Source organism: Pseudomonas sp. MWU12-2345 (assembly GCF_023242385.1).
Lineage (GTDB): Bacteria > Pseudomonadota > Gammaproteobacteria > Pseudomonadales > Pseudomonadaceae > Aquipseudomonas > Aquipseudomonas gingeri_D.
Genome location: NZ_JALLJA010000016.1, coordinates 54,170 through 167,337 on the forward strand (window position 1 = coordinate 54,170; position 113,168 = coordinate 167,337).

The 113,168-nt window shown below is 62.2% G+C and carries 106 protein-coding genes (2 of these 106 running past the window's edge); 55 read left to right on the forward strand and 51 right to left on the reverse strand.

The features are described from left to right. From M5C71_RS25560 to M5C71_RS25645, 18 genes are all read right to left on the reverse strand, one after another. Positions 1-244 carry the 5' portion of an RDD family protein gene (locus tag M5C71_RS25560; RefSeq protein WP_103494224.1) on the reverse strand. 242 nt of this gene lie to the left of the window's left edge, so the window shows 244 of its 486 coding nt (coding positions 1-244); it begins with the start codon at positions 242-244; its stop codon lies beyond the left edge, outside the window. Between the two features lie 115 nt (positions 245-359). Continuing rightward, a complete protein-coding gene (locus tag M5C71_RS25565; RefSeq protein ID WP_003175786.1) occupies positions 360-572 on the reverse strand; it encodes a cold shock domain-containing protein in 213 nt (70 codons plus the stop codon). A 426-nt stretch (positions 573-998) separates the two neighbouring features. Then, positions 999-2,123, reverse strand: coding sequence for a glycine cleavage system aminomethyltransferase GcvT (gene gcvT, locus M5C71_RS25570; RefSeq protein WP_103494223.1), 1,125 nt, complete (start codon positions 2,121-2,123; stop codon positions 999-1,001). Between the two features lie 59 nt (positions 2,124-2,182). Next, positions 2,183-3,559 carry an L-serine ammonia-lyase gene (locus M5C71_RS25575; RefSeq protein WP_103494222.1) on the reverse strand — a complete coding sequence of 459 codons (1,377 nt, stop codon included), beginning with the start codon at positions 3,557-3,559 and terminating at the stop codon, positions 2,183-2,185. Positions 3,560-3,638: 79 nt separating this feature from the next. Continuing rightward, a complete protein-coding gene (gcvP, locus tag M5C71_RS25580) occupies positions 3,639-6,488 on the reverse strand; it encodes an aminomethyl-transferring glycine dehydrogenase (protein WP_248768995.1) in 2,850 nt (949 codons plus the stop codon). 9 nt (positions 6,489-6,497) lie between these two features. Further along, entirely contained in the window at positions 6,498-6,875 is a 378-nt protein-coding gene (gene gcvH / locus M5C71_RS25585) for a glycine cleavage system protein GcvH (protein WP_152741312.1), read from the reverse strand. Positions 6,876-7,185: 310 nt separating this feature from the next. Continuing rightward, positions 7,186-8,694, reverse strand: a complete 1,509-nt coding sequence (locus M5C71_RS25590) for a sigma-54-dependent transcriptional regulator (protein ID WP_152741311.1) — start codon at positions 8,692-8,694, stop codon at positions 7,186-7,188. Positions 8,695-8,806: 112 nt separating this feature from the next. Beyond that, positions 8,807-9,166, reverse strand: a complete 360-nt coding sequence (locus M5C71_RS25595; RefSeq protein ID WP_103494217.1) for a DUF5064 family protein — start codon at positions 9,164-9,166, stop codon at positions 8,807-8,809. Positions 9,167-9,221: 55 nt separating this feature from the next. Next, on the reverse strand, positions 9,222-10,151 hold the full coding sequence (gene arcC, locus M5C71_RS25600) for a carbamate kinase (RefSeq protein ID WP_248768996.1): 930 nt from the start codon (positions 10,149-10,151) through the stop codon (positions 9,222-9,224). 150 nt (positions 10,152-10,301) lie between these two features. Continuing rightward, entirely contained in the window at positions 10,302-11,312 is a 1,011-nt protein-coding gene (locus tag M5C71_RS25605) for an ornithine carbamoyltransferase (protein WP_103494215.1), read from the reverse strand. Between the two features lie 77 nt (positions 11,313-11,389). Next, complete coding sequence (gene arcA / locus M5C71_RS25610; RefSeq protein WP_103494214.1) at positions 11,390-12,646, reverse strand: arginine deiminase; 1,257 nt, start codon at positions 12,644-12,646, stop codon at positions 11,390-11,392. 34 nt (positions 12,647-12,680) lie between these two features. Beyond that, positions 12,681-14,108, reverse strand: a complete 1,428-nt coding sequence (gene arcD, locus M5C71_RS25615; RefSeq protein ID WP_248768997.1) for an arginine-ornithine antiporter — start codon at positions 14,106-14,108, stop codon at positions 12,681-12,683. 665 nt (positions 14,109-14,773) lie between these two features. Further along, complete coding sequence (locus tag M5C71_RS25620; RefSeq protein ID WP_248768998.1) at positions 14,774-16,126, reverse strand: CoA transferase; 1,353 nt, start codon at positions 16,124-16,126, stop codon at positions 14,774-14,776. A 258-nt stretch (positions 16,127-16,384) separates the two neighbouring features. Then, positions 16,385-16,792 (reverse strand): YbaN family protein, encoded by a 408-nt coding sequence (locus tag M5C71_RS25625; protein WP_248769034.1) that lies wholly within the window; start codon positions 16,790-16,792, stop codon positions 16,385-16,387. A 199-nt stretch (positions 16,793-16,991) separates the two neighbouring features. Continuing rightward, on the reverse strand, positions 16,992-17,600 hold the full coding sequence (locus M5C71_RS25630) for a biliverdin-producing heme oxygenase (RefSeq protein ID WP_177102725.1): 609 nt from the start codon (positions 17,598-17,600) through the stop codon (positions 16,992-16,994). Positions 17,601-17,714: 114 nt separating this feature from the next. After that, positions 17,715-20,300, reverse strand: a complete 2,586-nt coding sequence (locus M5C71_RS25635; RefSeq protein WP_248768999.1) for a TonB-dependent receptor — start codon at positions 20,298-20,300, stop codon at positions 17,715-17,717. Between the two features lie 118 nt (positions 20,301-20,418). Beyond that, positions 20,419-21,324, reverse strand: coding sequence for a FecR domain-containing protein (locus tag M5C71_RS25640; RefSeq protein WP_152741353.1), 906 nt, complete (start codon positions 21,322-21,324; stop codon positions 20,419-20,421). A gap of 164 nt (positions 21,325-21,488) precedes the next feature. Next, the gene (locus tag M5C71_RS25645) at positions 21,489-22,007 is read right to left on the reverse strand and encodes an RNA polymerase sigma factor (RefSeq protein WP_103494207.1); all 519 of its coding nucleotides are present in this window, start codon (positions 22,005-22,007) and stop codon (positions 21,489-21,491) included. Positions 22,008-22,289: 282 nt separating this feature from the next. Here M5C71_RS25645 and M5C71_RS25650 point away from each other — a divergent pair, with 282 nt between their 5' ends. Continuing rightward, complete coding sequence (locus tag M5C71_RS25650) at positions 22,290-22,718, forward strand: hypothetical protein (protein WP_248769000.1); 429 nt, start codon at positions 22,290-22,292, stop codon at positions 22,716-22,718. Positions 22,719-22,828: 110 nt separating this feature from the next. Here the strand turns inward: M5C71_RS25650 and M5C71_RS25655 are convergent, their stop codons facing one another. The 4 genes from M5C71_RS25655 to gap form a co-directional block, all read right to left on the reverse strand. After that, entirely contained in the window at positions 22,829-23,197 is a 369-nt protein-coding gene (locus M5C71_RS25655) for a DUF86 domain-containing protein (protein ID WP_177102707.1), read from the reverse strand. After that, complete coding sequence (locus M5C71_RS25660; protein ID WP_177102705.1) at positions 23,194-23,484, reverse strand: nucleotidyltransferase family protein; 291 nt, start codon at positions 23,482-23,484, stop codon at positions 23,194-23,196. The genes M5C71_RS25655 and M5C71_RS25660 overlap by 4 nt, the downstream gene beginning before the upstream one ends. Before the next feature lie 317 nt (positions 23,485-23,801). Beyond that, the gene (locus M5C71_RS25665) at positions 23,802-24,266 is read right to left on the reverse strand and encodes a methylglyoxal synthase (RefSeq protein WP_100944170.1); all 465 of its coding nucleotides are present in this window, start codon (positions 24,264-24,266) and stop codon (positions 23,802-23,804) included. Between the two features lie 35 nt (positions 24,267-24,301). Next, positions 24,302-25,303 carry a type I glyceraldehyde-3-phosphate dehydrogenase gene (gene gap / locus M5C71_RS25670; RefSeq protein ID WP_103494206.1) on the reverse strand — a complete coding sequence of 334 codons (1,002 nt, stop codon included), beginning with the start codon at positions 25,301-25,303 and terminating at the stop codon, positions 24,302-24,304. A 212-nt stretch (positions 25,304-25,515) separates the two neighbouring features. Here gap and edd point away from each other — a divergent pair, with 212 nt between their 5' ends. The 4 genes from edd to M5C71_RS25690 all read left to right on the forward strand — a co-directional run bounded on the left by edd (position 25,516) and on the right by M5C71_RS25690 (position 30,696). Beyond that, positions 25,516-27,342 (forward strand): phosphogluconate dehydratase, encoded by a 1,827-nt coding sequence (gene edd / locus M5C71_RS25675; protein WP_103494205.1) that lies wholly within the window; start codon positions 25,516-25,518, stop codon positions 27,340-27,342. Next, complete coding sequence (locus M5C71_RS25680) at positions 27,339-28,298, forward strand: glucokinase (RefSeq protein ID WP_248769001.1); 960 nt, start codon at positions 27,339-27,341, stop codon at positions 28,296-28,298. The genes edd and M5C71_RS25680 overlap by 4 nt, the downstream gene beginning before the upstream one ends. A gap of 216 nt (positions 28,299-28,514) precedes the next feature. Beyond that, complete coding sequence (locus tag M5C71_RS25685; protein WP_100944075.1) at positions 28,515-29,246, forward strand: response regulator transcription factor; 732 nt, start codon at positions 28,515-28,517, stop codon at positions 29,244-29,246. After that, entirely contained in the window at positions 29,236-30,696 is a 1,461-nt protein-coding gene (locus M5C71_RS25690; RefSeq protein WP_177143353.1) for a HAMP domain-containing sensor histidine kinase, read from the forward strand. The genes M5C71_RS25685 and M5C71_RS25690 overlap by 11 nt, the downstream gene beginning before the upstream one ends. Here M5C71_RS25690 and M5C71_RS25695 read toward each other — a convergent pair. Then, a complete protein-coding gene (locus M5C71_RS25695; protein WP_103498588.1) occupies positions 30,665-31,309 on the reverse strand; it encodes an AP2/ERF family transcription factor in 645 nt (214 codons plus the stop codon). The two genes, M5C71_RS25690 and M5C71_RS25695, sit on opposite strands and share 32 nt — an antisense overlap. A gap of 303 nt (positions 31,310-31,612) precedes the next feature. On the opposite strand from M5C71_RS25695, the gene M5C71_RS25700 reads away from it, so the two are divergent. The 7 genes from M5C71_RS25700 to M5C71_RS25730 all read left to right on the forward strand — a co-directional run bounded on the left by M5C71_RS25700 (position 31,613) and on the right by M5C71_RS25730 (position 39,941). Further along, positions 31,613-32,851 carry an AGE family epimerase/isomerase gene (locus M5C71_RS25700; RefSeq protein WP_248769002.1) on the forward strand — a complete coding sequence of 413 codons (1,239 nt, stop codon included), beginning with the start codon at positions 31,613-31,615 and terminating at the stop codon, positions 32,849-32,851. Between the two features lie 150 nt (positions 32,852-33,001). Further along, a complete protein-coding gene (locus M5C71_RS25705) occupies positions 33,002-34,288 on the forward strand; it encodes an ABC transporter substrate-binding protein (RefSeq protein ID WP_248747723.1) in 1,287 nt (428 codons plus the stop codon). Positions 34,289-34,442: 154 nt separating this feature from the next. Next, positions 34,443-35,351, forward strand: coding sequence for a sugar ABC transporter permease (locus M5C71_RS25710; RefSeq protein WP_103498591.1), 909 nt, complete (start codon positions 34,443-34,445; stop codon positions 35,349-35,351). Beyond that, positions 35,344-36,189, forward strand: coding sequence for a carbohydrate ABC transporter permease (locus tag M5C71_RS25715; RefSeq protein WP_103498592.1), 846 nt, complete (start codon positions 35,344-35,346; stop codon positions 36,187-36,189). The genes M5C71_RS25710 and M5C71_RS25715 overlap by 8 nt, the downstream gene beginning before the upstream one ends. 2 nt (positions 36,190-36,191) lie before the next feature. Further along, positions 36,192-37,352, forward strand: a complete 1,161-nt coding sequence (ugpC, locus tag M5C71_RS25720) for a sn-glycerol-3-phosphate ABC transporter ATP-binding protein UgpC (RefSeq protein ID WP_103498593.1) — start codon at positions 36,192-36,194, stop codon at positions 37,350-37,352. A gap of 161 nt (positions 37,353-37,513) precedes the next feature. Then, on the forward strand, positions 37,514-38,860 hold the full coding sequence (locus tag M5C71_RS25725) for a carbohydrate porin (RefSeq protein WP_152741299.1): 1,347 nt from the start codon (positions 37,514-37,516) through the stop codon (positions 38,858-38,860). Between the two features lie 226 nt (positions 38,861-39,086). Then, positions 39,087-39,941: a D-hexose-6-phosphate mutarotase gene (locus tag M5C71_RS25730; protein ID WP_103497606.1), complete on the forward strand. Its 855-nt coding sequence runs from the start codon at positions 39,087-39,089 to the stop codon at positions 39,939-39,941. 120 nt (positions 39,942-40,061) lie between these two features. Here the strand turns inward: M5C71_RS25730 and M5C71_RS25735 are convergent, their stop codons facing one another. Then, positions 40,062-40,922: a MurR/RpiR family transcriptional regulator gene (locus tag M5C71_RS25735; RefSeq protein WP_177096979.1), complete on the reverse strand. Its 861-nt coding sequence runs from the start codon at positions 40,920-40,922 to the stop codon at positions 40,062-40,064. Positions 40,923-41,148: 226 nt separating this feature from the next. Between M5C71_RS25735 and zwf the strand changes: the two genes are divergently transcribed. The 3 genes from zwf to M5C71_RS25750 are packed head-to-tail and all read left to right on the forward strand — an operon-like array spanning position 41,149 to position 44,001. Continuing rightward, complete coding sequence (zwf, locus tag M5C71_RS25740; protein WP_103497605.1) at positions 41,149-42,618, forward strand: glucose-6-phosphate dehydrogenase; 1,470 nt, start codon at positions 41,149-41,151, stop codon at positions 42,616-42,618. After that, the gene (gene pgl, locus M5C71_RS25745) at positions 42,605-43,318 is read left to right on the forward strand and encodes a 6-phosphogluconolactonase (protein WP_248769003.1); all 714 of its coding nucleotides are present in this window, start codon (positions 42,605-42,607) and stop codon (positions 43,316-43,318) included. The genes zwf and pgl overlap by 14 nt, the downstream gene beginning before the upstream one ends. 17 nt (positions 43,319-43,335) lie before the next feature. Beyond that, the gene (locus M5C71_RS25750) at positions 43,336-44,001 is read left to right on the forward strand and encodes a bifunctional 4-hydroxy-2-oxoglutarate aldolase/2-dehydro-3-deoxy-phosphogluconate aldolase (RefSeq protein ID WP_100944088.1); all 666 of its coding nucleotides are present in this window, start codon (positions 43,336-43,338) and stop codon (positions 43,999-44,001) included. A 228-nt stretch (positions 44,002-44,229) separates the two neighbouring features. On the opposite strand, the gene M5C71_RS25755 is transcribed toward M5C71_RS25750, so the two are convergent. Next, entirely contained in the window at positions 44,230-45,414 is a 1,185-nt protein-coding gene (locus tag M5C71_RS25755) for an aminotransferase class V-fold PLP-dependent enzyme (RefSeq protein ID WP_248769004.1), read from the reverse strand. 24 nt (positions 45,415-45,438) lie between these two features. Then, on the reverse strand, positions 45,439-45,675 hold the full coding sequence (locus M5C71_RS25760; protein WP_027619874.1) for a DUF3820 family protein: 237 nt from the start codon (positions 45,673-45,675) through the stop codon (positions 45,439-45,441). Between the two features lie 209 nt (positions 45,676-45,884). On the opposite strand from M5C71_RS25760, the gene M5C71_RS25765 reads away from it, so the two are divergent. Beyond that, positions 45,885-46,349 carry a PA2169 family four-helix-bundle protein gene (locus M5C71_RS25765; RefSeq protein ID WP_103497602.1) on the forward strand — a complete coding sequence of 155 codons (465 nt, stop codon included), beginning with the start codon at positions 45,885-45,887 and terminating at the stop codon, positions 46,347-46,349. A 50-nt stretch (positions 46,350-46,399) separates the two neighbouring features. On the opposite strand, the gene M5C71_RS25770 is transcribed toward M5C71_RS25765, so the two are convergent. After that, positions 46,400-46,870, reverse strand: coding sequence for a MaoC family dehydratase (locus M5C71_RS25770; RefSeq protein ID WP_017126221.1), 471 nt, complete (start codon positions 46,868-46,870; stop codon positions 46,400-46,402). Between the two features lie 72 nt (positions 46,871-46,942). Beyond that, the gene (locus tag M5C71_RS25775) at positions 46,943-47,887 is read right to left on the reverse strand and encodes an alpha/beta hydrolase (RefSeq protein ID WP_248769005.1); all 945 of its coding nucleotides are present in this window, start codon (positions 47,885-47,887) and stop codon (positions 46,943-46,945) included. 242 nt (positions 47,888-48,129) lie between these two features. Here M5C71_RS25775 and fadD2 point away from each other — a divergent pair, with 242 nt between their 5' ends. After that, on the forward strand, positions 48,130-49,818 hold the full coding sequence (gene fadD2, locus M5C71_RS25780) for a long-chain-fatty-acid--CoA ligase FadD2 (protein WP_248747727.1): 1,689 nt from the start codon (positions 48,130-48,132) through the stop codon (positions 49,816-49,818). Positions 49,819-50,209: 391 nt separating this feature from the next. Beyond that, positions 50,210-51,907 carry a long-chain-fatty-acid--CoA ligase FadD1 gene (fadD1, locus tag M5C71_RS25785; RefSeq protein ID WP_248769006.1) on the forward strand — a complete coding sequence of 566 codons (1,698 nt, stop codon included), beginning with the start codon at positions 50,210-50,212 and terminating at the stop codon, positions 51,905-51,907. A 58-nt stretch (positions 51,908-51,965) separates the two neighbouring features. Here the strand turns inward: fadD1 and M5C71_RS25790 are convergent, their stop codons facing one another. After that, positions 51,966-52,346, reverse strand: coding sequence for a hypothetical protein (locus M5C71_RS25790; protein WP_103497597.1), 381 nt, complete (start codon positions 52,344-52,346; stop codon positions 51,966-51,968). Between the two features lie 210 nt (positions 52,347-52,556). Between M5C71_RS25790 and M5C71_RS25795 the strand changes: the two genes are divergently transcribed. The 3 genes from M5C71_RS25795 (at position 52,557) to def (ending at position 54,421) form a co-directional block, all read left to right on the forward strand. After that, positions 52,557-52,748 carry a CsbD family protein gene (locus tag M5C71_RS25795; RefSeq protein WP_103497596.1) on the forward strand — a complete coding sequence of 64 codons (192 nt, stop codon included), beginning with the start codon at positions 52,557-52,559 and terminating at the stop codon, positions 52,746-52,748. A 186-nt stretch (positions 52,749-52,934) separates the two neighbouring features. Further along, positions 52,935-53,879: a YihY/virulence factor BrkB family protein gene (locus tag M5C71_RS25800; protein ID WP_103497595.1), complete on the forward strand. Its 945-nt coding sequence runs from the start codon at positions 52,935-52,937 to the stop codon at positions 53,877-53,879. A gap of 2 nt (positions 53,880-53,881) precedes the next feature. After that, complete coding sequence (gene def, locus M5C71_RS25805; protein ID WP_103497594.1) at positions 53,882-54,421, forward strand: peptide deformylase; 540 nt, start codon at positions 53,882-53,884, stop codon at positions 54,419-54,421. Positions 54,422-54,443: 22 nt separating this feature from the next. On the opposite strand, the gene M5C71_RS25810 is transcribed toward def, so the two are convergent. Further along, positions 54,444-55,280, reverse strand: a complete 837-nt coding sequence (locus M5C71_RS25810; RefSeq protein ID WP_248747730.1) for a methyltransferase — start codon at positions 55,278-55,280, stop codon at positions 54,444-54,446. A gap of 59 nt (positions 55,281-55,339) precedes the next feature. Beyond that, a complete protein-coding gene (locus M5C71_RS25815; RefSeq protein WP_248747731.1) occupies positions 55,340-55,777 on the reverse strand; it encodes a GNAT family N-acetyltransferase in 438 nt (145 codons plus the stop codon). 320 nt (positions 55,778-56,097) lie between these two features. On the opposite strand from M5C71_RS25815, the gene M5C71_RS25820 reads away from it, so the two are divergent. The 9 genes from M5C71_RS25820 to M5C71_RS25860 all read left to right on the forward strand — a co-directional run bounded on the left by M5C71_RS25820 (position 56,098) and on the right by M5C71_RS25860 (position 66,850). Beyond that, positions 56,098-57,039 (forward strand): fatty acid desaturase, encoded by a 942-nt coding sequence (locus tag M5C71_RS25820; protein ID WP_248769007.1) that lies wholly within the window; start codon positions 56,098-56,100, stop codon positions 57,037-57,039. Positions 57,040-57,048: 9 nt separating this feature from the next. Continuing rightward, on the forward strand, positions 57,049-57,840 hold the full coding sequence (locus M5C71_RS25825) for a PhnD/SsuA/transferrin family substrate-binding protein (protein ID WP_248769008.1): 792 nt from the start codon (positions 57,049-57,051) through the stop codon (positions 57,838-57,840). A 119-nt stretch (positions 57,841-57,959) separates the two neighbouring features. Beyond that, positions 57,960-58,469: a sigma-70 family RNA polymerase sigma factor gene (locus M5C71_RS25830; RefSeq protein ID WP_248769009.1), complete on the forward strand. Its 510-nt coding sequence runs from the start codon at positions 57,960-57,962 to the stop codon at positions 58,467-58,469. 1 nt (position 58,470) lies between these two features. Then, positions 58,471-59,427, forward strand: coding sequence for a FecR family protein (locus M5C71_RS25835; RefSeq protein ID WP_103497588.1), 957 nt, complete (start codon positions 58,471-58,473; stop codon positions 59,425-59,427). 103 nt (positions 59,428-59,530) lie between these two features. Continuing rightward, entirely contained in the window at positions 59,531-62,206 is a 2,676-nt protein-coding gene (locus M5C71_RS25840; RefSeq protein ID WP_248769010.1) for a TonB-dependent receptor, read from the forward strand. A 190-nt stretch (positions 62,207-62,396) separates the two neighbouring features. Then, complete coding sequence (locus M5C71_RS25845) at positions 62,397-63,410, forward strand: ABC transporter substrate-binding protein (protein ID WP_248769011.1); 1,014 nt, start codon at positions 62,397-62,399, stop codon at positions 63,408-63,410. Then, a complete protein-coding gene (locus M5C71_RS25850; protein ID WP_103498862.1) occupies positions 63,410-64,342 on the forward strand; it encodes an aliphatic sulfonate ABC transporter substrate-binding protein in 933 nt (310 codons plus the stop codon). The genes M5C71_RS25845 and M5C71_RS25850 overlap by 1 nt, the downstream gene beginning before the upstream one ends. A gap of 22 nt (positions 64,343-64,364) precedes the next feature. Continuing rightward, complete coding sequence (locus M5C71_RS25855) at positions 64,365-65,369, forward strand: ornithine cyclodeaminase family protein (RefSeq protein WP_177102678.1); 1,005 nt, start codon at positions 64,365-64,367, stop codon at positions 65,367-65,369. Continuing rightward, positions 65,366-66,850: an aromatic amino acid lyase gene (locus M5C71_RS25860; RefSeq protein WP_248769012.1), complete on the forward strand. Its 1,485-nt coding sequence runs from the start codon at positions 65,366-65,368 to the stop codon at positions 66,848-66,850. Before M5C71_RS25855 ends, M5C71_RS25860 begins: the two co-directional genes overlap by 4 nt. A gap of 4 nt (positions 66,851-66,854) precedes the next feature. Here M5C71_RS25860 and gstA read toward each other — a convergent pair whose 3' ends face one another. Then, positions 66,855-67,460: a glutathione transferase GstA gene (gene gstA / locus M5C71_RS25865; protein WP_248769013.1), complete on the reverse strand. Its 606-nt coding sequence runs from the start codon at positions 67,458-67,460 to the stop codon at positions 66,855-66,857. A 128-nt stretch (positions 67,461-67,588) separates the two neighbouring features. On the opposite strand from gstA, the gene M5C71_RS25870 reads away from it, so the two are divergent. Next, complete coding sequence (locus M5C71_RS25870) at positions 67,589-68,455, forward strand: LysR substrate-binding domain-containing protein (protein WP_103498859.1); 867 nt, start codon at positions 67,589-67,591, stop codon at positions 68,453-68,455. A 180-nt stretch (positions 68,456-68,635) separates the two neighbouring features. On the opposite strand, the gene M5C71_RS25875 is transcribed toward M5C71_RS25870, so the two are convergent. Continuing rightward, entirely contained in the window at positions 68,636-69,193 is a 558-nt protein-coding gene (locus M5C71_RS25875) for a hypothetical protein (protein WP_248769014.1), read from the reverse strand. 169 nt (positions 69,194-69,362) lie between these two features. Next, on the reverse strand, positions 69,363-70,097 hold the full coding sequence (locus M5C71_RS25880; RefSeq protein WP_103498857.1) for an NAD(P)-dependent oxidoreductase: 735 nt from the start codon (positions 70,095-70,097) through the stop codon (positions 69,363-69,365). A 169-nt stretch (positions 70,098-70,266) separates the two neighbouring features. Between M5C71_RS25880 and M5C71_RS25885 the strand changes: the two genes are divergently transcribed. Then, positions 70,267-70,911 carry a DUF998 domain-containing protein gene (locus M5C71_RS25885; protein WP_248769015.1) on the forward strand — a complete coding sequence of 215 codons (645 nt, stop codon included), beginning with the start codon at positions 70,267-70,269 and terminating at the stop codon, positions 70,909-70,911. Between the two features lie 51 nt (positions 70,912-70,962). On the opposite strand, the gene M5C71_RS25890 is transcribed toward M5C71_RS25885, so the two are convergent. Further along, positions 70,963-71,994 (reverse strand): LacI family DNA-binding transcriptional regulator, encoded by a 1,032-nt coding sequence (locus M5C71_RS25890; protein ID WP_103498855.1) that lies wholly within the window; start codon positions 71,992-71,994, stop codon positions 70,963-70,965. 226 nt (positions 71,995-72,220) lie between these two features. Here M5C71_RS25890 and M5C71_RS25895 point away from each other — a divergent pair, with 226 nt between their 5' ends. Beyond that, positions 72,221-72,754 (forward strand): gluconokinase, encoded by a 534-nt coding sequence (locus M5C71_RS25895; protein WP_103498854.1) that lies wholly within the window; start codon positions 72,221-72,223, stop codon positions 72,752-72,754. 84 nt (positions 72,755-72,838) lie between these two features. Continuing rightward, a complete protein-coding gene (locus M5C71_RS25900; RefSeq protein ID WP_152741274.1) occupies positions 72,839-74,191 on the forward strand; it encodes a GntP family permease in 1,353 nt (450 codons plus the stop codon). 69 nt (positions 74,192-74,260) lie between these two features. Here the strand turns inward: M5C71_RS25900 and alaC are convergent, their stop codons facing one another. Beyond that, the gene (alaC, locus tag M5C71_RS25905; RefSeq protein ID WP_103498852.1) at positions 74,261-75,481 is read right to left on the reverse strand and encodes an alanine transaminase; all 1,221 of its coding nucleotides are present in this window, start codon (positions 75,479-75,481) and stop codon (positions 74,261-74,263) included. A 216-nt stretch (positions 75,482-75,697) separates the two neighbouring features. On the opposite strand from alaC, the gene M5C71_RS25910 reads away from it, so the two are divergent. The 8 genes from M5C71_RS25910 (at position 75,698) to M5C71_RS25945 (ending at position 85,737) form a co-directional block, all read left to right on the forward strand. Further along, entirely contained in the window at positions 75,698-76,195 is a 498-nt protein-coding gene (locus tag M5C71_RS25910) for a GyrI-like domain-containing protein (RefSeq protein ID WP_103498851.1), read from the forward strand. A 177-nt stretch (positions 76,196-76,372) separates the two neighbouring features. Next, complete coding sequence (locus M5C71_RS25915; RefSeq protein WP_103498850.1) at positions 76,373-76,471, forward strand: potassium-transporting ATPase subunit F; 99 nt, start codon at positions 76,373-76,375, stop codon at positions 76,469-76,471. A 167-nt stretch (positions 76,472-76,638) separates the two neighbouring features. Continuing rightward, positions 76,639-78,345: a potassium-transporting ATPase subunit KdpA gene (kdpA, locus tag M5C71_RS25920; protein ID WP_248769016.1), complete on the forward strand. Its 1,707-nt coding sequence runs from the start codon at positions 76,639-76,641 to the stop codon at positions 78,343-78,345. 10 nt (positions 78,346-78,355) lie between these two features. Next, positions 78,356-79,045, forward strand: coding sequence for a potassium-transporting ATPase subunit KdpC (kdpC, locus tag M5C71_RS25925; protein ID WP_103498848.1), 690 nt, complete (start codon positions 78,356-78,358; stop codon positions 79,043-79,045). A gap of 20 nt (positions 79,046-79,065) precedes the next feature. Further along, positions 79,066-81,132, forward strand: coding sequence for a potassium-transporting ATPase subunit KdpB (kdpB, locus tag M5C71_RS25930; protein WP_248769035.1), 2,067 nt, complete (start codon positions 79,066-79,068; stop codon positions 81,130-81,132). Positions 81,133-81,166: 34 nt separating this feature from the next. Next, positions 81,167-83,860 (forward strand): sensor histidine kinase KdpD, encoded by a 2,694-nt coding sequence (locus M5C71_RS25935; RefSeq protein WP_248769017.1) that lies wholly within the window; start codon positions 81,167-81,169, stop codon positions 83,858-83,860. Then, positions 83,857-84,549 (forward strand): response regulator, encoded by a 693-nt coding sequence (locus M5C71_RS25940; protein WP_103498845.1) that lies wholly within the window; start codon positions 83,857-83,859, stop codon positions 84,547-84,549. The genes M5C71_RS25935 and M5C71_RS25940 overlap by 4 nt, the downstream gene beginning before the upstream one ends. A gap of 459 nt (positions 84,550-85,008) precedes the next feature. Continuing rightward, positions 85,009-85,737, forward strand: a complete 729-nt coding sequence (locus M5C71_RS25945; protein ID WP_103498844.1) for a class I SAM-dependent methyltransferase — start codon at positions 85,009-85,011, stop codon at positions 85,735-85,737. A gap of 27 nt (positions 85,738-85,764) precedes the next feature. On the opposite strand, the gene M5C71_RS25950 is transcribed toward M5C71_RS25945, so the two are convergent. The 3 genes from M5C71_RS25950 to M5C71_RS25960 all read right to left on the reverse strand — a co-directional run bounded on the left by M5C71_RS25950 (position 85,765) and on the right by M5C71_RS25960 (position 88,143). After that, on the reverse strand, positions 85,765-86,985 hold the full coding sequence (locus M5C71_RS25950; RefSeq protein WP_103498843.1) for a hemolysin: 1,221 nt from the start codon (positions 86,983-86,985) through the stop codon (positions 85,765-85,767). Between the two features lie 184 nt (positions 86,986-87,169). Continuing rightward, the gene (locus M5C71_RS25955) at positions 87,170-87,643 is read right to left on the reverse strand and encodes a GNAT family N-acetyltransferase (RefSeq protein WP_248769018.1); all 474 of its coding nucleotides are present in this window, start codon (positions 87,641-87,643) and stop codon (positions 87,170-87,172) included. A 14-nt stretch (positions 87,644-87,657) separates the two neighbouring features. After that, on the reverse strand, positions 87,658-88,143 hold the full coding sequence (locus M5C71_RS25960) for a GNAT family N-acetyltransferase (protein ID WP_248769019.1): 486 nt from the start codon (positions 88,141-88,143) through the stop codon (positions 87,658-87,660). A gap of 202 nt (positions 88,144-88,345) precedes the next feature. Between M5C71_RS25960 and M5C71_RS25965 the strand changes: the two genes are divergently transcribed. The 3 genes from M5C71_RS25965 to M5C71_RS25975 are packed head-to-tail and all read left to right on the forward strand — an operon-like array spanning position 88,346 to position 90,487. Then, positions 88,346-88,690, forward strand: a complete 345-nt coding sequence (locus tag M5C71_RS25965) for a YciI family protein (protein WP_103498840.1) — start codon at positions 88,346-88,348, stop codon at positions 88,688-88,690. A 40-nt stretch (positions 88,691-88,730) separates the two neighbouring features. Continuing rightward, positions 88,731-89,222: an SRPBCC family protein gene (locus tag M5C71_RS25970; RefSeq protein ID WP_248769020.1), complete on the forward strand. Its 492-nt coding sequence runs from the start codon at positions 88,731-88,733 to the stop codon at positions 89,220-89,222. Beyond that, positions 89,219-90,487: an RNA polymerase sigma factor gene (locus M5C71_RS25975; RefSeq protein ID WP_177102656.1), complete on the forward strand. Its 1,269-nt coding sequence runs from the start codon at positions 89,219-89,221 to the stop codon at positions 90,485-90,487. Before M5C71_RS25970 ends, M5C71_RS25975 begins: the two co-directional genes overlap by 4 nt. 68 nt (positions 90,488-90,555) lie before the next feature. Here M5C71_RS25975 and M5C71_RS25980 read toward each other — a convergent pair whose 3' ends face one another. Then, on the reverse strand, positions 90,556-91,410 hold the full coding sequence (locus M5C71_RS25980; protein ID WP_152741265.1) for a LysR family transcriptional regulator: 855 nt from the start codon (positions 91,408-91,410) through the stop codon (positions 90,556-90,558). A 91-nt stretch (positions 91,411-91,501) separates the two neighbouring features. Here M5C71_RS25980 and M5C71_RS25985 point away from each other — a divergent pair, with 91 nt between their 5' ends. After that, positions 91,502-91,933, forward strand: coding sequence for a multidrug/biocide efflux PACE transporter (locus tag M5C71_RS25985; RefSeq protein ID WP_177102654.1), 432 nt, complete (start codon positions 91,502-91,504; stop codon positions 91,931-91,933). An 84-nt stretch (positions 91,934-92,017) separates the two neighbouring features. Here M5C71_RS25985 and M5C71_RS25990 read toward each other — a convergent pair whose 3' ends face one another. Continuing rightward, complete coding sequence (locus tag M5C71_RS25990) at positions 92,018-92,926, reverse strand: LysR family transcriptional regulator (protein ID WP_103498835.1); 909 nt, start codon at positions 92,924-92,926, stop codon at positions 92,018-92,020. Positions 92,927-93,037: 111 nt separating this feature from the next. On the opposite strand from M5C71_RS25990, the gene M5C71_RS25995 reads away from it, so the two are divergent. After that, positions 93,038-93,904, forward strand: a complete 867-nt coding sequence (locus M5C71_RS25995; protein WP_177102652.1) for an NmrA family NAD(P)-binding protein — start codon at positions 93,038-93,040, stop codon at positions 93,902-93,904. A gap of 64 nt (positions 93,905-93,968) precedes the next feature. On the opposite strand, the gene M5C71_RS26000 is transcribed toward M5C71_RS25995, so the two are convergent. After that, positions 93,969-95,582, reverse strand: a complete 1,614-nt coding sequence (locus M5C71_RS26000; protein WP_103498833.1) for an inorganic phosphate transporter — start codon at positions 95,580-95,582, stop codon at positions 93,969-93,971. A gap of 71 nt (positions 95,583-95,653) precedes the next feature. Then, positions 95,654-96,676, reverse strand: a complete 1,023-nt coding sequence (locus M5C71_RS26005; RefSeq protein ID WP_103498832.1) for a transporter — start codon at positions 96,674-96,676, stop codon at positions 95,654-95,656. 313 nt (positions 96,677-96,989) lie between these two features. Between M5C71_RS26005 and M5C71_RS26010 the strand changes: the two genes are divergently transcribed. Both M5C71_RS26010 and M5C71_RS26015 read left to right on the forward strand, forming a co-directional pair. Next, positions 96,990-98,612, forward strand: a complete 1,623-nt coding sequence (locus M5C71_RS26010; RefSeq protein ID WP_177102650.1) for a methyl-accepting chemotaxis protein — start codon at positions 96,990-96,992, stop codon at positions 98,610-98,612. Between the two features lie 122 nt (positions 98,613-98,734). Then, positions 98,735-99,187 (forward strand): hypothetical protein, encoded by a 453-nt coding sequence (locus M5C71_RS26015; protein ID WP_247263206.1) that lies wholly within the window; start codon positions 98,735-98,737, stop codon positions 99,185-99,187. 1 nt (position 99,188) lies between these two features. Here the strand turns inward: M5C71_RS26015 and M5C71_RS26020 are convergent, their stop codons facing one another. Continuing rightward, on the reverse strand, positions 99,189-99,992 hold the full coding sequence (locus M5C71_RS26020) for a putative hydro-lyase (protein ID WP_103498829.1): 804 nt from the start codon (positions 99,990-99,992) through the stop codon (positions 99,189-99,191). 333 nt (positions 99,993-100,325) lie between these two features. Between M5C71_RS26020 and M5C71_RS26025 the strand changes: the two genes are divergently transcribed. The 3 genes from M5C71_RS26025 (at position 100,326) to M5C71_RS26035 (ending at position 103,623) form a co-directional block, all read left to right on the forward strand. Continuing rightward, positions 100,326-101,609: an MFS transporter gene (locus M5C71_RS26025; RefSeq protein ID WP_248769021.1), complete on the forward strand. Its 1,284-nt coding sequence runs from the start codon at positions 100,326-100,328 to the stop codon at positions 101,607-101,609. Between the two features lie 121 nt (positions 101,610-101,730). Next, positions 101,731-102,975 carry an OprD family porin gene (locus tag M5C71_RS26030; RefSeq protein ID WP_103498827.1) on the forward strand — a complete coding sequence of 415 codons (1,245 nt, stop codon included), beginning with the start codon at positions 101,731-101,733 and terminating at the stop codon, positions 102,973-102,975. Positions 102,976-103,293: 318 nt separating this feature from the next. Then, on the forward strand, positions 103,294-103,623 hold the full coding sequence (locus M5C71_RS26035; RefSeq protein WP_248769022.1) for a DUF2025 family protein: 330 nt from the start codon (positions 103,294-103,296) through the stop codon (positions 103,621-103,623). Positions 103,624-103,628: 5 nt separating this feature from the next. On the opposite strand, the gene M5C71_RS26040 is transcribed toward M5C71_RS26035, so the two are convergent. Continuing rightward, entirely contained in the window at positions 103,629-103,952 is a 324-nt protein-coding gene (locus M5C71_RS26040; RefSeq protein WP_152741256.1) for an antibiotic biosynthesis monooxygenase, read from the reverse strand. After that, positions 103,949-104,668 (reverse strand): CTP synthase, encoded by a 720-nt coding sequence (locus M5C71_RS26045; protein WP_248769023.1) that lies wholly within the window; start codon positions 104,666-104,668, stop codon positions 103,949-103,951. Before M5C71_RS26045 ends, M5C71_RS26040 begins: the two co-directional genes overlap by 4 nt. Before the next feature lie 80 nt (positions 104,669-104,748). Here M5C71_RS26045 and M5C71_RS26050 point away from each other — a divergent pair, with 80 nt between their 5' ends. Then, a complete protein-coding gene (locus M5C71_RS26050) occupies positions 104,749-105,654 on the forward strand; it encodes a LysR family transcriptional regulator (RefSeq protein WP_248769024.1) in 906 nt (301 codons plus the stop codon). A 124-nt stretch (positions 105,655-105,778) separates the two neighbouring features. On the opposite strand, the gene M5C71_RS26055 is transcribed toward M5C71_RS26050, so the two are convergent. From M5C71_RS26055 to M5C71_RS26070, 4 genes are all read right to left on the reverse strand, one after another. Next, entirely contained in the window at positions 105,779-106,318 is a 540-nt protein-coding gene (locus tag M5C71_RS26055) for a DUF1003 domain-containing protein (protein ID WP_152741254.1), read from the reverse strand. Between the two features lie 96 nt (positions 106,319-106,414). After that, positions 106,415-107,725 (reverse strand): PAS domain-containing methyl-accepting chemotaxis protein, encoded by a 1,311-nt coding sequence (locus M5C71_RS26060; protein ID WP_103498821.1) that lies wholly within the window; start codon positions 107,723-107,725, stop codon positions 106,415-106,417. A gap of 303 nt (positions 107,726-108,028) precedes the next feature. Next, the gene (locus M5C71_RS26065) at positions 108,029-109,111 is read right to left on the reverse strand and encodes a diguanylate cyclase (RefSeq protein WP_177102638.1); all 1,083 of its coding nucleotides are present in this window, start codon (positions 109,109-109,111) and stop codon (positions 108,029-108,031) included. Positions 109,112-109,280: 169 nt separating this feature from the next. Next, on the reverse strand, positions 109,281-109,895 hold the full coding sequence (locus tag M5C71_RS26070) for a TetR/AcrR family transcriptional regulator (protein WP_248769025.1): 615 nt from the start codon (positions 109,893-109,895) through the stop codon (positions 109,281-109,283). A gap of 198 nt (positions 109,896-110,093) precedes the next feature. On the opposite strand from M5C71_RS26070, the gene M5C71_RS26075 reads away from it, so the two are divergent. Then, positions 110,094-111,143 carry an MBL fold metallo-hydrolase gene (locus M5C71_RS26075; protein ID WP_248769026.1) on the forward strand — a complete coding sequence of 350 codons (1,050 nt, stop codon included), beginning with the start codon at positions 110,094-110,096 and terminating at the stop codon, positions 111,141-111,143. A gap of 137 nt (positions 111,144-111,280) precedes the next feature. Beyond that, complete coding sequence (locus tag M5C71_RS26080) at positions 111,281-112,870, forward strand: amidase family protein (protein WP_248769027.1); 1,590 nt, start codon at positions 111,281-111,283, stop codon at positions 112,868-112,870. Between the two features lie 49 nt (positions 112,871-112,919). Here the strand turns inward: M5C71_RS26080 and M5C71_RS26085 are convergent, their stop codons facing one another. After that, positions 112,920-113,168, reverse strand: the end of a protein-coding gene (locus tag M5C71_RS26085; RefSeq protein WP_248769028.1) for an SDR family oxidoreductase. The gene runs 555 nt beyond the window's last position; 249 of the gene's 804 nt are visible here — the last part of the coding sequence; the start codon falls outside the window, past its right edge — the gene reads right to left on this strand; its stop codon occupies positions 112,920-112,922.

A 113,168-nucleotide genomic window follows, 5' to 3' on the forward strand; every position in this document is an offset into this window, starting at 1 on the left:
AAAAGCCGAACAGCACGAACAGCAGGATTGTCGACAGCAACGGATCGCCGTCCAGCGCCCCGGCGTCGGAGAGCTTGCGCAGTTGCTGTTCGCCGACGATCGCCATCTGCACCAGCTTGTAGATAAAAGCAGTGACGATCAGCAGCGCGGTGCACAGCAGGAAATCATAGAACATCGCGGCCAGGCGACGGCCCAGGCCGGCGGCGGGGAAATCACCCTGGGGGCTCAGCACGTGTTTTGACATGGTGGCTCTCTCCGTGAGGACTGAAAAAAGCCAGTTTACGAAATTGCGCCCATAAAAAAGCCCCTGATATCAATATCAGGGGCTTTTCATTGCAAGAAAACGGGCTCCCTGGGGATCAGGCTTCCGCTTGCACTTCATCAGCCTGCATGCCTTTCTGGCCCTGCACGGCGACGAAGGTCACTTTCTGGCCTTCTTTCAGGCTCTTGAAGCCGTTGCCCTGAATAGCGCGGAAATGGACGAACAGATCCGGACCGCTTTCTGGAGTGATAAAACCAAAACCTTTCTCGTCGTTAAACCACTTGACGGTACCGCTCTGACGTTGGGACATTTTCTTATTTCCTTGACGCTAAAATTAATGACAGTCCCTTTCATATGAAAGAGTACTGGGCTGGGTTGCAGGAAAGTAAGAGGCGTCGAACGGGTTGTAGCAAACTTCAGGCTACTGCCCAGGTCACGATTCCAAGCGACCCATGCAAACACAGTAGAGAAACTCTACGCCAACTCCGGGAGAAAAAACAAGCCCTGCGAAACCCCCAGGTTTATGGCTGTTTATGGGGGGTTGCAGGGCTTTGCAGGCGGTCGCTGGCCATCCACGTGGGTGGGCTTATTTTAGACTGTTATAACGCAAGTTCATTGACGCATATATGCACTGTTTTGTGGCGGTTGCGTGACAAGGTAGTGCACTGTTTCAACGTCGGCTTAGTTGTTACTGTAAGTATCAACAGGGGTATCGGCCCCTGTTGAGGACGCTGTATCAGCCCCTGTAGTAACGCTGTGGCACAAACGGCATTTTGCTCACCTTGAGCGGTACGCGCTTGCCACGCACGATGGCCCAGACTTCGCTGTCCAGGGCGGCCTGCGAGCTGTCTACATAGCCCATGGCCAGAGGTGCACCGAGGGTCGGACCGAAGCCGCCGCTGCAGACATTGCCAATCACCTGGCCGTCCTGGTCGACGATTTCCGCGCCTTCGCGCACCGGTGTGCGTTCCTGCGGTAACAGGCCTACACGTTTGCGTGACACACCCTGTTGCTGCTGGGCAAAAACCGTCTCGGCACCGGGGAAACCACCGGCCCGTGCACCGTCGACGCGGCGGACCTTGGAGATCGCCCAGAGCAGGCTGGCCTCGACCGGCGTGGTCTCGCTGTTCATGTCGTGCCCGTACAGGCACAGGCCGGCTTCCAGGCGCAGGGAATCGCGGGCGCCGAGGCCGATGGCCTCGACTTCGGTTTCGGCCAGCAGGCTGCGGGCCAAGGCTTCGGCGCTCGCCGCCGGTACGGAAATTTCGAAACCGTCTTCGCCGGTGTAGCCGGAGCGGCTGACGTAGCAGTCCACCCCCAGCAGGCGCACGCTGGCGAACTGCATAAAGGTCATTTTTGTCACTTCAGGGGCCAGGCGCGCCAGGACGCTGACCGCGGCCGGGCCTTGCAGGGCGAGCAGGGCGCGTTCTTCGAACAGAGGCAGGACTTCGCACAGGTGGCCCAGGTGTTTTTGCAGGTGCGCCAGGTCCTGTTCCTTGCAGGCGGCGTTGACCACCAGGAACAGTTCGTCGTTACCCAGGTTGGCGACCATCAGGTCATCGAGGATGCCACCGGCTTCGTTGGTGAACATCGCATAACGCTGCATGCCCACCGGCAGGTCGATGATATCCACCGGTACCAGGGCTTCCAGGGCCTTGGCGGCAGCGGCGCCGACCAGGCGGATCTGGCCCATGTGCGAGACATCGAACAGCCCGGCTTTTTCACGGGTGTGCTGGTGTTCTTTCATCACGCCCAACGGGTATTGCACCGGCATGTCGTAGCCGGCGAACGGCACCATGCGCGCGCCGAGTTGCAGGTGCAGGGCGTGCAGCGGGGTTTGCTTCAGGGATTCGGTGGACATTGCAGCTCCTTAAATGGGGTGTGGAGGGGATGGCCAGAACCACTCCCCTTGAATGAGGGTCAGCACTCGATGATGTTGACGGCCAGACCGCCGCGCGCGGTCTCCTTGTATTTGCTTTTCATGTCGGCGCCGGTCTGGCGCATGGTGCGAATCACCTTGTCGAGGGAGACGAAGTGCTGGCCGTCGCCGCGCAGGGCCATGCGCACGGCGTTGATGGCTTTCACCGAGCCCATGGCGTTGCGTTCGATGCACGGCACTTGCACCAGGCCGCCGATGGGGTCGCAGGTCAGGCCGAGGTTGTGTTCCATGCCGATTTCGGCGGCGTTCTCCACCTGTTGCACGGTGCCGCCGAGCACTTCGCACAAGGCCCCGGCGGCCATCGAGCAGGCCACGCCGACTTCGCCCTGGCAGCCGACTTCGGCGCCGGAGATCGAGGCGTTTTCCTTGTAGAGAATGCCGATGGCGGCGGCGGTGAGAAGGAAACGCACCACGCCGTCTTCATTGGCACCGGCAATAAAGCGCATGTAGTAATGCAACACGGCGGGGACGATCCCGGCCGCACCGTTGGTGGGCGCGGTGACCACGCGACCGCCGTTGGCGTTTTCTTCATTGACCGCCAGGGCGTAGAGGTTGACCCAGTCCAGCACCGACAGCGCATCGCGCAACGCCGCTTCCGGGTGCTTGCACAGCTGGCGATGGAGTGCCGCGGCGCGCCGCTTGACCTTCAAGCCGCCGGGCAGGATGCCTTCATTGCGGCAACCGGCGTCGACGCAGTCCTGCATCACCTGCCAGATCTTCAGCAGGCCGGCGCGGGTTTCCGCCTCCGGGCGCCAGGCGCTTTCGTTGGTCAGCATCACCTGGCTGATGGACAGGCCGTAGGTGGTGCAATGGCCGAGCAGTTCCTTGGCGCTTTTGAACGGGAAGGTCAGCGGCGTGCTGTCCTCGACGATGCGGTCGGCGCCGGCGGCGTCTTCATCGACCACGAAACCGCCGCCCACCGAGTAATACTCGCGGCTGCGGATCTGGATGCCGGCGGCGTCGAAGGCGCGGAAGATCATGCCGTTGGGGTGATAGGCCAGGGGTTTCCTGATCATCGCCAGGTGGAGTTTTTCATTGAATTCGATGGAGTGTTCGCCGAGCAGATTCAGGCGGCCGTTACTGCGAATAGTGTGCAGGCGGGCGGCGACGGATTCTGTATCGACGGTATCCGGGTGTTCACCTTCCAGGCCCAGGAGCACGGCCTTGTCGCTGCCATGGCCTTTGCCGGTGGCGCCGAGCGAGCCGTACAGCTCGACTTTGACGCTGGTGGTCTGTGACAGCAGTTGCTCGCGCCGCAAACCCTCGACGAAACGTGCGGCTGCGCGCATCGGACCGACGGTGTGGGAGCTGGAGGGACCGATGCCGATCTTGAACAGGTCGAACACGCTCAGGGACATGGGATTCTCCGGGATCATTCTTATTATGGTGATGGACACGGTCTCCTGTAGGAGCCGGCTAGCCGGCTCCTACAGGAGGTCAGGCGTAGTTCTCGATCGACGGGCAGGCGCAGACCAGGTTGCGGTCGCCGAACACGTTGTCGACACGCCCCACCGGCGGCCAGTACTTGCCTTCGATCAAGGACGCCACCGGGTACACCGCCTGTTCGCGGCTGTACGGATGGAACCACTCGCCGACGATTTCCGCCGCGGTATGCGGGGCGTTCTTCAGCGGGTTGTCGTCCTTGTCCAGGCTGCCGTTTTCCACCGCGCGGATTTCTTCGCGGATGTGGATCATGGCGTCGCAGAAGCGGTCCAGTTCTTCCTTGGATTCGCTTTCGGTCGGCTCGATCATCAGGGTGCCGGCCACCGGGAACGACATGGTCGGGGCATGGAAACCGAAGTCGATCAGGCGCTTGGCGACGTCATCGACGCTGATGCCGCTGCTGTCCTTCAACGGACGCAGGTCGAGGATGCACTCGTGGGCCACCAGGCCGTTGCTGCCGCTGTAGAGCACCGGGTAGTGCTCTTCCAGGCGCCGGGCGATGTAGTTGGCATTGAGGATCGCCAACTGCGAGGCGCGCTTGAGGCCTTCGCCACCCATCATGCGGATATACATCCAGGTGATCGGCAGGATGCTTGCGCTGCCGAACGGCGCCGCGCAGACCGCGCCTTCCTTGCGCTCCATGGTGCCGTGACCCGGCAGGAACGGCGTCAGGTGCGACTTCACACCGATCGGGCCGACGCCCGGGCCGCCACCGCCGTGGGGAATGCAGAAGGTCTTGTGCAGGTTCAGGTGCGATACATCGCCGCCGAACTTGCCCGGGGCGCAGAGGCCGACCATGGCGTTCATGTTGGCGCCGTCGATATACACCTGGCCGCCGTTGTCATGAATGATGCCGCAGATTTCGCGGATACCTTCCTCGAACACACCGTGGGTCGACGGGTAGGTGATCATCAGCGCGGCGAGGTGCTCGCGGTGCTCGATCGCCTTGGCCCGCAGGTCTTCGATATCGACGTTACCGCGGGCATCGCAGGCGGTGACGATCACGCGCATGCCGGCCATGTTCGCCGTGGCCGGGTTGGTGCCGTGGGCCGACGACGGGATCAGGCAGATATCGCGGCGCTCGTCGCCACGGCTCTGGTGGTAGGCACGGATCGCCAGCAGGCCGGCGTATTCGCCCTGGGAACCGGCGTTCGGTTGCAGGGAAATCGCGTCGTAGCCGGTGGCGGCGCAGAGCATCGCTTCCAGCTCGTCGGTCAGTTGCTGGTAGCCGACGCTTTGCTCGGCCGGGGCGAACGGGTGCAGGGCACCGAATTCGGCCCAGGTCACCGGGATCATTTCGCTGGCGGCATTGAGCTTCATGGTGCAGGAGCCCAGCGGGATCATGGTGCGATCCAGGGCCAGGTCCTTGTCGGCCAGCTTGCGCAGGTAGCGCATCAGCTCGGTTTCCGAGTGATAACGGTTGAACACCGGGTGGCTGAGGATGGCCGACTGGCGCACCAGGGCTGCCGGGATACGGCTTTCGACCGACGCGGCCAGGACGTTGAAGTCCGGCACGGCTTTGCCGCCGGCCAGCAGTTTCCACAGGTTTTCGATATCGGCCTGGCTGGTGGTCTCGTCCAGGGACAGGCCCAGGCGCTGGGCATCCACGACGCGCAGGTTGATGCGCTGGGCGCGTGCCTGTTCGTGCAGGGCCGCGGTCTGGGCGCCGGTGTTGAGGGTCAGGGTGTCGAAGAAGTTGTCCTGCTCGACCGTCAGGCCCAGGGCGCTCAGGCCCTTGGCGAGGATCGCGGTGAAGCCGTGGATGCGCTGGGCAATCTGGATCAGGCCTTTTGGACCGTGATACACCGCGTACATGCTGGCGATGTTGGCCAGCAGGACCTGGGCGGTGCAGATGTTGCTGGTGGCTTTCTCGCGACGGATATGTTGCTCGCGGGTCTGCATGGCCAGGCGCAGGGCCGGCTTGCCGAAACGGTCCACCGAGACGCCGACCAGACGGCCGGGCATGTCGCGCTTGAACGCATCGCGGGTGGAGAAGTAGGCCGCGTGCGGGCCACCGAAGCCCAGCGGGACACCAAAGCGCTGGGCGCTGCCGATGGCCACGTCGGCACCGAACTCGCCCGGCGGGGTCAGCAGGGTCAGGGCCAGCAGGTCGGCGGCGACCGCCACCAGGGCGTTGGCCGCATGGAAACGCTCGGTCAGGGCGCGGTAGTCGAACAGATCACCGTTGCTTGCCGGGTATTGCAGCAAGGCGCCGAAGAACGGGCTGACGTCGGTCAGTTGGTGTTCATCGCCCACCACCACGTTGATACCCAGGGGCTCGGCACGGGTGCGCAAGACGTCGAGGGTCTGCGGATGGCAGTGCACGGAGGCGAAGAAGGCATTGCTGCCCTTGTTCTTGCTCAGGCGCTTGCAGAAGGTCATGGCTTCGGCGGCGGCGGTGGCTTCGTCGAGCAGCGAGGCGTTGGCGATCGGCAGGCCGCTGAGGTCGCTGATCAGGGTCTGGAAATTCAGCAGCGCTTCCAGGCGACCCTGGGAGATTTCCGGTTGGTACGGGGTGTAGGCAGTGTACCAGGCCGGGTTTTCCAGGAGGTTGCGCAGGATCGGCGACGGCGTATGGCAGTTGTAGTAGCCCTGGCCGATGTAGGTCTTGAACAGCTGGTTTTTCGCGGCGATGGCCTTGATCGACGCCAGGGCGTCGGCTTCGCTTTGCCCGGCCCCGAGGTCAAGGACGCTGGTGCCCTTGATGCTGTCGGGAATCACGCTGGCGCTGAGGGCTTGCAGGGAGTCGAAACCGAGGGTTTCGAGCATGGCCTGTTCATCTGCCTGGCGCGGGCCGATATGACGGGCGATAAATTCGTTGGCGGTGCTGAGATTGACAGTCATGACAGTTCCTCAGGCGTTGGCTTTGATCAGTTGGTCGTAGGCATCCTGATCCAGCAGTCTAGCGACTGCCGAGGCATCGGTTGGGCGGAAGCGGAAAAACCAGCCTTCGCCCAGCGGATCTTCGTTGACCAGCTCGGGGCTGTCTTCCAGCGCCGGGTTGAATTCGAGCACTTCACCGTCCAGGGGCATGTACACGCCGCTGGCGGCCTTGACCGATTCCACGGTGGCGGCTTCGGCGCCTTTGTCGTACTGCTGCAGTTCCGGCAGTTGCACAAACACCACGTCGCCCAGGGCGTTTTGCGCGAAAGCCGTGATGCCGACCGTGACACTGCCATCGGCTTCGGTACGCAGCCATTCGTGGTCTTCAGTAAAACGCAACTCGCTCATGGAAACTCCTAAGGGGGCCAGACTCGTCGTCAGGTGGACGCAGGGGATGCGGGATCGACGTCCCGCTGAATGGGAGTTCCCATAGCAAGTTTGTGGCCAATACTGCCCGAGGCTTGTAAATCAAGGGTTTGCGGGTTTTTTACGCACACTGGATGGCCGCGGCTGTAGCGAAATCGCTACAGTTGGAGGGCAGAAAAAAAGCCTAACAGGATCAAAGCCTTGTGCAGTGGGGATTGGCTTGAAGTGTAGCGAAATCGTTCCGCTGTAGCGCTTTCAGTACAGATGGAGGTCGCTTTTCGCGCGTGTTGCCTCAGGGCTTGCCGGGAATGCCGTATTTGCGCAGGCGATGGGCAATGGCCGTATGGGAGGTCTGCAGTCGACTGGCCAGTTGCCGGGTCGAGGGATACTGCACGTAGAGCTTTTCCAGCAGGGTCTTCTCGAAATCCTCGACCGCCTGTTCCAGGCTGTCGATCTCCGGGTCGCTCTGACGTGCCACCGAGGTTCCGGCAATGTCCAGGTCGCCGATATCCACCACACTGCTCTCGCAGATCGCCGCCGCGCGGAAGATCACGTTCTGCAATTGCCGCACATTGCCCGGCCAGCGGTTGTCCAGCAACGCTGGATAGGTTCCGGGTGCCAGCCGGCAGACCGGACGCTGGATCTGCGTGCAGGCCTGCTGCATGAAATAGCGTGCCAGCAACAGGATGTCCTGGCCGCGCTCGCGCAGCGGCGGGACCTCGACATTGAGCACGTTCAGCCGGTAGAACAGGTCCTCGCGAAAACTGCCTTCGCTGACCATCTTCTCCAGGTTGCGGTGGGTGGCGCTGAGAATCCGCACGTTGACCTTGACCTCGCGGTCCCCGCCGACGCGACGGAAGCTGCCGTCATTGAGAAAACGCAGCAACTTGGCTTGCAGGTATGGCGACATTTCGCCGATCTCATCGAGAAACACCGTGCCCTGGTTCGCCAGCTCCATCAGTCCCGGCTTGCCGCCGCGCTGGGCGCCGGTAAAGGCCCCGGGGGCGTAGCCGAACAGTTCGCTTTCGGCGAGGTTCTCCGGCAGGGCCGCGCAGTTCAGGGCCAGGAAGGGCGCACTGTGGCGCGCACTGATGGCGTGGCAGGCCCGCGCCACCAGCTCCTTGCCGGTGCCGGTTTCGCCCTGGATCAGCAGCGGCGCGTCGAGGGCCGCGACCCGCTGGGCACGGGCCTTGAGGGTACGAATCGCCGGAGACTCGCCGAGCAGCGCGTCGAAACCTTCGGCATGGTCGTGGTGCAGAGCCGACAGACGCTCGCCGATGCGGTTCGGCTGGTACAGGGTCAGCAGTGCGCCGGCATCGGTGATCGGCGTGGCGTCGAGCAGCAGGGTCTGGCCGTTGACGGTGATTTCCCGCAGCGGCAGGCGGAAACCGTTTTCCAGCAGGGTGTCCAGGAGATTGGGGTCGGCAAAGAGTTCGGCGACGCTTTCACCCGCCGGCTCGCGACCGTACAGGGCAATCAGCGCCGGGTTGGCCAGCAGCACGTGGCCGGCGCTGTCCAGGGCCAGCACCGGGTCGGTCATGGCCGCGAGCAGGGCGTCGAGTTGCAGGTGGCGGCGCTGTCCCGGGAGGATATCCACCACCGTTACCGCCTCTACGCCACGGACGCTGAACAGCGCGTCGCGCAACTCCTCGAGCACTTGCGGGCTGAGGGTCGGGGCGTCGATATAGACGTTGGGCGGAACCATCTCCACCGCATCCAGGTTGAGATTGCGTCCACCGAGCAGGGCCAGGACTTCCTGGGTGATGCCGACGCGGTCGATGAAACTGACGTGGATACGCATGGGGCGATTCGGTGTTCCGGGCGCGAGGGCGACAATTATGCCTTGGCGTGTGGGGTTTGGTGAAATCTACCGCGCGAACGCCCCCTGTCCTGTTGCTGGAACGAGCCTCTGGTCAGCTCAGATGTTCAAGCTTCATCGGGTCGCCTGACTTGACGTCGAGCTTGGCCCGCACATCCTCGAACATCTCGTCGTAGTATTTGTGCAGGGAAATGATGCTGGCATTTTTCGGCATGCCGTATTTCTGCGCGATATGGCTGGCGACGCGGGCAAAGTCGAAGGCCTGGTCCTTGGGCATGAAGAACGACTCGTCGAGGGACTTGCCCTCGATGGTGCCGTGCAAGGTAAAGCGCATGCCGGTGCCTTCCTTCGGGTCCTGGGCGACTTCATAGTCGAAACTCAGGTTGTAGCTGAAATCGTCCTTGTTCAGCGCATGGCGCTCGATATGCAGGTGACCGGGCGTGAACGTGGCCATGGTGTTCTCCTTCAAGGCATGGAGTAGGGCAGACCACGGGCCTGCCCGATGGTTCTCATGAATAAGTGATGCCGGGTTGTGCCGTACTGATCCGCGTACCCGCTTTACCTTGGACTATCGCCTCGATATCCGCCAGTGAACCGATCACCGCGGCCTTGCCGGTGTGCCGGGCGAACTCGCAGGCGGCCTGGACTTTCGGGCCCATGGAGCCGGCGGCGAAACCGAGTTTTTCGAGATCGTCCGGATGGGCCTGGATAATGGCCTTCTGGGACGGCTGGCCCCAGTCGACAAAAGCGGCATTGACGTCCGTGGCGATCACCAGCAGGTCGGCCTCCAGCTGTTCGGCCAGCAGCGCCGAGCACAGGTCCTTGTCGATCACCGCTTCGATGCCCTTGAGCTTGCCGTCCTCGCCGTACATTGTCGGGATGCCGCCACCGCCGGCACAGATCACGATGCTGCCCTTGTCCAGCAGCCATTTGATCGGACGGATCTCGAAGATGCGCTTGGGTTTCGGGCTGGCGACCACGCGGCGGAATTTGTCGCCGTCCGGGGCGATGCTCCAGCCTTTTTCAGCGGCCAGTCGTTCTGCTTCGGCCTTGCTGTAGACCGGGCCGATGGGCTTGCTCGGGTGCTGGAAAGCCGGGTCCTCGGGGTCGACTTCGACCTGGGTGAGCAGGGTGGCGAAGGGCACTTCGAAGTCCAGCAGGTTGCCCAGTTCCTGTTCGATGATGTAGCCGATCATGCCTTCGGTTTCCGCGCCGAGCACGTCCAGCGGGTAGGGCGAGAGCTGGGTGTAGGCGGCCGCCTGCAACGACAGCAGGCCGACCTGCGGGCCGTTGCCGTGGGCGATGACCAACTGGTTACCGGGGTAGATCTTGGCAATCTGTTCGGTGGCGATACGGATATTGGCGCGTTGATTGTCCACGGTCATGGGTTCACCACGACGCAGGAGGGCGTTACCGCCCAATGCTACGACGATACGCATAAGTACTGTCCTTCCAGAGGTTGCATGAGTTCCCCTGTAGGAGCGAGCTTGCTCGCGATGGAAGTCGACGATAACGCGGGGTACCAGGTGTCACAGGGCGCCCGTGCGATTATCGCGAGCAAGCTCGCTCCTACAGGGGGAGCGCCGGTCCTAGATATCCGCCAGCGCCGACACCAGGATCGCCTTGATCGTGTGCATGCGGTTTTCCGCCTGCTCGAAGGCGATATTGGCCGGCGACTCGAACACCTCCTCGGTCACTTCAACCCCATTGGCCAGGTGCGGGTAACGCGACGCGATATCCTTGCCGACCTTGGTCTCGCTGTTGTGGAACGCCGGCAGGCAGTGCATGAACTTGACCCGGGGATTGCCCGAGGCCTTCATCATTTTTGCATTGACCTGATAGGGCATCAGTTGTTCGATACGCTCGTCCCAGGCTTCCACCGGCTCACCCATGGACACCCAGATATCGGTGTGGATGAAGTCCACGCCCTTGACCGCTTCCTGCGGGTCTTCGGTGATGGTGATGCGCGCGCCGCTTTCCTCGGCAAAGGCCTTGCACTGGGCGATGAAATCTTCATGGGGCCACAGCGCCTTCGGCGCGCCGATGCGTACGTCCATGCCGAGCTTGGCGCCGATCATCAGCAGCGAGTTGCCCATGTTGTAGCGCGCATCGCCAAGGTAGGCGTAGCTGATGTCATGCAGCGGCTTGTCGCTGTGCTCGCGCATGGTCAGGGTGTCGGCGATCATCTGTGTCGGGTGGAACTCGGCGGTCAGGCCGTTGAACACCGGCACGCCGGCGAACTTCGCCAGTTCTTCGACGATCTCCTGTTCGAAGCCCCGGTACTCGATGGCGTCGAACATCCGCCCCAGCACGCGGGCGGTGTCCTTCATGCTTTCCTTGTGGCCGATCTGCGACGACACCGGGTCGATATAGGTGACGTGGGCGCCCTGGTCATGGGCCGCGACTTCGAAGGCGCAACGAGTACGGGTCGAGGTCTTCTCGAAGATCAGCGCGATGTTCTTGCCCTTGAGGTGCTGCTGCTCGGTGCCGGTGTACTTGGCGCGCTTGAGGTCGCGGGACAGGTCCAGCAGGTAGTGCAGTTCGCGATTGGTGTGGTGCATCAAGCTCAGCAGGCTGCGGTTACGCATATTAAAAGCCATTTCTTGGATCTCCTCGGGTATGGGTTATCCGCCTGCCGTGGCCCTTCGTGGGGGCAAGGGCAGGTTTTGAATATCGGTCAGTAATCGATCGGGTCACGGATGATCGGGCAGGTCATGCAGTGACCACCGCCGCGGCCACGGCCCAGTTCGCTGGCGCTGATGGTGATGACCTCCACGCCGGCCTTGCGCAGCAGGGTGTTGGTGTAGGTGTTGCGGTCGTAGCCGATCACCACGCCGGGCTCCACGGCCACCACGTTGTTGCCGTCGTCCCACTGTTCGCGTTCGGCGGCGAAGCTGTTGCCGCCGGTTTCCACCACCCGCAGGGCCTTGAGGTTGAGGGCCTGGGCGACGGTGTCGAGGAAGTTGGTTTCTTCACGGCGGACATCGATGCCGCCAGGCTTGCTCTCGTCAGGGCGCAGGGTGAAGGCGACGATCTGGTTCACCACTTCCGGGAAGATGGTCACCAGGTCGCGGTCGCAGAAGCTGAATACGGTGTCCAGGTGCATGGCCGCGCGGGACTTCGGCAGGCCGGCAACGATCACCCGTTCCACGGCGTTGTGCTTGAACAGGTTCAGCGCCAACTGGCCGATGGCCTGGCGCGAGGAGCGTTCGCCCATGCCGATCAGCACCACGCCGTTGCCCAGGGGCATCACGTCGCCGCCTTCAAGGGTGGCGTTGCCGTGCTCCTGGTCCGGGTCGCCGTACCAGACCTGGAAGTCGGCGTTGACGAATTCCGGGTGGAATTTGTAGATGGCACTGGCCAGCAGGGTTTCCTGGCGTCGCGCCGGCCAATACATCGGGTTGAGGGTCACGCCGCCAAAGATCCAGCAGGTGGTGTCGCGGGTGAACTGGGTATTGGGCAGCGGCGGCAGGATAAAGCTGGAGTGGCCGAGGAAGTCGCGGAACATCTCGATGGTCTTGCCGCCGAAGCTGTTCGGCAGGTCATCGGCCGAGACGCCGCCGATCAGGAACTCGGCGATCTTGCGCGGTTCCAGGCTGCGCAGCCACGAGTCGACCTCGTGGACCAGCCCCAGGCCGACCTGGTTGGCGGTGATCTTGCGTTCGAGGATCCAGTCCAGGGCTTCCTTCTGAGCGACGATATCGGTCAGCAGGTTGTGCATTTCCAGCACGTCGATATCGCGTTCGCGCATCTTGGTGACGAAGTCGAAGTGATCGCGCTTGGCCTGGGCCACCCAGATCACATCGTCGAACAGCAGCTCATCGCAGTTGTTCGGGGTCAGCCGCTGGTGCGCCAGGCCCGGTGAGCAGACCAGCACCTTGCGCAGCTTGCCGGCTTCGGAATGAACGCCGTATTTCACTTTTTCCGTGGTCATTGCAGATCCTCCAGGGAACGAAACAATCAGGGTGTCAAAGGGTCAGGAAACCGTCGTACAGGCCATAGGCAGCCACCAGGGCGCCTATGACCACCGCGGCGAAAATCAGCTTCTCGACAGTGGTGAAAATCGCTTTGCCCAGCTCGTGCTTGGCCTTGGCGAACAGAATCACGCCGGGGGCATAGAGCAGGGCGGAGAGCAGCAGGTACTTGGTGCCGCCGGCGTAGAGCAGCCAGATCGCGTAGATCAGGGCGATGGCGCCGATGACCAGGTCCTTGCGGCGTTCGCCCGGGGCCTGTTCATAACTTTCGCCGCGCACCGCCAGCAGCACGGCATAGGCCGCCGACCACAGGTAGGGCACCAGGATCATCGAGGTGGCGAGGTAGATCAGCGACAGGTAGGTACTGGCGGAAAACAGCGTGATGATCAGGAAGATCTGCACCATGGCGTTGGTCAGCCAGAGGGCGTTGGCCGGTACCTGGTTGGCGTTTTCTCGGCGCAGGAACTCCGGCATGGTGTGGTCCTTGGCGGCGGCGAACATGATCTCCGCGCACAGCAGCACCCAGGACAGCAGGGCGCCGAGCAGCGAGATGATGAGGCCGACGCTGATCAGCACCGCGCCCCAGTGGCCGACTACATGTTCGAGCACGGCGGCCATGGATGGGTTCTGCAGTTTCGCCAGTTCCGGCTGGGTCATGATCCCCAGGGACAGGACGTTGACCAGCACCAGGAACAGCAGCACGGTGATAAAACCGATGACCGTGGCCTTGCCCACGTCCGAGCGTTTTTCCGCGCGGGCGGAGAAGATGCTCGCGCCCTCGATGCCGATAAACACCCAGACGGTGACCAGCATCATATTGCGCACCTGGTTCATGACACTGCCCAGGCTCGGGTTCTTAAGACCCCAGATGTCGGCGGTGAAGATATCCAGCTTGAACGCGAACAGCGCGATCAGCACGAACAGCAGCAGCGGCACGACCTTGGCCACGGTGGTGACCAGGTTGATGAAGGCCGCTTCCTTGATTCCGCGCAGTACCAGCCAGTGCACGGCCCACAACAGCAGCGAGGCCCCGACGACGGCGGCCACGGTATTGCCTTCGCCAAACACCGGGAAGAAGTAACCCAGGGTGCTGAACAGCAGGACGAAGTAGCCGACGTTGCCCAGCCAGGCACTGATCCAGTAACCCCAGGCGGACGAGAAGCCCATGTAGTCGCCGAAACCGGCCTTGGCGTAGGCGTAGACCCCACCGTCCAGGTTCGGTTTGCGATTGGCCAGGGTCTGGAACACGAAGGCCAGGCTCAACATGCCCACGGCGGTAATCGCCCAGCCAATCAATACCGCGCCGACATCGGCGCTGGCAGCCATGTTTTGCGGCAGCGAAAAGATACCGCCGCCAATCATTGAACCCACCACCAGAGCGACCAGCGCACCTAATCGCAGTTTTCCGGGTGATTCAGACATTGCATGACTCCAATCCATGGGAATTGAGGCGATAGGGTAGGCCAGGGGCAAAAACGAAAAATGATATAGATCAGATCATTGGCACATTCCGTTGTTTATGAACGACTTTTGGGGCCGCGCGGACACGCGGGCCTGCGTCTTAAGACACCTGTCCTAGAGCGGTCGAATGAGCGTTGAAAAGAATATTTCGTATTGCTGTGGAGGCTTAAACTAGACAAACCTGTGGATTGTGCAAATTTCGGACAGCGTTTTTTTAAACGCGTTCGATTTATTGGAAATAGTCCACAGAATCATCGAGTCGAACGGGTTTCATGGGCGCTATCGGTCTTGAACGACTACCTTTGTCATCCCTATCGAATAAACGTAGTGGCGCATTGGATAATTAATCGAGTGAGCATTTGTTGCTTTGTTAAATATTGAAACAATTAAGTAATCAAGATGACGCATATATCAGGGACGACCTGAGAACTGCGCTTCGGCGTGGTGATGGGGTCTACGAGGGAGGAGCATTGATGCTGAATCCCCGGGGGATCCTTGAGGTGGTTGATGATCCAGAGGGCCTCTTCGCGGGCAAGCCACGCTCCTACAGTTTTGCGTGAAAACGAAATGTCATGTACGACACCAAACTGTAGGAGCGTGGCTTGCCCGCGAAAGCGGTTTCGAACTCACCACCACTGCGGCGGATGAGCCCCCAGCTTCGTAGCGGCAAAGGCCCACTGCAACGGCACCGCCCCGACCTTCAGCGGCGACAGCAAACGTTGCGCCGGGCCCCAGGACGTCTGTTCCAGCACCGGGTTCCAGTCCTGCGCCCCTGCGGGCAACAGCGCTTCGGTCCCATTGACCGCTCCCTGTTCCACCAGCAACTTCGCCGTACGGGCCAGTGACAAACGCGCCGACCCTCCCAGCCCGCTGTGCAACCGTTCGGTCAGCGCACGGATCGCCGCGGCCGCCATAAGGTAGCCGGTGGCATGGTCCAGCGCCTGCACCGGCAGCGGGACGGGCTTGTCCGCCTGTTTCCACAGCATGCCGGCCTGGGCGATACCACTGCTCATCTGCACCAGGCTGTCGAAGCCCCGGCGATTGCGCCACGGGCCGCTCCAGCCATAGGCGTTCAGGCTCACATCAATCAGCCCGGGGGCCAGGCGCTGGCGCCGTCGGGCATCATAGCCGAGCCCGTCCAGTGCATCGGCGCGGTAGCCGTGCAGGAGGATATCGGCCCCGCCGAGCAGGCCTTCGAAGATCTCGCGATCAGCCGCGTCATGCAGGTTCAGGCGGGCGCAGTGCTTGCCCAGGGTCACGTCCGGGGTCAGGGCCGGCTCGTCCCAGCTCGGCGGATCGATGCGCAGCACCTCGGCACCCAGCCCTGCCAGGAAGCGGCTGGCCACGGGGCCGGCGAGTACGCGGGTCAGGTCGAGAACTTTGATGCCTGCCAATGGACGTGCCGGTGAGCCCAACCAGGTCCGTGAACCATGGCTGTCGTGGGTGTTTCGCTGAACCAGAGGCTCGGCATTGACCGCAAGCCCTTGGGGATGTTCCTTCCAGGCGGCCCACGAGCGCATTTGCGCGGCGCAGCCACCGGCCTCGACCACCGCCAGCTCCAGCTCGTCGGCCGCCCATTGGGCAACTTTTTCAGCCATGGCGCTGCGATCCGCCGCCAGTCCCAGGACGCGCTCGGCGGCGCGTCGATGGTGTGGGGCGTTGGTGTGCAGGCGGATCCAGCCGTCGGCGCTGGCGTAGTCGCCGGCAATCGGGTCCCAGGGCGGCGGGATTTCCCAGCCTGCGGGTTGTATCGCCGTGCCGAACCAGAGTGAAGCCAGGCGCCGGTCAACTTCGACGGCGGGGCGCTGCCCGCTCTGTTGCAGCAGCAGTTCGGCGACGGCCTGGCCGGCAGCGGCGAGTGTGGCGCCAGCCAGTTCGGTAACGGCAAAAGCCGAGGGTAGAACGCCGCTGCCGGTGAACAGTGGCGGCGAGAGGGGCAGGTCGAGTGCGGCTTGAATGGACGTCAATAGATCGGTCATCGAAGGCTCTCCGTGAGAAGGGCCATTGCACCTGAAATACGGGCGATTGTCGATGTCGGGTGTGGCCTCCAGACCGTCAATATATTCTTGATCCTGGCCCTGCTATTCCGATCCATGCGGTCCCTGTAGGCGCCGGCTTGCTGGCGATCCGGGCGACGCGGATTAACAGGAAACCGCGTCGCTGCCATTGCCAGCAAGCCGGCTCCTACAAGTCGGTGTTTGCCGAAAAAATGCCCTCCCGCAGGAACTGACGGGGGCTCAGGACGCGTCAGGCAGCGCAAGCCGCTCCGGACGCGACCAGATCCACAGGTTGCCCAGGCTCATTCCGGCGATGGCCAGGTAGATCGGCCAGCCGTGTTCGAGCATCACCAGCATCAGCGTCGCGCAGAGCAGCATGCTCACGGTGGCACTGACCTTGGCCTTGCGGGTGATGATCTTGCCGTTGCGCCAGTTGCTCAGGATCGGGCCGAACAGCCGGTGGTTTTCCAGCCAGGCACTCAAGCGCGGCGAACTCTTGGTAGCGGCCCAGGCGGCCAGCAGGATGAACTCGGTGGTCGGCAGGCCTGGAATGACAATGGCGACCAGACCGATGCCCAGGCTGACATAGGCGAGCAGGCCGAAGAGCACGCGGGCGAGTTTGGAGGAGGAGGGTTTTGGCTGGGTCATGGTGTCAATTGTGCGGCGATGGAGTGAACGGCTCAAGCCCCGGATCCTGTGGTTGCCTGTGCAAAGGGGTGTACGCAAGATTAGGGCGCTACGCGTAACGTGTAGGAGCGAGCTTGCTCGCGATGGTCTGAAGAGCGCTGCGGTGCTCCAGTTATCCTGCGTCATCGTTGACGTCCATCGCGAGCAAGCTCGCTCCTACTCAGGCCAGTTCCGGCGCCGTGGCGTAAGCCTGTTCCAGCAACAGGGTAAAGCGCACGAACGCATCAATCGCGCCTTTCTCCGCAGCGGCTTCTTCTTCGGCGCTCAGCTCCAGCCCGTCGAGGGTCCGGGTAAAGCTTTTCCAGCCCTCGGCGCGACCGCCGACCGGTTCGCCCAGGTGGCGGGCACCGAAGGTTTCGCTGAGGCCCAGGCCCACGGCGCGCTTGATCAGGAACGCGGCGCCGAGCTTGGAACCTTCGGAAACGAAGAGCCAGCCCAGGGCTTCGGCCTTGCTCGGGTTCTTCACGGCACCGGCCATCGGCGCGGGTACTTCGGTGTCCAGGTCCGCCAGATCGGCCTTGGCCGCTTCAGCGCGGCAACGTTCGGCCAGGTCCGGGACGATGGCGATCAGTTCGGGATCGTTGTACAGCGACACCAACTCCGACTGGAACAGGTACTGGGCCACCACGAAACGGGCGAAATTCGCCTGGGTTTCGAACGGCGCATGGGTTTTGACCAACTGGTCGAGCCTGGCATGGGGTTCATGGGTGATCTGGTTCAGGCGTTGCGAGCGCAGGCTCGGGCGTTGGGTGTTGTCCGGGGTGGTCATGAGCATGTCCTTGAGAATGAGAGGCACTGTCTGACGAGACGAATCAGAAGACGCGCGACAGTAAAAAAACTCACCCGGGCCCTGCAATATTCGGCCGGGTGAGGTGCGGTCCGGTCAGATATCCCAGACCAGGTTGACCGAGAAGTTGCGTCCCGGGGCGGTCAGGCGCTCGAGGTTGGCCGGGTTCAGCACACCGGCTTCGCCGACGCTGTCGTAGCCGCGTACGTCATCCCAGTTCCAGTACTTCTTGTCGGCCAGGTTGTAGAGACCGGCATTGACGGTGATGTCATGGCTGACCTTGTAGTAGCCGGTCAGGTCCAGCAGGCCGTAGCCCGGGGTCTTGAACTGCTCGCCCTTGCCGTCCGGGGAGAAGAAGTTGCTGCTGTCGACCCTGTTCTTGCGTTGTACCAGGGTCCAGCTCAACAGGCCGCCGTAGTTGTCCTGGTCGTAGCCCAGGCCCATGACGGCAGTGAGGGGGTTGACGCTGTTGAGCGGTTGCCCGGTGTCGTTGTTGCGGCCATAGGCATAGGCCACGGAACCCTTGCTATAGAGACCCTGCGGCGCACCGAAGGCATCCAGGTTGAGGCGACCCTTGAGTTCGGCACCCTTGATGGTGGCGTGCCGGATGTTGTTGGTCTGGAAGGTCAGCTCGCTGTAGCCGGGGGCGATGGCGTCTTCGTTGATGAAGTCGCGGTACTGGTTGTAGAACACCGCCAGGTCAAACGAGCCAGCGTCGAACTTGCCGCGCAGGCCGGTCTCGTAGCTCTTGCTCTTTTCCGGTTGCAGGTTCGGGTTCGGTGCGACCTGATAGCCGGTGCTCAGGTTCTGGAAGCGACCGTACAAGGCCTTGGCCGACGGGGTGCGGAAACCTTCGGCGTACTGGCCGTACCAGGTGTACTGGTCGCTCAGGGCGTAGGTCAGGCCGAACTTGGGTGAGACGCGATGCCAGGTCTTGTTGGAGCCGTCGACGGCGCCGCCGCCCGCTGCGGCGATGGTGTTGAGGAACTCCTGGGTGATATGCGGCTTGAGCTGGGTGTAGTCATAGCGCAGGCCCGGCAGGAAGGTCCATTGGTTCCAACTGATCTGGTCCTGGGCGAACAGGCTGTAGCTGTCGATGGTCGGGTCGGGGAAGTCGCTGGACTTGACCAGGCGGTCGGACGGACTGTCGGCGCCCACGGCGGTACAGCCCCGGCCCACGGCCAGGCAGACCCCGGAACCGCTACGGGAACCGGTGACCTCCTGTTGCTTGAGGGTGGTGCCATAGGTCAACAAGTGATCGGTCGCACCGATAGTGAAGGCCTTGTCGGCCTGGGCATCGAAGACCCATTGCTTCTCTTCATAGACCGTATCGCGGCTGCGCAGGACATTACGGGTGAACGGGAAGTAGTTTTCCAGGGTGCTCTGGTCGGTCTTCGCGATCTGGTAGTTCAGGCTCAACTTGAGATGATCGGCCACGGCGCTGTCCAGGCCGAAGCTGTTCTCGATGCCGAAGCGTTCACGGCTGATGGTGTCGTTGCCGGTGCGCGAGCGGTACATGCTCAGCGGCTGGCCGACGTTGAACGGGCCGCCGACGGCGCTGCGTTCGTTGGTATCGACTGAGTCCTTGTAGCGCTCATAGGTCAGGCCCAGGCGCGAGGTGTCGTTGTAGTTCCAGCCGAGCTTGGCCAACACGTTGGTGGCCCGGGCTTTCTCCGGGTTCGCGGCGGTGCGGTTCAGGCCGTTTCCGCCAGTATCGCCATAGGACTCGGTCTCACGTCCGTTGCGCTGGCTCAGGTGCAGCAAGCCGTCGAAGTCGCCGCTGCGTCCGGCGACGGTGCCGGAGGTCAGCCAACTGTTATCGGCCGAGCTGTAGCCGCTTTTCAGGCGGGCGCCGACGTCCTGGCCGGGCTTGATGATGTCCTCCGGGTCGAGGGTGTAGTAGCTCACGGCGCCGCCGATGGCGTTGCTGCCGTAGAGCACCGAGGCCGGGCCGCGGAGGATCTCCACGCGCTTGATGATTTCCGGGTCGACGTAATTGCGCTGGGTGTTGGCGTAGGGACCGTTGAAGAAACTGTCGGGAATTTCGACGCCGTCGACCTGGGTCAGGATCCGGTCGCCGTCGATGCCGCGAATGTTGTAGTTGCTGATGCCGCCGCCACGCTGGCCGGCACCGCCGACCGAGACACCGGGTTCGTCACGCACCAGTTGCTTGAGGGTGTTGACGTTCTGGCGGTCGAGTTGCTGGCGGTCCTTCACCGTCACGGTGTTGGGCACCGAGTTGACGTCCTGCTCCTGGCGGGTGGCGCTGATGGTCACCTGCTCCAGGTTCAGGATGCTGCCGCTGGCGCGTTTTTCCAGGACGATGCTGTTGTCGCCGACTTTGCGGTAGCTCAGGTTGGTGCCGACCAGCAGGCGCTCGAGGGCTTTTTCCGGCGGCAGCGCACCGCGTACGCCCGGCGAGGCCACGCCCTGGCCGAGTTCGGCGGGCAAGCCGACCTGCCAGCCGGTGATCGAGGTGAAGGCGTTGAGCGCCGAGACCAGGGGTTGTTGCGCGATCGAGAAACTGTAGTTGCCCAGGCTCCTGGCCGGTTGTTCGGCGCTACTGGCGGCCAGCACTGGCGTTGCTTGTACGCCGGCCAGCAGGATGGCCGCGGTCAGCAAGGACAAGGTGCATTGTTGCAGGCCGCCGGCGCGGGCCTTGGAGGTAAAACGAGTGGGCATCGATAGCGCTCCCGGGTGGACGAATCGTTATAGGTGCTGCGTGATTCAAAGTGAGAATCAATCGCATTGGCTATAACGAGACGTATGGGTAGCGGCTATCGCGTAAAAATAATTATCCTCAGTTGAGAATCACCAGCGCCGGGTACTCCGAAACCTTGGCGGAGGTGATCTGGGCCAGGGAGCGGACCACGTCCAGGGGCTTGTCCAGACGGTAGTTGCCGGTGACGGCGACCTGGGCCAGGTGTTCGTTGTTGTTGACGATCCAGCCGGGGTAATAGCGCCGCAGTTCGGCCAGGACCTGGCCCATGGGGCAGTTTTCGAACACCAGGCGGCCCTGGACCCAGGCCAGGTCCTTCTGCGCATCGAGCTTTTCCGGGCGGCCGAAGCCATGGGGCCCGACCTTTACGCTGTTACCGGCGGAGAGACGCAGGCGCGCGCTGTCATCGAGAGTGCGCAGGTCGACATCGCCGCGCTGGACCTGCACCTGCGCCTCGCCATCGAGGTAGCGCACGGCGAAGCTGGTATCGCTGACACTGGCGCGCACTGGTCCGGCATCGATTTCCAGCGGGTGTTCGCGCTCGGCGGCAACCTCGAAGAACGCCTCGCCCTTGTACAGCCGAGCCTTGTGTTGGCGGCCGCTGAAGTTGCTGGAGAACGCTGAATTGGTGTTGAGCAGGACTTTCGAGCCGTCCTCGAGTTGCAGATGCTGGCGTTCGCCGGCCACGGTCAGGTGATCGGCCTGCAGGCGCAGGGGCAGATTGCTGTAGCTGCCGATGGCGATCAGCAGCACGGCGGCGGTGGCCAGGGGTTTCCAGTGTGGGCGCAGACGCCGCAGCAGTGACGGGCGCCGCCGTTGTTGCAGGACCTGGGCGGCGGCAAACACCGGCGGCGCGTTCCAGGCGCCGCTGGCGCGTGCATAGGCCTGGGCATGGCGCGGGTCGGCGGCCAGCCAGGTGTCGAAGGCGGCCTGCTGCTCGGCGCTCGGGCACTCCATCAGGATCAGCCAGTCCAGTGCCTGATCCATGGCTGCGTCATGGGGCACCGGCCCGGAGGGGCGCGGGTCTTGACTGTCTGTCACGGGTGTTCCTCGGCAACGTTTGCCACGGTTTGGTTCAACGATCTTATGGTTTTGCGTGATAGAGCTGTAGGACGTTTGAGCGGATTATCCACGCTATCGGGCAGCAGAGCTTAAGGGCGATCCAGGCGTTCGGCCACACCGACACAGATCGCCATGATCAGCTTGAGCTCTTTTTGCACGGTGCTCAGGGACACATCGAGCTCGTCGGCGATCTCCTGGTAGCTGTAGCCGTGGAGGCGGCTGAGGATGAAAATCTGCTGCTGGCGGGCACTCAACTGGCCGAGGCTGACGCTCAGGCGCTTGAGCATCTGCTCGGCGTGGATGGCGTCTTCCGCAGTGCTCAGGGGCGCGGCGACATTCTGCATGACGTCCAGCGGCACATCGTCCATCAGGGTGCGCGACTGGATACGCAGCGCGCGCAGATGATCCAGGGCCAGGTTGCGGGCGGTCTGGAAGACGAAGGGTTCGAGGTGATCCACCGGACGTTCGCTCAGGGCACGGGTAACCCGCAGGTAGGTTTCCTGCAGCAGGTCTTCGGCGGTGCTGGGGTTATTGACCATGCGCTGCAAGGTCCGCAGCAGCGTGACACGCTGGGCGAGGAAGACAGTATTGAAGTGGGACTGACTCACGGAAGCACCGGACCGATTGCAAGCGAATGATAATGCTTATCATCTGCCTTGTAGGTCAAGTCTTAATGTATTTCGCCGTTGGTGTCTTGCTCCTACAGAGTGGCTGAGTGGATTTCGAAAATGTCTGATATTTCCTACTGTCCGCGGAGGTGGGAGAAGATTGCAGGTGCATAAGGTGAGCGCTAGATTTGGTCGTCGCTGAAAACTCAGCGGTACGGGGTTTGCAGCCCGGAGTTAAGCAAAGGCGCACAACGCCGCGAAAGCGGTTTAAGGAGCGTCACCGTGACAAAGAAAACCATCTCCGATTCGCCTCTCTCTCGTAAAGCACCCAGCACCGTCGACAAAGAGAAGTATCTTCGTAAAGTCTCTGATGATCCCGCCAGTGAGACCGAACGGGTTCCGGCAAACACGCCTCGTTTACTCGATACCCTCGCGTTCACCTGCTCCAAACCGGTCATCCCCGAATCCCTATACAAGCCCACGCTATTTGCCATTCAACCGGGCATCAGTGCCCAGGATGCGTTGACCTACGTTTCGAATCTGCTCGAAACGGCGGAGCTCAATGGCGATGAAATCAGCCTGCATATCAACCCCGTCGAGCGGGCGTTGTTCTGGGGCATGCTGCATTCGGTGGAGGTGGCGCGTGCGGTGGTGGATGCGCTGCTGGAAGGTTCGCGAGCACCTGATTCTGTGTCACCGTCATTCGACTGAAACCGACAAGTGAAAACGAAAAAAGCCCGCCAAAGGCGGGCTTTCAACACTTTCGTCTGTTCCCTGCGAAATCAATGCTTACAACATTTGAGCCTTGTCCGGGGGGGGCATTATTCTATCTCATCGCTTTCGGCATCCTGGCGCACGGCGGCCAGTTGTCTCAGTAACTCCGGCAATGCAGATTGCACGGTGTCCCACACTACATCGAGGTTGATGTCGAAGTAACCGTGGGCAATGCGGTTGCGCATACCGCGCATGCTGCGCCACGGTACTTGCATGTGAGCCTGGGTAAACTCGGAGTAGCCGTCCATCACTTTCGTCGCCGCTTCACCGATGATGATTAGGCTCATGATGACAGCCTGCTGGGTACGCTTGTCCTCCAGGAAGTCATCCTTGGCCAGTCCTTCCACGAAGCTGCACGCATCGACCGCAGCCTGCTGCATGTGGTCGAGGTAATCGGGCAGGCGGTTCTCGCTCATACGGGCTGCGCTTCCGCGAGAACCTTGGCACGGAACTTTGGCGGTAGATCGGGAGGGGTCAACAGATCGACGTGGATACCCAGTAACGACTCCAGCTCATCCTGCAGGCCGCCCAGATCGAACATCGTCGTGCCGGGCAGCGCGTCGACCAGTAGATCGAGATCGCTACCGTCCCCGTCAGTACCGTGCAGCACTGAACCAAAGACCCGCGGGTTCGCCGCGTGAAAGCGACTTGTCGCTTCGCGTACTGCGCCTCGATTCATGTCGAGTACAACAGACGGTCGCATGATCATTCTTCCTTATCGAAACTCGTGAAGAGGGTATGCAATCAAGAATGGAGTTTCAAGAACTGTATTCAGGGGCAAAAACGAAAAAAGCCCGCCAAAGGCGGGCTTTCAACACTTTCGTATGTCACCCCGGCGAAATCAATGCTTACAGCATTTGAGCCCTGTCCGGGTGGCTAATGGAGCAAATCCTATGGATAAGCGACGGGCTCGTCAACGGTAAAAAGCGCTGACGTAGCAATGGCGATGTCACATTCACCACCGCTATCGCTGGCAAGCCAGCTCCCACAGGAGATTGTGTTCAGCATGGCCGACCGACGTTAACGCCGTGCCGCCAGATACGCCTCATAGTCCGGCACCCGATACTCATGGGCCTGTTCCATCATCGGGCTGCTGAGCAGGTAATCGGCGGTGCATTCGTTGCAGGCCACGGGAATATTCCACACCGCCGCGACCCGCAACAAAGCCTTGATATCCGGGTCATGGGGCTGCGGCTCGAACGGATCCCAGAAGAACACCAGCATGTCCACCCGCTGCTCGGCGATGCGGGCACCCAGTTGCTGGTCGCCGCCCAACGGGCCGCTGATCATGCTTTCCACCGCCAACCCCAGGCGCTTGTTCAGCAACAACCCCGTGGTGCCAGTAGCCACCAACTCATGCTGGGCCAGACGATCTTTCTGGCGCTCGGCCCAGTCCAGCAAAAACACCTTGCAATGGTCGTGGGCCACCAGGGCGATACGCTTGCGCGCCGCCATGGTGGCCTGGGTAAAGCTGATCCCTATCATCGGTTCCTGCTCCACGCCTGTTCCTCGTTCCGCATTTATTCGGCGTTGCACAGCGCCAGGCAGTTATCCAGCATGCGGTTGGAGAAACCCCACTCGTTGTCGTACCAGGCCAGGACCTTGAGCAGCTTGCCGCTGGCCTTGGTGTGGTTGGCGTCGAAGATCGACGACAGCGGGTTGTGGTTGAAGTCGCTGGAAACCAGCGGCAGGGTGTTGTAACCCAGGATCTTCGAGTGCTGGCTGGCTTCCTTGAGCAGGGCGTTGACTTCTTCCGCCGTGGCCTCGCGCTTGAGCTGCACGGTCAGGTCCACCAGGGACACATTGATCACCGGCACACGCACGGCCATGCCGGTCAGCTTGCCCGCCAGTTCCGGCAGCACCAGGCCTACCGCTTCGGCGGCGCCGGTCTTGCTCGGGATCATGTTCTGGGTCGCCGAACGCGCGCGGTACGGGTCGGTGTGGTAGACGTCGGTCAGGTTCTGGTCGTTGGTGTAGGCATGGATGGTGGTCATCAGGCCACTTTCGATACCCAACTCGCGGTGCAGCACCTGGGCCACCGGGGCCAGGCAGTTGGTGGTGCACGATGCGTTGGAAATGATCTGGTGCGATTGGCGCAGGATGTCATGGTTGACCCCGTACACCACGGTGGCATCGGCGCCTTTGGCCGGTGCGGAAATAATCACTTTGCGGGCGCCGGCGGTCAGGTGCGCGGCGGCCTTGGCACGGTCGGTGAACAGACCGGTGCATTCAAAAACCACGTCGATCTTCTCGGCGGCCCAGGGCAGTTCGGCCGGATTGCGGATCGCGCTGACCGAAATACGGTCACCGTTGACGGTCAGGCTTTCATTGTCGTGTTCTACGCTGGCATCAAAGGTGCCGTGAACCGTGTCGTACTTGAGCAGGTGAGCATTGATGGCGCTGTCGCCCAGGTCGTTGATGGCGACGACCTGCAGGTCCTGGCGGTAACCTTGGGTATAGAGTGCACGCAGGACGTTGCGGCCGATGCGGCCAAAACCGTTGATTGCGATTCGTAGAGTCATTTAGGGAAGCGCCTGTCATAGTTTTGTTGTTGGAATTACAAGATTATTCGCATAAAAATAGAAAACAAGCCTTTTTAGTGGCAATATTTTGTTTTATCTACAACGAGTGACCTGAATCAACAGGTCCAGATGATTGAAAAGCCCCGCCATACGAGGCTTTCGGTCAGCTTGGAACCACAGGTCGCCACATCCGTTAGCCTGGAGTTCTACACATGCATCCCCGCGTTCTTGAGGTCACCGAACGGCTTGTCGCCCGTAGCCAAGCCACTCGCCAGGCGTATCTGGCACTGATTCGCGGTGCCGCCAGTGACGGCCCGATGCGCGGCAAGCTGCAATGCGCGAACTTTGCCCACGGCGTGGCCGGGTGTGGCACCGACGACAAGCAGAACCTGCGTCTGATGAACGCCGCCAACGTGGCGATCGTTTCTTCCTATAACGACATGCTCTCCGCCCACCAGCCCTACGAAACCTATCCGCAACAGATCAAGCAGGCCCTGCGCGAGATCGGTTCGGTCGGCCAGTTCGCCGGTGGCGTGCCAGCCATGTGCGATGGCGTGACCCAGGGCGAGCCGGGCATGGAGCTGGGCATTGCCAGCCGCGAAGTGATCGCGTTGTCCACCGCCGTGGCCCTGTCCCACAACATGTTCGACGCGGCGATGATGCTCGGCATCTGCGACAAGATCGTGCCCGGCCTGTTGATGGGCGCCCTGCGCTTCGGTCATCTGCCGACCATCTTCGTGCCCGGCGGGCCGATGGTCTCGGGGATTTCCAACAAGGAAAAAGCCGATGTGCGCCAGCGTTATGCCGAAGGCAAGGCCAGCCGCGAGGAGCTGCTGGAGTCGGAGATGAAGTCCTACCACAGCCCCGGCACCTGCACCTTCTACGGCACCGCCAACACCAACCAGTTGCTGATGGAAGTCATGGGCCTGCACCTGCCGGGCTCGTCCTTCGTCAACCCGAATACCCCGCTGCGTGATGCCCTGACCCGCGAAGCGGCGCACCAGATCACCCGCCTGACCAAACAGAGCGGCAGCTTCATGCCCCTGGGTGAGATTGTAGACGAGCGTTCGCTGGTCAACTCCATCGTTGCCCTGCACGCCACCGGCGGTTCCACCAACCACACCCTGCACATGCCGGCGATTGCCCAGGCGGCCGGTATCCAACTGACCTGGCAGGACATGGCCGACCTCTCCGAAGTGGTGCCGACCCTGTCCCACGTCTATCCGAACGGCAAGGCCGATATCAACCACTTCCAGGCGGCGGGCGGCATGGCCTTCCTGATCCGCGAACTGCTGGAAGCCGGCCTGTTGCACGAAGACGTGAATACCGTCGCCGGCCACGGCCTGAGCCGCTACACCCAGGAGCCGTTCCTGCAGGACGGTGAACTGGTATGGCGCGACGGCCCGATCGAAAGCCTCGATGAAACCATCCTGCGCCCCGTGGCCCGTGCCTTCTCCCCTGAAGGTGGCCTGCGGGTGATGGAAGGCAACCTCGGACGTGGTGTGATGAAAGTCTCCGCCGTGGCCCTGGAACACCAGATCGTCGAAGCACCGGCGGTGGTGTTCGAGGACCAGCAGGACCTGGCCGACGCGTTCAAGGCCGGCTTGCTGGAGAAGGACTTTGTCGCGGTGATGCGCTTCCAGGGGCCGCGTTCCAATGGCATGCCGGAACTGCACAAGATGACGCCGTTCCTCGGCGTGTTGCAGGACCGTGGCTTCAAGGTCGCGCTGGTCACCGACGGGCGGATGTCCGGGGCCTCGGGCAAGATTCCGGCGGCCATCCATGTCTGCCCCGAAGCCCATGTGGGTGGGGCGCTGGCGCGGGTCCGCGATGGCGACGTGATCCGCGTGGACGGGGTCAAGGGCACCTTGCGGGTGCTGGTGGACGACACCGAATTCGCCGCGCGCGCGCCTGCGATCGGCTCGTTGGGTAATAATATCGGCTGTGGCCGCGAACTCTTCGGCTTCATGCGCATGGCCTTCAGCTCGGCGGAGCAGGGCGCCAGCGCGTTCACTTCGGCCCTGGAGCACCTTGAATGAAGTTGGCGTTGGTAGGCGACATTGGCGGGACCAATGCGCGGTTCGCGTTGTGGAAGGACAATGCCCTGGATGAAGTGAAGGTCCTGGCGACCGTCGATCACAGCAGCCCCGAGGAGGCCATCAAGGTCTACCTCGACGGCCTGGGCCTGGCGCTGGGATCGGTCGGCGCCGTGTGCCTGTCGGTGGCCGGCCCGGTGGGTGGCGACGAGTTTCGTTTCACCAATAACCACTGGCGGCTGAGCCGCCGGGCGTTCTGCGAAACCTTGCAGGTCGACGAGCTGTTGCTGGTCAACGACTTTTCGGCCATGGCCCTGGGCATGACCCGCCTGGAGCCGGGTGACTACCGCGTGGTCTGCGAAGGCACGCCGGAGCCGCTGCGTCCGGCGGTGGTGATCGGTCCTGGCACCGGGCTCGGTGTCGGCACCCTGCTGCACTTGGGCGAGCAGCACTTCATGGCCTTGCCGGGGGAGGGCGGGCATGTCGACCTGCCCCTGAGCAGCCTGCGTGAAACCCAGCTTTGGCAGCATATCCACAGTGAAATCGGCCATGTCAGCGCCGAGACTGCCTTGAGTGGTGGCGGTTTGCCGCGGGTGTACCGGGCGATCTGCGCGGTGGACGGGCATGTGCCTGTGCTGGAAACTCCGGAGTCGATTACCGCTGCCGGCCTGGCCGGCGATCCGATTGCCCGGGAAGTGCTGGAGCAGTTCAGCTGCTGGCTGGGTCGGGTGGCCGGCAACAACGTGCTGACCACGGGCGCGCGCGGTGGGGTGTATATCGTCGGTGGGGTGATCCCACGGTTTGCCGACTTTTTCATCAACAGCGGTTTTGCTCGGAGCTTTGCTGACAAAGGCTGCATGAGCGATTACTTCAAGGGGATCCCGGTGTGGCTGGTGACGGCCCCGTATTCCGGGTTGATCGGCGCGGGGGTGGCGTTGCAGCAGGCTTTCGCGCACTGATCCCGTTACGTGGCGCGTTCTTCGCGGGCAAGCCCTGCTCCTACCGTACGTCGTCGTACCTAGGTTTTGTACACGACATCAAACTGTAGGAGCAGGGCTTGTCGGATCGCCGCACCGCCGCGAAAGCGTCCGGCCAGGCAACACATGCTTCACGGCTTAATCGATTAAGGCATAATCCGCATTTCAGTCCTCCCCACAACAACAAGGACGATTTCCGTGAGCGTATTCAGTAAGTCCATTCTCCTGGTCGACGACGATCAGGAAATCCGTGAATTGCTGGACACCTACCTCAGCCGTGCCGGTTTCCAGGTGCGCACCGTCGGCGATGGCGCCGGCTTTCGCCAGGCCCTCAACGATGCCCACAGCGATCTGGTGATCCTTGACGTCATGCTGCCCGACGAAGATGGTTTCAGTCTCTGCCGCTGGGTCCGCCAACACCCGCGCCAGGCCCAAGTGCCGATCATCATGCTCACCGCCAGCTCCGACGAGACTGATCGGGTCATCGGCCTGGAACTGGGGGCCGACGATTACCTGGGCAAACCCTTCAGCCCACGGGAACTGCAGGCGCGGATCAAGGCCCTGTTGCGCCGCGCGCAGTTCGGCCAGGAGCGCAACGGCAGCGAGGTGCTGGCCTTCGATGACTGGCGCCTGGACACGGTCAGCCACCGGCTGTTCCACACCGACGGCGAAGAAGTGATTCTCTCCGGTGCCGACTTCGCCCTGCTCAAGCTGTTTCTCGATCACCCCCAGGAAATCCTCGACCGCGACACCATCGGCAATGCCACCCGTGGGCGTGACCTGATGCCCCTGGACCGGATCGTCGACATGGCGGTCAGCCGCCTGCGCCAACGCCTGCGCGACACCGACAAGCCGCCGCGACTGATCCGCACCGTGCGCGGCAGCGGCTATCAGTTGGCGGCCAACGTCACCGCGGCCAATGCCCTCTGAGCTGCGCCGGCGCCTGCCGGTTCCGCGCTCGCTGCTGGGGCGCATGTTGCTGCTGACCCTGTTGGCGGTGTTGATCGCCCAGACGCTGTCCAGCGTGATCTGGCTTTCGCAGTTGCGCGCGACGCAGCTCGAAGGCCTGGTCACCAGTGCCCGCAGCCTGGCCCATTCGATGACCGCCAGTGTCAGTTACCTGCGCTCGCTGCCGCTGGCCTATCGCCCGCTGGTGCTCGATCAATTGCGCAGCATGGGCGGTACGCGGTTTGTCGTGACCCTCAACGACAAGCCCCTGGATATGCGCCTGCTGCCGGCCACGCCGCGCAAGACCGCGGTGCTCGATGCCGTGCACGAGGTGCTGCGCCAGGCGCTGGGCAACGAGGTGGATATCTCGGTGCAATTCGTCAGCCCCGACGACCTGCGGATTTTCAACGGTGGCCTGAAGCTCGACGAGCTGCCGCGTTCCTGGGCCCACTACGCGCTGACCCTGGAACCGGTCAATCCGCCGGTGCTGGTGACGCAGATCCAGATGTCCCCCGGCGAATGGCTGTATATCGCCTCCCTGCTGCCCGAGCCCTACACCAGCCTGGAAGAGGAAGGCCTGCCGTCCCAGCAGGTGTGGTTTATCGTCCTGACCAGTGGCTTTCTGCTGTTATTCATCGGCCTGCTGGTGCACTGGCAGAGCCGTCCCCTCAAACGCCTGGCGCGGGCCGCGCGGGACATGTCCCTGGGGGATGCGCAAGTACGGCCGGTGGCCGAAGGCGGTGGCAGCGAAGTGGTGGAGGTGGGCCGGGCGTTCAATGCCATGCGTGAGCGTATCAGCCGTTACCTGACCGAGCGCAGCCAGTTGTTCAGCGCCATTTCCCACGATCTGCGCACCCCCATCACCCGGCTGCGCCTGCGGGTCGAACTGCTGGAGGACGAGAAGCTGCAGTACAAGTTCGGTCGCGACCTCGATGAACTGGAGATGCTGGTCAAGGGCGCGCTGCAATGTGTGAAGGACACCGATATCCACGAGAACATCGAGCCGGTGGACCTCAACCACGCCCTCGATTGCCTGATCGAACCCTACCTGCCACCCAACGGCAATGGTCGGGTCTCGCTGGACGGTCGCGCCCACGCGGCCTTTCCCGGCAAGCCACTGGCGCTGCGACGCTGCATGGGCAACCTGATCGACAACGCCCTCAAGTATGGTGACAAGGCCCACCTGCATATCGAAGACGACGACGAAGCTTTTGTGCTGCACGTCGATGACGAAGGGCCCGGGGTGCCCGAGCAGCGCCTGGAGCAGGTGTTCGAACCGCACTTTCGCTTGTCCGGCCAGCAACAGGGCTACGGCCTCGGGCTGGGCATCGCGCGCAATATCGCCCACAGCCATGGCGGCGAAGTGAGCTTGCAGAACCTGCGCGACGGCGGGTTGCGGGTTACTTTGTACTTGCCGCGAAATGCCGACTGATCGACAGGAACGCCTGTTCCGCACTGATATTCAGCGCCGGCTCGAGCGGGTCCGGCGGAAGGATATCGGCTGAGGCCCGCACCTCCCGCGGTCGCGCCATGGCCGCGCGGATGCGGTGTTCGCGCACGCGGCTGTTGCTCTGGCTGAAGTAGCGTTGCAAGGCTTCCATCGCCTGTTCATAGGGCTCGTTGCACAACGCCAGTTGGCGTTCACGCTCACGCAGCGCCAGGCGCTTGGCCTGCTCCTCGCCGTGGCGACGCACACTGAAACTGCGGCTCAGGCAGTAGCCATGAATCCGCGTGCTGGCCCGCCAGTAGCCGGTGTTGTTGGTCTCGACCCGGATCACCCCGGGATGTCCGCTGGTGTTATGAGGCATCAGGCGCTGACGCTCTGCATAGCTTTGTGACGGCTGCATTTTCAGCACCAGGGCGTTGCGGTAGGACTCGGCCATGCACCGGGCCGGTTCCTCGCCACCACACTCGGCGAAGCTGAAAACACCGCCCAATTGGGCGCCGCCACGCATGACCTCGACCCTCCAGGCACACAGACCTTGTCCGTTGTAGACCGGGAAAATGCAGCATTGGCGGGGGTTGCGCAGGTGGGGGGCAACCATGGATCACACCTCCTTGGGGGCGCTTGACCGGCGCACCTGAAATGAAGAAGTGCAGCAGATTCGCCGAAGTAAAGGAGTGCTTCAATGTGGGAAAAGACGTTAGGGATCGCTCCTACATTGGAAAGGGAAACGACTTATTCAGCAATTTTCCTACCTCGCAGAGTCTGGGGCCGAAGGGACCTTCTCTGATTTTTGTCACTGTCTGGTGACATTTGCGCGGGGCTTCGTGACCTGGCAGCGAAGAATGGCTGGCTAGAATCGCCGGATAATCGTTTGGCTCCTAACAACAAGAAAGGTACTCCGATGGACACCCTTGAACTGCCGTTCAGCAGTTGGCTCAATGCCCCGGCTCATCGTGCCTGGTTGTTGGCCGAAGGCCGGCGGCTGCTGGCGTTTGCCAAGGCTTCGCGCCTGGCCGAAGGCTTCGGCAATCTCGACGAGCACGGGCAACTGGCGGACGACGCCATGGCCGAAACCATGAACACCGCGCGCATGACCCACAGTTTCGCCATGGCCCATATCCAGGGAATTCCCGGTTGCCTGGGCTTGGTCGATCACGGTGTCGCCGCCCTCTGGGGGCCGTTGCGCGATGCCAGCCACGGTGGTTGGTATGCGGTCCCCGATCACCGCGACGGCAACAGCGGCAAGGCTGCCTACCTGCACGCCTTTGTGGCCCTGGCCGCGAGTTCCGCGGTGGTTGCCGGCAGTGCCGATGCCCCGCGCCTGCTGGCCGAAGCGATCCGCGTGCTCGAGACGCATTTCTGGAACGAGGAGGAGGGCACCCTGCGCGAATCCTTCACCCGCGATTGGCAACAGGAAGAAGCCTATCGCGGTGCCAACAGCAATATGCACGGCACCGAGGCCTTTCTCGCCCTGGCGGATGTCACCGGCGACAGTCGCTGGCTGGATCGCGCGCTGCGTATCGTCGAGCGGGTGATCCACCAGCATGCCGCCGCCAACGATTTCATGGTCATCGAACACTTCGACCGCCAGTGGCAACCCCTGCGCGAGTACAACCACGACAACCCGGCGGACGGCTTTCGCCCCTACGGCACCACGCCCGGTCATGGCTTCGAATGGGCGCGGCTGGTCCTGCACCTGGAGGCCGCGCGCCGCCAGGCCGGCTTGTTCACCCCCGATTGGTTGTTGAACGACGCCCGCGGTTTGTTTGACAGCGCCTGCCGCCATGGCTGGCACGCTGATGGCGCGGCGGGCATCGTCTACACGCTGGACTGGGCCAACCGTCCGGTGGTCCGTCAGCGCCTGCACTGGACCCATGCCGAAGCCAGCGCCACGGCCGCCGCCTTGCTCCGGCGCACCGGCGAGGCGCAGTACGAAACCTGGTATCGACGCTTCTGGGATTTTATCGATGTGCACTTCATCGACCTGGAACTGGGCAGCTGGCATCACGAACTGGATGAGCACAATCGGCCCGATGCCAAGATCTGGGGCGGCAAACCCGACCTCTATCATGCCTTTCAAGCGGTGCTGCTTCCGGGGCTGCCACTCGCCCCGAGCCTCGCGAGCGCTCTGGCCCGGTAATCCTGGGCTGATAACGGCAACGAAATTTATGTAACCATGCAGTGACATTTGCACGTCCCTTCGTTACCTGCGAAGGGCCTTGCCTTGACTAGAATCCCATGCAGCGCAAGCACCAGACTTGCATGCATAACAACAAGAAAGGTACTACAGATGAATTCGATTTCCCGCCTCGCCGCCGTCGTTTCTCTCGCCTCGTTGTTTCCTCTCAGTGCATTGGCCGCCGAATCCAAAGGAACGGTGGAAGTGGTTCATTGGTGGACTTCCGGTGGTGAAAAGGCCGCGGTCGATGTCCTCAAGGCCCAAGTTGAAAAAGACGGCTTTATTTGGAAAGACGGTGCGGTAGCCGGCGGCGGCGGTTCCACTGCCATGACCGTGCTCAAGAGTCGCGCCGTAGCCGGCAACCCACCGGGTGTCGCGCAGATCAAAGGTCCGGATATCCAGGAATGGGCGTCCACCGGGCTGCTCGACACTGACGTTCTGAAGGGTGTTGCCAAAGAACAGAAATGGGACAGCCTGCTCGACAAGAAAGTCTCCGATACCGTGAAGTACAACGGTGATTACGTGGCCGTGCCGGTGAATATCCACCGCGTCAACTGGCTGTGGATCAACCCGGCGGTCTTCAAGAAAGCCGGCATCGAAAAAGCACCGACCACCCTCGAGGAATTCTACGCCGCCGGCGACAAGCTCAAGGCCGCGGGTTTCATCCCGCTCGCCCACGGTGGCCAGCCTTGGCAGGACAGCACCGTGTTCGAAGCGGTGGTGTTGTCGGTCATGGGCGTTGATGGCTACAAGAAAGCCCTGGTCGATCTGGACAACGCTGCGCTGACCGGTCCTGACATGGTCAAGGCGCTGACCGAGCTGAAGAAAGTCGCGACCTACATGGACCAGGACGGCAAAGGCCAGGACTGGAACCTGGAAGCGGCCAAGGTCATCAACGGCAAGGCCGGCATGCAGATCATGGGTGACTGGGCCAAGAGCGAGTGGACGGCGGCCAAGAAAGTCGCTGGCAAGGACTACGAATGCGTAGCCTTCCCGGGCACTGACAAAGCCTTCACCTACAACATCGACTCCCTGGCGGTGTTCAAGCAGAAAGACAAGGGCACCGCGGCAGGTCAGCAGGATATTGCCAAGGTCGCCTTGGGTGAGAACTTCCAGAAAGTCTTCAGCATCAACAAAGGCTCGATCCCGGTTCGCAACGACATGCTCCACGAAATGGACAAGCTCGGTTTCGACGAGTGCGCCCAGAAGTCGGCCAAGGACTTCCTGGACGATGCCAAGACCGGCGGTCTGCAACCAAGCATGGCGCACAACATGGCGACCACGCTGGCCGTACAGGGTGCGTTCTTTGATGTCGTGACCAACTACATCAACGACCCGAAAGCCGATCCAGCCGATGCCGCCAAGAAACTCGGCGCGGCGGTCAAGTCCGCCAAGTAGTTTCAGCACCGCAGGTTCCCTTGCAGGAGCCGGCTTGCTGGCGATTTTTATCTGACAGTCAACATCGTCGTTGGATGAGCAATCGCAATCGCCAGCAAGCCGGCTCCTGCAGAGGATCTGCATGTAGTCCCTTTTCCCTGTAGTGGATTTTCCCATGAGTTCTGTTGCTGTGTTCAGCAAAGCCTCGCCGTTCGATGCATTGCAGCGCTGGCTACCCAAACTGGTGCTGGCGCCCAGCATGTTTATCGTCCTGGTGGGCTTCTATGGCTATATCCTGTGGACGTTCGTACTGTCGTTCACCAACTCGACTTTCCTGCCGTCCTACAAATGGGTCGGCCTGGCGCAATATGCGCGGTTGTTCGACAACGACCGCTGGTGGGTGGCGAGCAAGAACCTGGCGCTGTTCGGCGGTTTGTTCATCGGTGTCACTCTGGTGATCGGCGTGCTGCTGGCGGTGTTCCTCGACCAGCGCATCCGGCGCGAAGGTTTTATCCGCACCATTTACCTGTACCCGATGGCGCTCTCGATGATCGTCACCGGTACCGCCTGGAAATGGCTGCTCAACCCGGGCATGGGCCTGGACAAACTGTTGCGTGACTGGGGCTGGGAAGGCTTCCGCCTGGACTGGCTGATCGACCCCGATCGCGTGGTTTATTGCCTGGTGATCGCAGCGGTCTGGCAAGCCTCGGGGTTCATCATGGCGATGTTCCTGGCCGGCCTGCGCGGTGTCGATCAATCGATCATCCGTGCCGCCCAGATCGATGGCGCGAGCCTGCCGAGGATCTACTGGAAAGTGGTGCTGCCCAGCCTGCGTCCGGTGTTCTTCAGTGCGGTGATGATCCTGGCGCACATCGCGATCAAGAGCTTCGACCTGGTGGCGGCGATGACCGCCGGTGGTCCGGGCTACTCGTCCGACCTGCCTGCCATGTTCATGTATTCCTTCACCTTCAGTCGCGGCCAGATGGGCATGGGCTCGGCCAGTGCGATTCTGATGCTCGGTGCGATTCTCGCGATCATCGTGCCTTACCTGTACTCCGAGCTGAGGACCAAGCGTAATGACTAGTCTCGCCCACAAACCGGCGATCAGCCTGAGCCGCATCGCCATCTACGCGGTGCTGATCCTCGCCGTGCTGCTCTATCTGGTACCGCTGGTGGTCATGCTGTTGACCAGCTTCAAATCACCGGAAGACATCAGCACCGGCAACCTGCTGAGCTGGCCGACGGTGATTACCGATATCGGCTGGGTCAAGGCCTGGGCCACGGTCAACGGCTACTTCTGGAACTCGATCAAGATCACCGTCCCGGCGGTGCTGATCTCCACCGCCATCGGTGCGTTGAACGGCTATGTGCTGTCGATGTGGCGCTTCCGCGGTTCGCAGTTGTTCTTCGGCCTGCTGCTGTTCGGCTGCTTCCTGCCGTTCCAGACCGTGCTGCTGCCGGCCTCGTTCACCCTCGGCAAGATGGGCCTGGCCAGTACCACCACGGGCCTGGTGTTCGTGCACATCGTTTACGGCCTGGCGTTCACCACGCTGTTCTTCCGTAACTACTACGTGAGCATTCCCGATGCGCTGGTGAAGGCGGCACGCCTGGATGGTGCGGGTTTCTTCACCATCTTCCGGATGATCATCCTGCCGATGTCGACCCCGATCATCATGGTCTGCCTGATCTGGCAGTTCACCCAGATCTGGAACGACTTCCTCTTCGGCGTGGTGTTCTCCAGCGGTGATTCGCAGCCCATCACGGTGGCGCTGAACAACCTGGTCAACACCAGTACCGGGGTCAAGGAATACAACGTTGATATGGCAGCGGCGATGATCGCCGGGCTGCCGACCCTGCTGGTCTATGTGGTCGCAGGCAAGTATTTCGTGCGCGGGCTGACGGCCGGCGCAGTCAAGGGGTAATCATGGCAACGCTCGAACTTCGCAATGTAAACAAGACCTACGGCGCCGGTTTGCCGGACACCCTGAAGAACATCGAACTGTCGATCTCGGACGGTGAGTTCCTGATCCTGGTCGGGCCTTCGGGCTGTGGCAAGTCGACGCTGATGAACTGCATCGCGGGCCTGGAGAACATCACCGGCGGCGCGATCATGATCGATGACCAGGACGTCAGCGGCATGAGCCCGAAGGATCGCGACATCGCCATGGTGTTCCAGTCCTATGCGCTGTACCCGACCATGAGCGTGCGCGAGAACATCGAGTTCGGTCTGAAAATCCGCAAGATGGCCCAGTCGGCCATCGACGAGGAAGTCGCCCGGGTCGCCAAGCTGCTGCAGATCGAACACTTGCTCAACCGCAAGCCCGGCCAGTTGTCCGGTGGTCAGCAACAGCGTGTAGCCATGGGCCGTGCCCTGGCGCGGCGGCCGAAGATCTACCTGTTCGACGAACCGCTGTCCAACCTCGACGCCAAGCTGCGGGTCGAGATGCGCACCGAAATGAAACTGATGCACCAGCGCCTGAAAACCACCACGGTCTACGTGACCCACGACCAGATCGAAGCCATGACCCTGGGCGACAAGGTGGCGGTGATGAAGGACGGCATCATCCAGCAGTTCGGCACGCCGAAGCAGATCTACAACGACCCGGCGAACCTGTTTGTCGCCAGCTTCATCGGTTCGCCGCCGATGAACTTCATCCCCCTGCGCCTGCAACGCAAGGATGGTCGCCTGCTGGCTCTGCTCGACAGCGGCCAGGCCCGTTGCGAGCTGCCGCTGGGGGTGACCGATGCCGGTCTTGAAGACCGCGAAATCATCCTCGGCATGCGTCCGGAACAGATCAGCCTGATGCAGGGCGAGCCCAATGGGTTGCCGAGCATCCGTGCCGAAGTCCAGGTGACCGAGCCGACCGGTCCGGACACCCTGGTGTTCGTCAACCTCAACGGGACCAAGGTCTGCTGCCGACTGGCACCGGACGTGGCTCCGCAGGTGGGTGAAACCCTGACCCTGCAATTCGATCCGGCCAAGGTGTTGTTGTTCGACGCCCAGACCGGTGAACGCCTGGGCGTGGTGGCCAAGCCACAAGTCCAGGTGCATAGCGACAATGTGGCGCAATTCAAGGGCCGCTGACTGTGAAGAAGGGGCTTGCTCCCGAGGGTCGCGAAGCGGCCCTCAAACCTGAGGCCGGGATGTATCAGGAAAAGCGTCTGCCAAAGAGATTTGACGCATTACAGACGATGTAAACCACGTTCGATAAAAACCGTTAATAACAATAAGACGAGGATGTAGGGATGAAAAAGAAAAACACCAATGCCCGCCTGTTCTGCCAATTGTCGGCGGCGGCAACACTGGTCCTGGCTGGCCACGCAATGGCGGACGATGCGTTCAGCGCCAATTCCAAATGGATGACCGGTGACTGGGGCGGAGAGCGCACCAAGCTGATCGAAGAAGGCATCGACATCAAGATGGATTATGTCGGTGAGGTCGGTAGCAACCTGCATGGCGGCTACAACAACGACCACACCTCGCGTTACGCCGACCAGTTTGGTCTGGGCGTGGCGTTGGATCTGCAAAAGCTGTGGGGCTGGGATAACACCCAGGCCAAGATCCAGCTCACCAACCGTAACGGTGAGAACATCTCCAATGATCGCATCGGCGACCCACGCGCCGGCACCTTGAGCTCCTCCCAGGAAGTCGACGGTCGCGGCCATATGGTTCGTCTGACCCAGTTCTGGATCCAGCACCAGATGTTCGACAACAAGCTGGATGTGAAACTCGGTTACTTCGGTGAAGGCGAAGACTTCAACACCTTCCCGTGCGACTTCCAGAACCTGTCGTTCTGTGGCTCCCAGGTGGGTAACTATGTCAACACCTGGTACAACTGGCCCGTCGCCCAGGCTGCTATTCGCGTGAAGTACAACATCACGCCTGAGCTGTATGCGCAAATCGGTGCGTACAACCAGAACCCGTCGCAGTTGGAACACGGTAACGGCTTCAAGCTCAGCGGCAGCGGCACCAAGGGGACCGTCCTGCCGGTCGAACTGGTCTGGTCGCCGAAGGTCAACGACCTGCCGGGCGAATACCGTGTCGGTTACTACAAAAGCGCGGCTCCGGCTAATGATGTGCTCCGGGACAACAATGGTGGGGACGCCGCAACCAGCGGCCTGCCTTATCGTGTCCACAACAGCAAGCACGGTTACTGGTTCGTGGCGCAGCAGCAACTCACCAGCCACAACGGCGACGCTTCCCGCGGTCTGAATATCGCGGCGAACGCGACCTTCCACGACAAGGCCACCAACCTCGTCGACAACTACCAGTCGGTGATGTTCGTGTACAAAGGGCCGTTCGATGCGCGTCCGAAGGATGACGTCGGGATCGGTTTTGCCCGTATCCATGTCAACCAGGACGTGAGGGAAAACGCCGAGTTGGAAAACGCCGCCAATAACGTCAGCGACTATAACAACCCGCTGTACTCGCCACTGCGCGACACCGAGTTCAACACCGAAATCAACTACGGCTTCCACGTCACCAACTGGTTGACCGTACGTCCCAACCTGCAATACGTCACCCACCCGGGTGGTGTGAATCAAGTCGACAACGCTGTGGTTGCCGGCCTGAAAATTCAGTCGGTCTTCTAAGGCTTCGACTGATAAGCTCTCTCTCTATGTGCGCATCTTGCGGATGGTCCACCAGACCGTCCGCTTTTTTTTGCCGCACACTGTAGGAGCGAGCTTGCTCGCGATGAATGCAAGGGTACCGCGTGTCTCCAGTTGCCCCGCGTTATCGTTGACGTTCATCGCGAGCAAGCTCGCTCCTACAGGTGGATAGATGCAAATGGTTTGGTGATTTCAGGATTCGCGGCACATGCATGAGCAACCGCTACAACGCTTTTTCAAATCCCGGCGCGAGCAACCGGTGTTCCAGTGGGAGCGCTTTCAACAGCGTGAAGTGCTGGTGATCGACCATCCCTTGTGCCAGGCGGTGTTCAGTCGCCAGGGCGCGCAACTGTTGCACTTCCAGCCCCAGGGGCAGAAGCCCTGGTTGTGGTGCGCGGCCAAATGGCCACAGGTCGGGGCGATTCGCGGCGGGGTGCCGGTGTGCTGGCCCTGGTATGGGCGGCATCCGAGCGAAAACGCCTGGCCGTCCCACGGTTGGGCAAGGCTGATCGACTGGAAACTGCTGGAAAGCAGCAGCGACGAGGAGGGCGTCAGCCTGCACTGGCGTTTGCAGCTCTGCGACTGGCAGGTCGACCTGCATGCGCGCCTGGGAGAAAGCATGGACCTGCGCTTGAGCACCGAGCATCAGGACAGTGAACCGTGCCAGTTGAGCCATGCGCTGCACGCCTATTGGCGTATTGGTGATGTTGGTGAGATAGCGCTGTCCGGGCTCGACGGCGCCGAGGGGTATGACCAGTTGAATCGTCAGGCCTGCCGGCAGGAAGGCGAGTTGCGGGTCGATGGCGGTTGCCAGCGGGTGTTCCAGCATGACGGTGAACTGCACCTCAAGGATCATGCCTGGCAGCGGGAGTTGTGCATCGACACCGGCGACAGCGCCGACACCGTGGTCTGGCATCCGGGGCACCGGCCGTTGCTGGGGGTGAGTTGGAATGAAGTGATGGGGTTTGTCTGTGTCGAGGCCGCCAGTGGCGGCACCGACAGCCTGTGCCTGGCGCCCGGGGAGCGGGCGCATCTGAGTTTGCAGGCGCGTGCTTCGGTTTAGGCGGCGTGGCGGATGACGTCTTCGCGGGCAAGCTCCGCTCCCACAGTTTGACCGCGAATCACCTGTGGGAGCGGAGCTTGCCCGCGAAGGCGATATCAGCGTTTCACCTTGCTCAGGGCCTCAGTTGAACTCGTCACCCACCGGATAACGGCTGGCGTTGAGGCTTTCCTTGATCTTGCGCAGGTGCGGCTGGAAATCCACGCCACGGCGCAGGGTCATGCCGGTGGCCAGCACATCCAGCACCGTCAACTGGATGATCCGCGAGGTCATCGGCATGTAGATGTCGGTGTCTTCCGGCAGCGGAATATTCAGGCTCAGGGTACTGGCCTTGGCCAGCGGCGAACCCGCCGCCGTCAAGCCCAGCACCGACGCGCCGTTCTCCCGGGCAATACGCGCCACTTCCACCAGTTCCCGGGTACGCCCGGTATAGGAAATGATCACGAACAGCTCACCGGTGTGGGCCACTGAAGCGATCATCCGCTGCATCAGCACATCGGCATGGGCGGTGACCGCCAGGTTGAAGCGGAAGAACTTGTGCTGGGCATCCAGGGCCACCGGTGCCGAAGCGCCCAGGCCGAAGAAGTGGATCTGCCGGGCCTGGATCAACAGGTCGACGGCGCGGCTGATCAGGTTCGGGTCCAGGGCCTGGCAGGCGCTGTCCAGGGACGCGATGGCGCTGCCGAAGATCTTTTGCGTGTAGGCCTCGGGATTATCGTCGGCCTCCACCGCACGGCTCACATAGGCCGCGCCGCTGGCCAGGCTCTGGGCCAGTTGCAGCTTGAGTTCGGGGTAACCGCTGACACCGAACGAACGGCAGAAACGGTTGACCGTCGGCTCGCTGACCGAAGCCGCCTGGGCGAGGGCGGCGATGCTGAAACGGGTCGCCTGCTGCGGGTTGAGCAGGATGACTTCGGCGACTTTGCGCTCGGCCTTGTTCAGGTCTTCGAGGCGGCTCTGGATCTGCTCCAGTAAATTTCGCACGCGGTCCATTTGGTGATTCCTTGATTCGAGGCAACTTGGGTTCTGCAAGGCCCGGAACAATGCCCTTGGGCAGCTCCCGGCGGTGGCCTATCCTACTGATGGCGTGTGATGACCACCACTCGGAATCATCATATTGATAAAATGTTGTGGTTATTACTACATTTTTCCTTGAGTGATGCCTCGAAAAAAGGTATTTATCGTTTAACTTGATAAAAGAACAAACATCATGCCTTCGATAACGGTTGAACCGTGCACCTTTGCCTTGTTTGGCGCCCTGGGCGACCTGGCGCTTCGCAAGCTGTTTCCTGCCTTGTATCACCTCGATGGCGCAGGCTTGCTCCATGAAGACACGCGCATCCTGGCCTTGGCCCGCGAGCCCGGCAGCAATGCCGAGCACCTGGCGACCATCCAGGAAGAACTGCGGGTCTTTGTCGAGGACCGGGAAATCGACGAAGTGGTGCTTGAGCGCTTCCTCGCCCGCCTCAGCTACCTGCACGTGGACTTCCTCAAGCCCGACGACTATGTCGCCCTGGCCGAGCAAGCCGGCACCAGCCAGTGCCTGATCGCCTATTTCGCCACGCCGGCCTCGGTCTATGGTGCGATCTGCGAGAACCTGGCCAAGGTCGGCCTGGCTGAAAACACCCGGGTGGTGCTGGAAAAACCCATAGGTTCGGACCTCGAGTCGTCGCGCAAGGTCAACGACGCCGTGGCGCGCTTCTTCCCGGAAAACCGCACTTATCGCATCGACCACTACCTGGGCAAGGAGACGGTGCAGAACCTGATCGCCCTGCGTTTCGCCAACAGCCTGTTCGAAACCCAGTGGAACCAGAACTACATCTCCCACGTGGAAATCACCGTGGCCGAGAAGGTCGGTATCGAAGGCCGCTGGGGTTACTTCGACAAGGCCGGCCAGCTGCGGGACATGATCCAGAACCACCTGCTGCAACTGCTCTGCCTGATTGCCATGGACCCGCCGGCCGACCTCTCGGCCGACAGCATCCGTGACGAGAAGGTCAAGGTGCTCAAGGCCCTGGCGCCGATCAGCCCGGAAGGCCTGACCACCCAGGTGGTGCGCGGCCAGTACATCGCCGGGCACAGCGAAGGGCATTCGGTGCCGGGTTACCTGGAGGAAGAAAACTCCAACACCCAGAGCGACACCGAGACCTTCGTCGCCCTGCGCGCCGATATCCGCAACTGGCGCTGGGCCGGCGTGCCGTTCTACCTGCGCACCGGCAAGCGCATGCCGCAGAAGCTGTCGCAGATCGTCATCCACTTCAAGGAACCGTCGCACTACATCTTCGCCCCCGAGCAGCGCCTGCAGATCAGCAACAAGCTGATCATCCGCCTGCAACCGGACGAAGGTATTTCCCTGCGGGTGATGACCAAGGAGCAGGGCCTGGACAAGGGCATGCAACTGCGCAGCGGGCCGCTGCAACTGAATTTCTCCGACACCTATCGCAGTGCGCGGATTCCGGACGCCTACGAGCGTCTGTTGCTGGAAGTGATGCACGGCAACCAGAACCTGTTTGTCCGTAAAGATGAAATCGAAGCCGCGTGGAAGTGGTGTGACCAGTTGATCGCCGGTTGGAAGAAGTCCGGCGATGCGCCCAAGCCCTACGCGGCCGGGTCCTGGGGACCGATGAGTTCCATTGCACTGATCACGCGGGATGGGAGGTCGTGGTATGGCGATATCTGAATTGAAACTGCCCCAGGGCGTACAGGCGCACGAATTCCGCAGCCCGGCGCTGTTGGCCGAGGGCCAGGCGCAAGCCGTGGCCGAGCAACTGCGGGCGGCGATTGCCGCACGCGGCGCGGCGACCCTGGTGGTGTCCGGCGGGCGCAGCCCGGTGGCGTTCTTCCAGAGCCTGGTGAAACAGGACCTGGACTGGTCCCGTGTGGTGGTCAGCCTCGCCGACGAACGCTGGGTACCGGTGGAGCACGCCGACAGCAACGCCGGCCTGCTCAAGCGCTATCTGCTCCAGGGCCCTGCGGCCAAGGCGCGGTTTATCGGCTTGTACAGCGCCGCGGCAAACCTGGAGGCGGCGGCCGAACAGGCCGATCAATTGCTTGCAGAGCTGCCGGCTATCGACGTGCTGGTCCTGGGCATGGGCGATGACGGTCACACCGCCTCGCTGTTCCCTGGCAGCCCGAACCTGGCGGCGGCCCTGCAAGTGGATGGCAGCCGGCGCGTCTGGCCGATGCTGGCGCCGACCGTGCCGCACCAGCGCCTGACCATGAGCCGGGCCTTGCTGGCTTCGGCGACCTTCACCGTGCTGGCGATTTCCGGCCAGTCGAAACTGGCCACCCTGAATGCCGCATTGGCCGGCGATGACCTCGCGGCCATGCCGATTCGCGCTTTCTTGCAACCTACCCTGAATATTTACTGGTGCCCATGAGTCAAGGATCCGCTGCTATGACAAAAAATGTCCCGACCGTCTCCATGGCAGACAAGGTCGCCCTGATCGATGAGCTCTGCACCCGTGCACGGATTCTTCCGGTGATCACCATTGCCCGTGAGCAGGATGTCCTGCCGTTGGCCGATGCCCTGGCCGCCGGTGGCCTGACCGCGCTGGAAGTGACCCTGCGCTCGCAGTTCGGTCTCAAGGCCATCCAGATCCTGCGTGAAGAGCGTCCGGAACTGGTGACCGGTGCCGGCACCGTGCTCGATCGGCAGATGCTGGCGGCGGCGGAGGCGGCGGGTTCGCAATTCATCGTCACCCCGGGCATTACCCGTGACCTGCTGGAAGCCAGCGTCGACAGCCCGATTCCGTTGTTGCCCGGCATCAGCAATGCCTCGGGGATCATGGAGGGCTACGGCCTGGGTTATCGTCGCTTCAAGCTGTTCCCGGCGGAAGTCAGCGGCGGCGTGGCGGCGATCAAGGCCCTGGGCGGTCCGTTCGGCGAAGTGAAGTTCTGCCCGACCGGCGGCGTCGGCCCGGCCAATATCAAGAGCTACATGGCGTTGAAAAACGTGATGTGCGTGGGTGGTAGCTGGATGCTCGATCCCGAGTGGATCAAGAACGGCGACTGGGCGCGGATCCAGGAATGCACCGCCGAGGCGCTGGCCCTGCTGGACTGATTCATCGTTACTGAATTTCGTTGTGTGTTCTACGGCTTTACGGTGCGCTTGGTCGGCGCACCGTTTTTTTTTGCCCGATGAAAAGTTTTCCGGTCCGAAGGTTGGGTGTTTGTGCCGGCCCCTTCGCGGGCAAGCCCTGCTCCTACAGTTTTGTGTCGTACACCAACCTTGTATACGACGCGGAACTGTAGGAGCAGGGCTTGCCCGCGAACCCGCGCAGCGGGCCATTCAACCGCTTAACTCGCCCAGCGCCCGCGCCAGCAGCTTCAGGTCCTGCGCCGAGTTGGCCAACCCCGGCGTGACCCGGATGCAATTGCCATGGGCCGTGCCTTCGCGGACCACGGTAAACAGGTTGTACTCCGCCAGGAGTCGGTCGACCATCCGCTGCTGGTCCGGCTCATGCCGAAAGCGCAGCGAGGTGATGCCGCAATACAGACGCGGATCATCCGGTGTCAGCACCTCGATACCCGGCATCCCGCGTGCCGCGCCCACCCAGATATCCCGCAGGTAATTGAGTCGTGCGCCCTTGGCCGCCGAGCCACCCAGTGCCCGATGCTCCTCGAAGACCAGGGGCAAGGTCATCCAGGCCGGAATATTCGGTGTGCCATAGGGCGCGCGGGAGCGGATATCGCTGATCGGGTAGCGGTCTTCGCCCATGTCCGGATCGATCTCCTCCAGGCGCGTCGGATCGATATAGATAAAGCCCAGGCTCAGGGGCGCACCCATCCATTTCTGCAGGTTGAAACCGGCGAACAGGATACCCAGTGCTTCGAGGTTGAAATCGATCTGGCCCAGGGCATGGGCACCGTCGAGGATCACATCCACCCCATGTTTGCGGGCTGCGGCGGCGATGGCCTGGACCGGCATCACCAACCCGCTGCGATGGGTGACGTAGGTCAGGGCCATCAGCTTCAGTCGGGGATAACGTTCGAACGCTTCCTGATAGGTGTTCACCAGGCTGGCGAAGCTCGCCGGGAAGGGATGGCTGATCTCGATCAGCTCGACGCCGCGGTTGCGTGCCAGCCAGCGCATGGCGCCGAGGACGCTGGGGTATTCCTGGTCGCTGACCAGCAACTGATCGCCGGGCCGCAGGGCGTTGTAGTTGCGGATCAGCGAATGCAGGCCGTCGCTGGCGCAGCGGGTCAGGGCCACGGCTTCGTGATGGGTACCCAGCAGGTCGGCCAGTTGTGCGCGAATCTCCAGGCTTTCTAGGGTTTCGAAGCGCTGGCGGACATGCACCGAGTTGCTGCGGTTGATGAACTCGATATGGCCTTCGTAGGCTTCCACGACACTGCGGGTCATGCGGCCGAAATAGCCGTTTTCCAGGTTGATCGGGCCGGGCTCCAGGTCATAACGCGCGGCCACGCTGAGCCAGAAGTGTTCGTCACGGGCGTGCTCTTCATTCCATGGCATGGCGGGCTTCTCTCGACAACGGGATCAATGGCGGGGTTTGGGTTTGCCGTGCTTGGCGCGTAGCGGGTCGAGCAGGTCGGACAAGCCGTTGTGGTCGATCTCCTGCATCAAGGCGAGCAGGCCACCGAGTTCACCGTGGGGGAAACCCTCGCGGGCGAACCAGTTCAGGTACGGGCCGGGCAGGTCGGCGATGATCCGTCCCTTGTATTTGCCGAACGGCATTTCGCGGGTGACCAGCAGTTCGAGTTTCTCGGGATTCATGGGGCGACCTTGTCTTGCGCTGTTCAAGCGTCTTGAAAAATACAGGCATTCTGCATGCAGGCCAATTGACAGTTCATGCAAATAACCGCCATACAGATCTTTGGCTTATTTTCAAGTATATGAAATATAAGTAAAAAATAATCGATCAAGGCTTGGCATGGTGACTGCAACAGTTCTTGGTAGCTTTCACCACCAGAAGGAATTGAGCCATGACCAACATCAATAAAGAAGCCGTATCGATTCTCAATGATCTGATCGAAGTCAGTAAAGACGGTCAGAAAGGTTTTCAGACCTGTGCTGAAGACATCAAGAATCCCGAACTGAAGGCGTTGTTTGTGCACCGTGCCAGCGAGTGTGCGGCATCTGCCGCGGAACTCCAGGCCGAGGTGCGCAAATTGGGTGGCGATCCGGAGACTAGCACCAGTGTGGCCGGTGACCTGCACCGTCGTTGGGTGGACGTGAAAGCGCTGTTCACCGGCAAGGGTGAAGAGGCGGTGCTCAACGAGGCCGAGCGCGGTGAAGACCACGCCAAGAAAGCCTACAGCGAAGCGCTGGTGAAACTGGCCAAGCACAATCTGGTGGGCCTTACCGACCTGGTGAACCGTCAGTATCAGGGTGTGCTGCGCAATCACGACCAGGTGAAGGCGCTGCGTAATATCGCTCGCGCCAGCTAAGTTTCACGCTGCCACAAAAAACGCCGGTTGATCCGGCGTTTTTTTATGCATCAGCCAATGGTGATCGGCGGCGGGCTGGTCAGGGTCACGGTCTGCTGCTTGCGTGGCGCGAGGATCTCGGCTTCACCGTCGACCACCAGCTCATCGCGCTGGTTGAACACCCGGGTGGCGATGCGCACGCGGAATTTCGGCAGCTTCTCGAGGATCTCCAGACGCACGGTCAGGGTGTCACCGATCTTCACCGGCTTCTGGAAGCTCATCTGCTGGCCCAGGTAAATGGTGCCCGGCCCGGGCAGCTCGCAGGCCACCGCGGCGCTAATCAGCGCACCGCTGAACATGCCGTGGGCAATACGCTCCTTGAACATGCTCGCCGCGGCGAACTCGGCGTCCAGGTGCACCGGGTTGTGATCGCCGGACATGGCGGCGAACAACTGGATATCGCGCTCTTCAACGGTCTTGCTGTAGCTGGCGGTCTGGCCGACTTCAAGGGCTTCGTAAGGCGTGTTGGTAACCTGGGTCATCGCAAGGTGGTCCTGTAAGGGTGTTATCTGAAATCAACGGATTGATTTCAAAGTTGATGATTGAGCCGGCGATCATTCCGAGCGCGACGGGCGACGATGGGCCAGGGCCTGTTCCAGCCACTGGATCAGGTCTCGGGTGACTTCCTCGCGGTTGGTCTCGTTGAACACTTCATGCCGTGCCTGTGGGTAGACGTTCAATTGCAGGTTCTGGCTACCGGCGGCGCGCAAAGCGTCGGCCAGATCCTTGAGACGCTTGCCCTCGCTGACCGGATCACATTCGCCGCCGATCACCAGCAGCGGCAGGCCCGGGTCGATCTGCGCGAGGTTTTTCACCTTGCTGATCTGCTGCAGGCCACCGAGCAGATCAATCCATAATTGGTTGGTGCAACGGAAGCCGCATAGCGGGTCGTCGACGTATTTGTCCACTTCATCCGGGTCACGGCTCAGCCAGTCGAAAGCCGTGCGATTGGGCTTGAAGGCCTTGTTGAACGAGCCGAACGACAGCCAGTCGATCAGCGCGCTGCGCCCGGTGGGGCCCTGGCGCCAGCGTTCGAAGCGGGCAATCGCGCTGGCCGCGCGGTACAGCGCCACCGGCTGGAAGTTCGAGCCGCTGAGGATCGCGCCCTGCAGGCTGGCGCTGTGGTGCAGCAGGTAGGCCTGGGCGATGTAGCTGCCCATGCTGTGGCCGAGCAGGATGATCTGCACCCCGGGGTGTTGCTCGCCGATGCGCTGGTTGAGGCTGGCCAGGTCACTGACCATCGCGCACCAGCCGTCCTGGTCGGCGTAGTGGCCGAGGACGCCGTGTTCGGCGGTCTTGCCGTGGCCGCGCTGGTCGAAGGCATACACACCATGGCCGGCGGCGCACAGGGCCTCGGCCAGGCGGGCATAACGACCGCTGTGTTCGGCCATGCCGTGGGACAGCAGGATTACGGCCTTCGGTGGGCCGTCCGGCAACCAGCGATTGACGTACAGGCGGCTGTGGTCACTGACGGTCAACCAGAAGGTGTCATGGATCATGGCGGTTCCTTTGCGCGGGGACGAGGCGGACATCGGCCGGGGCGTGTTGTCGCTCCATTGTATAGCGCATCCTCGCACAGGAAGCAGACCCTCCTGCGCATTGGCAGCAAGATTCATGATGTTAATGACTGTGTCCGGCATATTTGCCTGATGCCCGTTAGCTGCTAACGTCCGCTAAGCACCGCTTTTTTCGCCTTGGGCGCAGGCGGCCCCGCAGAGGCTCAGGTAAGAGGACAAAAACAATGCAACCTGATTTCTGGAATGACAAACGCCCCACCGGCGTACCCCTGGACATCGACCTGGGCGCCTACAAGTCGGTGATCGAGGTGTTCGAGCGCTCCTGCAAGAAGTTCGCCGACCGTCCGGCCTTCAGCAACATGGGCGTGACCCTGACCTACGCCGAGCTCGAGCGCTACAGCGCGGCCTTCGCCGGTTACCTGCAAAGCCACACCGAGCTGAAACCGGGCGATCGCATCGCGGTGCAGTTGCCCAACGTCCTGCATTACCCGATTGCCGTGTTCGGCGCGTTGCGCGCCGGGTTGGTGGTGGTCAACACCAATCCGCTGTACACCGTTCGCGAGATGCGCCATCAGTTCAAGGACTCCGGCGCCCGCGCGCTGGTGTACCTGAACCTGTTCGGCCAGCGGGTCCAGGAAGTGCTGCCCGATACCCAGATCGAGTACCTGATCGAAGCGAAGATGGGCGACCTGATGCCCGCCGCCAAGGGTTGGCTGACCAACCTGGTGGTGGACAAGGTGAAGAAGCTGGTCCCGGCCTATGACCTGCCCCAGGCGGCCTCGTTCAAGAGCGCCTTGCGCCTGGGCCGGGGCCACGCCATCCGACCCTTGAGCGTCGGCCTGGAAGATATCGCGGTGCTGCAATACACCGGCGGCACCACGGGGCTGGCCAAGGGTGCGATGCTGACCCACGGCAACCTGGTGGCGAACATGCAGCAGGCCCGGGGTTGCCTGTCCCAGCCCGGCGACGACGGCCAGCCGCTGCTCAAGGAAGGCCAGGAGGTGATGATCGCGCCGCTGCCGCTGTACCACATCTATGCCTTCACGGCGAACTGCATGTGCATGATGGTTACCGGCAACCACAACGTGCTGATCAGCAATCCACGGGACATCGGCGCCTTTATCAAGGAGTTGAAGAACTGGCGCTTTTCCGCGTTGCTGGGGCTCAACACCCTGTTCGTGGCGTTGATGGAGCATCCGGAGTTCAAGACCCTGGATTTCTCCAGCCTGAAACTCACCAACTCCGGCGGCACCGCGCTGGTCAAGGCTACCGCCGAGCGCTGGCACAAACTCACCGGTTGCCGCATCACCGAAGGCTACGGGCTGACCGAGACTTCGCCGATCGCCTGCACCAACCCCTATGGCGACAAGGGCAAGCTGGGCACGGTGGGTTTGCCGGTGCCCGGTACGGCCTTGAAGGTCATTGACGATAACGGGGTCGAGCAGCCGCTGGGTGAGCGTGGCGAGTTGTGTATCAAGGGGCCGCAGGTCATGAAGGGCTACTGGCAGCAGGTCGAGGCCACGGAACAGGTGCTGGATGCCGAGGGTTGGTTCAAGACCGGTGATATCGCGGTGATCGATCCGGACGGCTTCGTGCGCATTGTCGACCGCAAGAAGGACATGATCATCGTCTCGGGTTTCAACGTGTACCCCAATGAAATCGAAGATGTGGTGATGGCCCACCCGAAAGTCGCCAATTGCGCGGTGATCGGGGTGCCGGACGAGCGTTCCGGCGAGGCGGTGAAGTTGTTCGTGGTGGCGCGGGATTCGGGGGTCAGCCTCGAAGAACTGAAGGCCTACTGCAAGGAAAACTTTACCGGCTACAAGGTACCCAAGCACATCGTGCTGCGTGATTCGCTGCCGATGACGGCGGTGGGCAAGATCCTGCGGCGGGAGTTGCGGGATATCGCCTAGGCCGCGATAGATGTGGCGTTATTGAGGGGCTCTTCGCGGGCAAGCCCTGCTCCTACAGTTCGTCGTCGTTCACCGATTTTGTGTACGACACAATACTGTAGGAGCAGGGCTTGCCCGCGAAGCTTTTTGGGCCTGAAACCCTCGATCCAGAGCGAGATTCCAACAAATAGAATCTTTACTCTAAAAATGACCATTGGTATTTCTTGAGTCATTTTTATGACCGTAAGGGCCTCGTTTGGCTCTAGGCGACCCTCGGCAAAGCTGCTACTCTCGGCGCGCTTTGTGACTTCTCGGCGTAGGTTAAAGCCGGATTCACCCAATAAAAAACACAGACAAATAATAATCGCATCAAATGCGGTGCTGAATTCGCGTTGCTGAGGAGTAGGCTTCCATGATCGAAGACTTTTGGAAGGATAAGTACCCGGCTGGGATTGCTGCCGATATCAATCCCGACGAGTACCCGAATGTTCAGACGGTATTGAAACAGTCTTGCCAACGATTCGCCAGCAAGCCGGCCTTCAGCAACCTCGGCAAGACACTCACCTATGGTGAGTTGTACGAACTGTCGGGTGCTTTTGCCGCTTACTTGCAACAACACACCGACCTGCAACCGGGCGACCGCATCGCCGTGCAGTTGCCCAACGTGCTGCAATATCCGGTCGCGGTCTTCGGTGCCATTCGCGCCGGGTTGATCGTGGTCAACACCAACCCGCTGTACACCGCGCGGGAAATGGAACACCAGTTCAACGACTCCGGCGCCAAGGCCCTGGTGTGCCTGGCGAACATGGCGCACCTGGCCGAAACCGTGGTGCCCAAGACCGGCGTCAAGCACGTTATCGTCACCGAAGTCGCCGACCTGTTGCCGCCGCTCAAGCGCCTGCTGATCAACAGTGTCGTCAAGTACGTGAAGAAGATGGTCCCGGCTTATCACCTGCCCAAGGCCGTCAAGTTCAACGATGTGCTGAGCAAGGGCCGTGGCCAGCCGGTCAAGGAAGCCAACCCGGCCAGCAGCGATGTCGCCGTGTTGCAATACACCGGTGGCACCACCGGCGTGGCCAAGGGCGCGATGCTGACCCACCGCAACCTGGTGGCGAACATGCTGCAGTGCAAGGCGCTGATGGGCTCGGACCTCAATGAGGGCAACGAGATCGTCATCACCCCGCTGCCGCTGTACCACATCTATGCCTTCACCTTTCATTGCATGGCGATGATGCTGATCGGCAACCACAACATCCTGATCAGCAACCCGCGTGACCTGTCGGCGATGGTCAAGGAACTGTCGAAGTGGAAGTTCAGCGCCTTTGTCGGTTTGAACACACTGTTCGTCGCACTGTGCAATAACGAAGGTTTCCGCAAGCTGGACTTCTCCGCGCTCAAGGTCACCCTGTCCGGCGGCATGGCCCTGCAACTGGCCGCGGCCGAGCGTTGGAAAGCGGTGACCGGCTGCGCCATCTGCGAAGGTTACGGCATGACCGAAACCAGTCCGGTGGCAACGGTGAACCCGAGCCAGAGCATCCAGATCGGCACCATCGGCATTCCGGTGCCTTCGACCCTGTGCAAGGTGGTCAACGATGCGGGGGAGGAACAGGCCCTGGGCGAAATCGGCGAGCTGTGCATCAAGGGCCCGCAAGTGATGAAGGGCTACTGGCAGCGCCAGGACGCCACCGATGAGATCCTCGACAGCGAAGGCTGGTTGAAGACCGGCGATATCGCGATCATCCAGCCAGATGGCTACATGCGGATTGTCGATCGCAAGAAGGACATGATCCTGGTGTCGGGCTTCAACGTCTATCCGAACGAATTGGAAGACGTGCTGGCGACCTTGCCGGGTGTGCTGCAATGCGCGGCTATCGGCGTGCCGGATGAGAAATCCGGGGAAGTCATCAAGATCTTCATCGTCGCCAAGCCGGGGGTGACCCTGACCAAGGACCAGGTGATGGAGCATATGCGTGCCAATGTCACCGGCTACAAGGTGCCCAAGTTCGTCGAGTTCCGCGATGCGCTGCCGACCACCAACGTCGGCAAGATCCTGCGTCGCGAGCTGCGCGATAGCGAGCTCAAGAAGCTGGGCCTGAAGAAAATCGCCTGACCCGCTGAAACGACAAAGCCCCGCCATGCGGGGCTTTGTCATTTATGGCATTCGCTATTCAAGACTGCTGGAATGGCGAGAAATCCACACCGGTACCAGCCGGGCGCACGTCCTTGAGGAACGAGTCCTTGTCGGCGCTCAGCTCCAGGCTCAAGGTTGGGCGGCGCTTGCCGGCGTTGCGCACCACCAGGCCTTCCATCTTCTCGCGCAGGAACGCGGTCGTCACCTTCAGGTGCAGCAACTGGTCGTTGCTCGGGGTGTGCAACAACAGGTGTACCCATTCGTACTGGCCGATCGCCAGGCGAGCCACCGGGATATCGAACCACCAGATGTTCTTGTTGCGGTTCAGTTCGGTGAAGTGACAGTTGTTGACGCCCAGCACCGCGCCGCCCAGTTCCTGGTTGCGGCGGGCGATGGCCTGCTTTTTATCGAGTTTCATGACTTTCCTACCGTTATCGATCTTCAGCGCCAGAGCCTGAATCTGGCGCGCATTCTCAGGGGTTGGCGGGCAAACATAAAGCCAAACCTGAATTCTTCGATGAAAAGCCGTGGGCAAACACCGACTGAAAATAAATGAAACTCCGCGCGCAGGCCCCGGGTCAACCTTATGTCGAGACATGACACCCGCATTTCTTATTGGAGAAATATCATGAGCAGCACCAGCGATAAAATCAAAGGCACGGCGAACGAAGCGGTGGGTAACGTCAAGCAAGCCGTCGGCAAGGCCACCGGCAACAACCAGATGCGCGCCGAAGGCAAGGCCCAGGAACTCAAGGGCGATGTCCAGAAAGCTGTAGGAAAAGCCAAGGACGCCATCAAGAAAGGCGTCGACCGGGCCTGACCCTTCGCGGGCACGGACCATGCGGCCATCCCAGGATGGCCGTTTTCGCGTGGCGGCTACACTGGTTAAGATCGAGAAATGTTTTGAGGGTCGCCAACCGCGTTGCTTTGGGTTAGAAAGAGCTGTAGTGGAACCCCTTTGAGTCGCCTTGACTCGCTACCTTTATTTGCGGCGAAAGGAGACGCTATGATTTTCCCTGAGTTGCGCGACCTGCCCCTGCATCGCGTGATGATGCGCACGGTCACAGAATTCGTCGCCGACGAAATGTCGACCTATGCCTCGGCACTGGCCTACCAGATGCTGTTTTCGTTGTTTCCCTTCCTGTTGTTCCTGATCGCCCTGATCGGTTTCCTGCACCTGCCGGACTTTTTCACCTGGCTGCGCCTGCAGTCGGAGCTGGTGTTGCCGCCCCAGGCCCTGGACCAGGTCAACCCGGTGATCGACCAGTTGCAGCAATCCAAGGGCGGCCTGCTCTCGGTGGGTATCGTCATTGCCCTGTGGACTGCCTCGGCCGGCGTGCGCCTGATGATGAGCGCGATGAACGCCGCCTACGATGTGCTCGAGGGACGGCCGATCTGGAAGCGTTTTCCGCTGTCGATCTTCTACACCGTCGGCATCGCCGTGATGCTGCTGGCCGCCGCCGCGCTGATGGTGCTCGGGCCGCAGGTCATGAGCTGGCTGGCGGGACAGATCGGCATGGAGGAATACGTCGTCACGCTCTGGACCTGGCTGCGCTGGCCGGTGGTGGTGGTGCTGCTGATGTTCGCCGTGGCCCTGATGTACTACGTGATGCCGGACGTGAAGCAGAAATTCCGCTTTATCACCCCGGGCTCGGTGCTCGCGGTGGTGGTCTGGATCGTCGCGTCCCTGGGCTTCGGCTATTACGTGAAAACCTTCGCCGACTACAACGCAATGTATGGCAGTATCGGGGCGATCATCGTCCTGCTGCTGTACTTCTATATTTCCGCGGCGGTCCTGTTGCTCGGGGCTGAAATGAATGCGGTGATCGAACACATGTCGTCCGAAGGCAAGAATCCTGGCAAAAAGGACTTCCACGAGCATGACGACACCCTGCCTATCTCCGGATTGGGGCGGGACCACTCCCTCAAGCCGACTATTGACGAAACCTGATCATGATCCGTGAAATCCTGAAAATGGGCGATGAGCGCCTGCTGCGTATCGCTCCGCCGGTGCCGCCGGAATTGTTCAACAGCAAGGAGCTGTGGGAGCTGATCGACGATATGTTCCAGACCATGGAGCACGTCGGTGGCGTCGGCCTGGCCGCGCCGCAGATCGGCGTCGACCTGCAACTGGTGATCTTCGGTTTCGAGCATAGCGAACGTTATCCGGACGCCGAGGCGGTGCCGCAGACCATCCTGATCAACCCGCTGATCACGCCCCTGGGGCCGCAGCTGGAAGAAGGCTTTGAAGGTTGCCTTTCGGTACCGGGCCTGCGCGGCGCGGTGGACCGCTACTCGCGTATCCGCTACGAAGGCTTCACGCCCAATGGCGAACCGCTGGTGCGGATCGCCGAGGGCTTCCACGCCCGTGTGGTGCAACACGAATGCGACCACCTGATCGGCCGCCTGTACCCGTCGCGGATCAGCGACTTCAGCAAATTCGGTTTCACCGAAGTGCTGTTCCCCGACCTGGACCCGACGGCGGACGATTGACCGCCGAAGTTTCCAGTTTCCCTTACTGGGCCGCCACCTTGCCGGGTTTGACGAAGCGCAGGGTCAGGCGGTCCGATTCGCCGATGGCCACATACTTGGCCCGGTCCTGGTCACCCAGCCTCAGCGACGGCGGCAAGGTCCAGACGCCGCCGGGGTAGTCCTTGGTGTCCTTGGGGTTGGCGTTGATTTCGCTCTGGCCTTCCAGCGCGAAGCCGGCATCGGTGGCCAGTTTCACCACGTAGGCGGTGGGCAGGTAGCCGCTTTGCTTGATACTGGCCAGGTCCGCGCCATCCTTGGCCCGGTGATCCACCACACCAAGCACGCCGCCCGGCTTCAGTACCTTGAAGAAGGCGCTGAACATCGCCGGGGCGTCATCGGCCATGACCCAGTTGTGCACATTGCGGAAGGTCAGCACGCGGTCCGCCGAGCCAGGCTTGCCGAACACCGGTGCCTGGGGATCGAACTCGACCACGCCGGCCTTGGCGTAGTGGCTCGGGTCCTTGGCGAATTTCTGCTTCAGGTTGTCGGCCGAGCGTTTGGCGAACTCACTGGTCGCGGGCGCCTGCACGGCCGCAATGTAATGGCCGTGGTCCTTGAGCAGCGGCGCGAGCACTTCGCTGTACCAGCCACCGCCGGGGGTGATTTCGATCACCGTCTGGTTGGCCTGCAAACCGAAGAACTGCAAGGTCTGTTGGGGATGGCGGTAGCCGTCGCGAACGCTGTTTTCCGGCGCCCGCCAGGAGCCTGCCAGGACCTTGGCGTATTGCGCGTCGGTGATGGCGCTATTGGCGGTGGCGGCCTGGCTGGCGAGAGGGGCGAGAAGGGCGGTCAAGGATAAAGCCACGAGCGTGCGTTTCATGATCATCCTGGTAAAAACGAGTGTGGGTTGGAGGCTAGCACGGGCAAATGCACCGCCGATCACACATTTTGCGCAGTCGACCTCACCAACGGTTCTATACCCAGGGCAATCATCGGCTTGCTGCGTGAGTAGCGCGCCAGACGCTCCGCCAGCGGCTGGGGCAGGGTCGGGTCGCCGCGGAAACCCAGGCGTTCATAGAACCCGCGCAGGTCGGGATGGCAGAACAGCCAGGTCGGGCCGCAGCAGTTGCCGAGCGCCTGTTGCAGCAACTGCGCGGCGATGCCCTGGCCGCGTCGTGATGGGGCGACAAACAGTCCGGTAAGCCAATGTCCCTGGGCAATCGGGGTCAGCGACAACCCGCCGATGATCTCCCCTTGCCGGGCCACCCACGGCTGTCCGTCGCTGGCCGAACGCATCGGCGAGTTGTGCGCGCGGTAGAACTTGTTCAGCAGTGGCCGTAGCGCTTCCGGCAGTGGGGCGTAGTCGGGATTGGGCATGGCATTTATTATCGCTGGAGAGGGCTGGCGTGGGATTATAAGAGAGCCGAAGTGCTCGGATGGGTGTATACCTGAGTCTACATCCATCTGGAGTACGCATCATGAGCAAGGGCATGGATTCAAAAAAAGCCACCAAGAAGAAACCCGCCAAGAGCGCCGACGAAAAGCGTGCGGCGAAGAAGGTCAAGAAGGTCGATGTGCTCGGCCATTGAGGGATCTAAGGATATAACCAATCGATCTGCAAGATTTTCCGCCGGTAATCCACATCAGGGGATAAAGCCGGGGTTTATCCATCGGCTGAACCTGTGTGAAGCCGACCGATGCCCAATTATCTTGATGTTGCTCAACGCGAAGAAATCCTGCACCTGAAACAAACCTTCACCGGCCGTACCGAATGGCCGACCTGGCTATTGCTGATCGGTGTCTATTCAAGCTGGTTCGCCGTGCTGCTGGCCAGTCCCTGGCTCGGCCTGTGGCCGAGCACGCTCTTGCTGATTCCCATCGTTACGCTGTGGATGTCGGTGCAGCACGAATTGCTGCACGGTCATCCGACCCGTTTCGTCTGGCTGAACAAGCTGATGGGTTATGCGCCGTTCGCCGTCTGGTATCCCTACACCCTCTATCGTGACAGCCACCTGTTGCATCACCGCGACGAGGACCTGACCTTGCCCGGTGTCGACCCGGAAAGCCGCTATTTCTGTCAGCAGGATTGGCAGCGCCGCTCGGCTCTGCAACGCAGCGTGCACTATTTGAACAAGACGGTCCCGGGACGCCTGCTGCTGGGAGCGCCACTGGCCTTGTTCGGCCTGGTCAAGGAGGAAGGCCAGCGCCTGCGCCGTGGCGAGCGCCAGGCCTGGCTGATGTGGCTGACCCACGGCACGCTGACCTTGTTGATGCTGGCGTTTATCGCCCATTACAGCCTGATCCCGGTCTGGCACTACCTGCTGCTGATCAGCGTCCCGGCGCTGTCGGTGGGGGCGCTGCGGTCTTTCTATGAACACCGCCCGAGTACCTTGCCGGAGCAACGCACGGTGCTCAACGAAGCGGGCTGGCCCTGGCGTTGGTTGTTCCTCAATCTGAACCTGCACCTGGTGCACCACGACCTGCCGAAACTGCCCTGGTATTTCCTGCCGCGTGTCTATTACGCGCGGCGCGACGCCTGGTTGGCGCGCAGTGGTGGCTACCTGGTAAAAGGCTATGGCGAGCTGGCGCGACGGCATGCGCTGCAAGTCGTCGATAGCCCACGGCATCCGTTTGCCTGAGGACGATTCATGACTCACCGTTATGCAGAACTGTTGATGTATGTGGCGCCGCAGGAAGTGGGGGAGGCCAACGAGCGCTGGATCGAGCGGATTGTGGAAAAGCTCGGTGTGCGCCGGGGTTCTGCCCAGAATCTGGACTTGATGCAGCTCTGGCTATCCCCACAACTGCTGTTCGCCCAGACCTGCGGGTATCCGCTGATGAGCCTGTTGCGCGGTCAGGTCAAGGTGATCGGGCGCCCGCGTTATGAACTGGAATACGCCTCGGGCGGTGACCATTGCAGTCTGTTGCTGAGTCGTGAAAGCGAGGGCCGTCGTACCCTGGAAGACTTCTACGACAGCCGCGGCGTGATCAACGATGAAGGCTCCAATAGCGGGATGAACCTGCTGCGACATGCACTGGCACCCCTGCATCAGGACGGTCGGTTCTTCGCCAGTGTCGGGCAGAGTGGCGCTCACCGCGAAAGCCTGCGCTGGTTGCGCGAGGGCCTGGCCGACCTGGCGGCGGTGGACAGTGTGACCTTCGCCTACCTGGCACGTTTTGCAGCCCATGAGGTGGCCGGATTGAGAGTGGTGGCGCGTAGCGCCTTGAGTCCGTGCCTGCCTTACATCACCCATGCCGGGTCGAGCGTCGAGGAGATCGAGGGCATTCGGGTGGCGATGAACCAGGGGCTGCACGAGCTTCCCGATGTCGCGGTGACGTTGGGTTTGAGTGAAGTGTTGCCGGCGAGCGAGGCGGACTATCAGGTCTTGCTGGATTACCGGGACGAGGCCCGGGCGCTGGGGTTTGCATCAATTCATTAAATAGCAAAATAGAATATTAAAATAGTTTTTAAGTATTATTAAAGAATAAGCCGTGTTGGTAGGATCCCTGCCACCGGACCACCGGACATACAGCGCATCTCTCTTCAATTGGAGCCACTATGTCCGGCGCCGACACACCTCACCGCGATTACGTGGGCGGATTGTTCCGTAGTCATTACCCATGGCTGTGCGCCCGTTTGCGCCGCCACCTGGATTCCAGCGCCAGCGCCGAAGACATCGCCGCCGACACCTTCGTCCAGTTGCTGATGGCCCCCGACGCCGTGCCGATTCGTCAGCCACGGGCGCTGCTGACCACCATTGCCCAGCGCCTGATGTACCAGCTCTGGCGCCGCCGCGACCTGGAGCGCGCCTACCTCGATGCCTTGCAACAGGCCCCCGACGTCGAAGTGCCGTCGCCTGAAGACCTGGCCCAGATGCTCGAAGCCCTGGAAAACATCGACTGCCTGCTCGACGGTCTGCCGGACAAGGTCAAGGCCACCTTCCTGCTGTCCCAGGTCAATGGCCTGACCTATCCCGAGATCGCCGCCGAGCTGGGCATTTCCCAACGCTCGGTCAGCGACTACATGACCCGGGCCATCGGCCGCTGCCTGCGCGCGAGGAGCGATTGAGATGAGCCGCGAGCCGCAAGACCCGCTGATCGAAGAGGTCACCCGCTGGATCGTCCTGCTGCATTCCGGTCATGCCAGCGACGCCGACCAGCGCGCCTACCGCCACTGGCGCAGCCAGGACCCGCGTCGCGAGCAGCTTTGCAGCCAACTGGAAACCCGCCTCGGGGTGTTCCGCATTCCCATCGCCCAGGGCGTCGATGCGCAATTGCTGCAGCGCACCCTGAGCGCGCCGCCCAACCGCCGCAAGGTCTTGCAGGGTGCGCTGGCCGGAGTCGGGGTGATCCTCGGTGTCGCTCTCCTGGCCCGTGACGGCGGCCTGCCGCTGGCCGAACTGAGCGCCGACTTGCGCACCGGCACCGCCGAGCGCCGCAGCCTGGAGCTGCCGGATGGCAGCCGCTTGCAGCTCAACGCGCAAAGCGCCGCCGACATCGATTTCAGTCCCCGGCAGCGGCAACTCCGGCTGTTGGACGGTGAACTGCTGGCGCAGGTCGCCAATGACGCGGCCCGGCCTTTTGTCGTGCAGACCACCCAGGCGCGGGTGCACGCCTATGGCAATCGCTTGCAGGTGCGCGAAAGGGCCGGCAGCGGCCATGTCGTCGCGCTCAGCGGTGCCCTGGAAATCCACGGACCCGCCGGCGAATACCTGCAATTGCCGAGCGGTCACGAGGTGTCCTACGACCGCTATCGATTCGGCCCGATCCTGCCCAGTCGCATGGGAGCCACGGCCTGGGTCGAGGGACTGCTGGAAGTGCGCGACGCGGCACTGTCCGAGGTGATCGAGGCTTTGCGCCCTTATCGCCCGGGTGTGCTGAGGCTGGACCCGGCCATCGCGCAACTGCGGGTCAGCGGTCTGTTCCGACTGGACAACCCGCAGCAGGTACTCGACACCCTGGCCCGCACCTTGCCGATTCGTATCGCCCGGCACACCGACCTGTGGGTGACCTTGAGCCCGGCCTAGGCGCTTGGTTCTAAGACCATAACCAAAGGGTCTGCAAGTTTTTCATCGGCCATTGCACATCACTCCCGTAAGCGCTGCCGAGGGAGCAGCGCTGTTCGATTCCATGGGGGGAATCACTTTGCGTCCGTACAACACCAACACAGCAGCACGCCGTTCACTGCGCAGTTTTGCCATCGCACCGCTGGCCGGATTGTTTCTCACCTGTGCCCAGGGCGCCGAAGAAGCCCGGCAGGTTTATCACATCGCACCCGGTCCGCTGGACGAGGTGCTGCTCAATATCAGCCGGCAAAGCGGCCAGGTGATTTCCTTCACGCCGCAATTGAGCAACTACTCGTCGGCCCAGGTGGACGGTTCCCTGTCGGTCCAGCAGGCGGTGAACGAAGCCTTGCGCGGGACCGGCCTGCAATTGCAGGTCAGCCCCGAAGGCGCGTTCATCATCAAGGAGGGCGCCGCTTCGAGCCAGGCCGCCAGCACCGCCAAAACCGTTGCACGCAACACCGACGCCGCCGCGCCAACCCTCGACCGGGTGGTCGCCATCGGCACCCGCCGTAGCGATGCCACGGCCCTGACCAGCACCGCGCCGGTGGACGTGATCAACGCCGAGGAACTCAAGCAGACCGGTGCCACCAGCCTCAACCAGGCCTTGTTCCAACTGCTGCCGTCCTTCAACTTTCCGCAGAACCAGAGCGCGACCCGTGGCCAGGACCCCAAGGGCGCGTCCTTGCGCGGGTTGGCCCCGGACCAGACCCTGGTACTGATCAACGGCAAGCGCCGGCATGCCTCGGCGGTGGTGAACATCTCCGGCGGCGTGCCCTTCGTGGGCGCGCAGCCGGTGGACCTGGACATGATCCCGATCAGCGCCATCGACCATGTCGAAGTGCTGCGCGACGGCGCCTCGGCGCAATACGGCTCCGACGCCATCGCCGGGGTGATCAACATTGTGCTCAAGGAGCGCGACAGCGGCGGCCAGATCAATACCCAACTGGGAAAATTCGCCCAGGGCGACGGTTTCTCCAAGGCCGCAGACGGCTGGTATGGCGTGGGCCTGCCGGGGGACGGTTTCCTGACCCTGAGCTTCAACAGCCTGAACAACAAACCCGATGATATCGGCGACAGCTACCAGGCCAACGGCCAGACCCAGGACCCACGCTGGGGCGGTGCCGGACGCGACAAGTACAACCTGGCGGCCAACGCCGAGATCGGCCTGAGCGATCAATGGCGTCTCTACAGCTTTGCCACCTTCGGCCAGGACACCTCGGTCAACAACACGCCGCCGTTGCTGGCGGGCAACCCGAACAACGTGGCGGCGATCTACCCCAATGGCACCATTCCCAAGTACCGCTATCGCTATGAAGACGGCGCGCTGACCGTCGGTTCGCGCTACGAGGATGCGAGCCTGGGGCGCTTCGACCTGAGCGCCACCTACGGTCGCGATACCCATGACGAAACCGCGTTCGACACGGTCAACCCGAGCTTCGGCGCGGCCAGCCCGACCCGCTTCAATGTCGCCACGCTGATCAACGAACAGACCAACCTGACCCTGGACTACGCCAAGGACCTGGATGTGGATTGGTCCAAACATCCGCTGACGGTTTCCGCCGGTATTGCCTATCGCAACGAGCGTTATCGCCTGGAGGCGGGTGATGCCGATTCCTACTCCTTCGGTGGCATCAACGGTGTCCAGGTCGGCGCGGTGCAGGCTTCGGGCCTGACGCCGGAGGACGCCGGAACCTACAGCCGCAATGTCGGCGGGGTGTATTTCGGCCTGGAAAACCAGCTCACCGACAAATTCCAGTTCGGCCTGGCCGGGCGCACCGAGCACTATTCGGACTTCGGTTCGGCCACCACCGGCAAGGTCTCGGCGCGCTATGACTTCACCCCACGGGTCGGCCTGCGGGCCACGGTGAACAACGCCTATCGCGCCCCGACCCTGGGCCAGATCGGCACCTCCTGGACCACCACCACCAACGTCGACTCCAACGGCAACCCGGTGCTGACCCGCATGCTGCCCGCCGACAACCCGGCGGCGCGGGCGTTGGGCGCGCAGCCGCTGAAACCGGAAAAGTCCACCAACTTCTCCCTCGGCCTGGTGCTGCGGCCTACCGACCAGGCCTCGGTGACCATCGATGCCTACCAGATCAGCATTCGCGATCGCCTGCTCTACAGCGGCGGTATCTCGGGGCCCCAGGCCGAGCAGATCCTCCAGGCCGCCGGCTACGGCCAGTACACCTGGGCGCAGTTCATGACCAACGCCGCCGACACCCGCACCCGGGGTATCGACATCGTCGGCAAGTACAACCTCGACCTGCAGCAGTTCGGCAGCCTGGCCTTGTCGGCGGGCTACACCAAGGCCAGGACCGTGATCGAGCGGATCAACTCCAACCCCTACGGCTTTGATGTGCTGACCCGTGAAGCCCGGGGCTTCCTCGAACACGGCTACCCGGAAGACAAGCTGGTGTTCGGCGCGGTGCATCGCTACGGCGCCTGGACCGTGGCGCTGAACGAGACCCGTTATGGCCAGTACCGCAAGTATGCGACCAGCGATGCCGCGGCGCAGTACGACCAGACCTTCTCGGCGCAATGGACCACCGACCTGGACGTGAACTACGCCTTCACCAAACAGCTGCGGCTGTCGGTGGGGGCCAACAACCTGTTCGACAGCAAGCCGGACACCTTCAACCCGCAACTGCGCCAGACGGCGGGGCAGCAATACAGCTTCCTGTCGCCGGCGGCACCGGAGGGGGCCTTCTACTACACACGGCTGAGCTACGACTTCTGATTTTCAGGGCGACACATCCCTCCCTGGAGGAACGCAATCCCTGTAGGAGCAGGGCTTGCCCGCGAAGAGGCCCTCAAGATCGCTAAAAGCTTCGCGGGCAAGCCCAGCTCCTACAGGTCCGTATTCCAACGGGGGAGTCCCCGTGAAACACAACGATTGACCATGAAAACCGAACCACCACGAGGTGAACATGAAATCCATCAAGACCCTGTTCGGCGGCTCGCTACTGGCCCTGAGCCTGTTGGCCCAGCCGGCACCCGCCGCTGAAAAGAACGCCCCGATCCACTTCGGCGACATCACCTGGGAGAGCGGCAGCCTGATCACCGAAATCCTGCGACTGATCGTCGAGAAAGGCTACGGCTACTCCACCGACACCTTGCCCGGCAGCACCGTGAGCCTGGAAGCGGCCCTGGCGAAAAACGATATCCAGGTCATCGGCGAAGAGTGGGCCGGACGCAGCCCGGCCTGGGTCAAGGCCGAAAGCGAAGGCAAGGTGTTCGGCGTGGGCGACACCGTCAAGGGCGCCACCGAAGGCTGGTGGGTGCCGGAATACGTGATCAAGGGCGACCCGGCGCGGGGCATCAAGGCATTGGCACCGGACCTCAAGTCGGTGGCCGACCTGCCACGCTACAAGGACGTGTTCCGTGACCCGGAAGATCCGTCTCGCGGACGCTTCCTCAACAGCCCGACCGGCTGGACCTCGGAGATCGTCAACAGCCAGAAAATCAAGGCCTATGGCCTGAGCGACAGCTTCGTCAACTTCCGCACCGGTTCCGGCGCGGCGCTGGACGCGGAAGTGGCCTCCTCGGTCAAACGCGGCAAGCCGGTGCTTTTCTACTACTGGTCGCCGACCCCGCTGCTGGGTCGCTTCAACCTGGTGAAGCTGGAGGAGCCGCCGTTCGACGCCGAAGCCTGGAAGACCCTGGCCGATGGCAACAACCCGCACCCCCGTGGTACCCGCTCGATGCCGGCGCACCTGGCGATTGGTGTGTCCGCACCGTTCAAGGCGCAGTACCCGGATCTGGTGGAGTTCTTTACCAAAGTCGACCTGCCCATCGACCTGCTGAACCGTACCCTGGCCGAGATGGGTGAAAAACGCCTGCCGCCACGCCAGGTCGCCGAAGCCTTCCTGCGTGAGCAGCCACAGGTCTGGAACGCCTGGGTGCCCGCGGCAGTGGCCCAACGTGTGAGTGGCAGCCTGTGATGTTCAAACGGTTATGCCTGTTACTGGGCTTGGGCCTGGCCAGTGCCGGCCCGCTGCTGGCCGCCGATCCCGCCACGGTGCGGATCGGCTACCAGAAGAGTTCGGTGAGCATGGTCCTGGCCCGCGAGCACCATCTGCTGGAGCAGGCGTTGCCCGGCACCCAGGTGCAATGGATCGAGTTTCCCGGCGGTCCGCAACTGATCGAGGCGCTCAACGGCGGCAGTGTCGATATCGGCAACAGCGGTGATATTCCGCCGATTTTCGCCCAGGTCGCCGGCATCGACCTGCTGTATATCGGTGTCGAGCCCAGCGACGGCAAGACCGAGGCGATCATCGTGCCCAAGGACAGTCCGGTGCGGCAACTGGCCGATCTCAAGGGCAAGCGGGTCGCCTTGCTCAAGGGCTCCAGCGCCCACAATCTGTTCCTCAAGAGCCTGGTCAAGGCCGGCCTGAGTCTCAGTGACGTGAACCTGGTCTACCTGTCGCCGGCTGATGCCCGCGCCGCGTTCGAGCAGGGCAAGCTCGATGCCTGGGTGATCTGGGACCCTTACTACTCGGCCGCGCTGATCGATGGTCGGGCGCGTTTGCTCAGCGACGGCCAGGGGCTCAATTCCGGTGGCAGTTTCTATATCGCCAGTGGCACCTTTGCTCGTCAGTATCCGCAGGCTATCGGCCCGTTGCTCAAGGCCTTCGGCGGGGCCCAGCAACTGTCGTTCGACGAGCCGCAGGCGTCCATCGACAGCATGACCCGGGTCCTCGGCCTGCAACGCGGGGTGATCGAGGGCTACTTCGCCCACCGCACCCATGCACCGCTCAAAGCGGTCGACCCGGCGACGATGCTCGACCAGCAACGCACCGCCGACCGTTTCTACGCCAATGGCCTGATTCCCAAGGCGGTCCAGGTCGACCGGATCGTTTTCAAGGCCCCTTGAACCCGCAGAGGAAACCCACTCCATGCAACCTGTCTACATCGATTTTCTCAACGGACTGGACATCGCCGCCCTGGACCTGGGCAACGACGAAATCCTCGCCGCCATCGAAGCCAGCCTGGCCATCCAGGGGCGGGGAGAGGCGGTGATCGAGCCGCGTACCCACCTGATTCCGGGTGGCGGCATCAACGGCCACTTCAATGTGCTGCGCGGCGTGCTGGGCGGCGACATCGGTTATGCCGGGGTCAAGGTGGTCGGCGATTTCGTCGACAACTACCGCAAGGGGCTGCCGTCGGAACTGGCGATCCTCAACCTGCTCGACCCGGCCACCGGGGTGCCCAAGGCGATTCTCGATGCTTCGGCGATCACCGATATGCGCACCGGCGCGGTCACCGCCATCGGCGCCAAGTACCTGGCCAATCCCGGCAGCAAGGTGCTCGGACATATCGGTGCGCGGGGCACGGCCTACTGGAATGTGCGCCTGCTCGATCATCTGTTCGACTTCGACGAGATCCGCGTGCATTCGCGGCGCGAGGAAAGCCGCGAGGCCTTTGCCGAAAAACTGCGCCGCGACTTGGGCAAGCCGGTCACCGTGACCCATGACTGGGAAAGCACGGTGCGCGGTGCCGATATCGTGGTCGAGGCCTCGCGCCTGGACCAGCCGCAACCGCTGTTGCGTACCGAGTGGATCAAGCCCGGAGCCTTTGTCGTGCCCTACGGCACCATGAGCGCGGTGGAGCTGTCGCTGACCGATATCATGAGCAAGCTGGTGGTGGACGATTGGGGCCAGTGCAAGGGTGGCATGTTCGGTTCACTGCGGGCTCATGTGGAGGCGGGCAAGCTCAGTGAGCAGACCCTGCACGCCGAGCTGGGGCAGATCGTCGCGGGCTTGAAGAGCGCCCGGCAGAGCCCCGAGGAAACCATTCTGTTCTGGCACCGGGGCCTGAGTCTGAGTGATATCGCCCTGGGGCATGCGTTGTTGCAGAAGGCGACGCGTCTGGGGATCGGCCAGCGATTGAGGTTCGCATGACGGCGGTCGAGCTGGACGGACAAGGTCTGGCGCTGGAGGACTGGCTGCGGGTGGTACGCGATGGCGCGCCGCTGGTTTTCAGTACCGCCGCGCGCCAGCGGATCGCCGACGGGCATGCCTTGTTGCTGTCTCGCGCCGAAGCCGGAGAGTCGATCTATGGCGTGACCACCGGCCTCGGCGCGGCGGTGGATGTGCGTTTGCCGCTGGATGATGGGCAGCTGCAGCAGCTTATTCCCCTGGGGCGCGCGGTGGGTGTCGGACGCCTGGCGAGTGCCGAGGAGGTGCGGGCGATTCTGTGCTCGCGCCTGGCGGGATTGGCCCAGGGCCGCTCGGGGATTTCCCCGGCCACGGCGGATGCGTTGCTGAGCTTGCTTGAGGCCGGGATCTATCCCGAGGTGCCGTTGACCGGCTCCATTGGCGAAAGTGATCTGGCGCCGCTGGCCCATCTGAGCCTGGCCTTGCTTGGGCAGGGGTGGGTGAGCTGGCGCGGCGAGCGTTTGTCGGCGGCCGAGGCGCTTTCGCGCAATGGGCTTGAGCCGGCCCGGTTGATCGGCAAGGACGGTCTGGCGCTGGTCTCGGCGAATGCCGCCAGCATCGGATTGGGCGCCCTATTGGTGGCTGAAGCTGAGCGTGCGCTGGAGACTTTGCTGGCGGCCTTGGCGCTGTCCTGCGAGGGCTATCGCGCCAACCTCAGTCCGTTCCAACCCTGGGCGTCGCGTTTGCGTCCGGCGGCGGGGCAGAGCGAAGCCTCGGCGGCCTTGCTGGCGTTGCTGGCCGCCGGCGAGCTGAATGAAGAAGGGGCGGCGAGGCGCTTGCAGGACCCCTTGAGTTTTCGCTGTGCAACCGTGGTCCAGGGCGCGGCGCTTCAGGTGTGGCAGCAGTTGCGCGATACCGTGGCGCTGGAGTTGGCGAGTGGCGCGGACAACCCGGCCTTGATCGTCGAGGCGCAGAGTGTGTTGGCCAATGCCAATTTCGACAGTACCCACCTGGCCTTGGCCGGGGAGGGACTGGGCCTGGCCTTCAGTCGGCTGGCGGCCTGTTCGGCGGAGCGCATGGCCAAGCTGCTGTCGCCGGGCTCCAGCGAACTGCCGCGCTTTTTGATCGAGCAACCGGGGCATGTGGGCCTGGCGGCCTTGCAGCGCACGGCGTCGGCGTTGGTGGCGAAGATCGGCCATCTGGCCAATCCGTTGCCGGCGGTGAGCATTGCGGTGGCGGATCGGGTGGAGGATTACGCCGGACAGGCACTGGCGGTGATCGAGAAAACCCGTGAGCTGACACGGCACCTGACCACGCTGGCGGCCATCGAGCTGATTGTCGCGGCGCAGGCGGTGGACCTGCGCGGCGCATTGCGTCTGGGGGAGGGCAGTGGGGCGATCTACCGGGCAGTGCGCAGTCAGGTGGCGCGGCTCGACCATGATCGCCCAACTGCCTGGGATGTCGAGGCGTTGCTGGGATTGATCGAGACGCGGGGGATCACCTGATGACTCAGGCCGCCAGTTCTACCGCCAGCGCAGCGATCACCGCCGGGCGCTGATCGATCCGGGCCATGAATCGTTGCAGTGCCGGCCACGGTCCCAGGTCCAGGCCAAGGAAGGCCGTCCAGCGCAGCACGGTGAACAGGTAGGCATCGGCCACGCTGAAGTGCTCGCCCAGCAGGTAGTCGCGCTGCTCCAGCGTCGTGCTCAGCAAGGCGAAACGCTTGTACAGCTTCTCCCGGAAAATCGCCTTCACTTCGTCCGGTATCGCACTGTTGAACAGTGGCCCCATCCCGCCATGCACTTCGCCGGAAATAAAATTCAGCATCTCTTGCAAACGCGAGCGCTCCCAACTCCCATTGGCCGGCGCCAGTCCGGCCTCGGGCTTGAGATCAGCGAGAAACTGCACGATGGCCACGCCTTCGGTGAGCACCTGGCCATTGTCCAATTGAAGGGCGGCCACATAACCCTTGGGATTGATCTTGAGGAAGTCCTCTCCGTGCTCGGTGACTTTGCTCTGGTTGTCGACCCGTACCAGCTCGAAGGGCAGGCCCAGCTCACGCAGGACAATATGCGGTGACAACGAGCAGGTGTTTGGGACGTAGTAAAGCTTCATGACAATGAGACTCCCTGAATAGGAACTGTGTTCAGCCTTGACGGCCTTGGCGAGCGGCAGTGTCATATGGCGCCCTGACCTGGGTAAAATTAATTCTTGAGAAACCAGCCATAAGGTCAGCTACTGTCATGATGAATCTGCTGCATTGGCGTTTACTGGTAGCGGTACTCGATACCGGCACCCTGACCCGGGCCGCCGAACAGGTTGGCATGACCCAATCGGCGGCCAGCCAGGCGCTGGCGGCGATGGAGCAGATCCTCGGCGTCCAGCTGTTCACCCGCCATGCCCGCGAGTCATTGCCCACCGCCATCGGCCAACAGGTCCTGGCACAGGCGCGGGTGATGCTCGCGGCCCTGGAAAATATCCGCCAGTTGGTCGACAGCGAGAAAGGACTGGTCGGTGGCAGTATTCGCCTGGCGAGTTTTCCGATGATCCTGGGCTCCTTGCTGCCACCGCTGTTGCGTCAGTTCCGCCAGCGCCATCCCGGTATCGAAGTGGTGGCGCTGGAGGTCAGCGACCATGAAGTGCAGGCCATGCTCGCCAATGACACCGTGGATGTCGGCGTGGTGCTCAACCCCGACATCGAAAGTGGCGCTCTGGAGCTGGGGCACGACACCTGGGTCGCGGTGGTTCCCATGGCCCATCGACTGGCCGCCAGGGGCGCCGATGGCTGCGTGAGCCTGGCCGAGTTGGTCGCAGAACCCTTTGTACTGGCGACCGGCGGTTGCGCGGTCAACGCCCGGAGCATTGCCGCCGAAATCGGCCTGTCGCTGCAGGATATTCGCGTCGAGGTCCGTGAGTGGAGCAGCGCCTACACCCTGGTGCGGGAAAACCTCGGCGTGACGCTGGTTCCCGAACTGGCCCTGCCTGCCGAGCGCAAGGGCCTGCGGGTGTTACGCCTGGAGGTGCCGATCGAACGACGCTTCGGCTTGCTGCCGTCGGCCGTGGGGGCTCGCTCGGCGGCGGTGCAGGCCTTGTTCGAAATGTTGCGCTGATCTACGGGGATCGGTATCGAATAAGCTGGCAACAGTTGGTTGCTGGCCACTGGTTTTTGCAGGAGCCGGCTTGCCGGCTGGACGTCAGCGATAACGCGGCAAGCCTGACACCGTGCGGTGCTTGGGCTGCCATCGCCGGCAAGCCGGCTCCCACTGAATCTGGGAACCGTGCCGGTCGGTTTACTGGCTGGCGGTGGCCAGGAAGGCTCCGGCCGCCTGCTGGTCGGCAGGGTTGGCCTTGTTGTCCGCGGTCTTCGCGTTGAACTCCATCTTCATGCGCTCGGCAATCTTGTCTTCGATGCCTTTCTGTTTTTCCGGCGACATGCTTTTCAGGTCGTCCTCGGTCAGTCCCTCTTCCTTGAGTATCTGATCACGGATGCGTTGGGCCACCGGCTTGCTCATGTAGTCCTTGAAGGCCTTCATCGCGTCGCTGTCGTTGTTCGCGGCGGCAGGCGGGGCCGTGCGGGTCGTCGGTGCGGTGGCGGTCAGGGTCGCCGGAAGCGCGACGGTCGGCACTGCCGACTGCAGCTGCACACGGGTCTTGGCGAAGGCCGCATTGACGTTGTCGGCGATCTGGTCCGCGGCGTTCTGGGTGCCGGGGACGGTGCTGGCTGCACTGGCCGCCTGGGCATTCTGGATAAAACCACTGGACAGTGCGTTGGCGGCAGCGGTGGTCGGATCCTGGTCCGTGCGATGGCTGGGTTGAACCACTGGGTTATAACGGGCATTGATCAACATGGGATAAACCCCTGAATGAGGGAACATGACCCGTGTCAGCAATTTGTATGCCTGTTGGTACAAACCCAGGCTTATCAAGGCATGACGGGTACATGCTGGACAAACGGGCAGCGGCAGGCGGAGGCGCATTGCCGCCTGGGTTGCCGCTCCCGGCAGTGTGCTTCCGGCTTCAGCGGATCGGCAGGTCGAACTCGCGGAACGCGTCGTCCACCGGTTGATAACCCAGTACCCGGACGGTCTCGCTCAGGTCCAGGCGCTTGAAGCGGTTGTTGGAAATACCGTGGGCCACCAGGTGTTGCACGCCTTTGACCTCGATGGCCTTCTGCAACAACTGCACGGCGTCGCGTGGGCTGAGCCAGGCACTCAGGTCGCGGGCGTTGCGCAGGTCATGATCGTCGGGAAACTCGAAGGCGCCGATGCGCAGGACAATGGTCGATAAGCCGTGCCGTGCCGAATAGAACGCACACAGCGCTTCGCCATAACATTTGCTCACCCCGTACAGATTGGCCGGCATCACCGGCATGCCCGGGGTGATCTGCCGGTCCACCGGGTAACCCTCGATGGTCTGGGCGCTGCTGGCGAACACCACGCGTTTGCACTGGGCGTTTGCGGCGGCCTCCAGCAGGTAGGTGGTGGCCAGGATATTGTTCGGCAGCAGTTCCTCGAAGGAGGAGTCGGCAAAAGGAATACCCGCCAGGTGCACCACCACGTCGATACCATCGACCAGGGCCGCGAGTTCTTCCTTCTCAGCCATGTCCAGGCGGACAAAGCGGTGCTCGCCGATGGCAAAGTCCGGATGGTGGCGGTCGGCGAGAACAAAGTCGTATTGGTGTTGCGTCGCCTGGAAAAACGTCTTGCCGATACGACCGCAGGCCCCGGTCAGCAATACCTTGAGTAGGTTCATATACAACTTCCGTGTAGGTTTTCTGACCTTAATATGAAGGTTATGTGACGATTAAAGGTAGACCATGGCCGCCAGTCTGTCTGGTCAATAAATCTCTGGCTCAGGGTTCGCGTGGCGTTTTAGGATAGTGGCCTGTCGCTTTCATCCAACCCCCTGAGGTCCCCGCTAGATGCACAAGGCATTGCGTAAATTCGGCTGTGTGGCCGGATTGTTGACGCCCTTCTGGTTACTCGTCGGGCTGGCCCTGGCCGGGGCGCTGTATCCGGGCTATAGCCATCTCAACCAGGCCATGAGTGAACTGGGTGCGCTGGGCGCACCGACCCACGAGTTGTCGCCGTTGATCAACAACCTGCCGTTGGGGCTGTTGTTCTTCGCCTTTGGTGTGACGGTCTTTGCCTGTTTCGAAGGGCGCGGCCTGGCGCAGATCAGTGGGGTGCTGATTGCGCTGCACGGCATCGCCAGCCTGTTTACCGGTTACTTTTCCTGCGACGCCGGCTGTGGGTTGCAGCACCCGTCCTTCAGCCAGACCGTGCATAACAGCGCGTGGCTGATGATGTTTCTGACCCTGGTGATCGCCAACGCCCTGTGGGTGTATCTCGCCGCGCGCTTGCTGGGTTCGAAAGCCTTCGCCTGGTTTTCCCTGGCGTGCACCCTGGTGGCTGTGGTGGCGTTGCCGTTGATGGGGCAGGCGGTGGCGGCGGGCGAGGGCTTCGGTCTGTACCAGCGCCTGAACTACGGCGCTTCGGTGGTCTGGATCGGGGTGTTTGCCGCGCTGCTGCTGGTCAGGGAAAAGCGTCGCACCGATCAGGCTTGATGCCGCTCAATCCCCGCCGAGCCGGGGATTGATTTCTGTGCCTGAGGCCCTTCAACTGCTCTCACGCACCATCAGTTCAAAGCCCATATCCTGCACCGGCTGGGCCACCGGGTTGCCGGCCATCAAGCTCAGCATCTGTTCCGCCGCCCGCCGGCCGATGGCTTCCCGGGGCGTGCGGATGCTGCTCAGGCGCGGGACCATGAAGGCCGAGCCGGGCAGGTCGTTGAAGCCCACCACCGCGACCTGCTCCGGAACCTTGATACCACAGCGTATGGCCTCTAGCAGGGCGCCCTGGGCCAGGTCGTCGTTGCCGAAGAAGATCCCGTCGACCTGCGGATGGCTCTGCATCAGTTGCAGAAACAGTTCGCCGCCCAGGCCCACCGACGAGGGGCGCGGGGTCAGCAGTTCCAGGTCCGGGTGGTACAGCCCGGCCGCCTGCAGCGCCTGGCGAAAGCCTTCGCCGCGCAGGAGTGTGCGCTGGTCCAGTTGTGCGCCGATATAGGCCAGGTGCTTGCGACCACGGGAGATCAGGTGCTCGGCCACGGTGGCGCCGGCGTTCTGTTGCGAGAAGCCGACGCAGTTCACCCCGGCGCCTGGGTCCAGGTCCATCATGTAGACGCAGGGCACGTTGCTCGCCTCGATCATCCGCCGCGCGCTTTCCGAACGGTCGAAACCGGTCAGCAACAAGCCCCGTGGCTGGTAGGACATGTAGTTGCGCAGCAGGTTTTCTTCTTCGTCGCGGGAATAGTGATAGTTGCCGATCAGCACCTCGAAGCCCCGCGGGCGCAGCACCGAGTGAATGGCTTCGAGGGTGTCGATAAACAGCAGGTTGGACAACGACGGCACCAGCACCACCACCGAATGGCTCTGGGCCGAGGCCAGGGCGCGGGCGGCCGGGTTGACCACGTAGTTCAGTTCTTCCGCCGCCTGTCGGACCTTTTCCACCAGGTCCGTAGCCACGCTGCTGATGCCACGCAGGGCCCGCGACGCGGTGATCGGACTGACGCCGGCCAGGCGCGCGACTTCGCTAAGGGTAGGGCGTCCCGTGGTACGGGTATTCTTATCGGTTTTGGTGGAGGTCATCGGACGGCTTGCCAAACAAAATTCAAGGCACTAAGGTAGCGCTGTCTCGACGAGCCTGCAATTGTTCGAGCGCGGTTGGCCTGATCGCGTCGGATGCTGTCGTGGATGTTTAGCGCATCACCCCATAAAAATGACAAGAAAGCGTCGGTAGTCTGTGTTTTGTGCTTTGCTTTCCGAGTATGGAAGCTTCGACAAAGACAGCGCTGTCTGCGTGCTGAGGTGTTACATGAGTCAACCCATCACTGCCCTGGTCATCATGGGCGTCTCCGGTTGCGGCAAGTCCAGTGTGGGCGAGGCCCTGTGCCGGCTCAACGGCGCGACCCAGATCGAAGGCGACAGCTTTCACCCCGCCGCCAATATCGCCAAGATGAGTGCCGGCATCCCCCTGACCGATGATGACCGTGCCGGCTGGCTCGACAGCCTGTGCGACGAGTTGCGCGCGGTCCTGGCCACGGGCGGGCATCCGGTGCTGACCTGTTCGGCGCTCAAGCACAGCTACCGCGAACGCCTGCGCAGCGCGGCACCGGGCCTGGGCTTCGTATTTCTCGAACTGAGCCGTGAAGTCGCCGCCGAGCGGGTGGCCCATCGTCCCGGGCACTTCATGCCCTCGACCCTGATCGACAGCCAGTTCGCCACCCTTGAATCGCCGGTCGGCGAGCCCCTGACCCTGGCCCTCGATGCTTCGACCCAGAGCATCGAGCGTCTGGCCCAGTCGGCCCATCGCTGGTGGCAGGCACACGGGCTGGAACGTTCGGCCTGATTTTCGTCTCGAAAAGATAGCGCTATCCCATTGGGCTATCGTCAAATCACGCAACGCATAAAAACAACAAGCAGGAGACACCTTATGTTCGGACTGTCCCACGAGACCTATCTGTTGCTGGATGCAGTGGTCACGATTATCGGGCTGATCGTGTTGATCACCCGCTTCAGGATTCACCCCTTTATCGGCTTGATCATCGCCTCGGCGTTTCTCGGCCTGACCTCGGGCATGCCCGCGGACAAGATCATCAAGGCCTTCCAGGACGGCTTCGGCGGCGTGCTGGGTTTTGTCGGAATCATCCTTGCGCTGGGGACCATGCTTGGCAAGATGATGTCCGATTCCGGCGGTGCCGATCAGATCGCCCAGACCCTGATCCGCGCCTTCGGCAAGGAGCGGGTGCAGTGGGCGATGATGTGCTCGGCGTTCCTGGTGGGCATTCCGCTGTTCTTCGAGATCGGCTTCGTGCTGCTGATTCCGCTGGTGTTCATCGTTGCGCGACGGACCGGCGTGCCGCTGATCAAGATCGGTATTCCGCTGCTGGCCGGGCTTTCGGCGGTGCACGGCCTGGTGCCGCCGCATCCGGGGCCACTGCTGGCTATCGGAGTGTTCAACGCGGACATCGGCAAGACCATTTTCTACGGCCTGATCGTCGCCCTGCCGACCGCCATCATCGCCGGTCCGATCTACGGGACCTTCATCGCCAAATACATCCCGGGCAACCCTTCCCAGGAACTGGTCGACCAGTTGGCCCGTGAGCCGCAAGTGAAAGCGCTGCCGAGTTTCAGCGTGACCCTGGTCACCGTCTTGCTGCCGGTGTTCCTGATGTTGCTCAAGACCTTTGCCGACATTGCCCTGCCGGACGGGCATTTCTTCCGCATCTGGATGGACATGATCGGTCACCCGATCAGCGCCTTGCTGCTGGCCCTGCTGTTGGCGCTCTACACCTTCGGCAAGCGCCAGGGCATGGATTCCAAACGCGTGCTCAAACTGCTCGATGCCAGCCTGGCGCCGACCGCGGCGATCATCCTGATCATTGGTGCCGGCGGTGGCTTCAAGCAGATGCTGGTGACCAGTGGCGTGGGTGATGTGATCGGGCATATCGCCGTGAATGCGCAGATTTCACCGATCCTGCTGGCCTGGCTGGTGGCGGCGGTGATCCGCATCGCCACGGGTTCGGCGACGGTGGCGACCATTACCGGGGCGGGCATCGTGATGCCGGTGGTGGACCTGATCCCAGGGGTGAACCGTGAACTGCTGGTGCTGGCGACGGGGGCGGGTTCGTTGATCCTGTCCCACGTCAACGATGCCGGGTTCTGGCTGGTCAAGCAGTACTTCAATATGACCGTGGCCGAGACGTTCAAGACTTGGACGGCCATGGAGACCATCCTGTCGGTGGTGGGGCTGGTGTTTATCCTGCTGTTGTCGCTGGTGGTCTAAACGAATCGGGGCCGACACCTGTGAAGGTGTCGGCCCCGAATCATGTGGCAAGCGCACTCGCTACACAGGTTATTCCGCGGTAGCTTTCTTCAGCAGGCCATCGGTGCGGAACATCCCGCGAATCCCGCGTACCGCCTGGCGGATGCGGTCGAGGTTTTCAATCAGGGCGAACCGCACATGGTCGTCGCCGTACTCGCCAAAGCCGACCCCCGGCGAGACGCAGACCTTGGCTTCGGCCAGCAGCTTCTTGGCGAACTCCAGCGAGCCCATCTGGGCATATTCCTCGGGAATCTTCGCCCAGACGTACATCGAGGCCTTGGGGTTCTCGACCATCCAGCCCAGTTCATGCAAGCCTTTGACCAGCACGTTGCGTCGTTGGCGATACTGCTCGGCGATATCCTTGACGCATTGCTGATCGCCCTCCAGCGCGGCGATGGCCGCCACCTGCAACGGCGTGAAGGTGCCGTAGTCGTGGTAACTCTTGATCCGCGCCAGGGCGCTGACCAACTCCGGATTGCCGACCATGAAACCGATGCGCCAGCCGGCCATGTTGTAGCTCTTGGACAGGGTGAAAAACTCCACCGCGATGTCCTTGGCTCCGGGCACCTGCATGATCGACGGGGCTTTCCAGCCGTCGTAGACGATGTCGGCATAGGCCAGGTCGTGGATCACCAGCACGTCGTACTGCTTGGCCAGGGCGATCACCCGTTCGAAGAAGTCCAGTTCCACGCACTGCGCGGTGGGGTTCGAGGGGAAACCGAGAATCATCATCTTCGGCTTGGGAATGGAGCCACGGATGGCCCGCTCCAGCTCGGCGAAGAAGTCTACGCCCGGCACCAGCGGCACCGAACGGACCTGGGCGCCGGCGATCACCGCGCCGTAGATATGGATCGGGTAGCTGGGGTTGGGCACCAGCACCGTGTCGCCTTGGTCGAGGGTGGCGAGCATCAGGTGGGCCAGGCCCTCTTTCGAACCGATGGTGACGATGGCTTCGGTTTCCGGGTCGATATCGACCTGGTAGCGATCCTTGTACCAGTGGGAAATCGCCCGGCGCAGCCGTGGGATGCCCTTGGACGTGGAGTAGCCGTGGGTGTCTTCGCGCTGGGCGACGGTGACCAGTTTTTCGACGATATGTGGCGGAGTGGCGCCGTCGGGGTTACCCATGCTCAAGTCGATGATGTCTTCGCCACGACGACGGGCGGCCATCTTCAGCTCGGCAGTGATATTGAATACGTAGGGGGGGAGTCGATCAATGCGCGCAAAGCGGCGCGGCGAACCTGGGTCTGCCATGTAAACCTCTGACACGTAAGCGCCCGGAACCGTCCGAGCGACGTCGGCCACTGCGGTGGCCTGCGGGGCAGACAATAAGGGCGATACTGGCCATCTGTCCAGATGGGCGACGGAAAATATTTTCCGCCGGGGGGACAAGCGCCGGGTCGCCCAACGACAGGATTATTTGCTTCTATACTGCTTTTCGGAGTTGTTTCCCCTATGGAGTTTGCCCTCATGGACGCAGCACATAACCTTGGCTACACGCAGGCCTTGCCAGCGCCACGCTTCGAGCACGGTCACTTTCAGTTGATTGCCGGCCTGGGCGCACGTTTTACCGCCGAGACGTCGGGATCTATCCCTGACCTGTGGGATGCTTTCGTGCCGCACATCGGAAAAGTCCCCAGCCAGGTGGGTGAGGTGACGTACGGTATCTGCTGCCATCCGGATGGCGAGGGCGGCTTCGAGTACATCGCCGGGGTGCAGATCAGCAAGCTCGACGACCTGCCTGAGCTGTATCGCTGGGTGGAATTGCAGGACCAGCAATACGCGGTGTTTGAACACCAGGGCTCCCTCGACACCCTCAAGCACACCTTCGAGGCCATCTGGAACCACTGGTTGCCGCAATCCGGCTACCTGGCGGCCGAAGCGCCGGAGTTCGAGCGCTACAGCGCCGATTTCAATCCGGAAAAAGGCACCGGCACGGTGGAAATCTGGTTGCCGATCAAGGCCTGATTCTGTGCCGCTGACGTTCCCCTTCGGCAGAAGGGGAGCGTTCTTCTATACGCCATCTTAACGTCCCCCCCGGTAATCAGTGCCCGACCTTAATACCCGCGCCCGTACCCTTTGATCTGGCTTGCGGCGCCCTTGCGTGCGCTTGAGCGAGCCGACCGATTTGGCAAGGGGACACCTGTGTTGACACTCAAACTCATCTACCTGCTCAGCGGCCTGGGCGCGGCCGGCCTGTTCGTCTATCTGGGTTACGCGCTGATCCGCGCCGAAGACTTCTGATTCCTGCGCACGCCTCGTCGCAGGCGCTTTGTGCGGTCCGCAAGGACCCTATCGAACAAGGAAACCAACCATGTACGACCTGATTTTCCTGGGCGCGACCCTGGTGTTTTTCGGCGCGACAGCCTTGTTCATTGTCGCCTTGAACAAGATTTGAACGGAGCTTGCACATGTTGACCGTACTGCTGGAATTTGCGCTGGTCCTGGGTCTGATGACCGGGCTTGCCGTCTTGATGGGGCGCTGGTTGAGCCGGGTCTTTTCTCACCCTGGCCATGCGCTGCCGGAGCGTCTGACCTATCGCCTGCTGGGCGTCGATCCACGGGAAACCATGGGTTGGGCCCGCTACGGCTCGGCGCTGCTGTTGTCCAACGGCGCGATGATGCTGCTGGGCTACCTGCTGTTGCGCCTGCAGGGTTCATTGCCGATCAATCCGCTGGGCCTGGCCGCCCAGACCCCGGACCTGGCGTTCAACACCGCCGCCTCGTTTATCACCAACACCAACTGGCAGGCCTATTCGGGCGAAACCAGCCTGTCCAACTTCAGCCAGATGGCGGTGATCACCTTCCTGATGTTTGTTGGTGCCACCTCCGGTGTGGTCGCCGCCGCCGGATTTATCCGCGGCTTGAGCCGCAGCAGCGCGACGGATATCGGCAACTACTGGGTGGACTTCACCCGCATCCTCTACCGGGTGATGTTGCCGTTGTGCTTCGCCATGGCGCTGGTCTATGTCTGGCAGGGTATGCCGCAGACCTTCTCCTCCCAGGCCCTGGCGACCACCCTTGAAGGTGCGCAACAACAACTGATCGTCGGTGCGGTCGCGAGCTTCGAGTCGATCAAGCATATCGGTACCAACGGTGGCGGCTTTTTCAGCATGAACGCCGCGCACCCGTTCGAGAACCCGACGCCACTGACCAACATCCTGCATATCTTCAGCATGTTGCTGATCCCCTCGGCGCTGACCTATGCCTTCGGCAGCCTGTTGGCCCGTCGGCGCCAGGGCTGGGTGTTCTTCGGCACCTTCCTGATGATGTTCGTCGGCTTTCTCGCGGTGGTCTATTTTGCCGAGCAGGCTGGCAACCCGCTGTTGACCCGGCTGGGCGTCGACCAACTGCTGTCGGCGACCCAGAGCGGCGGCAATATGGAAGGCAAGGAACTGCGTTTCGGCATCGCCGATACCAGTCTGTTCATCGCCACCACCACCGGCGCCACCACCGGCTCGGTGAATGCCATGCATGACTCGCTGATGCCCATGGGCGGCTTCGTGCCCATGGCGCAGATGATGCTCAACTGCGTGTTCGGCGGCGACGGCGTGGGCTTTATCAACCTGATCCAGTACGCCCTGCTGACGGTGTTCCTGGTGGGCATGATGATCGGTCGCACCCCCGAGTTCCTCGGCAAGCGCATCGAAGCCCGGGAGATGAAACTGGTGATGCTCTCGGTGCTCGCGCATCCGATCTGCATCCTCGGCTTCACCGCCCTGGCCTCGCTCTGGCCGGGCACCCTGGACAGCCTGAACAACGTCGGGCCCCACGGTTTCAGCGAGGTGCTCTACGCCTACACCTCCGGCACCGCCAACAACGGTTCGGCCTTCGCCGGGCTGAACGCCAACACCCCGTTCTTCAACACCACCATCGGCCTGGCGATGTTGCTGGGGCGTTTCTTCACCCTGCTGCCGATGCTCGCCGTGGCCGGCTCCCTGGCCTTTAAAAAGACCACCCCGGCCGGTGCCGGGACCATTCCCACCGCCACGCCGCTGTTCATGTTCCTGGTGGTGTTCGTGGTGCTGGTGGTCGGCGGTTTGACCTTCCTGCCGGCGCTCGCGCTGGGGCCAGTGGTCGAGCAGTTGCAACTGCTCTCCAGCCAGACCTACAAGTGAGGATATTTGCATGACTACGCGTATTTCCACGCCGCCGCTGGCGGTGACTCAAGGGCTGTTCCGCGGCCTGGGGCGCCCGGTGCTGGTGTCCTCGGTGATGTTCATGTTGCTGACTGGCCTGGCCTATCCGGCGCTCACCACCCTGGCGGCCAACCTGCTGTTTCCGTTCCAGGCCCAGGGCAGCCTGCTGGAGCGCGACGGCCAGGTGGTCGGCTCGGTGCTGATCGGCCAGGCGTTCAGCCGCCCGGAGTATTTCCAGGCCCGCCCCAGCGTGACCCAGAGCGTCGATCCGAACGACGCCAGCAAGACCGTGACCACGCCCTACAACGCCGGCCTCAGCGGGGCCAGCAACCTGGGCCCGACCAGCCAGCGTCAGCTCGACGCGGTCAAGGAGCGGGCCGTGGCCTATCGCGCCTCGAACGGCCTGGACCCGCAAGCGCCGGTGCCGGTCGACGCGGTGACGGCTTCGGCGTCCGGCTTGGACCCGCATATTTCAGTGGCCAACGCGCTGATCCAGGCGCGGCGCGTCGCACCGCTGCGGCAGCTGTCCGAAGACGCCCTGCTGACCTTGGTCCGGGCGTCGACCGAGACGCGTACCTTCGGCCTGCTCGGCGAGCCGCGAGTCAATGTGCTGCAACTCAACCTGGCGCTGGATGCCTTGGCGACACCCCGCCAGTCCCCAGTCGTCGTCACTGAGTAAGAGAATCGATCATGAGTGACATGAAAGCCCGTTTGCCTTTGTTCGACCGCGAGCTGTTGCTGGCCGCCGGCGTGGATGCCTTCCGGAAACTGCTGCCCCAGGCCCAGTGGAAAAATCCGGTGATGTTCGTGGTGTACCTCGGCAGCCTGCTCACCACCTTGTTGTGGTTGCAGTCCTGGGGAGGCCAGGGCGAGGCACCGAGTGGTTTTATCCTGAGCATCTGCCTGTGGCTGTGGTTCACCGTGCTGTTCGCCAACTTCGCCGAAGCCCTGGCCGAGGGGCGGAGCCGGGCACAGGCGGCGAGCCTGCGCGGGATGAAGCGCCAGACCCTGGCCAAGGTCCTGCAAAAGCCGCGTCATGGTGCGCAATGGTTGCCGATGGCGGCCAGCGAGTTGCGCAAGGACGCGGTAGTGCTGATCGAGGCCGGCGACCTGGTGCCCCTCGATGGCATCGTTATCGAGGGCGTGGCGTCGGTGGATGAAAGCGCGATCACTGGCGAATCGGCTCCGGTGATCCGTGAGGCCGGTGGTGATTTCTCTTCGGTGACCGGCGGCACCCGGGTTCTCTCGGACTGGCTGGTGGTGCGTATCAGCGTCAATCCCGGCGAATCCTTTCTCGACCGGATGATCTCCATGGTCGAATCGGCCAAGCGCCAGAAGACCCCCAACGAAGTGGCCCTGACCATTCTGCTGGTGGGGCTGACGGCCTTGTTCCTGCTGGTGATCGTCACCCTCAGCCCGTATTCGATCTTCGCCGTGGTCATGAGCGGCAGCGGTAGTGTGGTCAGCGCGACGGTGCTGGTGGCCTTGCTGGTGTGCCTGATTCCCACCACCATCGGCGGCCTGCTCTCGGCCATCGGCGTGGCGGGCATGAGCCGGATGATGGCGGCCAATGTGATCGCCACCTCCGGGCGCGCGGTGGAAGCGGCCGGCGATGTCGACGTGTTGCTGCTGGACAAGACCGGCACCATCACGCTCGGCAATCGCCAGGCCAGTGCCTTCCTGCCGGCACCGGGGATGAAAGAGCGTGAACTGGCCGAGGCGGCGCAACTGGCGTCCCTGGCCGACGAAACACCGGAAGGGCGCAGCATCGTGCTGTTGGCGCGACAGAAGTTCGAGCTCAATGAGCCGGATCTGGAAAGCCTGAACGCCAGCTTCGTCGCATTCACCGCTCAGACCCGCATGAGCGGCGTCGACCTGGCCGATGGCCGGATGATCCGCAAAGGTGCGGCCGATGCGATTCGCCGGCATATCGAGGCACTGGGCGGTGGTTTCCCGGCGGCCCTGCAAGCGCGGGTGGATGAAGTCTCACGGCGCGGCAGCACACCGCTGGTGGTGGCCGAGGGCGCGCGGGCCCTTGGGGTGATCGAGCTCAAGGACGTGGTCAAGGCCGGCATCAAGGAGCGGTTCGGCGAGTTGCGACGCATGGGTATCAAGACCGTGATGATCACCGGCGACAATCCGCTGACTGCGGCGGCGATTGCGGTGGAAGCCGGGGTCGATGACTACCTGGCCGAGGCCCGGCCGGAAGACAAGCTGCAACTGATCCGTGACTACCAGGCCCAGGGCAAGCTGGTGGCGATGACCGGCGATGGCACCAACGACGCCCCGGCGCTGGCCCAGGCCGACGTCGCGGTGGCGATGAACAGCGGCACCCAGGCGGCCAAGGAAGCGGGGAACATGGTCGATCTGGACAGCAATCCGACCAAACTGATCGAGGTGGTCGAGGTCGGCAAGCAGATGCTGATGACCCGTGGCGCCCTGACCACTTTCAGCGTGGCCAACGATGTGGCGAAGTATTTTGCTATTGTGCCGGCGGCGTTCGTGGCGACTTACCCGCAGCTCGGCGCCTTGAACGTGATGCACCTGGGCAGCCCGAACTCGGCGATCCTCAGCGCGGTGATCTTCAATGCCCTGATCATCGTGTTCCTGATCCCGCTGGCGCTCAAGGGCGTGGCCTACCGGGCCATCGGCGCGGCGGCGCTGCTCAATCGCAACCTGCTGATCTATGGACTGGGCGGGGTGCTGGTGCCGTTTGCCGGGATCAAGCTGATCGATATGCTGCTGGTTGGCTTGGGCGTGGTCTAGGTGACCGGCATGGGTGCGTCTGACAAGGAATGACATGAGTTTGAATGACACCTCCCGCGACATCCGCGACGGTAGACCCGATCCGGATGCGCTGCTGGAGCAACTGCAAGCCGACGAGAAGGCCGCCCAGCGCGGCCGTTTGCGTATTTATTTCGGCTCGAACGCCGGGGTCGGGAAAACCTGCGCCATGCTCCAGGCCGCGCACCGCGAGCGGGCTCTCGGATGCGATCTGGTCGCCGGCCTGATTGAAACCCACGGGCGCGGTGATACCGCCGCCTTGCTCGCCGGCCTGGAACAACTGCCGCGCCATCGCCTGGCCCATGGCGACAGCACGTTGCCGGAGTTCGATCTCGATGCGGCACTGGTCCGCCGTCCGGCGGTGTTGCTGGTGGACGAGTTGGCCCACAGCAATGTCCCCGGCTCACGCCACCCCAAGCGCTGGCAGGATATTGAAGAGCTGCTGCGGGCCGGGATCGAGGTCTGGACCAGCCTGAACGTCCAGCACCTGGAAAGTCTCAATGACCTGGTCAGCGGCATCATCGGCACCCGTGTGCGGGAAACCGTCCCCGACCATGTGTTCGACAGTGCCCATGAAGTGGTGCTGATCGACCTGGCCCCCGACGAACTGTTGCAGCGTCTCAAGGACGGCAAGGTCTACCAGGGCCCGCAGGCCGACCGGGCGTCGCGGCACTTCTTTCGCAAAGGCAACCTGCTGGCCCTGCGTGAACTGGCCCTGCGCCGTACCGCCGACCGGGTCGATGCGCAAATGCGTGTCTATCGTCGCGAGCGTTCCATCGACACCTTGTGGGCCGCTCGTGAGCGCTTGTTGGTGGGGGTTGCCGGTGAGTCCTCGGATGAACGTCTGGTGCGCGAAGCCGCGCGCCTGGCGCAGAAGCTCGAAGCCGACTGGATCGTGGTGCATGTCGAGTCGGTGTCGACGGGCGGCATGGCCCTGCGGCGACGCGCAGCGGCGGTGAAGACCCTGGCCCTGGCCGCTGAGTTCGGTGCCGATACCGCGATCCTGGCGGGTATCGATGTCGCCGAAACCCTGGTGGCCTGCGCCCGCGAACGCAATGCCAACCGCCTGTTGCTCGGCCATCGGCCACGACGGGTCTGGCAGTTCTGGCACCAGACGGTCAGCGACCGGATCAGCCGCCACCACCCGCAGATCGACCAGATTGTGATCGCCCATGGCGAGCTGCCGCGCACGGCGCCGTCCCGACCGGAAGCGGAACCGAGACTGGCACCGGGCAGGGGCCTGGCCTACCTGTGGGCGACCCTGGCCTGTTTCGCCGCCACGGCGGTAGCGGCGTTGTTGCTGCAAGTCTTCGACCCGGCCAACGTGGTCATGCTGTTCCTGCTGACGGTGGTGTTGGTGGCGCTGCGCCTGGGCCGCGGGCCGGGTGTCTGGGCGGCGATGCTGGCGGTGCTGTGTTTCGATTTTTTCTTTGTCCAGCCGGTGCTGTCGTTCACCGTCAACGACACCCAGTATTTCTTCACCTTCGCCTTGATGCTGGGCATTGCCCTGATCACTGGCCAACTGACCGCGCGCCTGCGCCATGAGGCGCGTACAGCGGCGGCCCGTGAGCGCCGGGCGACCTCGCTGGCGCTGTTGGCTCGCGACCTGTCCGCGGCCCTGACCGTCGAACAGCTCGGCGCGGTGGCGCTGCGCACCTTCAGCGGGGTGTTCGAGGCCCGGGTCGGCCTGGCCTTGCCGGATGCCGGCGACCGGGTCGGCACCCTGGCCGGCAGTGTCTTCCCGGTGGATGAAAGCATCGCCCAGTGGACCTATGAACACGGACGCCCGGCCGGACAGGGCAGTGATACCCTGGCGGCCGCCCCCGGTTGCTACTTTGCCCTCAAGGCGCCGATGCGCGTGCGCGGTGTGCTGGTCCTCGACCTGAGTGATGCCGAGCGCCTGAAGGACCCCGATGAGCAACGCCTGTTGGAAGCCTGCATGAGCCAGTTGGCGATTGCGCTGGAACGGGTGCATTTCGTTGAAGTGGCGCAAAGCACCCTGGTGCAGATGGAAGGCGAGCGCATGCGCAACACCTTGCTGGCGGCCATTTCCCATGACCTGCGTACGCCCTTGACCAGCATTATCGGCGCCGCCGACGCCGCAGCGCCCCATGTGCGTGACGCGTTGGTCGGCGGGTTATTGGGCGGGATTCACGATCAGGCCTGTGCCATGCAAAGGCTGATCGAAAACCTGCTGGATATGGCGCGCCTGCAGGAACATGGGGTGCGCCTTAACCGTCAGTGGCACTCCCTGGAAGAGGTGGTCGGCAGCGCCTTGCGCCAACTGCGCGAACCCCTCGCCCGGCATCCGGTGCGGGCGCTGTTGCCGGCGGACCTGCCCCTGGTGGAGATCGATGCGCTGCTGATCGAGCGAGTGTTGGTCAACCTGTTGGACAACGCGGCGAAATACACCCCGGCGGGTACGCCGATCGAGATCACGGCGAGCCAGGTCGATCAGCAGATCGTCCTGGAGATCGCCGACAGCGGACCGGGCTGCCCGTCGGGTATCGCCCCCGAGCAACTCTTCGAAGCCTTCAGCCGTGGCCGGCAGGAATCGGCGGTGTCCGGCATCGGCCTGGGGCTGGCCCTGGTCCGGCGGATCGTCGAAGCCCACGGCGGCCGGGTCGTCGCCCGGCCGCGGCTGCCGAACGGCCTTTGTTTTGTTATCAGCTTACCGGCGGGTCAACCGCCGTCCATGGAAACCTTATGACCAGCACCCGTATCCTGATTGTCGAGGATGAAGCCAATATCCGTCGTTTCATCGGCATTGCCTTGCAGGACGAAGGCTTCCAGGTCTTCGAGGCCGACAGCAGCAAGCGTGCCCTGATCGATGCGGCGAGCCGCCAGCCGGACCTGGTGATCGTCGACCTGGGCTTGCCCGACGGTGACGGCAAGGACCTGATCAGTGAACTGCGTGGCTGGATGAGCGTGCCCATCCTGGTGCTGTCGGCCCGTGACCGCGAAGACGAAAAGGTCGCCGCACTGGACGCCGGCGCCGATGACTATCTGGTCAAGCCGTTCGGTGTGCCCGAGTTGCTGGCGCGTATTCGTGCGCAGTTGCGGCGGCAGGTGCAAAGCGGCACGGCGGCGGTCAGCAGCAAGGTGCGCTTCGGCGAGGTCGAGGTCGATCTGGCGACCCATGAGGTGCGACGTGGCAGCGAGGGCGTGCACCTGACACCCATCGAGTTCCGCCTGTTGATCGCGTTGATCCGGGGTCAGGGCCGGGTGCTGACGCACCGGCAATTGCTGCTGGATGTCTGGGGGCTGGACTATGCCGATCGGGCTCATTATCTGCGGGTACACATGGCGCATCTGCGGCAAAAACTCGAAGCCGACCCGGCGCAGCCGCAACACCTGATCACCGAATTGCAGGTGGGCTATCGTCTGGTCGGCCTGTAACGGCTTATTTGTTCTCCCTTTGCGTCTTGGACGCACGCCAGAAGTCGAGGTAGAGGGTGATCACACCGAACGCGCTGATGCCCAACAGCATAAGCAGGCCGATCTGGATATGGGTCATGGCAGGTCTCCGGAAAACACCGCGGCAGGCGGCGACCTGCAGAGAAATAGTCGAAATGGCGGGCAAATGACATCGACTATATGAAAGCTTTACGAGGCGTTCGCGCAACAATATAGGGCGGATACGAACTGGGTTGAAATCGCCATCCCGATGCCGCTGAGCATTGTCTCGACCCCGTCGTCGGCTTTTGATCAAAGGGGCGTTCGGGGGCGCGATAGCCACTGAGCCGCTGGTGTTTTTCGTATTCCTGAAAGGAATGCATTGCATTAAAAACATGAATTTTCTTTATTTTCGCAGGGCGACTACCTTGGGCTGAAGTTCCCCGCCAAGAGAGAAAGCCCATGTCGTCCGAACCTCTGGATTCCGCTCGGAAATTCGATGTATCCCGTGCCGGTGAGTACGCCGAGCAAAGCCGTATCGCCCTGGCCGGTTATGACGCCTGTCACGAGTTGGTCGCCTGCATGCTGGCGGCCAGCCTGGGCAGCGGGGGCGAGGCGAGGATTCTGGTGGTGGGCGCCGGCGGTACCGCTCAGGAAATCCTGACGGCGGCGGCGCTTGAGCCGCTTTGGCGGTTCACCGCGGTAGACCCCTCGGCACCGATGCTTGAGTTGGCGCAGGCCAGTCTCCAGGCCCAGGGGCTGCTGGCGCGCACGCGGGTATTCCTGGGCACGGTCGAGGAACTGACCGACGAGCCGCCCTATGATGCCGCGACCCTGATCGGTGTGTTGCATCACCTGCCCGGCGATCAGGCCAAGCACGACATTCTCAAGGCGATTGCCGCCCGGCTCAAACCGGGAGCTCCGTTGATTGTGGCGGGCAACCATCAGGCCTATGCCAGCCAGCCGCTGTTGTTGGCGGCCTGGGGCGAGCGCTGGCGCCAGCAGGGCGCGAGTGCTGACGCTGTTCGCGCCAAGCTTGGCAAGATTCTCCAGGGGGCCGATCCGCCACACTCTGAGGCGGCGGTTCAGCACTTGCTTGAGAAGGCCGGGTTTGGCACCGCGACGCGGTTTTTTTCCAGCCTGTTCTGGGGCGCCTGGGTGGCATCGAGGAACGCCGTATCACCGACATGACCTTGCCTTTCCCCAGGCGCTACGTGCTCAGTTGCCGTAACAGCGAATCACCGCCGAATGGGTGGCGTAGCGTCCGGAGAGCAGGATCTTGCCATCTGGCTGCAACTCCAGGTTGGAGAGGTAGCTGGTGGAATCGCCGATGTAGATCAGGCGGCTGATCCCGTTGTCGCCAAAATCAGGGTCCAGTTCGCCGTTGTTCAAGTGGCGCATCAACCAGCAGCGGCTGCCGCTGTTGATATGACCGGCGCTGACGATTTTCCCGTCCTCCTGCACCGCCAGGGCGAAGGCGATATCCAGTTCCGGCAGCTCCCAGGGCACTCCGGCATTGAAGGTGACGTCCAGCTTGCCGTCGGCTGTGACACGGGTGAGCAGGGCGATATTGTGGGACAGATCCGCGGAGCCGGTGACGACGATTTTCTGATCGGGTTGCACGGCGAGATCAAAAAACGCGGCGTGGCCGTCGCGGGCCGGCTCCAGCTCCAGATAGCCGGCGCAACCGAAGGTCTTGTCCGGCAGGCCGGTGGCCCCGTAGCGCATCAGCATGGCCTTGCGGCCGCGTCGGCCGGCCACGATCAGCTTGCCATCGGCCTGGACCTGAACCGCCTCGAACGCGATGTTCGGTTCCGGTGCCGTGACCACGCCGCAGGTGCCGAAGCGCGGGTCGAAACTGCCGTTGCGGTCGAGACGCACGATAACGTCGCGTGCCGACTCGCCCACGGCGCTGTTCCTCAGGGCCAGGACGATAAAACCGTCCTGGGGTTGCACGGTGAGCCGGCGGCCATAGCCGATCCAGGGGGCCGTGTAAGGCAGGGCAACCTGACCGTTGTCGCCGAAATCGGGGTCCGGCATGCCGTCTTCAGTGATACGGGCGCAGAAGACCTGTTCACCGGAGCGGAAGTGGCCGAGCAGGAGGAACTTGTCGTCTTCGTCGAGGACCGCCTTGATCAGTCTTCGGCTGGAACTTCCGAGTGACTGGGCGAAGTCATGATAATAAAGGCCGTCTTCGCTGAAGTCGGCCTGGGTGATACTTTCTGGCTGGTCTTCATGTACGCCGATAAACCGATGGCGGCCGTCGGGCCGCAATAAAGAAGGGCCGACAAAGCCAGGACCTCTTTCTGAAAAAATAACCAGGCCGTCGCGGTGTTCACCAAATTCCAGATCAAATCTTCCGGCGCTGCCGGGCCGTTGGATGGCCGCGGAGGGCGAGGTTTTGGGGGCGCTGTTCGAGATTCGATTTTTTGCATCCATGGGTATTGAGTCCTTTCAGTTTATTAAATGGCTACTTGAGTTAAATAACGGCTTATCAAGTAGCGATGCGCTGGCTGATGCAGCAGCGACGTCATCGATTTAATAACTGGAAGGCGAATTTGCCCAGCGATCAAGTTTTACTGTAAATGACCAACTGATCTCATACTTATGGCCACCGGCAACTTTAAAGTGTCAGGGTCAATCGACGTTCGCCGCGATAGGCTTCACCGGTATCCACCCAACCCTGTTTCAGGTAAAGACTCATCGCCGCCTGGTTATCGGTTCCTACCGACAGCAGTAATTGACGGACCTGGGGCCAGGCCTGGCGTGCCGCTGCGGGCAAGGCTTGCAGGCAGGCCGCGCCGAACCCCCGGCCTTGAAGCCTTTTGTCGACCTGCAGGGCATGCAGGGTGGCGCTGCCTTTGTCGGCCCAATGGGGGACGAAAGGATGGCGCTTGAGCAACAGGAAGGCCACCGGGGTGTCATGGTCGAGCAGGGCAAAACCGAGCACGCCGTCATGGGGCTCCCGTGGCAGGAAGTGCAGGGCCGCCTGGATATCACCGCAAAATTGCAGCTGTCCGGGGTGGACTTCGAGGTCCGCGAGCTGTTCGCGTTGCAGGGCGCTCAGGTCGTCGTAGCGGGTCAGTCGGGCATTCATGACAATCTCCCGCCTCAGAGTGGCAAGGTCAGCCGACGTTCTTCACCGACCCGCCCGTGAAAGGTCTCGCCGCTGTCGACAAATCCCTGTTTGAGGTAGAGCCCGCGGGCGGCGTCATTGTCTGCGTCGACCATCAGCATCAGCTGGCGGGTAGCCGGCCAGGCGTCGCGAGCGGCGTCCGGCAGGGCTTGCATGCAGGCGCGCCCGAGGCCCTGGCCCTGGTAGTTTTTATCCACTTGCAGGCCATGCAGGGTGCAGACATTGCCGCTGGCCCAGGCCGGTGATGCCGGGGGCCGCTTGAGCAGCAGGAAACCCACCGGCAACTCATCGGCCAGCAGTACAAAACCCTTCACGTCATTGCCCGTGTGGGCCAGCAGCACCGCCAGGCCCCGGGTGATATCGCTGGAAAATTCCCGTTGCGCCGCATCGACCTGGATCAAGGCCAACTGCTCGCGTTGGGCGGGGGTCAGCGTGACGTAGTCGACAAGGGAAATTCTCACAGCGGCATATCCTGTTTCCGGCAGTAGGGGAGACCGAATTCTATCGGCTTTAGCGGGCTGGATATTATTTTTCCTACGAGTTTTTACGCCTGTCGATTTCCTTTGCTTCCAAGCGACTATTCGTACACTTGCTGATCGTCAGCCGCTTTCGCCAAAGCGCGGAACAGCAGCCATAGTTGTTCGACCGCCCTGGAGACATCCCATGAAATACCTGTGCCTGATCTACAGTAATGAGGAACTGCTGCATTCCCATCCCGACAGCCCCAAGGACCCCGAGTGCCTGGCCTACGGTGAGTCGATCCGGGCCAGTGGTCGCCTGCTCGCCGCCGAGCCGCTGGAGCCGGTGAGCACCGCCACCACGGTGCGCATGCGTGGCGGCAAGCTGTCGATCGTCGACGGGCCGTTTGCCGAAACCAAGGAACAACTGGCCGGCTTCTATCTGGTGGAGGCCCGCGACCTGAACGAGGCCTTGCAGATTGCCGGGCATATCCCGGCCGCGCGAGTGGGCAGCGTGGAAGTGCGGCCGGTGCGGGAACTGAATCTCTGAGCTTTCGAACGGCAACCATAAGAATAAAAGGAGCCTGAACATGAACCGTCAACCGCTGTCCCTTTCGGGAGCTGAACATGAGTTGTCCATCAGTCGCCTGATCGAGGCGCCACGCAACCAGGTCTTTCGTGCCTGGACCGAACCCCGTCTGCTGAGTCAATGGTGGGGCCCCCATGGCATGACCATGCCGGTCTGCGAAATGCAGTTGTGGGTTGGCGGTTCGTTTCGCACGCTGATGCGTACGGCGGAGGGTGTCGAGTACCCTTATCAGGGCGTGTTCCTGGAGATCGCCGCACCGGAGCGGATCGTCTTCACCGACGCCTTTACCCCCGACTGGACGCCCTCGGGCAAGCCCTTCATGACGGCGCGAATCACCCTCGAAGAGGCCGATGGTCATACCTTGTATACCGCCCGGGCGATGCACTGGTCGGCGGAGGAAAAAGCGGCCCACGAACAGATGGGGTTTTATCAGGGCTGGGGTGAAAGCCTGGATCGATTGGCCCTGTTGGTCCGCCAGGGGCTGCTGGATTGACCCTCGAAGCCGAGAGCGTCAAGCAGCAGGTTGAGGCGGTGTATCGCCAGGAATCACGGCGGATCCTGGCGACCCTGATTCGCTTGCTGGGGGATTTCGATCTGGCGGAGGAGGCCTTGCACGAAGCCTTCTTTATCGCCATCGAACGCTGGCAGCGCGATGGCGTGCCGGCCAATCCCCGGGCCTGGCTGGTCTCCACCGGGCGTTTCAAGGCCATCGACGTGTTGCGCCGCCGGGCGCGTTTTGCCGCATCCCAGGGGCAGTTGATCGCCCAGGCCGAAGCGTTGGAGCAGAGCGAATGGAATGACGAGGATGTCGAGGACGATCGCCTGCGGCTGATCTTTACCTGCTGTCACCCGGCGTTGTCGGCGGATGCCCAGGTGCCGCTGACATTGCGCGAGGTCTGCGACCTGACCACCGAAGAAATTGCCCGGGCCTTTCTCTCGAGCCCCTCGACCATCGCCCAGCGCATTGTGCGAGCGAAGACCAAGATTCGCGATGCGAAGATTCCTTATCAGGTGCCTTCCCTGGCGGAGTTGCCCGCGCGGTTGGACAGTGTGTTGCGGGTTATTTACCTGGTGTTCAACGAGGGGTATTCCGCTTCCCTCGGTGCCAGCCTGACCCGCGACGAGCTGACGGCGGAGGCCATTCGCCTTGGGCGCCTGTTGCTGGAGTTGCTGCCCGATCCCGAGGTCATGGGGTTGCTGGCGTTGATGTTGTTGCATGAGTCGCGGCGTCAGGCGCGGGTCTCCGAGAGCGGGGAACTGGTGCTGCTCGATGCCCAGGATCGTTCGTGCTGGAACGCGACGCTGATTGCCGAAGGCTGTGGGTTGGTGGAACGCGCGCTGGGTACCGGACGTTTCGGGCCCTATGGTTTGCAGGCCGCGATCGCGGCCGTGCATGCCGAGTCGGCGACGGCCGAGGACACTGACTGGCGGCAGATCGTCGGGCTCTATGACCTGTTGCTGCGGGCCGTGCCTTCGGCGGTGATAGAGCTCAATCGGGCGGTAGCGGTGGCCATGCGCGACGGGCCATTGGCGGGACTGGAACTGGTGGAGGGCATCCTCGGGCGCGGCGACTTGCTGGACTATCACCTGGCGCATTCGGCGCGGGCGGATTTCTGTCGGCGGTTGGGGCGGGTTGAGCAGGCACGGGAGGCCTACCAGCGCGCGTTGGAATTGACGCAGCAGGCGCCGGAGCGGCGTTTTATCGAGCGTCGGTTGGAGGCGTTGAAAGGCGCCGAGCGTGGGCCTGGAAATTTGTAGGCGTCGGTCGAGAGTAGCGGTGAATGTGGCATCGTAATCGCTGGCAAGCCAGCTCCCACAAGAGGCCATTACTCCAGCATTCTAGCCAGTAACCAACTGCCCGCCGGCCCTGGCGGATGCAGGCGTGACCAGAGCGCATCCACCGCCACCGGCCTTGGCCAGCCGCGCAGCGGCAGTTCCACTAGCGAAGCATTGTCGAAGCGCTCCACCAGCCAGCGTGGCAGCGGTGCCCAGCCGAACCCGCGCTGGGCCATTTCCAGCAGCATCAGGTAACTCGACGCCGACCAGAAGCGGCCCTGGGCACGACTTTCGTAAGGATTGACGATGCTCGCCAGGCGCAGTTCACGGTGCTGCTGCAGGCTGGCTTGATCGACCTTGACCTGTTGTGCCAAGGGATGCCCGCGATGGACGAACACGGCAAATTCGGTGCGTTCATCCACGGTGGCACTGCCCAGGTCCGGCGGGTAGCTGTCCTGCCGTTCGGCAAACGCCACCTGGGCCCGGCCTTGGCGGACCAACTCCACCAGGTCGTCGCACTCGGCGATCAGGCACTCCAGCTCGAGGTCCGGGTAGCGGGCTTCGAAGTCGCTCAGGGTGGCCTCGAAACGGTTGGACTGGTAGGTGTCGGAAATCACCACCGTCAGTTTCGCTTCCAGACCGCCGGCCAATTGGCGCGCGCTCATCTCCAGGCGGTTGTTGGCCGCAAGGATATCCTCGGCCTTTTGCAGCATGACATGGCCGGCCGCGGTCAGGCCGGGCTTGCGGGTACTGCGGTCGAACAGTTCCAGGCCGAGGTCGATTTCCAGGCTCGCGACTGCGGCACTGATGGTCGACTGGCTCTTGCCCAGCTTGCGCGCCGCCGCGGAGAAGGAGCCCAAGGTCGCGGCCTGGACAAAGGCCTGGAGCATTTCGTTGGAGGCCATGAACTATCGCTTTTGTCGATGGTAATCGACTTTTAGTATCTGTCCGGGTGGCGATAATGACAACCCTCGGATATCAATGGAGGCGTCCATCATGACCCCCGGCAAGTCTTTTACCGAACGTGTTTTGCAAGCCATCGGCTTCGAGGTCTTCGCGGTGCTGCTGTGTACGCCGCTGTTTGCCTGGGTGATGAACAAACCGCTGTTGGAGATGGGCGTGGTGACGGTCGCCAACTGTTTTATCGCCCTGGGTTGGAACGTCCTGTTCAATGGGATGTTCGACCGGATGCGCGAGCGCTTTGCCCTGGAGCAGAACGTCTGGACGCGCCTGCTCCATGCCTTGCTGTTCGAAGGCGGCCTGGTGGCGGTGAGCGTGCCGCTGGTGGCCTGGTGGCTGGATCTCAGCCTGTTGACGGCGCTGCTGCTGGATATCGGCGTGCTGCTGTTCTTCCTGCCCTATACCTACCTGTATCACTGGGCCTATGACGGCATACGCGAACGTCTGCTGCCACGCACAACCTTGTAGGAGCAGCCGGTCGACGCTCGATTGCTCGCGAACCGCCGAAGGCGGCCATGCACATTGCCTCGAGCTCTTTACCCCCCAACCGCATCAAGCAGCACTCAACCCAATAATAAAATCCAGAAACGCCCTGACCTTGGCCGGCGGCAGATGCCGGGACGGATAAAGGGCATACAGCGGAAAGCGCTCGTCCGGCCAATCGGGAAACAGCTCCACCAGCCGACCCGCGTCCAAGGCCGGACGTACCCCCAGGTCAAGCACCTGGGCGATGGCATGGCCGCTTTCACACAGGCTGTGCAGGGTGCCGACATCGTTGAGTACCAGTCGCGCGTTATTGCGCACATCCACCCGCCGGCCGGCACGGTGAAACTCCCAGGGGAAGGGCCGCCCGGTTTCCGGGTCGCGGAAGGACACGCAGACATGCCGTTCGTCCTCCATGTCCAGCGGTGTCAGCGGTCGCCCGTGGCGTTTCAGGTAGGCCGGCGCCGCGCAGGTCAGTACCCGTACGTCCAGCAGCTTGCGTGCCACCAGGGAAGAATTGGCCGGGTGGCCGAAGCGTACGGCCAGGTCGAAACCATCGGCCACCACGTCGCCCAGTTGGTCGCGGGTATAGAGCTCCAGGTGCAACAGCGGATGGCGGCTCATGAACTCGCCCAGGGCGGGGCCGAGGATCAGGCGGGAAAAATACGGATCGATATTGACCCGCAAGCGCCCGCGTACCTGGCTGGCGCTACCGCTGGCGGCATGGGCCGCTTCTTCGAGACCGGCCAGCAACGGGGTGACTTCCTCGTACAAGCGACGGCCTTCGTCGGTCAGCTTGACCGAACGGGTGGTGCGGTCGAACAGCCGGATGCCCAGGCGTTTCTCCAGCCGGGCGATGGCCCGGCTGACGCCGGAGGCGGTCATGTCGAGGGCTTCGGCGGCCTTGACGAAACTACCGCCGTCCACCACCGCGTTGAGCACGCCAAGGCCGCTGGCCAGGTTGGAGTCGAAACTCATTGCTGATTACCAGTCAGTTATTCAATGACATCCATGCTATCGGAGAATCTCGATACGCGGCGGAGAATTCCTCCATCGCGACAGAGGTCGCCGCTTCCTGGAGGAACTTGCATGTACGCAGTCATGGGTATTACCGGACAAGTGGGCGGTGCCGTCGCCCGTACGCTGCTCAGCGCCGGGCAATCGGTACGCGCCGTGGTGCGCAGCGCCGAGAAAGGTGCGCCGTGGGCCGGACAAGGCTGCCAGGTGGCCCTGGCCGATGTGGATGACGGGCAGGCACTGGCGCAGGCGTTCAGCGGTGTCGAGGGGGTGTTTATCATGATGCCGTCGAACTTCGATCCGACGCCGGGCTTTCCTGAAGCCCGCCAAGTGGTGGAAACCCTGCGCGCGGCGCTGGAACAGGCGCGGCCGGCGAAGGTGGTGTGTTTGTCGACCATCGGTGCCCAGGCGACCCAGCCGAATCTGCTGAACCAGTTGCAGTTGTTGGAACAGGGCTTGAGCACGCTGGATCTGCCGGTCACCTTCCTGCGTCCGGGCTGGTTTATGGAGAATGCCCTGTGGGATGTGGCGGCGGCGGTGGAAACGGGAGTGATCCCCAGCTTTCTGCAACCGCTGGACAAGCCGGTGCCGATGATCGCCACGGCGGATGTCGGACGCCTGGCCGCGCAGTTGGTGCAGGAATCCTGGAGTGGCAAGCGGGTGGTTGAACTGGAAGGACCGGAGCGAGTGACGCCCGAGCAGATTGCCGGCGGTTTTGCCGAGTGGCTGGGCAAGCCGGTGCGCATGGAAGTGGTGGCACGTGATACCTGGGAGGATTTGTTCACCTCCCAGGGGATGAATAACCCGCTGCCGCGCATGCAGATGATCGACGGTTTCAACGAAGGCTGGATCGAGTTCGCCGGAACGCCGCGCAAGGGCGAGGTGCCGTTGCGCAGCGTGCTGAAGGATTTGTTGATCCGCAGTGGCGTGTCCGGTTGACGGGCCCCATCGCCGGCAAGCCGGCTCCCACGGGTTTTGTGTTGTGCCATTGAGGCGGTGTGGCTTAGAAAATCTGCGTGAACAACCAGTACAGGCTGCCCGACAACAGGATCGCCGCCGGCAGGGTCAGGACCCAGGCCATCATCAGGTTGCGGATGGTGCGCATCTGCAAGCCGCCGCCATTGGCGACCATGGTCCCGGCCACGCCCGAGGACAAGACGTGGGTGGTCGATACCGGCAAACCGTAGATGTCCGCCGCACCGATGGTCAGCATCGCGACCATTTCCGCCGAGGCGCCCTGGGCGTAGGTCATGTGGGTCTTGCCGATCTTCTCGCCGACGGTGACCACGATGCGCTTCCAGCCAACCATGGTGCCCAGGCCCAGGGCGATGGCCACGACAATCTTCACCCACAGCGGAATGAAGCGGGTGGCGCCGTCGATCTGCTGTTTGAACAACTGCACCTTGCCCTGGGTATCAGCGTCGAAATTGCCGACCTTGTCCTTGTCCATCAGGCGGATGGTTTCGCTGCTCAGGTACATGTCGTTGCGCACGTTGCCCATGGCTTCGGCCGGGACCTTGGCCAGCGAGCCGTAACCCTTGACCTCGGTACCGATATTGCCGGCCAGGGCCGCCAGTGACGGGACCACCTCCGGCGTCATTTTTTTGCTTCGCACGTAGTCCGAGAGTATTTGGCGCGGGTCGGCGGGGGCCGGTTGCGGCGCGTTGCGCACCAGTGCTTGTTGGGTGACTTCGGCGACGGCGGCGAACTGCAGCGCCTGGTCGGCCGGCATGGTGCGGTTCAGCGCGTAGGCCATCGGCAGGGTGCCGACCAGGATCAGCATGATCAGGCCCATGCCTTTTTGCCCGTCGTTGGAGCCGTGGGCGAAAGACACACCGGTGCAGGTCAGGATCAGCAGGCCACGAATCCACCACGGTGGCGGCGAATTGCCTTTGGGCGCCTTGTACAGTTCACGGTTCTTCACCAACAGGCGCAGGACCAGCAGCAACAGCGCGGCGAAGAAGAACCCCACCAGTGGCGACACCAGCAGGGCATAACCGATCTTGGTTGCCTGGCTCCAGTCGACACCGCTGGTGCCGTCGCGTCCGTGCATCAGGGCGTTGGCCACGCCGACACCGATGATCGAGCCGATCAGGGTGTGGGACGAAGAGGCCGGCAGGCCCAGCCACCAGGTGCCGAGGTTCCACAGGATGGCGGCGATCAGCAGGGCGAAGATCATCGCGAAACCGGCCGAGGAGCCGACTTGCAGGATCAGTTCCACCGGCAGCAGGGCGATAATGCCGAACGCCACCGCGCCGCTGGAGAGCAGCACGCCGAGGAAGTTGAAGCAGCCGGACCAGACCACCGCGAAATGCGCCGGCAGGGAGTTGGTGTAGATCACGGTGGCCACGGCGTTGGCGGTGTCGTGGAAACCGTTGACGAACTCGAAGCCGAGGGCGATCAGCAGCGCCACGCCGAGTAGCAGGAACGGTGTCCAGGTGGTGACCACGGTGCCGAAGTCATGCATGTCATGCATCAGGCTGTAGGCGGTGAACAGCAAGCCCATGGCCAGTACCGCGAAAAAGATCACCGCGGTGAAGACGCGGGGTTTGCTTTCGAGCAGGGGGTTGCCTTCGCCCTGGGCGGACGAGGCAGCAGTCGATGAAGGGATGGCCATACCGGGAATCCTTTTTGAGAACGGATGCCAGTCATATTCGTTGCTGAATGTTACAGGCTGACTGCGCCAGATCAGTAATCCTGACGTTTGCGAAACGCCCAGCGCCCGGCCAGCAAGGTGAAGGTCACGACCAACGCCACCAGGATCCAGAAACCTTCCGGGTCGCCCGCCAGTGGGATGCCGCCGACGTTCATGCCGAAGAAGCCGGCAATGATATTGATCGGCAGTGCCAGGACGGTCACCACGGTCAGGGTGAAGAGGGTGCGGTTGCTCTGTTCGTTGAGGCTGGCGGCGATCTCTTCCTGCAACAGTTTGATCCGTTCGCCGAGGGCTTCCAGATCGCTGAGGATCAGCGAGAACTCCTCTGTGGATTTGCGCAGTTCCTTGACGTCTTCCTTCTGCAACCATTGCGGCGGACGGTTGAGCAGCCGCAGCAACGAGCCCGGCTCCAGGGCCAGCAGGCGTTGCAGGCGTACCAGTATCCGGCGCATGGCACCGAGTTCGGCGCGGTTGTTGCTCAGGCGCAAGGCCAGCAACTGGTCTTCGATCTGGTCGACGCTGGTGCTGGTCTTGCGCACGATCTGGGTCAGCACTTCACCCTGGTCGCGTAGCAGGTGCACGAGCAATTCCAGTGGCGAGCGGAAGCGTTCGCCGGCCTTGACCGAGGAGCGCAGCTTGTCCACCGAGTGCAGGGGTTGCAGGCGCGCGCTGATCAACAGTTTGCTGCGGGCGCAGACCCACAGCGTGGAGATGTCCGAGGAGACCATGCTGCTGAGGTTGAACACCACGTCGTTGACCACCGCCAGCAAGGCGTTGTCGACGTGTTCGATACGGGTCGAGCGCGAGCCTTCGTGCAGGGCCTCGAAAAACTCGTCGGGCAACGACAGGTGGGTCTTCATCCAGCGCTCGCAGGCGGCGTGTGCCAGGTTCAGGTGCAGCCAGAGAAAGGTGTCGGGATCTTCCGGTTGTTGCAGGCAGTGCAGCACGGTGGCCGAGTCGATTTCCTCGCCCCGTTCGCCGGTGCGGAAGCGAAAGCCGTAAAGCAGGCCGAACAGATCCGGGTCACGGTGACTTTGGTCAAGGCTGTGGTTCATGGGGGCTCGCTGGAGGGAAACGCCTGAAACATTTTTTTACAGGTTCGCGGGTTTCATCTTCGCAAGGCTTTTTGATGTTTTTGTGACAGGTGATGTGTAAACAGATGCTTCGAGATTTTTTAACAGACCGGCAGGTATGATGCGCGCCGTTGACCGGTGGTCGGTTTGATTCAAGCGCCGTACTGGCGCGCCGATGGTAGTGATGTTACCCACAGCACTATGTGGCCATGAGCCCGGTTGTCGCTGACAAGGATGTTTCGACTCCTTGCGTTTCCTACAGGGGACGCTTAATCCTTGTTCAGAGATTCCCCCGATGTTGAAAAAATCCCTGAGAGCTCAAATTCTCTCGCTCCTGAGCGGCAGCCTGATCGCCATGTTGCTGATCGCGCTGACCTGTTTTCATCTCCTGTCCAATGGCGTCCAGGATTATCGGAACCTGATCGAAGGGCCCTTGCACACCTCGCATTTGATCGACGAGGCCAATGTGCAATTCAAAGCCCAGGTGCAGGAGTGGAAGGATGTCCTGCTGCGCGGCAAGCAGCCGGAGGACCTCAACCGTTACTGGTCGCAGTTTGAAGCGCGTCAGCGCGATGTGCAGGACATCCTCGGTCGTCTGATCAACCAGCCTGGCATGGATGCACGGCTCAAGTCGCAGATCGAGCAACTGCGTGATGCACACCAGGTGCTGGGTAGCGCCTATCTGAAAGGTCGTGAGGCCTATCTGGCCGCCGGGTCCGATGCGAGCGCCGGTGACCAGGCGGTCAAGGGCGTCGACCGCGCCGCCAGCGAGCAGATGAAGAACCTGGTCGCGCAGTTGCGCCAGCAGGGTGATGAGCAGTCGCAGGCTATCAGTGCCCAGGCCGAGCGGACGATCTGGGTCGGCATTGTTGTGCTGGTGATTTCCGGGTTGTTGATTGGTCTGTTGAGCCTGTGGCTGATCAACCGCAATCTGGTGGAACCGATCCGTCGCCTGATCGACTACGTGGCGCAATTGAGCCATGGCAAGTTCGACAACAGGGTGAACGCCGATCGCCAGGACGAACTGGGACACCTGGCGGTAGCGGCGAACACCTTGCGCGACTTCCTGGCCGAAACCTTCAGCCATCTCAAGCGCAGCACCTCGGACCTGGACAGCGCCAGCGGCGAACTGAAGTCGATTGCCGGCCTGATGGCCAACGGCACCCACGAACAATTCGAACGGACCGACCAGGTGGCCACGGCGATGACCGAAATGTCCGCCACCGCCCAGGAGGTCGCCCGCCATGCCGGAGATGCCGCTACAGCGGCGGATGATGCCGATCGCGCGGCCCAGCAGGGCGAGTTGGTGATGCAATCGACCATCGAGACCATTACCCGTATGCGTGGCGAAATCACCTCCACCGCCACGGTCATCCGCCGCCTGGAAGCCGACAGTGGACGGGTCGGCAAGGTGCTGGAAGTGATTCGCGGGATTGCCGAACAGACCAACCTGCTGGCGCTCAACGCCGCCATCGAGGCCGCCCGTGCCGGTGAGGCCGGACGCGGCTTTGCCGTGGTCGCCGATGAGGTGCGCAGCCTGGCCCAGCGCACCGCGGCGTCGATCATCGAGATCAACCAGATCATCCATTCGGTCCAGACCGGTGCGGTGGACGCGGCCCAGGCTATCGAAGGCGGGCAGGCCCGCAGTGAGGAGAGCGTCGAGCAGGTGACCGAGGCCGGGGCCATGCTCGAACGCATCACTACCGCGGTGGAAGCGATCCGCGACATGAACCGTCAGATCGCTACCGCCGCCGAAGAGCAGACCTCGGTGGCCGAAGACATCTCGCGCAACCTGACCGAGATCACCGCCATTGCCAGTACCAACCTGGACAACGTCAAGCGCACCGAGGCTGCGAGCCAGAACCTGCACGGCTTGTCGGGACAGTTGAATGATGTGACGGCGCGCCTCGGGGCCTGATTCGCGGCCACAGGGATGTGGCCTTGTATCGGGACGCTGACACGTGTGATACAGAATCGATCTCAATCATGTTGAAGGGTTGTCGATGACATGACTGCCCATAACTGAATCGGGAGATCCCCATGGTCAGCATTACTTCGGTCACCATTGCCCCAACCCTTACCACCAGCAGCACCAACAAGACCACCGGCACCACCGCTACTGACACCACCAGCACCAGCGCCACCGGGGCTGCGAGCACCACCCAGGCCAGCGGTAGTCAACCGGCGGGTGCTGGCGGCGCCTCCGGTAGCAGCAGCGACAGCTCCAGCACCAGTGCTTCCTCCCAGGAGGTCCAGCAACTGCAAAAGCAACTGGCCGATCTGCAAAAGCAGCTGCAGCAAGCGGAGCTGCAAATGCAGAAAGCCCAGGACAGCAAGGGAGACCCGGACGCCAAGGCCACCTTGCTCGCGGCCGCGCAGTCGCAGGTGTCTTCCATTGCCGGTTCCATTTCCACCGTCAGCGCTGCCCTGACCACTGCCTTGCAGGCCGAGGGCAGCAGCACCTCGGGCACTTCGGTGAATACCACGGCTTGAGTCAAAGGCTGTGGTTGTGCAGATCGCTCACCAGCATGCAGCCCGGCGCATGGGTAATGCATAACGGTGGGCGTGATGCCTGCACCACCGATTGCGGGGTCACGCCGCAGGCCCAGAACACTGGAAGTTCATCATCGGCCAGCGGCACGGCGTCACCGTAGTCCGGTGCGCCAAGGTCGTGGATGCCGATCAGCCGCGGGTCGCCGATGTGCACCGGTGCGCCATGCACATTGGGCATGCGTCCGGTGATCTGCACTGCCCGAATGGCGTCGGCGGCCTTCAACGGTCGCATGCTCACCACCAGCTTGCCCTGTAGACGTTCGGTGGGGCGGGTATCGATATTGGTCTGGAACATCGCCACGTTGCGTCCCAATTTGACGTGGCGCAGGTCGATGCCGGCCTCCAGCAAGGGTTGCTCGAAGGAGAAGGAGCAACCGATGGCAAAGGCCACCATATCGTCGCGCCAGAGGTGCTTGATGTTTTGCGGCTCCTCGCTCAGTTCGCCCTGGCGATAGACCCGGTAGCGCGGTACGTCATGGCGGATATCGACGCTCTCGCCCAGGTGACGGAAGATCGGGTCGCCGGGTTCGGTGATGTCCAGTATCGGGCAGGCCTGGCGATTGAGGGTGCAGAAACGCAGGAACTCGTCGGCCCAGTCCCCTGGCAAAATCACGATATTGGCTTGTACCCGACCCAGGCCCAGGCCGCTGGTGTGGCCTTGATACTGGTCGGTGGCGATGTGTCGGCGCAAGGCGCGTGGCGCCAGATGGCGCAACTGATCGAAGGACAGCGCAGGCAGGTTCATCGAACGTCTCTCTTGTGTTGGGTCGAGGCCTTTTTAGGGCGCCGCGACCGCCTCGTCCAACGAGAAAATCTGTTATTGCAAACAAGAAAAACTGATGCGCGATTGCACACGGCACGCCGCTATCCCGGTAGGGGCCATTAAGGGGCCATCAACTTTTCTTATGCATTGACCGGCTTTTTTCCCGTTTGACGCTGTACCGCTCCGGCGCGAAGAATCCACTCCACGATGTAGCGCATCTGCATCGGTTCTCCACGACAACGCCTTCACAAAAAAACAATGAGGCGTGTCCGTCATCTTCCCTTGCTGCCGCAGGAACCCTCCATGGAACACACCATGACTGACCCCGTGCCTTCAGGGACGCGCCGTGCCGGCCCGTTCGCCTGGTACGCCCCGCTGAGCAAAAATGAAAAGCGCACCTTCTGGAGTTGCAAGATCGGCTATGGCCTGGATGGCATGGACACCCAGATGCTGAGTTTCGTGATTCCCACCCTGATTGCCACCTGGGGCATTTCCAAGGGCGAGGCCGGGTTGATCGGCACCTCGACCTTGCTGGCCTCGGCGGCCGGCGGCTGGATCGCCGGGATTCTCTCCGACCGCATCGGTCGGGTGCGCACCCTGCAACTGACGGTGCTCTGGTTTGCCTTTTTCACCTTCATGTGCGGGCTGGCCCAGAACTACGACCAACTGCTGTTGGCGCGCACGCTGATGGGCTTCGGTTTTGGTGGCGAGTGGACCGCCGGCGCGGTGCTGATCGGCGAGGTGATCCGCTCCCAGGATCGTGGCAAGGCGGTGGGCATGGTGCAGGCCGGCTGGGCGCTGGGCTGGGGCCTGACGGCCCTGCTCTATGCGGGCCTGTTCAGCTTTCTACCACCGGAGCAGGCCTGGCGGGCGCTGTTCATGGTCGGTCTGGTACCGGCGCTGTTCGTGCTGGTGATCCGCCGGTTGGTCAAGGAGTCCGACACCTTCGAGCAGGCTCGGGACGAGCGTCTGAGCCAGGCTGAAAAGCCTTCGCCCTGGGCCTTCTTCGAGATCTTCGCGCCGCGGATGCTCAGCACCACCTTGCGCGCTTCGCTGCTGACCACCGGTGCGCTGGGCGGTTACTACGCGATCACCACCTGGTTGCCGACCTATCTGAAAACCGAGCGCGGCCTGAGTGTGCTGGGCACGGGCGGCTATCTGGCGATGGTGATCGTCGGTTCCTATGTCGGCTACGTCATCAGTGCATTGCTGACCGACGCCATCGGCCGCAAGAAGAACTTCATCCTCTTTGCCGTCGGCTCCATGAGCATCGTCCTGGCCTACACCCAGTTGCCCATCGATAACACCTGGATGCTCTGGCTGGGCTTTCCCCTGGGCTTCTTCGCCTCGGGCATCTTCGCTGGCATGGGGGCGTTCCTCACCGAGCTGTTTCCCACCCGCATGCGTGGGTCGGGCCAGGGCTTCTGCTACAACGCCGGGCGCTCCATCGCCGCGTTGTTCCCACTGTTTATCGGTGCGCTGAGTGAAACCCTGCCGATTGGCGTCGGCATCGGTGTGTTTGCCGCCGGCGCTTACGCGGTGGTGATCCTGGCGGCCCTGAGCCTGCCGGAAACCCGCGGTCGCCAGCTCGAGAGCTGATGTCCGACGCACCTGGGTCCGGCGGGCCCAGGGACTACTGATCCTGACATTTCAACCACATCGGTCGCGATCCCAACGCCCCCGAGAGGGTCGGCTCGCGTCCGCAATAAAGGAGCACACCATGAAGTCGTTCGATCATTTATCACGTTTTTCCGTGCCAGTGAGCGCGTTAGTGGGCTTGGGCCTGCTCTGGGCGCCGGGCGCCCGGGCGGATTTCCTCGCCGACAGCAAGGGGACCCTGGAAGCACGCAACTTCTACTTCAACCGAGACTTTCGCCAGCCGGGCTCCCGGGAAAAAGCCGATGAATGGGCCCAGGGTTTCCTGTTGCGCATGGAATCGGGCTACACCGAAGGCACCGTCGGTTTCGGCCTCGATGCCCTGGGCATGGTCGGTTACAAACTGGACTCGGGACCGGGCACGGCGGGGACCGGCCTGTTGCCGGCGGACACCCGCCACGGCGGTTCCCAGGACAGCTACGGCAAGCTGGCGGCGGCGGCCAAGGTGCGTATTTCCAAAAGCACGCTGAAGGTCGGTAGCTTTCAGATGAAGGACCCGGTGATCATCTCCAACGATACCCGCTTGTTGCCCGGGACCTTTCAGGGCGGTTTGCTGAATGTGCAGGAAATCGACCACTTGAGGCTGACCGGGGGCTCCTTCAACCAGATCCGCTACGTCGACTCCACCGATGATCAGAAGATGACGGCCAACCGTATCGGCGGTTCGAGCGACAAGTTCCAGTTCGCCGGGGCCGACTACCAGTGGCTGCCCAACCTGCTGACCCAGTATCGCTATGGCAAGCTGGAGAATATCTACCAGCAGAACTTCCTGGGCCTGGTGCATAACTGGGACCTGGGCCAGGGCCAGAGCTTGAAGACCGACCTGCGTTACGCCCGCAGTGCCGAGGACGGCAACTTCCGTCCGCTGGATAACCGCGCATTGGGCGGGATGTTCACATACTCCTTCAAGGGCAACTCCCTGGGCTTCGGCTATCAGCGCATGAGCGGCAAGGACCCGTTCCCGTATATCGGGCACAGCGATCCGTACCTGGTGAACTTCGTGCAGATCGGCGACTTCGCCAATATCGACGAACGTTCCTTGCAGGTGCGTTATGACTACGACTTTGCACAGCTGGGCTTGCCGGGCCTGACCTTCATGACCCGCTACGTATCCGGTGACAATGTGCAAAGGACGATTCCGGGTGAAGGCAAGGAATGGGAACGCAACACCGATATCGGTTATGTGTTCCAGGACGGGACGCTCAAAGGGGTGGGGGTGAAGTGGCGCAATGCGACGGTGCGTTCGAACTTCGGCAATGACCTGGACGAGAACCGTCTGATCATCAGCTACACCTTGGCGCTCTGGTAAGCGCTGGTAACCAGGACCTTGCGGGAGTCGGCTTGTCCGGCTCGCGCAAGGTCAGCGTGGGATCAGGTGTCTTTCTTGTCGTGAAGCACCGCGCCGGTCTTGGCGTCGAGCTTGACGTCCCGCTTCAGCCCATCAACAACGGATTGCTACAGGGGCTATCGCGAAACAGACACAAACCTGCTCCAGATCCGGTTTTTGGCGTTTTCCTCGGGTATTGTGCAACAGTATTTGTCGCCCATCTCCCCGTCAGAGGGACAGGCCTGCCCTGCGTGTAAACCGTCCATCCATGAGCCTTGTGGCTCTAAAGCGGGGTTTACCATGTCGATCACATCCGAGCTTATCTGCCAGGCCGCCGACCAACTCAAGGGTTTTGTCGGCTTCAATCACAAGACCGCCCAGTACATCGTCCGCTTCAGTGAGGACGCCTTCGGCATGGACGTGGCGGATGACGCCATCTTTGCGGCCTGCGAGTTTGTCTGGGTGCCGGCCGGGGAGGAGGCCATGAGCCTGAGTCGCGAACGGATTCAACTGCTGCTGGACCAGAACATTGACGATCGGATCAACATCAGCGAACCGCTGCGGGTGTACCAGCGGCGCGTGGATATTCCCGAGATTGTCGCGCTGCGCCGGGCACTCATCGCCTTCTGAGGTGATCAACGCTGGAAAGAGTAGGCCCGTTCGACCTTGCACACCCGGGTATGACAGGCCTGGTACCAGGTTGAACGACCGCGTTCACGGATCTCGCTGTGTTCGGCGTGCTGTTTCCAGGCCAGGATTGCCGCTTCGTCGCTCCAGTAGGACACGGTGATGCCCAGGCCATCCTCGCCCCGGGCCGACTCGACGCCGAGAAAGCCCGGCTGTTGTCGGGCCAGTTCGACCATGCGCTCTGCCGCCTCGCCATAACCGTGATCACCCTCGGTGCGCAGGGAGGTGAAGATAACGGCGTAGTAGGGCGGTTGCGGTGTCTGGGCGATCATTGTTGCTGGCTCGCGCAGGCCGCCAGGAATGCACTGGTCAACGCCGGGATACGGCCTTCCAGCGCCGCGCGTTCGGGCTGGAACAGGGTCGCGACGAAGAACGGATGCCCCTTGAGTTCGAGCGCGCGCAGATCGCCCTGGGCGTCATGGCCGCCGGCGCGCAGGTCGCCATCGAGCAAGGCGTTTTCGAACTCGGGATTGATGCCGTAGCGGCAGTGATAACCTTCGTGGGTTTCCAGGGCCCCGTAAGCCTTGGCGATCAGCGTGCCTTCGATAAACTGGATGCGGTCGTGGGCTTCGACCAGGGAGCAGCTCAACGGTGAAATCACCGCGCGCGCCGAGTCGGGCGCTGTTTCGCCATGCTCGGCATCCGTCCAGCCGAGAACATGACGCGCATATTCCAGGACGGCATGCTGGAAACCGCCACAGGTGCCGAGAAACGGTCGCTGTTGTTCGCGGGCGTAAGTGATCGCCCGCAATGCGCCTTCCAGGCTGCGGTAGGGGCTGGCCGGTACGCACCAGAAACCAGCAAAAAGGCTCAGGTCGGTCTGCGGTGTGAGGCTATCCGTGGCCAGCCAGTGAGCCCTTACCTCAAGCCCGGCAGCCTCGGCCGCCCGTTGCAGAGCCACGGGAATGGCGCGGTGAGCGGTGACCTGTGGGTCGTGATCGCCGATCAGGGCAATGTTCAGGACGGTGTGTGGCGAGCGCTGCTCCATGGAGTTTTCCCTCAGGCTTGTTGATTCCTGGGGCGAACTATAAGGTGGCGGTGACGCATTCAATATAGGCAGTTATCCAATTGATCAATGCACCGTTGCACTATCGGATGGAGCACGCCGACCTTTCGCTGATTCTCGCGCTGGTCCGCGGACGCTCCCTGGCACGGGCGGCGGGATTGCTCAAGGTCGATGTCTCGACGGTGTTCCGTTCGGTGCGTCGGTTGGAGGCCTCACTGGGCCGTGAGCTGTTCGAAAAGAGCCGCGCCGGTTATCTGCCCACCAGCCTGGCGCAATCCCTGGCCGAACAGGCGGAGCGTGCCGAGCAGGCGTTGGAAGCCGCGTGTGTCAGCATTGAGCAGGGCGGCGAGGTGATCAGTGGTACGGTGCGCCTGACCTGTACCGATTCGGTCCTGCATGCGCTGTTGTTACCGGCGCTGGCGCGGTTTATGCCGGCTTATCCGGCCTTGACCCTGGAGCTCAGCACCTCCAACGATTTCGCCAACCTGAACCGGCGCGATGCCGATATCGCCTTGCGGTTGACTGACTCGCCACCGGAGCATCTGGTGGGGCGTTGCCTGGGTGCGGTGTCTTATCGGGTGTGTGCCAGTCCGGGGTATTTGCCGGCGGTTGTTCCTGAGGATCTGGAGCGAGGGGTCTGGATCGCCCCGGATGATTTTCTGCCCGATCATCCGAGCGTGAGCTGGCGTCGCCAGCATTTCCCCGGGGTGGTACCGAGTTACCGCTGCAACAGCATGTTGTCGGTGGCGGAGTTGGCGCGGGCCGGATTGGGCATTGCGGTGTTGCCGGATTTCCTGCTGGGTGAGCAGCAGGGCTTGCGGCCCCTGGCCGAAGTGCCGCCGAGCTACGATACGGCGTTGTGGCTGCTGACCCGTCCCGATTGCCGGGCGTTGCGCTCGGTGGTGACCTTGTTCGATGAGCTGGCCCAATCTATTCGCCTTGGGCCTGGTGCCGAAATACTTTCCTGAAAACACACAGGCCCTTGTAGGCGCCTGGCTTGCCTGCGAGGCGTCCTTGAGGACGCTGAAAGCTTCGCTGGCAAGCCAGGCTTACAGGTACGCGGTGTTTTTAAAACAGCGTTTCACCGACGACTCAGGTCTTGCGCACGAAATGCTCGTGCATCTCCAGCGTCAGACCCTCGATACGTTCGGTCAGTTGCTTGGTCATTTCGGTCAGTTGGGTGTTCTGTTCGAGCAGCGCCAGCAGTTGCTCGGTGGTTTTCGCCGCCTCGGCCTGCCGTTCGGTATTGGCGACAGCCAGGGCTTCGCGGTGCTGGGCATCGGCGTCGGAATGGGCTTTGTCCCGCGCGGCCTGGCGAGTCTGGGCCAGCAGGATCAAGGGCGCGGCATAGGCCGCTTGCAGGCTGAACGCCAGGTTGAGCAGGATGAACGGGTAGACGTCGAACTGGGTCACGCCCGCGACGTTGAGGATAATCCAGGCCGCGACGATTACCGTCTGGGCACCGAGAAACATGGGCGTACCAAAAAACCGTGCAAAGGCTTCGGCCTTCAGCGCAAAGGTGTCGTTGCCGAAGGTGGTGGACAGATGGGCGTGGGGGCGATGGAAGCGCAGATGGTCGACGATTTTCTTTGGGGTTTCAGGACTTTTCGCTTCGGAACTTTCTGACGTCATGGTGGACTCTGCAAGGCGTGGGAATCAAGGCTCACTATAGCCCTATCCGACGTTGCCCGGCGCCATCCCTGGCGCTCTCGTCTGGCCCGCTGTGTATCAGCTCTGCCCAGCGAACATGCTGACCGCGCGCACCGCCTGATTGGCCCCTTCGCGAATCTGCAGGATCACCGTGCCGGCCTGGTCCGCCAGGTCGACCCCTTTGGCCGCTCGGTCGCGGGTGCCGTTCATGCTGTCGATGGCCTTCAGGGTTTCGTTCTGGATCATGCCGATCATCTCGGAAATCTCTGCGGTCGAACCGCTGGTGCGCGCCGCCAGCAAGCGCACCTCGTCGGCGACCACCGCGAAGCCGCGTCCCTGTTCGCCGGCCCGAGCCGCTTCAATGGCCGCGTTCAACGCCAGCAGGTTGGTCTGGTCGGCAATCCCGCGAATGGTGTTGACGATGGCGGTGATCTGTTCGGAGCGCTCGCCCAGTTTGGCGATCAGCGTGGAGGAGCCTTCGATGTTCGAGGCAATTTCACGCATCTCGGTGGCGGCCTGCTGGATAACGCCAGTACCGTGCTCGGCGACTTTTCGCGTCTCGATCGAGAGGTGATAGGCCTCGGTCGCACTTTTGGCATCCTGTTCGTGTTTCTCGACACCGCTGGTAACGTCCGAAGCCAACTTGACCACTTTGCACAAGCGACCGCCGGCGTCGTATACCGGGTTGTAGCTGGCCTCGAGCCACAGGGTCTGGCCACGCTTGCCGACGCGTTCGAACTGGCCGTTGAAGAACTCGCCCTGGTTCAGGCGGCGCCAGAAATCCTGGTACTCGCTGCTGTTGGTGGTGGCCGGGTTGCAGAATATCTTGTGGTGCTTGCCCTGGATCTCCGCCAGGGTGTAGCCCATCAGCTTGAGGAAGTTCTGGTTGGCAGAGATGACACTGCCATCGAGGTTGAATTCGATCATCGCCATGGCCCGGTCGATAGCCTGCAACTTGCCGTTGGCCTCGCTCTCCTGTTGCATCCTGGCGGTGATGTCCAGGGCGTATGCGATGACCTTGAAGAGACTGCCGCTGTCATTCTTGATCGGGTTGTAGCTGGCTTCCAACCAGATGGACCGGCCATCGGCCGTGACCTGCTCGAAGGTCCCGGCTTCGAACTGGCCGGACTTCAGTCGTGACCAAAGCTGGCTGTACTCGCTGCTGCGGGCGTAGGCCGGCGTGCAGAGCGTCCGGTGCGCCTGGCCCACCACCTGCTCCTGGCGATAGCCGGTGACCTTGAGAAAGTTCTCGTTGGCGCGCAGGACCGTGCCATTGAGGTCGAACTCGATCACGATCATGGAGCGGTCGATGGCCGCGAGTTGGTTGGCTTGCTCGGTGACGGATTGTTGCAGGGTACTGATGGCTTTCTTATGGGAGGCAAATAGCATGGCGTCTGCTCGGAGAGGGATACAACGTGAGAGTTAGTCCCTGATCATGCGGCTTGCGGCTTGTCCGAGAGGGGCAAGGGAAGTAGCAGCCCGGTACCAGTGCTCCATGACTGGTGGTTCATTTGATACAGCCCACCGCACTGCCACACCCATGAACGGCCATGGGTTGTGCGAATGTCTATATCCAAGTGATCGTTCAAAAAAAAGATGACTGAATAATGGCCTAATGATATTTCTTTTCTTATACAAAACAATGTGTGTTTGTACAATTTTATGGGGCGTCTTTCAGACTGGCGGCGTGGCTCAAGCCGAGTTGACCAGGTTGCACGCGCACCCCTCGGCGCTGTCCTCTTCGGCGCTGTTGACCTTGTTGCGCCCGGTGTTCTTGGCGACATAGAGCGCCTTGTCGGCTTCGTTCAGCCAGGCGCCGGCATCGCTGAAATCCCGGCGGCAGGAGGCCAGGCCGATACTCAGGCTGACCCGTAATTCCGGGACCTCGGCATTGCGATAGTTGCCGAACACCTCACGCAGGCGCTCCATGACGTCATTGGCGCGCTCCAGTGACATCTCCGGCAGGATCACGCAGAACTCGTCGCCGCCATAACGCCCGGCCAGGTCATCTTCGCGCAGGTTATCGCGCAGGTCCTTGCTCAATTGGCGCAGCACGCTGTCGCCGACCAGGTGGCCGTAGGTGTCGTTGATGGCCTTGAAATGGTCAATGTCGATCAACGCAATCACTGCCTGGCACTGGCTGTGGCGGCATTTGTGGAACTTGAGGTGCAGGAGGTCTTTCCAGGAGCCGTGATTGAGCAGCCCGGTCAGGCTGTCGGTGCGGCTCAGGGCACTGAGGGTACGTTTGTGTTCGGCCAGGTTGATCGCCAGTTGATAGCAACCTATGCCGATCACCAGGGGATAGAGGATCAGCACCGGCAGCACGCTGTAGATCTGTATCGGCGTGGTCAGCGGGTTGAAGGCCGGGGCGAAGATCAGCCAGGACACCAGGATGCCGATGGCCTGGGCGACCAGCCCCTGGGCCATCAGCCGGGGTCCGCCGGCGGCGACGTTGTGCATGGCCATCAAGGCCAGCATGTTGACCGTGGTCAGTGGCGTGAACTGGATGGTCGCGGCCCAGAATCCGCCCATCAGCGAATCGATGAGGATATTGCGGCGTTCAGCCCGATAGGGAAAGGGCGAGCGTTTCGCGATCTGATAAGCCAGGTGCGGCCAGGCCACTGCGTTGATGCTAAGCAGTACCCAGATCCACGTTGGCATGGCCAACGGGTAAAGTGCGGCGATTATGCTGAAGCAACCGATACCAACGCCTACCGTACGGGGCAGGTAAATGCGCTTGGCAAACGATAGCCCTTTGCCTCGTTGGATTTGCATAGGTTTTTTTGCGCCACTTTATTCATCTGAACACCTGGGCGGTGTTCTGCACGGAACGGCCGTTCATCGGATAAGAAGGATGAATATTGTCGAGCATTCCGTAAAGAATAATCAGTGTCCTTCCAAGCCATTTAGAAGGTCTTGAGGCGGTTTTAGCGGTCTGTGCCGGCTATTTGACGATTTCGTAGCCGGCGAGAAACAGATCCAGCGACGATTCTATGACGCGGCTCTGGGTAGAGGGGTCCAGGGGCGGCTGGCCGAGGCTGATCTGTGGCCAGAAGGCGAAGGTTTTGAGCAGGCCGTGCAACTGCGCCGCGGCGAAGGCCGGGTCCACGGCTTTGAAGGTGCCGTCGGCCTGGGCATCACGAATCCACTGGTTGAAGGCTTCTTCCCGTTCGGCCAGGCGCGCGACCATGCCTTGGGCGCGCTCGGGTGAATGGATGGTGGCGGCGATGGCCACACGGGCCAGGTCGAGAAAGCTGCTTTCACTGAGCAGGCGCAGTTTCAAGGCCATCAATTCGCGCAACTGCTCACGCAAGCTGCGATCCGGGTGGTAGGACATATCCACTTGTGCCGCACTGCTGGCCCACAGGTGGTGCATGATTTCCGCGAACAACTCTTCCTTGCTGGGAAAGTGGTTGTACACCGTGCGCTTGGACACCTCCGCCTTGGCGGCGATCTTGTCCATGCTGGTGGCCTCGAAACCGTCGGCGCGAAAGGCCTCGATGGCCGCATGGATGATGGCTTCACGTTTGCGGTCGGTCAGGCGTAGGGGAGCGGTCATGGGCGGCTTCGGCAGGAAAAGAAAAATTACACTCGGTAGTTTACTTATCGGCAGCGTTGTTGCAAGCTTGAAACTACACTGTGTAGTGTAGTTGCTCTACTCCAGTATTTCATCGGTTCAAGGCTTGCGTGCAGCGGCCCTTGATCATTCAGCAGAAGAACGTGGGAACCCTTGGCGGTTTCCGGGAGTCACCCCGTAATGACCACTCGTTCGCTTACCCGCGCCAAACCCTCGTCCTTGCAGGAGCAGGGGCAGTACCGCAACCATGCTCCCACCCCCCAGGGCGGGTTCGGCAAGATGCTCGGTATTTTCTGGAAGATGCTCTTTCACAAACCCCGCACTACCCGTCCGTCCGGCAGCGTTCCGGTCCTGGGGCTGACCCGTGAGCAGTTGTTGGCGGCGGAAGACTTCAGTGTCTTTCGTCTTGGCCATTCGACCTTGTTGCTCAAGCTGCAGGGCCTGTTCTGGTTGACCGATCCGGTGTTCGCCGAACGTGCGTCGCCAGTGCAATGGGCCGGTCCCAAGCGCTTTCATCAACCGCCCATCAGCCTTGAAGAGTTGCCGCCTATCGAGGGCGTGATTCTTTCCCACAATCATTACGATCATCTGGACTATAAGACCGTCCTGCAACTCGCTGCCAAGACCCGCTATTTCCTCGCGCCCATGGGCGTGGGCGATCTGTTGATCAAGTGGGGTATCCCCGCTGACAAGGTCCGGCAACTGGACTGGTGGGAAGAAACCCAGGTCGGCGACATTCGTTTCGCCGCCACCCCGGCACAGCACTTTTCCGGTCGCACGATGTTCGACAACAACCAGACGCTGTGGGCGTCCTGGGTGATGATGGTGGGCGAGCAGCGGATCTTCTTCAGTGGTGACAGCGGTTATTTCGAAGGCTTCAAGCACATCGGTGAACATTACGGCCCCTTCGACCTGACCCTGATGGAAACCGGTGCCTACAACGTCGATTGGCCCCATGTGCACATGCAACCGGAACAGAGCCTGCAGGCGCACCTGGACCTCAAGGGCCGTTGGTTGCTGCCGATCCACAACGGCACGTTCGACTTGTCCTTCCATGTCTGGCACGAACCTTTCGACCGGATCCTGGCCCTGGCCTGGGAACGCAATGTGTCCATCACCACGCCGCGGATGGGCGAAGCCTTCAACCTGCTGCAACCCCATCGCGGGTACGCCTGGTGGCTGGAAGTGGAGCACCCGGAAGAGGCGCAGACGCCGATCACCGTGCGCTAGGGTGTCTCACGGGTTGCATTGAATTTTCACTCAGCCTGCAACCGATTGTGTCCGGCGCTTCTGACGGAAGCGCCCATTAGGATGACCGCCGCCAGTGAAATGGATCACTGGCGTTTGGTTTCCTCAGGACACGATTCATGTATCGAATGCTCAAAAAGCGCGCCGTGATGCTCACCCGTTTGGCGTTGCTGCACGCCCTTTGTCTGACACCGCTTGTCAGTCAGGCGAATACTCCCGACCAAGCTGTATTTCCGGCGCCAGCCTCGGTTAAAAACCAGGCGTTGGCGCAGATGGTCTATGCCAGTGCCGCCGAGGTGGCACTGGCGCTGGCCGAAGGGCGCTTCACTTCGCAGGAACTGGTGAGCTATCTGATCTCCCGTGCAGCCGATCTGGACTCGTTCGGTCCGGCTATCGAGGCGGTGATCGAGTTCAATCCCGAGGCCTTGTCGATTGCCGAGGCGTTGGACGAAGAGCGCCAGGCGGGTAATCTGCGTGGCCCCCTGCATGGCATCCCGGTGTTGCTCAAGGACAATATCCATACCGCCGACCAGATGCAGAGCGCGGCCGGGTCATTGGCCATGGTCGGCACCGCCGCCGCTGATGACGCGTTCATCGTGCAAAAACTCCGCGAGCAGGGTGCGATCATCCTGGGCAAGACCAATATGAGCGAATGGGCGAATTTTCGCGGTGACCAACTGCCTGATGGGTGGAGCGGGCGAGGCGGACTGACCAGGAACCCCCATGGGCTCAAGGGCGATGTCTGTGGTTCCAGTTCGGGTTCCGCTGCGGCGATAGCGGCGGGTTATGCGCCGCTGTCGTTGGGGACCGATACCTTCGGGTCGGTGATTTGCCCGGCGTCGAAGAATGGTGTCGTCGGCCTGAGACCTTCCGTGGGGTTGTTGAGCCGCACGGGAATCATTCCTGCTTCCCGCGAACTCGACAGTGCCGGGCCGATTACACGTACGGTGCGTGATGCCGCCTTGCTCCTCAATGCCATGGCGGCCCTCGATCCGCAGGACCCGGCTACGGCGCAAGTCCCCGCAACGAAGGACTACACGCAAAAGCTGAAAGCCGATGCGCTACAAGGCAAGGTCATCGGCTATCCCAGCCGCTTCAAGCCTGGTAGTGAAGACTTGAACGAGCATCCGCAGTTTGCCCAGGCCTTGGACACCCTGCGTGGCGCCGGCGCGCAACTGGTTCCGGTCGACTTGAAGGGGACCGATTGGAGCGAAAACGATTGGACGCGGGTGAGCCGCCTGTTCGACATGACGATCAAGCGGGTGCTGCCCGGCTATCTGGCCAGCCGCTCGGGTCTGAAGGCCTCTACCCTTCAGGAACTGGTGGATTACAACGAAAAGAATCCCGGTGCGGAAAACTACAACCAGGACCTGCTCAAGCGAGCCAATGCGCTGGTATTTGACGAAGCCGAATACCTGAAGCTGTCGGACGGACTGGGCGATGAGGCGCGCGGCAACGTCGATAAGCTGCTGGCGGATAACGGACTGGATGCGGCACTGGGGGATCCTCATCCGTTTGCGGTGCTTGAACTGGGCAGCGCAACCTTTGCCGGGTATCCGGGGATTACCGTGCCTTCGGGCATGGATGCCGATGGCATGCCCACCTCGGTATATTTCTACGGTGCGCGCTGGAGCGAGGATGAGCTGCTGGCGATCGCCTACGGCTACGAGCAGGCTTCGAATGCGCGACAGGACCCGGACTTTGAATAAGCCCGGGTAGCGGTGAGCCTGCCACCGAGTCTGGTGGCAGGTTGCAAGGTCAGCCTTTTACTGTGTAGCGAGCCGCCGGCACCTGATGCGACAGGTTGGGCTTCAGGGTTTGGCGTGCCTGTTCGAAGGCTTGCCAATCGGCAATATCCGGCAGCGACGGGATAGTAACCAGCTCGCCAAGAGCCAGCCCGGCGAGCGCGGCATCCACCAGGTCTTCGCTGTTCATCACGATCTCACCGGGCAGATGCTGTATTGGCAACCCGGCGATATCCCAGAACTCGGTGCTGATCGCCCCGGG

Excerpts from the sequence above, each read along its gene's own strand:
- M5C71_RS25990 (WP_103498835.1), bottom strand. The coding sequence starts at position 92,926 with ATGAGTTTCGACTCCAACCTGGCCAGCGGCCTTGGCGTGCTCAACGCG.
- arcC (WP_248768996.1), bottom strand. The coding sequence starts at position 10,151 with ATGCGTATCGTCGTAGCATTGGGCGGTAACGCCCTCCTGCGTCGTGGT.
- M5C71_RS25850 (WP_103498862.1), top strand. The coding sequence starts at position 63,410 with ATGTTCAAACGGTTATGCCTGTTACTGGGCTTGGGCCTGGCCAGTGCC.
- M5C71_RS26065 (WP_177102638.1), bottom strand. The coding sequence starts at position 109,111 with ATGCAAATCCAACGAGGCAAAGGGCTATCGTTTGCCAAGCGCATTTAC.
- M5C71_RS25825 (WP_248769008.1), top strand. The coding sequence starts at position 57,049 with ATGACTCACCGTTATGCAGAACTGTTGATGTATGTGGCGCCGCAGGAA.
- kdpC (WP_103498848.1), top strand. The coding sequence starts at position 78,356 with ATGACTACGCGTATTTCCACGCCGCCGCTGGCGGTGACTCAAGGGCTG.
- arcD (WP_248768997.1), bottom strand. The coding sequence starts at position 14,108 with ATGTCTGAATCACCCGGAAAACTGCGATTAGGTGCGCTGGTCGCTCTG.
- M5C71_RS26000 (WP_103498833.1), bottom strand. The coding sequence starts at position 95,582 with ATGGCCATCCCTTCATCGACTGCTGCCTCGTCCGCCCAGGGCGAAGGC.
- M5C71_RS25620 (WP_248768998.1), bottom strand. The coding sequence starts at position 16,126 with ATGACCGATCTATTGACGTCCATTCAAGCCGCACTCGACCTGCCCCTC.
- M5C71_RS25810 (WP_248747730.1), bottom strand. The coding sequence starts at position 55,280 with ATGAAACGCACGCTCGTGGCTTTATCCTTGACCGCCCTTCTCGCCCCT.
- M5C71_RS25590 (WP_152741311.1), bottom strand. The coding sequence starts at position 8,694 with ATGCGTATCCACGTCAGTTTCATCGACCGCGTCGGCATCACCCAGGAA.
- M5C71_RS26010 (WP_177102650.1), top strand. The coding sequence starts at position 96,990 with ATGTTGAAAAAATCCCTGAGAGCTCAAATTCTCTCGCTCCTGAGCGGC.
- M5C71_RS25770 (WP_017126221.1), bottom strand. The coding sequence starts at position 46,870 with ATGACCCAGGTTACCAACACGCCTTACGAAGCCCTTGAAGTCGGCCAG.
- arcA (WP_103494214.1), bottom strand. The coding sequence starts at position 12,646 with ATGACCACGGAAAAAGTGAAATACGGCGTTCATTCCGAAGCCGGCAAG.
- kdpA (WP_248769016.1), top strand. The coding sequence starts at position 76,639 with ATGTTGACCGTACTGCTGGAATTTGCGCTGGTCCTGGGTCTGATGACC.
- M5C71_RS25690 (WP_177143353.1), top strand. The coding sequence starts at position 29,236 with ATGCCCTCTGAGCTGCGCCGGCGCCTGCCGGTTCCGCGCTCGCTGCTG.
- gstA (WP_248769013.1), bottom strand. The coding sequence starts at position 67,460 with ATGAAGCTTTACTACGTCCCAAACACCTGCTCGTTGTCACCGCATATT.
- M5C71_RS25710 (WP_103498591.1), top strand. The coding sequence starts at position 34,443 with ATGAGTTCTGTTGCTGTGTTCAGCAAAGCCTCGCCGTTCGATGCATTG.
- edd (WP_103494205.1), top strand. The coding sequence starts at position 25,516 with ATGCATCCCCGCGTTCTTGAGGTCACCGAACGGCTTGTCGCCCGTAGC.
- M5C71_RS25885 (WP_248769015.1), top strand. The coding sequence starts at position 70,267 with ATGCACAAGGCATTGCGTAAATTCGGCTGTGTGGCCGGATTGTTGACG.
- zwf (WP_103497605.1), top strand. The coding sequence starts at position 41,149 with ATGCCTTCGATAACGGTTGAACCGTGCACCTTTGCCTTGTTTGGCGCC.
- M5C71_RS25575 (WP_103494222.1), bottom strand. The coding sequence starts at position 3,559 with ATGTCCCTGAGCGTGTTCGACCTGTTCAAGATCGGCATCGGTCCCTCC.
- M5C71_RS25910 (WP_103498851.1), top strand. The coding sequence starts at position 75,698 with ATGGACGCAGCACATAACCTTGGCTACACGCAGGCCTTGCCAGCGCCA.
- M5C71_RS25765 (WP_103497602.1), top strand. The coding sequence starts at position 45,885 with ATGACCAACATCAATAAAGAAGCCGTATCGATTCTCAATGATCTGATC.
- M5C71_RS25605 (WP_103494215.1), bottom strand. The coding sequence starts at position 11,312 with ATGGCTTTTAATATGCGTAACCGCAGCCTGCTGAGCTTGATGCACCAC.
- M5C71_RS25665 (WP_100944170.1), bottom strand. The coding sequence starts at position 24,266 with ATGATAGGGATCAGCTTTACCCAGGCCACCATGGCGGCGCGCAAGCGT.
- M5C71_RS25980 (WP_152741265.1), bottom strand. The coding sequence starts at position 91,410 with ATGGCCTCCAACGAAATGCTCCAGGCCTTTGTCCAGGCCGCGACCTTG.
- M5C71_RS25750 (WP_100944088.1), top strand. The coding sequence starts at position 43,336 with ATGACAAAAAATGTCCCGACCGTCTCCATGGCAGACAAGGTCGCCCTG.
- M5C71_RS25755 (WP_248769004.1), bottom strand. The coding sequence starts at position 45,414 with ATGCCATGGAATGAAGAGCACGCCCGTGACGAACACTTCTGGCTCAGC.
- M5C71_RS25940 (WP_103498845.1), top strand. The coding sequence starts at position 83,857 with ATGACCAGCACCCGTATCCTGATTGTCGAGGATGAAGCCAATATCCGT.
- alaC (WP_103498852.1), bottom strand. The coding sequence starts at position 75,481 with ATGGCAGACCCAGGTTCGCCGCGCCGCTTTGCGCGCATTGATCGACTC.
- M5C71_RS25950 (WP_103498843.1), bottom strand. The coding sequence starts at position 86,985 with ATGGATGCAAAAAATCGAATCTCGAACAGCGCCCCCAAAACCTCGCCC.
- M5C71_RS25760 (WP_027619874.1), bottom strand. The coding sequence starts at position 45,675 with ATGAATCCCGAGAAACTCGAACTGCTGGTCACCCGCGAAATGCCGTTC.
- gcvT (WP_103494223.1), bottom strand. The coding sequence starts at position 2,123 with ATGTCCACCGAATCCCTGAAGCAAACCCCGCTGCACGCCCTGCACCTG.
- M5C71_RS25655 (WP_177102707.1), bottom strand. The coding sequence starts at position 23,197 with ATGAGCGAGAACCGCCTGCCCGATTACCTCGACCACATGCAGCAGGCT.
- M5C71_RS25630 (WP_177102725.1), bottom strand. The coding sequence starts at position 17,600 with ATGACCACCCCGGACAACACCCAACGCCCGAGCCTGCGCTCGCAACGC.
- M5C71_RS26060 (WP_103498821.1), bottom strand. The coding sequence starts at position 107,725 with ATGCTATTTGCCTCCCATAAGAAAGCCATCAGTACCCTGCAACAATCC.
- M5C71_RS25995 (WP_177102652.1), top strand. The coding sequence starts at position 93,038 with ATGTACGCAGTCATGGGTATTACCGGACAAGTGGGCGGTGCCGTCGCC.
- M5C71_RS25790 (WP_103497597.1), bottom strand. The coding sequence starts at position 52,346 with ATGAAACTCGATAAAAAGCAGGCCATCGCCCGCCGCAACCAGGAACTG.
- fadD1 (WP_248769006.1), top strand. The coding sequence starts at position 50,210 with ATGATCGAAGACTTTTGGAAGGATAAGTACCCGGCTGGGATTGCTGCC.
- M5C71_RS25565 (WP_003175786.1), bottom strand. The coding sequence starts at position 572 with ATGTCCCAACGTCAGAGCGGTACCGTCAAGTGGTTTAACGACGAGAAA.
- gcvH (WP_152741312.1), bottom strand. The coding sequence starts at position 6,875 with ATGAGCGAGTTGCGTTTTACTGAAGACCACGAATGGCTGCGTACCGAA.
- M5C71_RS25730 (WP_103497606.1), top strand. The coding sequence starts at position 39,087 with ATGCATGAGCAACCGCTACAACGCTTTTTCAAATCCCGGCGCGAGCAA.
- M5C71_RS25870 (WP_103498859.1), top strand. The coding sequence starts at position 67,589 with ATGATGAATCTGCTGCATTGGCGTTTACTGGTAGCGGTACTCGATACC.
- M5C71_RS25935 (WP_248769017.1), top strand. The coding sequence starts at position 81,167 with ATGAGTTTGAATGACACCTCCCGCGACATCCGCGACGGTAGACCCGAT.
- pgl (WP_248769003.1), top strand. The coding sequence starts at position 42,605 with ATGGCGATATCTGAATTGAAACTGCCCCAGGGCGTACAGGCGCACGAA.
- M5C71_RS25890 (WP_103498855.1), bottom strand. The coding sequence starts at position 71,994 with ATGACCTCCACCAAAACCGATAAGAATACCCGTACCACGGGACGCCCT.
- M5C71_RS25965 (WP_103498840.1), top strand. The coding sequence starts at position 88,346 with ATGAAATACCTGTGCCTGATCTACAGTAATGAGGAACTGCTGCATTCC.
- M5C71_RS25840 (WP_248769010.1), top strand. The coding sequence starts at position 59,531 with ATGGGGGGAATCACTTTGCGTCCGTACAACACCAACACAGCAGCACGC.
- M5C71_RS26080 (WP_248769027.1), top strand. The coding sequence starts at position 111,281 with ATGTATCGAATGCTCAAAAAGCGCGCCGTGATGCTCACCCGTTTGGCG.
- M5C71_RS25625 (WP_248769034.1), bottom strand. The coding sequence starts at position 16,792 with ATGACCCAGCCAAAACCCTCCTCCTCCAAACTCGCCCGCGTGCTCTTC.
- M5C71_RS25775 (WP_248769005.1), bottom strand. The coding sequence starts at position 47,887 with ATGATCCATGACACCTTCTGGTTGACCGTCAGTGACCACAGCCGCCTG.
- M5C71_RS25835 (WP_103497588.1), top strand. The coding sequence starts at position 58,471 with ATGAGCCGCGAGCCGCAAGACCCGCTGATCGAAGAGGTCACCCGCTGG.
- M5C71_RS26040 (WP_152741256.1), bottom strand. The coding sequence starts at position 103,952 with ATGATCGCCCAGACACCGCAACCGCCCTACTACGCCGTTATCTTCACC.
- M5C71_RS26075 (WP_248769026.1), top strand. The coding sequence starts at position 110,094 with ATGACCACTCGTTCGCTTACCCGCGCCAAACCCTCGTCCTTGCAGGAG.
- M5C71_RS25820 (WP_248769007.1), top strand. The coding sequence starts at position 56,098 with ATGCCCAATTATCTTGATGTTGCTCAACGCGAAGAAATCCTGCACCTG.
- M5C71_RS25700 (WP_248769002.1), top strand. The coding sequence starts at position 31,613 with ATGGACACCCTTGAACTGCCGTTCAGCAGTTGGCTCAATGCCCCGGCT.
- M5C71_RS25695 (WP_103498588.1), bottom strand. The coding sequence starts at position 31,309 with ATGGTTGCCCCCCACCTGCGCAACCCCCGCCAATGCTGCATTTTCCCG.
- gap (WP_103494206.1), bottom strand. The coding sequence starts at position 25,303 with ATGACTCTACGAATCGCAATCAACGGTTTTGGCCGCATCGGCCGCAAC.
- M5C71_RS25900 (WP_152741274.1), top strand. The coding sequence starts at position 72,839 with ATGTTCGGACTGTCCCACGAGACCTATCTGTTGCTGGATGCAGTGGTC.
- M5C71_RS25845 (WP_248769011.1), top strand. The coding sequence starts at position 62,397 with ATGAAATCCATCAAGACCCTGTTCGGCGGCTCGCTACTGGCCCTGAGC.
- M5C71_RS26055 (WP_152741254.1), bottom strand. The coding sequence starts at position 106,318 with ATGACGTCAGAAAGTTCCGAAGCGAAAAGTCCTGAAACCCCAAAGAAA.
- M5C71_RS25595 (WP_103494217.1), bottom strand. The coding sequence starts at position 9,166 with ATGGCCACGTTCACGCCCGGTCACCTGCATATCGAGCGCCATGCGCTG.
- M5C71_RS25715 (WP_103498592.1), top strand. The coding sequence starts at position 35,344 with ATGACTAGTCTCGCCCACAAACCGGCGATCAGCCTGAGCCGCATCGCC.
- M5C71_RS26020 (WP_103498829.1), bottom strand. The coding sequence starts at position 99,992 with ATGAACCTGCCTGCGCTGTCCTTCGATCAGTTGCGCCATCTGGCGCCA.
- M5C71_RS25875 (WP_248769014.1), bottom strand. The coding sequence starts at position 69,193 with ATGTTGATCAATGCCCGTTATAACCCAGTGGTTCAACCCAGCCATCGC.
- M5C71_RS25830 (WP_248769009.1), top strand. The coding sequence starts at position 57,960 with ATGTCCGGCGCCGACACACCTCACCGCGATTACGTGGGCGGATTGTTC.
- M5C71_RS25660 (WP_177102705.1), bottom strand. The coding sequence starts at position 23,484 with ATGCGACCGTCTGTTGTACTCGACATGAATCGAGGCGCAGTACGCGAA.
- M5C71_RS25860 (WP_248769012.1), top strand. The coding sequence starts at position 65,366 with ATGACGGCGGTCGAGCTGGACGGACAAGGTCTGGCGCTGGAGGACTGG.
- M5C71_RS26035 (WP_248769022.1), top strand. The coding sequence starts at position 103,294 with ATGTCGATCACATCCGAGCTTATCTGCCAGGCCGCCGACCAACTCAAG.
- M5C71_RS25705 (WP_248747723.1), top strand. The coding sequence starts at position 33,002 with ATGAATTCGATTTCCCGCCTCGCCGCCGTCGTTTCTCTCGCCTCGTTG.
- M5C71_RS25640 (WP_152741353.1), bottom strand. The coding sequence starts at position 21,324 with ATGGATCAGGCACTGGACTGGCTGATCCTGATGGAGTGCCCGAGCGCC.
- M5C71_RS25855 (WP_177102678.1), top strand. The coding sequence starts at position 64,365 with ATGCAACCTGTCTACATCGATTTTCTCAACGGACTGGACATCGCCGCC.
- M5C71_RS25725 (WP_152741299.1), top strand. The coding sequence starts at position 37,514 with ATGAAAAAGAAAAACACCAATGCCCGCCTGTTCTGCCAATTGTCGGCG.
- M5C71_RS25895 (WP_103498854.1), top strand. The coding sequence starts at position 72,221 with ATGAGTCAACCCATCACTGCCCTGGTCATCATGGGCGTCTCCGGTTGC.
- M5C71_RS25945 (WP_103498844.1), top strand. The coding sequence starts at position 85,009 with ATGTCGTCCGAACCTCTGGATTCCGCTCGGAAATTCGATGTATCCCGT.
- M5C71_RS25800 (WP_103497595.1), top strand. The coding sequence starts at position 52,935 with ATGATTTTCCCTGAGTTGCGCGACCTGCCCCTGCATCGCGTGATGATG.
- M5C71_RS25955 (WP_248769018.1), bottom strand. The coding sequence starts at position 87,643 with ATGAATGCCCGACTGACCCGCTACGACGACCTGAGCGCCCTGCAACGC.
- M5C71_RS26070 (WP_248769025.1), bottom strand. The coding sequence starts at position 109,895 with ATGACCGCTCCCCTACGCCTGACCGACCGCAAACGTGAAGCCATCATC.
- M5C71_RS25880 (WP_103498857.1), bottom strand. The coding sequence starts at position 70,097 with ATGAACCTACTCAAGGTATTGCTGACCGGGGCCTGCGGTCGTATCGGC.
- M5C71_RS25795 (WP_103497596.1), top strand. The coding sequence starts at position 52,557 with ATGAGCAGCACCAGCGATAAAATCAAAGGCACGGCGAACGAAGCGGTG.
- gcvP (WP_248768995.1), bottom strand. The coding sequence starts at position 6,488 with ATGACTGTCAATCTCAGCACCGCCAACGAATTTATCGCCCGTCATATC.
- M5C71_RS26045 (WP_248769023.1), bottom strand. The coding sequence starts at position 104,668 with ATGGAGCAGCGCTCGCCACACACCGTCCTGAACATTGCCCTGATCGGC.
- M5C71_RS26005 (WP_103498832.1), bottom strand. The coding sequence starts at position 96,676 with ATGAACCACAGCCTTGACCAAAGTCACCGTGACCCGGATCTGTTCGGC.
- M5C71_RS26030 (WP_103498827.1), top strand. The coding sequence starts at position 101,731 with ATGAAGTCGTTCGATCATTTATCACGTTTTTCCGTGCCAGTGAGCGCG.
- M5C71_RS26015 (WP_247263206.1), top strand. The coding sequence starts at position 98,735 with ATGGTCAGCATTACTTCGGTCACCATTGCCCCAACCCTTACCACCAGC.
- ugpC (WP_103498593.1), top strand. The coding sequence starts at position 36,192 with ATGGCAACGCTCGAACTTCGCAATGTAAACAAGACCTACGGCGCCGGT.
- fadD2 (WP_248747727.1), top strand. The coding sequence starts at position 48,130 with ATGCAACCTGATTTCTGGAATGACAAACGCCCCACCGGCGTACCCCTG.
- kdpB (WP_248769035.1), top strand. The coding sequence starts at position 79,066 with ATGAAAGCCCGTTTGCCTTTGTTCGACCGCGAGCTGTTGCTGGCCGCC.
- M5C71_RS25985 (WP_177102654.1), top strand. The coding sequence starts at position 91,502 with ATGACCCCCGGCAAGTCTTTTACCGAACGTGTTTTGCAAGCCATCGGC.
- M5C71_RS25815 (WP_248747731.1), bottom strand. The coding sequence starts at position 55,777 with ATGCCCAATCCCGACTACGCCCCACTGCCGGAAGCGCTACGGCCACTG.
- def (WP_103497594.1), top strand. The coding sequence starts at position 53,882 with ATGATCCGTGAAATCCTGAAAATGGGCGATGAGCGCCTGCTGCGTATC.
- M5C71_RS25680 (WP_248769001.1), top strand. The coding sequence starts at position 27,339 with ATGAAGTTGGCGTTGGTAGGCGACATTGGCGGGACCAATGCGCGGTTC.
- M5C71_RS26025 (WP_248769021.1), top strand. The coding sequence starts at position 100,326 with ATGACTGACCCCGTGCCTTCAGGGACGCGCCGTGCCGGCCCGTTCGCC.
- M5C71_RS25970 (WP_248769020.1), top strand. The coding sequence starts at position 88,731 with ATGAACCGTCAACCGCTGTCCCTTTCGGGAGCTGAACATGAGTTGTCC.
- M5C71_RS25635 (WP_248768999.1), bottom strand. The coding sequence starts at position 20,300 with ATGCCCACTCGTTTTACCTCCAAGGCCCGCGCCGGCGGCCTGCAACAA.